General features: G+C 54.0%; 105 protein-coding genes, 1 tRNA gene, 1 other RNA gene, 3 pseudogenes and 1 riboswitch (1 of these 111 only partly in view). Of the genes and pseudogenes, 63 read left to right on the top strand and 47 right to left on the bottom strand.

Annotated elements, in window-relative coordinates; all coding sequences use genetic code 11:
* Positions 1-762, bottom strand: the start of a protein-coding gene (locus OGY62_RS00825; protein WP_286458868.1) for a DUF2264 domain-containing protein. It extends 1,059 nt beyond the left edge of the window; only the first 762 of its 1,821 coding nucleotides appear in the window; the start codon lies at positions 760-762; its stop codon lies beyond the left edge, outside the window.
* Between the two features lie 165 nt (positions 763-927).
* Here OGY62_RS00825 and OGY62_RS00830 point away from each other — a divergent pair, with 165 nt between their 5' ends.
* On the top strand, positions 928-1,779 hold the full coding sequence (locus OGY62_RS00830; protein ID WP_012135160.1) for a helix-turn-helix transcriptional regulator: 852 nt from the start codon (positions 928-930) through the stop codon (positions 1,777-1,779).
* A gap of 75 nt (positions 1,780-1,854) precedes the next feature.
* Here OGY62_RS00830 and parE read toward each other — a convergent pair whose 3' ends face one another.
* Genes parE through nudF form a run of 5 tightly spaced genes read right to left on the bottom strand, consistent with a single transcriptional unit; the run spans position 1,855 to position 6,260 of the window.
* Positions 1,855-3,747: a DNA topoisomerase IV subunit B gene (parE, locus tag OGY62_RS00835; RefSeq protein WP_012135161.1), complete on the bottom strand. Its 1,893-nt coding sequence runs from the start codon at positions 3,745-3,747 to the stop codon at positions 1,855-1,857.
* Between the two features lie 28 nt (positions 3,748-3,775).
* A complete protein-coding gene (gene yqiA, locus OGY62_RS00840) occupies positions 3,776-4,357 on the bottom strand; it encodes an esterase YqiA (RefSeq protein WP_012135162.1) in 582 nt (193 codons plus the stop codon).
* Complete coding sequence (cpdA, locus tag OGY62_RS00845) at positions 4,357-5,184, bottom strand: 3',5'-cyclic-AMP phosphodiesterase (RefSeq protein WP_012135163.1); 828 nt, start codon at positions 5,182-5,184, stop codon at positions 4,357-4,359. Before cpdA ends, yqiA begins: the two co-directional genes overlap by 1 nt.
* Before the next feature lie 24 nt (positions 5,185-5,208).
* The gene (locus OGY62_RS00850; RefSeq protein WP_012135164.1) at positions 5,209-5,631 is read right to left on the bottom strand and encodes a DUF1249 family protein; all 423 of its coding nucleotides are present in this window, start codon (positions 5,629-5,631) and stop codon (positions 5,209-5,211) included.
* Positions 5,628-6,260, bottom strand: coding sequence for an ADP-ribose diphosphatase (gene nudF / locus OGY62_RS00855; RefSeq protein ID WP_024130957.1), 633 nt, complete (start codon positions 6,258-6,260; stop codon positions 5,628-5,630). The genes OGY62_RS00850 and nudF overlap by 4 nt, the downstream gene beginning before the upstream one ends.
* A 199-nt stretch (positions 6,261-6,459) precedes the next feature.
* Between nudF and tolC the strand changes: the two genes are divergently transcribed.
* The 3 genes from tolC to OGY62_RS00870 all read left to right on the top strand — a co-directional run bounded on the left by tolC (position 6,460) and on the right by OGY62_RS00870 (position 9,979).
* Entirely contained in the window at positions 6,460-7,929 is a 1,470-nt protein-coding gene (gene tolC, locus OGY62_RS00860; protein WP_012135166.1) for an outer membrane channel protein TolC, read from the top strand.
* Positions 7,930-8,144: 215 nt separating this feature from the next.
* Complete coding sequence (locus tag OGY62_RS00865; protein WP_012135168.1) at positions 8,145-8,813, top strand: DUF1190 family protein; 669 nt, start codon at positions 8,145-8,147, stop codon at positions 8,811-8,813.
* Between the two features lie 5 nt (positions 8,814-8,818).
* Positions 8,819-9,979, top strand: a complete 1,161-nt coding sequence (locus OGY62_RS00870) for a glutathionylspermidine synthase family protein (RefSeq protein ID WP_286458869.1) — start codon at positions 8,819-8,821, stop codon at positions 9,977-9,979.
* An 85-nt stretch (positions 9,980-10,064) separates the two neighbouring features.
* Here the strand turns inward: OGY62_RS00870 and ygiD are convergent, their stop codons facing one another.
* Positions 10,065-10,853, bottom strand: coding sequence for a 4,5-DOPA-extradiol-dioxygenase (ygiD, locus tag OGY62_RS00875; RefSeq protein WP_286458871.1), 789 nt, complete (start codon positions 10,851-10,853; stop codon positions 10,065-10,067).
* A gap of 141 nt (positions 10,854-10,994) precedes the next feature.
* Between ygiD and zupT the strand changes: the two genes are divergently transcribed.
* Positions 10,995-11,768 carry a zinc transporter ZupT gene (gene zupT, locus OGY62_RS00880; protein WP_286458872.1) on the top strand — a complete coding sequence of 258 codons (774 nt, stop codon included), beginning with the start codon at positions 10,995-10,997 and terminating at the stop codon, positions 11,766-11,768.
* Between the two features lie 19 nt (positions 11,769-11,787).
* On the opposite strand, the gene OGY62_RS00885 is transcribed toward zupT, so the two are convergent.
* Together OGY62_RS00885 and ribB are read right to left on the bottom strand one after the other, a co-directional pair.
* Entirely contained in the window at positions 11,788-11,964 is a 177-nt protein-coding gene (locus OGY62_RS00885) for a hypothetical protein (RefSeq protein ID WP_012135172.1), read from the bottom strand.
* 293 nt (positions 11,965-12,257) lie between these two features.
* Complete coding sequence (ribB, locus tag OGY62_RS00890; RefSeq protein WP_012135173.1) at positions 12,258-12,911, bottom strand: 3,4-dihydroxy-2-butanone-4-phosphate synthase; 654 nt, start codon at positions 12,909-12,911, stop codon at positions 12,258-12,260.
* Between the two features lie 105 nt (positions 12,912-13,016).
* Positions 13,017-13,222: riboswitch (FMN riboswitch) on the bottom strand.
* Positions 13,223-13,354: 132 nt separating this feature from the next.
* On the opposite strand from ribB, the gene ubiK reads away from it, so the two are divergent.
* Positions 13,355-13,651, top strand: coding sequence for a ubiquinone biosynthesis accessory factor UbiK (gene ubiK / locus OGY62_RS00895; protein ID WP_024130961.1), 297 nt, complete (start codon positions 13,355-13,357; stop codon positions 13,649-13,651).
* 34 nt (positions 13,652-13,685) lie between these two features.
* On the opposite strand, the gene glgS is transcribed toward ubiK, so the two are convergent.
* From glgS to OGY62_RS00915, 4 genes are all read right to left on the bottom strand, one after another.
* A complete protein-coding gene (gene glgS, locus OGY62_RS00900) occupies positions 13,686-13,895 on the bottom strand; it encodes a cell surface composition regulator GlgS (protein WP_012135175.1) in 210 nt (69 codons plus the stop codon).
* Positions 13,896-14,069: 174 nt separating this feature from the next.
* Entirely contained in the window at positions 14,070-15,503 is a 1,434-nt protein-coding gene (hldE, locus tag OGY62_RS00905; protein WP_012135177.1) for a bifunctional D-glycero-beta-D-manno-heptose-7-phosphate kinase/D-glycero-beta-D-manno-heptose 1-phosphate adenylyltransferase HldE, read from the bottom strand.
* 59 nt (positions 15,504-15,562) lie between these two features.
* Positions 15,563-18,403 (bottom strand): bifunctional [glutamate--ammonia ligase]-adenylyl-L-tyrosine phosphorylase/[glutamate--ammonia-ligase] adenylyltransferase, encoded by a 2,841-nt coding sequence (glnE, locus tag OGY62_RS00910; RefSeq protein ID WP_286458874.1) that lies wholly within the window; start codon positions 18,401-18,403, stop codon positions 15,563-15,565.
* A 135-nt stretch (positions 18,404-18,538) separates the two neighbouring features.
* Positions 18,539-19,840 carry a CYTH domain-containing protein gene (locus OGY62_RS00915; RefSeq protein WP_219936578.1) on the bottom strand — a complete coding sequence of 434 codons (1,302 nt, stop codon included), beginning with the start codon at positions 19,838-19,840 and terminating at the stop codon, positions 18,539-18,541.
* A 241-nt stretch (positions 19,841-20,081) separates the two neighbouring features.
* On the opposite strand from OGY62_RS00915, the gene OGY62_RS00920 reads away from it, so the two are divergent.
* Positions 20,082-20,702: a TIGR04211 family SH3 domain-containing protein gene (locus OGY62_RS00920; protein ID WP_012135182.1), complete on the top strand. Its 621-nt coding sequence runs from the start codon at positions 20,082-20,084 to the stop codon at positions 20,700-20,702.
* 63 nt (positions 20,703-20,765) lie between these two features.
* The gene (locus OGY62_RS00925; RefSeq protein ID WP_012135183.1) at positions 20,766-22,007 is read left to right on the top strand and encodes a multifunctional CCA addition/repair protein; all 1,242 of its coding nucleotides are present in this window, start codon (positions 20,766-20,768) and stop codon (positions 22,005-22,007) included.
* A gap of 101 nt (positions 22,008-22,108) precedes the next feature.
* On the opposite strand, the gene bacA is transcribed toward OGY62_RS00925, so the two are convergent.
* Positions 22,109-22,927, bottom strand: a complete 819-nt coding sequence (gene bacA, locus OGY62_RS00930; protein ID WP_012135186.1) for an undecaprenyl-diphosphate phosphatase — start codon at positions 22,925-22,927, stop codon at positions 22,109-22,111.
* A 90-nt stretch (positions 22,928-23,017) separates the two neighbouring features.
* Positions 23,018-23,386: a bifunctional dihydroneopterin aldolase/7,8-dihydroneopterin epimerase gene (folB, locus tag OGY62_RS00935; RefSeq protein WP_012135187.1), complete on the bottom strand. Its 369-nt coding sequence runs from the start codon at positions 23,384-23,386 to the stop codon at positions 23,018-23,020.
* Positions 23,387-23,492: 106 nt separating this feature from the next.
* Between folB and plsY the strand changes: the two genes are divergently transcribed.
* Complete coding sequence (gene plsY / locus OGY62_RS00940) at positions 23,493-24,110, top strand: glycerol-3-phosphate 1-O-acyltransferase PlsY (protein ID WP_012135188.1); 618 nt, start codon at positions 23,493-23,495, stop codon at positions 24,108-24,110.
* A gap of 103 nt (positions 24,111-24,213) precedes the next feature.
* Here the strand turns inward: plsY and ttdR are convergent, their stop codons facing one another.
* Complete coding sequence (gene ttdR, locus OGY62_RS00945) at positions 24,214-25,149, bottom strand: L-tartrate utilization transcriptional activator TtdR (protein WP_047461143.1); 936 nt, start codon at positions 25,147-25,149, stop codon at positions 24,214-24,216.
* A gap of 210 nt (positions 25,150-25,359) precedes the next feature.
* On the opposite strand from ttdR, the gene ttdA reads away from it, so the two are divergent.
* The 10 genes from ttdA (at position 25,360) to ureG (ending at position 33,441) form a co-directional block, all read left to right on the top strand.
* Positions 25,360-26,271 carry a L(+)-tartrate dehydratase subunit alpha gene (ttdA, locus tag OGY62_RS00950; protein ID WP_012135190.1) on the top strand — a complete coding sequence of 304 codons (912 nt, stop codon included), beginning with the start codon at positions 25,360-25,362 and terminating at the stop codon, positions 26,269-26,271.
* Positions 26,268-26,873: a L(+)-tartrate dehydratase subunit beta gene (gene ttdB / locus OGY62_RS00955; RefSeq protein WP_012135191.1), complete on the top strand. Its 606-nt coding sequence runs from the start codon at positions 26,268-26,270 to the stop codon at positions 26,871-26,873. Before ttdA ends, ttdB begins: the two co-directional genes overlap by 4 nt.
* Before the next feature lie 48 nt (positions 26,874-26,921).
* On the top strand, positions 26,922-28,385 hold the full coding sequence (locus OGY62_RS00960; protein WP_286458879.1) for an anion permease: 1,464 nt from the start codon (positions 26,922-26,924) through the stop codon (positions 28,383-28,385).
* 89 nt (positions 28,386-28,474) lie between these two features.
* Entirely contained in the window at positions 28,475-29,332 is an 858-nt protein-coding gene (locus OGY62_RS00965; protein ID WP_199972207.1) for an urease accessory protein UreD, read from the top strand.
* A gap of 10 nt (positions 29,333-29,342) precedes the next feature.
* A complete protein-coding gene (locus OGY62_RS00970) occupies positions 29,343-29,645 on the top strand; it encodes an urease subunit gamma (protein WP_042289336.1) in 303 nt (100 codons plus the stop codon).
* Between the two features lie 10 nt (positions 29,646-29,655).
* The gene (locus tag OGY62_RS00975; protein WP_012135195.1) at positions 29,656-29,976 is read left to right on the top strand and encodes an urease subunit beta; all 321 of its coding nucleotides are present in this window, start codon (positions 29,656-29,658) and stop codon (positions 29,974-29,976) included.
* A complete protein-coding gene (ureC, locus tag OGY62_RS00980) occupies positions 29,969-31,672 on the top strand; it encodes an urease subunit alpha (protein ID WP_200092908.1) in 1,704 nt (567 codons plus the stop codon). Before OGY62_RS00975 ends, ureC begins: the two co-directional genes overlap by 8 nt.
* A gap of 9 nt (positions 31,673-31,681) precedes the next feature.
* Complete coding sequence (gene ureE / locus OGY62_RS00985) at positions 31,682-32,140, top strand: urease accessory protein UreE (RefSeq protein ID WP_200029820.1); 459 nt, start codon at positions 31,682-31,684, stop codon at positions 32,138-32,140.
* On the top strand, positions 32,140-32,814 hold the full coding sequence (locus OGY62_RS00990) for an urease accessory protein UreF (RefSeq protein WP_200029822.1): 675 nt from the start codon (positions 32,140-32,142) through the stop codon (positions 32,812-32,814). The genes ureE and OGY62_RS00990 overlap by 1 nt, the downstream gene beginning before the upstream one ends.
* Before the next feature lie 9 nt (positions 32,815-32,823).
* Entirely contained in the window at positions 32,824-33,441 is a 618-nt protein-coding gene (gene ureG, locus OGY62_RS00995; RefSeq protein ID WP_200053356.1) for an urease accessory protein UreG, read from the top strand.
* A gap of 86 nt (positions 33,442-33,527) precedes the next feature.
* Here the strand turns inward: ureG and tsaD are convergent, their stop codons facing one another.
* Positions 33,528-34,541 carry a tRNA (adenosine(37)-N6)-threonylcarbamoyltransferase complex transferase subunit TsaD gene (tsaD, locus tag OGY62_RS01000; protein ID WP_200029825.1) on the bottom strand — a complete coding sequence of 338 codons (1,014 nt, stop codon included), beginning with the start codon at positions 34,539-34,541 and terminating at the stop codon, positions 33,528-33,530.
* Positions 34,542-34,778: 237 nt separating this feature from the next.
* Between tsaD and rpsU the strand changes: the two genes are divergently transcribed.
* The 3 genes from rpsU (at position 34,779) to rpoD (ending at position 38,979) form a co-directional block, all read left to right on the top strand.
* Entirely contained in the window at positions 34,779-34,994 is a 216-nt protein-coding gene (rpsU, locus tag OGY62_RS01005) for a 30S ribosomal protein S21 (RefSeq protein WP_001144069.1), read from the top strand.
* Positions 34,995-35,158: 164 nt separating this feature from the next.
* The gene (gene dnaG / locus OGY62_RS01010) at positions 35,159-36,904 is read left to right on the top strand and encodes a DNA primase (RefSeq protein WP_012135203.1); all 1,746 of its coding nucleotides are present in this window, start codon (positions 35,159-35,161) and stop codon (positions 36,902-36,904) included.
* Between the two features lie 200 nt (positions 36,905-37,104).
* Positions 37,105-38,979 (top strand): RNA polymerase sigma factor RpoD, encoded by a 1,875-nt coding sequence (rpoD, locus tag OGY62_RS01015; RefSeq protein WP_256372597.1) that lies wholly within the window; start codon positions 37,105-37,107, stop codon positions 38,977-38,979.
* Between the two features lie 51 nt (positions 38,980-39,030).
* On the opposite strand, the gene mug is transcribed toward rpoD, so the two are convergent.
* Positions 39,031-39,537, bottom strand: a complete 507-nt coding sequence (mug, locus tag OGY62_RS01020; protein ID WP_012135205.1) for a G/U mismatch-specific DNA glycosylase — start codon at positions 39,535-39,537, stop codon at positions 39,031-39,033.
* A 125-nt stretch (positions 39,538-39,662) separates the two neighbouring features.
* On the opposite strand from mug, the gene OGY62_RS01025 reads away from it, so the two are divergent.
* Positions 39,663-39,738 (top strand) — tRNA-Ile (locus OGY62_RS01025).
* Positions 39,739-39,853: 115 nt separating this feature from the next.
* On the opposite strand, the gene OGY62_RS01030 is transcribed toward OGY62_RS01025, so the two are convergent.
* A complete protein-coding gene (locus tag OGY62_RS01030) occupies positions 39,854-40,177 on the bottom strand; it encodes a DUF1889 family protein (RefSeq protein ID WP_012135206.1) in 324 nt (107 codons plus the stop codon).
* Between the two features lie 562 nt (positions 40,178-40,739).
* Here OGY62_RS01030 and OGY62_RS01035 point away from each other — a divergent pair.
* Positions 40,740-40,838: pseudogene (locus OGY62_RS01035) on the top strand (hypothetical protein); the annotation flags it as partial.
* Positions 40,839-40,892: 54 nt separating this feature from the next.
* On the opposite strand, the gene dhaR reads toward OGY62_RS01035, so the two are convergent.
* Together dhaR and OGY62_RS01045 are read right to left on the bottom strand one after the other, a co-directional pair.
* Complete coding sequence (gene dhaR, locus OGY62_RS01040) at positions 40,893-42,818, bottom strand: dihydroxyacetone kinase operon transcriptional regulator DhaR (RefSeq protein WP_012135209.1); 1,926 nt, start codon at positions 42,816-42,818, stop codon at positions 40,893-40,895.
* 105 nt (positions 42,819-42,923) lie between these two features.
* On the bottom strand, positions 42,924-44,021 hold the full coding sequence (locus OGY62_RS01045) for a glycerol dehydrogenase (protein ID WP_024130968.1): 1,098 nt from the start codon (positions 44,019-44,021) through the stop codon (positions 42,924-42,926).
* Positions 44,022-44,615: 594 nt separating this feature from the next.
* Here OGY62_RS01045 and OGY62_RS01050 point away from each other — a divergent pair.
* Entirely contained in the window at positions 44,616-46,274 is a 1,659-nt protein-coding gene (locus OGY62_RS01050; protein ID WP_286458886.1) for a glycerone kinase, read from the top strand.
* A gap of 59 nt (positions 46,275-46,333) precedes the next feature.
* Here the strand turns inward: OGY62_RS01050 and OGY62_RS01055 are convergent, their stop codons facing one another.
* Positions 46,334-47,110 (bottom strand): siderophore-interacting protein, encoded by a 777-nt coding sequence (locus tag OGY62_RS01055; RefSeq protein WP_048902454.1) that lies wholly within the window; start codon positions 47,108-47,110, stop codon positions 46,334-46,336.
* A 239-nt stretch (positions 47,111-47,349) separates the two neighbouring features.
* Between OGY62_RS01055 and OGY62_RS01060 the strand changes: the two genes are divergently transcribed.
* Positions 47,350-47,910 carry a PadR family transcriptional regulator gene (locus OGY62_RS01060; protein ID WP_047461113.1) on the top strand — a complete coding sequence of 187 codons (561 nt, stop codon included), beginning with the start codon at positions 47,350-47,352 and terminating at the stop codon, positions 47,908-47,910.
* Here OGY62_RS01060 and OGY62_RS01065 read toward each other — a convergent pair.
* A complete protein-coding gene (locus tag OGY62_RS01065; protein ID WP_112001532.1) occupies positions 47,907-49,472 on the bottom strand; it encodes a methyl-accepting chemotaxis protein in 1,566 nt (521 codons plus the stop codon). The two genes, OGY62_RS01060 and OGY62_RS01065, sit on opposite strands and share 4 nt — an antisense overlap.
* 327 nt (positions 49,473-49,799) lie before the next feature.
* On the bottom strand, positions 49,800-51,320 hold the full coding sequence (locus OGY62_RS01070) for a methyl-accepting chemotaxis protein (protein WP_286458887.1): 1,521 nt from the start codon (positions 51,318-51,320) through the stop codon (positions 49,800-49,802).
* 431 nt (positions 51,321-51,751) lie between these two features.
* Here OGY62_RS01070 and ygjG point away from each other — a divergent pair, with 431 nt between their 5' ends.
* Positions 51,752-53,131, top strand: coding sequence for a putrescine aminotransferase (ygjG, locus tag OGY62_RS01075; protein ID WP_111925746.1), 1,380 nt, complete (start codon positions 51,752-51,754; stop codon positions 53,129-53,131).
* Positions 53,132-53,286: 155 nt separating this feature from the next.
* Here the strand turns inward: ygjG and OGY62_RS01080 are convergent, their stop codons facing one another.
* A complete protein-coding gene (locus OGY62_RS01080) occupies positions 53,287-53,619 on the bottom strand; it encodes a tRNA-binding protein (protein ID WP_049009430.1) in 333 nt (110 codons plus the stop codon).
* Positions 53,620-53,838: 219 nt separating this feature from the next.
* On the opposite strand from OGY62_RS01080, the gene ebgR reads away from it, so the two are divergent.
* From ebgR to ygjK, 6 genes are all read left to right on the top strand, one after another.
* A complete protein-coding gene (ebgR, locus tag OGY62_RS01085; RefSeq protein WP_049009429.1) occupies positions 53,839-54,822 on the top strand; it encodes a transcriptional regulator EbgR in 984 nt (327 codons plus the stop codon).
* 207 nt (positions 54,823-55,029) lie between these two features.
* Positions 55,030-58,122, top strand: a complete 3,093-nt coding sequence (ebgA, locus tag OGY62_RS01090; RefSeq protein ID WP_286458888.1) for a beta-galactosidase subunit alpha — start codon at positions 55,030-55,032, stop codon at positions 58,120-58,122.
* Positions 58,119-58,568 (top strand): beta-galactosidase subunit beta, encoded by a 450-nt coding sequence (locus tag OGY62_RS01095; RefSeq protein WP_049009427.1) that lies wholly within the window; start codon positions 58,119-58,121, stop codon positions 58,566-58,568. Before ebgA ends, OGY62_RS01095 begins: the two co-directional genes overlap by 4 nt.
* A 67-nt stretch (positions 58,569-58,635) precedes the next feature.
* On the top strand, positions 58,636-60,069 hold the full coding sequence (locus tag OGY62_RS01100) for an amino acid permease (RefSeq protein WP_049009425.1): 1,434 nt from the start codon (positions 58,636-58,638) through the stop codon (positions 60,067-60,069).
* Between the two features lie 88 nt (positions 60,070-60,157).
* Positions 60,158-61,213: a protein YgjJ gene (ygjJ, locus tag OGY62_RS01105; RefSeq protein WP_410735571.1), complete on the top strand. Its 1,056-nt coding sequence runs from the start codon at positions 60,158-60,160 to the stop codon at positions 61,211-61,213.
* A 16-nt stretch (positions 61,214-61,229) separates the two neighbouring features.
* Entirely contained in the window at positions 61,230-63,581 is a 2,352-nt protein-coding gene (gene ygjK, locus OGY62_RS01110) for an alpha-glucosidase (RefSeq protein WP_286458891.1), read from the top strand.
* Between the two features lie 98 nt (positions 63,582-63,679).
* Here the strand turns inward: ygjK and OGY62_RS01115 are convergent, their stop codons facing one another.
* Positions 63,680-63,844 carry a hypothetical protein gene (locus tag OGY62_RS01115; RefSeq protein ID WP_286458892.1) on the bottom strand — a complete coding sequence of 55 codons (165 nt, stop codon included), beginning with the start codon at positions 63,842-63,844 and terminating at the stop codon, positions 63,680-63,682.
* An 89-nt stretch (positions 63,845-63,933) separates the two neighbouring features.
* Between OGY62_RS01115 and OGY62_RS01120 the strand changes: the two genes are divergently transcribed.
* A complete protein-coding gene (locus OGY62_RS01120) occupies positions 63,934-65,952 on the top strand; it encodes an NADPH-dependent 2,4-dienoyl-CoA reductase (RefSeq protein ID WP_286458893.1) in 2,019 nt (672 codons plus the stop codon).
* A 92-nt stretch (positions 65,953-66,044) separates the two neighbouring features.
* On the opposite strand, the gene rlmG is transcribed toward OGY62_RS01120, so the two are convergent.
* Positions 66,045-67,181, bottom strand: a complete 1,137-nt coding sequence (gene rlmG / locus OGY62_RS01125; RefSeq protein ID WP_286458897.1) for a 23S rRNA (guanine(1835)-N(2))-methyltransferase RlmG — start codon at positions 67,179-67,181, stop codon at positions 66,045-66,047.
* An 86-nt stretch (positions 67,182-67,267) separates the two neighbouring features.
* On the opposite strand from rlmG, the gene OGY62_RS01130 reads away from it, so the two are divergent.
* The 4 genes from OGY62_RS01130 to sstT all read left to right on the top strand — a co-directional run bounded on the left by OGY62_RS01130 (position 67,268) and on the right by sstT (position 71,620).
* Positions 67,268-67,771, top strand: coding sequence for a M48 metallopeptidase family protein (locus tag OGY62_RS01130; RefSeq protein WP_071257782.1), 504 nt, complete (start codon positions 67,268-67,270; stop codon positions 67,769-67,771).
* 69 nt (positions 67,772-67,840) lie between these two features.
* Positions 67,841-68,827: a Gfo/Idh/MocA family protein gene (locus tag OGY62_RS01135; protein WP_012135227.1), complete on the top strand. Its 987-nt coding sequence runs from the start codon at positions 67,841-67,843 to the stop codon at positions 68,825-68,827.
* 325 nt (positions 68,828-69,152) lie between these two features.
* Positions 69,153-70,121, top strand: coding sequence for a TerC family protein (locus OGY62_RS01140; protein ID WP_012135228.1), 969 nt, complete (start codon positions 69,153-69,155; stop codon positions 70,119-70,121).
* A 254-nt stretch (positions 70,122-70,375) separates the two neighbouring features.
* On the top strand, positions 70,376-71,620 hold the full coding sequence (gene sstT / locus OGY62_RS01145) for a serine/threonine transporter SstT (protein WP_047461096.1): 1,245 nt from the start codon (positions 70,376-70,378) through the stop codon (positions 71,618-71,620).
* 180 nt (positions 71,621-71,800) lie between these two features.
* Here the strand turns inward: sstT and OGY62_RS01150 are convergent, their stop codons facing one another.
* On the bottom strand, positions 71,801-73,288 hold the full coding sequence (locus OGY62_RS01150; protein WP_012135230.1) for a UxaA family hydrolase: 1,488 nt from the start codon (positions 73,286-73,288) through the stop codon (positions 71,801-71,803).
* Between the two features lie 14 nt (positions 73,289-73,302).
* Entirely contained in the window at positions 73,303-74,715 is a 1,413-nt protein-coding gene (gene uxaC, locus OGY62_RS01155) for a glucuronate isomerase (RefSeq protein ID WP_115625942.1), read from the bottom strand.
* A gap of 472 nt (positions 74,716-75,187) precedes the next feature.
* Between uxaC and OGY62_RS01160 the strand changes: the two genes are divergently transcribed.
* The 11 genes and pseudogenes from OGY62_RS01160 to OGY62_RS01210 all read left to right on the top strand — a co-directional run bounded on the left by OGY62_RS01160 (position 75,188) and on the right by OGY62_RS01210 (position 82,625).
* Complete coding sequence (locus OGY62_RS01160) at positions 75,188-76,489, top strand: MFS transporter (protein WP_024130972.1); 1,302 nt, start codon at positions 75,188-75,190, stop codon at positions 76,487-76,489.
* Between the two features lie 142 nt (positions 76,490-76,631).
* Positions 76,632-77,408 (top strand): transcriptional regulator ExuR, encoded by a 777-nt coding sequence (gene exuR / locus OGY62_RS01165; RefSeq protein WP_012135233.1) that lies wholly within the window; start codon positions 76,632-76,634, stop codon positions 77,406-77,408.
* Positions 77,409-77,757: 349 nt separating this feature from the next.
* Entirely contained in the window at positions 77,758-78,420 is a 663-nt protein-coding gene (gene yqjA / locus OGY62_RS01170; RefSeq protein ID WP_012135234.1) for a DedA family general envelope maintenance protein YqjA, read from the top strand.
* A gap of 3 nt (positions 78,421-78,423) precedes the next feature.
* Positions 78,424-78,807 (top strand): EnvZ/OmpR regulon moderator MzrA, encoded by a 384-nt coding sequence (gene mzrA / locus OGY62_RS01175; RefSeq protein WP_047461090.1) that lies wholly within the window; start codon positions 78,424-78,426, stop codon positions 78,805-78,807.
* A 147-nt stretch (positions 78,808-78,954) separates the two neighbouring features.
* Positions 78,955-79,323 (top strand): DUF1090 domain-containing protein, encoded by a 369-nt coding sequence (locus tag OGY62_RS01180; protein ID WP_286458901.1) that lies wholly within the window; start codon positions 78,955-78,957, stop codon positions 79,321-79,323.
* Positions 79,324-79,364: 41 nt separating this feature from the next.
* On the top strand, positions 79,365-79,670 hold the full coding sequence (locus tag OGY62_RS01185) for an ElaB/YgaM/YqjD family protein (RefSeq protein WP_012135237.1): 306 nt from the start codon (positions 79,365-79,367) through the stop codon (positions 79,668-79,670).
* Positions 79,671-79,672: 2 nt separating this feature from the next.
* A pseudogene (locus OGY62_RS01190) lies at positions 79,673-80,078 on the top strand (phage holin family protein).
* Positions 80,068-80,367, top strand: coding sequence for a YqjK-like family protein (locus OGY62_RS01195; RefSeq protein ID WP_012135239.1), 300 nt, complete (start codon positions 80,068-80,070; stop codon positions 80,365-80,367). Before OGY62_RS01190 ends, OGY62_RS01195 begins: the two are co-directional and overlap by 11 nt.
* 277 nt (positions 80,368-80,644) lie before the next feature.
* Positions 80,645-81,037 (top strand): DoxX family protein, encoded by a 393-nt coding sequence (locus OGY62_RS01200; RefSeq protein ID WP_012135240.1) that lies wholly within the window; start codon positions 80,645-80,647, stop codon positions 81,035-81,037.
* A gap of 68 nt (positions 81,038-81,105) precedes the next feature.
* The gene (locus tag OGY62_RS01205) at positions 81,106-82,101 is read left to right on the top strand and encodes a glutathione S-transferase family protein (RefSeq protein WP_049010352.1); all 996 of its coding nucleotides are present in this window, start codon (positions 81,106-81,108) and stop codon (positions 82,099-82,101) included.
* 158 nt (positions 82,102-82,259) lie between these two features.
* Positions 82,260-82,625 (top strand): DUF805 domain-containing protein, encoded by a 366-nt coding sequence (locus tag OGY62_RS01210; RefSeq protein ID WP_286458903.1) that lies wholly within the window; start codon positions 82,260-82,262, stop codon positions 82,623-82,625.
* A gap of 89 nt (positions 82,626-82,714) precedes the next feature.
* On the opposite strand, the gene yhaJ is transcribed toward OGY62_RS01210, so the two are convergent.
* Entirely contained in the window at positions 82,715-83,611 is an 897-nt protein-coding gene (gene yhaJ, locus OGY62_RS01215) for a DNA-binding transcriptional regulator YhaJ (protein WP_012135243.1), read from the bottom strand.
* A gap of 104 nt (positions 83,612-83,715) precedes the next feature.
* Here yhaJ and OGY62_RS01220 point away from each other — a divergent pair, with 104 nt between their 5' ends.
* Together OGY62_RS01220 and OGY62_RS01225 are read left to right on the top strand one after the other, a co-directional pair.
* A complete protein-coding gene (locus OGY62_RS01220; protein ID WP_214143719.1) occupies positions 83,716-84,417 on the top strand; it encodes a pirin family protein in 702 nt (233 codons plus the stop codon).
* A 26-nt stretch (positions 84,418-84,443) separates the two neighbouring features.
* A complete protein-coding gene (locus tag OGY62_RS01225; protein ID WP_047463896.1) occupies positions 84,444-84,608 on the top strand; it encodes a protein YhaL in 165 nt (54 codons plus the stop codon).
* A gap of 20 nt (positions 84,609-84,628) precedes the next feature.
* On the opposite strand, the pseudogene OGY62_RS23345 reads toward OGY62_RS01225, so the two are convergent.
* The 15 genes and pseudogenes from OGY62_RS23345 to garL all read right to left on the bottom strand — a co-directional run.
* Positions 84,629-84,721: pseudogene (locus OGY62_RS23345) on the bottom strand (hypothetical protein); the annotation flags it as partial.
* Positions 84,722-84,854: 133 nt separating this feature from the next.
* Positions 84,855-86,165, bottom strand: a complete 1,311-nt coding sequence (locus tag OGY62_RS01230; protein WP_286458905.1) for an L-cysteine desulfidase family protein — start codon at positions 86,163-86,165, stop codon at positions 84,855-84,857.
* 25 nt (positions 86,166-86,190) lie between these two features.
* A complete protein-coding gene (locus OGY62_RS01235; protein WP_024130973.1) occupies positions 86,191-87,522 on the bottom strand; it encodes an SLC5/6 family protein in 1,332 nt (443 codons plus the stop codon).
* Between the two features lie 380 nt (positions 87,523-87,902).
* Positions 87,903-89,267 carry an L-serine ammonia-lyase gene (gene tdcG / locus OGY62_RS01240; RefSeq protein ID WP_012135249.1) on the bottom strand — a complete coding sequence of 455 codons (1,365 nt, stop codon included), beginning with the start codon at positions 89,265-89,267 and terminating at the stop codon, positions 87,903-87,905.
* A 100-nt stretch (positions 89,268-89,367) separates the two neighbouring features.
* The gene (locus tag OGY62_RS01245) at positions 89,368-89,763 is read right to left on the bottom strand and encodes an enamine/imine deaminase (RefSeq protein WP_012135250.1); all 396 of its coding nucleotides are present in this window, start codon (positions 89,761-89,763) and stop codon (positions 89,368-89,370) included.
* A gap of 13 nt (positions 89,764-89,776) precedes the next feature.
* On the bottom strand, positions 89,777-92,071 hold the full coding sequence (gene pflB, locus OGY62_RS01250; RefSeq protein ID WP_012135251.1) for a formate C-acetyltransferase: 2,295 nt from the start codon (positions 92,069-92,071) through the stop codon (positions 89,777-89,779).
* A 32-nt stretch (positions 92,072-92,103) separates the two neighbouring features.
* Positions 92,104-93,312: a propionate kinase gene (gene tdcD, locus OGY62_RS01255; protein ID WP_024130974.1), complete on the bottom strand. Its 1,209-nt coding sequence runs from the start codon at positions 93,310-93,312 to the stop codon at positions 92,104-92,106.
* A gap of 31 nt (positions 93,313-93,343) precedes the next feature.
* The gene (gene tdcC / locus OGY62_RS01260) at positions 93,344-94,675 is read right to left on the bottom strand and encodes a threonine/serine transporter TdcC (RefSeq protein ID WP_012135253.1); all 1,332 of its coding nucleotides are present in this window, start codon (positions 94,673-94,675) and stop codon (positions 93,344-93,346) included.
* A gap of 34 nt (positions 94,676-94,709) precedes the next feature.
* Positions 94,710-95,699: a bifunctional threonine ammonia-lyase/L-serine ammonia-lyase TdcB gene (gene tdcB, locus OGY62_RS01265; RefSeq protein ID WP_012135254.1), complete on the bottom strand. Its 990-nt coding sequence runs from the start codon at positions 95,697-95,699 to the stop codon at positions 94,710-94,712.
* 103 nt (positions 95,700-95,802) lie between these two features.
* Entirely contained in the window at positions 95,803-96,741 is a 939-nt protein-coding gene (gene tdcA / locus OGY62_RS01270; protein ID WP_047461068.1) for a transcriptional regulator TdcA, read from the bottom strand.
* A 615-nt stretch (positions 96,742-97,356) separates the two neighbouring features.
* Complete coding sequence (locus OGY62_RS01275) at positions 97,357-97,650, bottom strand: hypothetical protein (RefSeq protein WP_024130975.1); 294 nt, start codon at positions 97,648-97,650, stop codon at positions 97,357-97,359.
* 67 nt (positions 97,651-97,717) lie between these two features.
* Positions 97,718-98,096, bottom strand: an RNA gene (gene rnpB / locus OGY62_RS01280) — RNase P RNA component class A.
* Between the two features lie 32 nt (positions 98,097-98,128).
* The gene (gene garK / locus OGY62_RS01285; protein WP_012135257.1) at positions 98,129-99,274 is read right to left on the bottom strand and encodes a glycerate 2-kinase; all 1,146 of its coding nucleotides are present in this window, start codon (positions 99,272-99,274) and stop codon (positions 98,129-98,131) included.
* Between the two features lie 96 nt (positions 99,275-99,370).
* The gene (garR, locus tag OGY62_RS01290; protein WP_286458907.1) at positions 99,371-100,261 is read right to left on the bottom strand and encodes a 2-hydroxy-3-oxopropionate reductase; all 891 of its coding nucleotides are present in this window, start codon (positions 100,259-100,261) and stop codon (positions 99,371-99,373) included.
* Between the two features lie 28 nt (positions 100,262-100,289).
* Entirely contained in the window at positions 100,290-101,060 is a 771-nt protein-coding gene (gene garL / locus OGY62_RS01295; RefSeq protein WP_024130976.1) for a 2-dehydro-3-deoxyglucarate aldolase, read from the bottom strand.
* A 409-nt stretch (positions 101,061-101,469) separates the two neighbouring features.
* Between garL and garD the strand changes: the two genes are divergently transcribed.
* From garD to OGY62_RS01335, 8 genes are all read left to right on the top strand, one after another.
* Positions 101,470-103,041, top strand: a complete 1,572-nt coding sequence (garD, locus tag OGY62_RS01300; protein WP_012135264.1) for a galactarate dehydratase — start codon at positions 101,470-101,472, stop codon at positions 103,039-103,041.
* A 287-nt stretch (positions 103,042-103,328) separates the two neighbouring features.
* On the top strand, positions 103,329-104,183 hold the full coding sequence (locus OGY62_RS01305; RefSeq protein ID WP_047461058.1) for a tagatose bisphosphate family class II aldolase: 855 nt from the start codon (positions 103,329-103,331) through the stop codon (positions 104,181-104,183).
* Between the two features lie 158 nt (positions 104,184-104,341).
* Positions 104,342-105,613, top strand: coding sequence for a tagatose-bisphosphate aldolase subunit GatZ (gene gatZ, locus OGY62_RS01310; RefSeq protein WP_047461055.1), 1,272 nt, complete (start codon positions 104,342-104,344; stop codon positions 105,611-105,613).
* 14 nt (positions 105,614-105,627) lie between these two features.
* Positions 105,628-106,092 carry a PTS galactitol transporter subunit IIA gene (gene gatA, locus OGY62_RS01315; protein WP_058668143.1) on the top strand — a complete coding sequence of 155 codons (465 nt, stop codon included), beginning with the start codon at positions 105,628-105,630 and terminating at the stop codon, positions 106,090-106,092.
* A 29-nt stretch (positions 106,093-106,121) separates the two neighbouring features.
* Complete coding sequence (gene gatB, locus OGY62_RS01320; RefSeq protein ID WP_058668144.1) at positions 106,122-106,406, top strand: PTS galactitol transporter subunit IIB; 285 nt, start codon at positions 106,122-106,124, stop codon at positions 106,404-106,406.
* Between the two features lie 4 nt (positions 106,407-106,410).
* Positions 106,411-107,784, top strand: a complete 1,374-nt coding sequence (locus OGY62_RS01325; RefSeq protein ID WP_286458909.1) for a galactitol-specific PTS transporter subunit IIC — start codon at positions 106,411-106,413, stop codon at positions 107,782-107,784.
* A 44-nt stretch (positions 107,785-107,828) separates the two neighbouring features.
* Positions 107,829-108,872 (top strand): galactitol-1-phosphate 5-dehydrogenase, encoded by a 1,044-nt coding sequence (gatD, locus tag OGY62_RS01330; RefSeq protein ID WP_286458911.1) that lies wholly within the window; start codon positions 107,829-107,831, stop codon positions 108,870-108,872.
* Between the two features lie 110 nt (positions 108,873-108,982).
* Positions 108,983-109,756: a DeoR/GlpR family DNA-binding transcription regulator gene (locus tag OGY62_RS01335; RefSeq protein WP_047461039.1), complete on the top strand. Its 774-nt coding sequence runs from the start codon at positions 108,983-108,985 to the stop codon at positions 109,754-109,756.
* On the opposite strand, the gene OGY62_RS01340 is transcribed toward OGY62_RS01335, so the two are convergent.
* Positions 109,753-110,742, bottom strand: a complete 990-nt coding sequence (locus OGY62_RS01340; protein ID WP_286458912.1) for a Fic family protein — start codon at positions 110,740-110,742, stop codon at positions 109,753-109,755. The genes OGY62_RS01335 and OGY62_RS01340 overlap by 4 nt on opposite strands.
* Before the next feature lie 2 nt (positions 110,743-110,744).
* Complete coding sequence (gene rsmI / locus OGY62_RS01345; protein ID WP_286458913.1) at positions 110,745-111,608, bottom strand: 16S rRNA (cytidine(1402)-2'-O)-methyltransferase; 864 nt, start codon at positions 111,606-111,608, stop codon at positions 110,745-110,747.
* A gap of 62 nt (positions 111,609-111,670) precedes the next feature.
* Between rsmI and OGY62_RS01350 the strand changes: the two genes are divergently transcribed.
* The 4 genes from OGY62_RS01350 to dolP are packed head-to-tail and all read left to right on the top strand — an operon-like array spanning position 111,671 to position 115,265.
* Positions 111,671-113,716, top strand: a complete 2,046-nt coding sequence (locus OGY62_RS01350) for a penicillin-binding protein activator (protein WP_286458914.1) — start codon at positions 111,671-111,673, stop codon at positions 113,714-113,716.
* Positions 113,674-114,069: a YraN family protein gene (locus tag OGY62_RS01355; protein WP_047461029.1), complete on the top strand. Its 396-nt coding sequence runs from the start codon at positions 113,674-113,676 to the stop codon at positions 114,067-114,069. The genes OGY62_RS01350 and OGY62_RS01355 overlap by 43 nt, the downstream gene beginning before the upstream one ends.
* Positions 114,070-114,089: 20 nt before the next feature.
* Positions 114,090-114,680 carry a DnaA initiator-associating protein DiaA gene (diaA, locus tag OGY62_RS01360; protein ID WP_012135279.1) on the top strand — a complete coding sequence of 197 codons (591 nt, stop codon included), beginning with the start codon at positions 114,090-114,092 and terminating at the stop codon, positions 114,678-114,680.
* 9 nt (positions 114,681-114,689) lie between these two features.
* Positions 114,690-115,265, top strand: coding sequence for a division/outer membrane stress-associated lipid-binding lipoprotein (gene dolP / locus OGY62_RS01365; protein ID WP_012135280.1), 576 nt, complete (start codon positions 114,690-114,692; stop codon positions 115,263-115,265).
* Positions 115,266-115,343 lie beyond the last annotated feature (78 nt).

The raw sequence follows: 115,343 nt of genomic DNA on the forward strand, positions 1-115,343 counted from the left end.
CGGTACGGATGCGCCATCTGCTGCCGACATGTAGATAAAATCAGCGGCAAACAGGCGAGCGCGTTCGCGCAGGGTGACGGCACGGGCAGCATCTTCCGGGTTCAGCGTGGCGTACAGCAGCCCGTAAAAATGGAAAGCCATCGAGATGTAGTAATCTTTTGGGCGACCGGGGCCATCGGCATACCAGCCGTCACCCAGGTAGTACGCTTCCATCATCGTAAAACGGCGGTCGATCGCCGCCTGATCGAACGGCAGCCCGGCACGTTTGAAACCCAACTGGACGATAATCGCAAAGTAGTTCCAGTTGCTGTCCGGCATTTGCGCGTCGGTGATCTGGTTTAGCCAGCGATGAAGATTCGCCAGTTCCGTTTCGCTGAACTTGTCAGTTAAACGCGTTTGCAGCAACGCCAGGCCGAGGCCGTAGGCGGCCATCTCAACCAGGCGCTGATCGTAAGGGTCGGTATCGCCCCAGTAGTGCGGACTGAGTGGATTGGTGCCGAGTTTAATCGCCTGAATATACTTATCAGCAAACGGCACCTCAGCGCCGCCAGCCATCAGAGGAAACAGACCCCATAACGCTCTGGAGAGCCCTTCCATGCAGGCGATATCCACACTGTAGTGCGCGCAGGTGTCACCCAGTGAAAACTGCGCCGCCCCTGCGGGAAACTGTTTATCCAGCGCGCTCAGCATCGTTGTGACGGCGCTGATTACGTCTTCACGGAATGACAATGGATTTGATTTTTCTTCAGTTGCCGACCACATACTCTGCCCCTCTGAATTAAGTGGCTAAAGGATAGTGAATCGCCGACAAGCGGAAATGTTATCTCAATCACACCAATAGAATTAAAATAAAACAGTGATTGAAAAAATTTAAAAACAAGGTTTATAAACCAGAATTCAGCGGCAAAAATTTAAATCTGTTGCACTATGAATGCACCCTCATCTCAGGAACATCTGGAACTGATCGCGCTCAATGACGCCATTGCGTCATTTAGTCGATTATTTGCTAACTCGGTTCGCTATCACCACTGGCATCAGTGTCTGGAGGTGCTGTATGTGGAGGAAGGATTTGGCGTAGTGATCGTCGATCACCAGCAATACACCATGCGGCCAGGTCGATTGTTCTTTTTCCCGCCCTTTACCCTGCATAAAATCATGGTGGATGAGCAGGCGCAAGACCACTACCGCCGAACCATTATTCACCTCGATCAGCATGCGGTACTGAAAGTGCTGCGCGATTTTCCGCTTAATCAACAGCGTCTGCAAAGTCTGACCGTACGTGGCGGCGAGGCCAGAGTATTCGATGTGGCGGATATTCACCCGCACGTTGATTTTCTCTTCAGCCGTTACGAGAAAATGGCAGCGCTCAAGCCGCTTAACGCCGAACAGATTTCCTGCCTGTTATTGAGTTTATTTAGCCTGTTGCCCGAAGATAACGTCAATATGACGGAGATTGGCACCGGAATAGCAAGCCAGGTGATGTTCTGGCTGGATGAGAATTACACCCGTAAATTCAGCCTCAGCGAGCTGGCAGAAGAGTCAGGAAAATCAAAAAGCTACATTTCCCGGCGCTTTCATTTTGAAACCGGTGAAAGCATCCTCAATTACCTCAATACCCTTCGGTTACGCAAAGCCTGCGAAGCGTTGTTACACAGCGAGGAGAGTGTGCGGGAGATTGCCCGACAGGTGGGGTTTTCAGACGTGACGTACTTTATTAGCGCCTTTGGCAAAGGGATTGGCGAAACGCCGTTACAGTATCGCAAGCGGCATAGACAGTAACGCCGGATGACGCTTCGCTTATCCGGCCTACGGGCACAATGCGAGCGTAGGCCGGATAAGGCATTCAATGGTCGATTACGCGTCGAGATCCGCCATATCGCCTTTTTCCTGCAACCAGTTGCGACGGTCTTCGGAGCGTTTCTTCGCCAACAGCATATCCATCATGGCGTTGGTACGCTGATCGTCTTCGTCGCTGATAGTGAGCTGCACCAGGCGACGGGTGTTCGGATCGAGCGTGGTTTCGCGTAGCTGCATCGGGTTCATTTCACCCAGACCTTTAAAGCGCTGCACGTTCGGCTTGCCTTTCTTACGCTTCAACTGTTCCAGCACGCCCGCTTTCTCTTCTTCCGTCAGCGCATAGTAGACCTCTTTGCCGAGATCGATACGGTACAACGGCGGCAGCGCAACGTAGACGTGCCCGTGCTTCACCAGCGTGCGGAAGTGCTTCACAAACAGGGCGCAGAGCAGCGTGGCGATGTGCAGACCATCGGAGTCCGCATCCGCCAGGATACAGATCTTGCCGTAACGCAGCTGGCTCAGATCGTCGCTGTCTGGATCGATGCCGATCGCCACAGAAATATCGTGTACTTCCTGCGATGCCAGCACTTCATCGGAAGAGACTTCCCAGGTGTTGAGGATCTTACCTTTCAGCGGCATGATCGCCTGATATTCACGATCGCGCGCCTGCTTGGCGGAACCGCCCGCCGAGTCCCCTTCCACGAGGAACAGTTCGGTACGATTGAGATCCTGCGCGGTACAGTCCGCCAGTTTACCCGGCAGCGCCGGGCCGCTGGTCAGCTTTTTGCGCACCACTTTCTTCGCCGCGCGCAGTCGACGCTGGGCGCTGGAAATGGCCATCTCCGCCAGCAGCTCCGCAGACTGAACGTTCTGATTCAGCCACAGGCTGAAGGCGTCTTTCACCACGCCCGACACAAACGCCGCACACTGGCGCGAAGAGAGACGCTCTTTGGTCTGCCCGGCGAACTGCGGGTCCTGCATCTTCACCGAGAGCACGTAAGCGCAGCGATCCCAGATATCTTCCGCAGACAGCTTCACGCCGCGCGGCAGAATATTGCGGTATTCGCAGAATTCACGCATCGCGTCCAGCAGACCCTGGCGCAGCCCGTTTACATGGGTGCCGCCCTGCATCGTCGGAATCAGGTTAACATAGCTTTCGGTCAGCAGCTCGCCGCCTTCCGGCAGCCACAGCAGCGCCCAGTCTACGGCTTCCGTATCACCGGCAAAATTACCGATAAACGGTTTTTCAGGAAGGGTCGGCAAGCCGTTAACCGCTTCGCCCAGATAGTCGTTCAGGCCATCCTGATAGCACCAGCGCTGCTCGCTATTGTTGACCTCATCTTTAAAGGTGATTTCAACGCCAGGGCACAGCACCGCTTTCGCTTTCAGGATATGGGTTAAGCGAGAGACGGAAAAACGCGGGCTGTCGAAAAAGGTTTCATCCGGCCAGAAGTGAACGCTGGTGCCGGTATTACGTTTACCGCATGTCCCGACAACCTGAAGATCCTGCACTTTCTCGCCGTTTTCAAAGGCGATGCTATAGACCTGGGCATCACGACGCACGGTGACTTCCACGCGTTTTGACAAGGCGTTGACGACGGAAATCCCCACCCCGTGCAGACCGCCGGAGAACTGGTAGTTCTTATTGGAGAACTTACCGCCCGCATGCAGTCGGCAGAGGATCAGTTCAACCGCCGGAACGCCCTCTTCCGGGTGGATATCCACCGGCATCCCACGGCCATCATCAATCACTTCCAGTGACTGATCGGCATGTAAAATCACATCCACGCGTTTTGCGTGACCCGCCAGTGCTTCATCCACACTGTTATCAATCACTTCCTGCCCAAGATGGTTCGGGCGGGTTGTATCGGTGTACATCCCCGGGCGGCGGCGTACCGGCTCAAGCCCAGTGAGTACCTCAATGGCATCAGCGTTATAAGTTTGCGTCATGATTTAAATTAGCAATTCGAATTGATTGTCAGAAACTGTGCAGTCCAAGGAAATCGACAATCTGGTTGAAATAATCTTCGAAGCCCGTGAATGCATGGTTTCCGCCCTCGATAACGGTCTGGCGGCAAGAGGCGTAATACGCCACCGCCTGGCGGTAGTCCAACACTTCATCCCCCGTCTGTTGCAGCAGCCAGATCAAATCCGGCGCTTCCAGCGGGTCAATCTGCATGACTTTAAGATCGTAAATATGGCGAGACTCTAGCACATATTGCTGCCCGGTGTAGGGGTTCTCGTTCTGACCGAGGTAGTCGGTCAACAGTTCAAACGGCCGCACCGCCGGGTTCACCACCACCGCAGGCAACATAAAACACTGCGACAGCCAGGTGGCGTAATAGCCGCCCAGCGACGATCCAACGACGCCGAGCGGCGCTCCACCGTGTTCAAGCACGATAGATTCCAGCAACTCTGCCGCATCGGCAGGATACGGCGGCAGTTGCGGCACGATCATCTCAACATGAGGGTGGCGCTCCGCCAGCCAGCTTTTAAGCTGACATGCCTTTGCCGAACGCGGAGAGCTATTAAACCCATGCAGATAAAGAAGCGTAGACATCAGTATCCTTCCGAAGCGGTATCGGGTCGGAATTGAGTCCCCGGCAGACGATGCACTTGCGTTTCCAGAGAACCCTCGGCGTACAGTTCCAGCGTCCGCCAGCCTGGCCCTATCGTGTCCAGCGTGAAGTTCGCGCAGTGTGGCTTGAACTGGACGCAGGTGGACGGCGTCGCCAGCAGGCGGCGGCCATTCCAGTCAAGATCCAGCTCCTGATGAATATGACCGCACAACAGGTATTTGACGCGAGGATAGTTCGCCAGCACGCTGTCCAGTTCGGCCGCGTTACGCAGGCTGTGCTGATCCAGCCAGCTGCATCCCGAAGGCAATGGATGGTGATGCAAAAGCAGCAAGGTGTGGCGCTCCGGCGCATCGGCAAGTTTGCGCTCCAGCCATTCAAGCTGAAAGTCGCTCAATTCACCATGCGGTACGCCAAAAACCTGGCTATCCAGCAGCAAGATTTGCCATTGATCGCCGATAAACACGCGTTTGGCCGGGGAGATCCCCGCTTCCTGCAACGCGCTGTACATCGCGGGCTGAAAGTCATGGTTACCCGGCAACCAAACGCAAGGCGCACGAAAGCTTGCGATACCTTCAGCAAAGTGCTGATAGGCCGCAGCCGTTTGATCCTGCGCTAAATCACCTGTCGCCACGATCAGATCGTATTCGTGCTGCCCGGCATGAATCGCATCCAGCACCGCCTGGTAACTTTCCCAGGTATTCACGCCCAGCAGCGTTTCATGTTTTTCGGCAAACAGGTGAGTATCGGTAATTTGTAAGATCCTGACTCTGGCCTCACCAGCCAGAGGAAGGGTTAACAGGCTTTCCAAATGGTGTCCTTAGGTTTCACGACGCTAATAAACCGGAATCGCCATCGCTCCATGTGCTAAACAGTAACGCAGCCAGTCGGCCAGAAACTGATTAATTTGATGCTTTTCGTCGCGTTGATGCAACTTTTTATTTGGATAATCATACCGCGCTTTGAAGCGAAAGATCTGCTGACTTGAACACACTTCGGCCACCATCGCGTCATGGTACAGGCGCACCGTAAGTGACGGCAGGCTCCAGTACGTAATGGCTGGTGCCGTCTGCTCGATCGCAACAAGCGTAGTGTATCGGGTCGATTCAACGATCGTTAACCGATATTGCGCGTTGGCCACCTGATAGCTTACTGTTTCGCCGGGTGCGTCATTGCGCGGCAACAGGCGGCGCAATTGCGAAAAATTAGTTTCGCACAGGCGCATCATTTCAGGGAAGTCAGGTGTGTAACGCTTCATTTTTTCCACTCGTGTTTTAACTCTTGATAGTGCAGTTGCAGCCATTGCAAAGCGATGACAGAAGCCGCGTTGTCGATTTTCCCCTCTTCTACCCACTGGTAAGCCTGCTCCCGACTTACCACATGAACACGAATATCTTCGTTTTCATCGGCCAGACCATGAATCCCGTTTGCGGTCGTGGCATCCACTTCGCCCACTAAAATAGAAAGACGCTCGCTGGTGCCGCCGGGGCTTGCCAGGTAACTCATGACCGGTTTCGTCCGTTTGACCTCAAGTCCGGCCTCTTCCATTGCTTCGCGACGAGCGACCTCCTCAACGGTTTCGCCCTCTTCGATCATCCCGGCGACCATTTCCAGCAACCACGGCGTCTCGCTGGTGTCATACGCCGCGATACGAATCTGTTCGACCAGTACAATTTCGTCGCGCTCAGGGTCAAAGGGTAGCAACACTGCGGCGTGGCCGCGCTCAAAAATTTCGCGTTTCACTTCACCGCTCATTTCACCGTTGAACAGGCGGTGGCGGAAACGATAGAGATCCAGTGAAAAAAAACCGCGATATAGCGTTTCTCGTGCAATAATTTCTACATCGTTTTTGGAGAAAGTCATTGGCGAGTTGTCTGGTTTATGCATTGTGCTGTCCTGGTACCAATAGTGATTAAAATGTGAATTTCAAGGGCGTTTGACTGCCGTTTCAGCGACCTTGTGATAAATTGGTGCAAATTAACGCCGGATGGCACGTAACGCCAACTTTTTGCAGTGGCGGATTCTGCTAGAATCAGCAATTATTTTTACAATTTGATCAGCGCTAAATACTGCTTCACAACAAGGAATGCAAATGAAGAAATTGCTCCCCATCCTTATCGGCCTGAGCCTGACGGGGTTCAGCACACTGAGCCAGGCAGAGAACCTGATGCAAGTTTATCAGCAAGCACGCCTGAGCAACCCGGAATTGCGTAAATCCGCCGCCGATCGCGATGCTGCATTCGAAAAAATTAACGAAGCGCGTAGCCCTTTACTGCCGCAACTGGGTTTAGGTGCCGATTACACCTACAGCAACGGCTATCGTGATGCGAATGGCATCAACTCCAACGCCACCAGCGCCTCTCTGCAATTAACCCAGACCCTTTTTGATATGTCAAAATGGCGCGCGCTGACGTTGCAGGAAAAATCCGCAGGTATCCAGGACGTCACGTTCCAGACCGATCAGCAAACGCTGATCCTCAATACGGCGAGCGCCTACTTTAAAGTCCTGAACGCCATTGACGTTCTCTCTTATACGCAGGCGCAGAAAGAAGCCGTTTATCGTCAGTTAGATCAAACCACCCAGCGTTTTAACGTCGGCCTGGTCGCTATCACTGACGTGCAAAACGCCCGTGCACAATACGATACCGTGCTGGCGAACGAAGTCACCGCCCGCAACAATCTGGATAACGCCGTAGAAGAATTGCGCCAGGTCACCGGTAACTACTACCCGGAACTGGCTTCGCTGAATGTCACGAACTTTAAAACTGACAAGCCGCAGGCCGTTAACGCGCTGCTGAAAGAGGCCGAAAACCGTAACCTGACGCTGTTGCAGGCGCGTCTGAGCCAGGATCTGGCGCGCGAGCAAATCCGCCAGGCGCAGGACGGTCATCTGCCAACGCTGGATTTAACCGCTTCTACCGGCGTGTCTGACACCTCTTATAGCGGCTCTAAAACCCATAACAGCACGCAGTATGACGACAGCAATATGGGCCAGAACAAAATCGGCCTGAGCTTCTCGCTGCCGCTATATCAGGGTGGGATGGTCAACTCTCAGGTGAAACAGGCGCAGTACAACTTTGTTGGCGCGAGCGAACAGCTGGAAAGCGCGCACCGCAGCGTCGTGCAGACCGTGCGCTCTTCCTTCAACAACATTAATGCTTCTATCAGCAGCATTAACGCTTACAAACAGGCCGTTGTTTCCGCGCAAAGCTCTTTGGATGCAAACGAAGCCGGTTATTCCGTGGGTACGCGTACCATTGTTGACGTGCTGGATGCCACCACCGCGCTGTATGAAGCGAAGCAACAACTGGCGAATGCGCGTTATAACTATCTGATTAACCAGCTGAACATCAAGAATGCTCTCGGTACGTTGAACGAGCAGGATCTGGTGGCGCTAAACAATGCGCTGGGTAAACCGATCTCGACATCCCCGGACAACGTCGCGCCGGAAACCCCGCAGCAGGATGCAGCGGCGGATGGCTATAATGCCAGTACGGTTCAGCCTGCTTCAGCACGTTCCACCAGCAGCAACGGTAACAACCCGTTCCGTAACTGATGAATTGCCCGATGGCGCTTCGCTTATTGAGCCTACCTGATCGCAGGCAGGGTAAGCGTCGCGCCACCGGGCGCTAAACCTTGTCTGAACGTAAGGCAACGTAAAGATCCCGCCATTCTGCCGCATTCTCGCCTCTTCTCGCTTCAATTTCGACCAGCCATCCACTATCCTGAGCATTATTTATTGTGTTTACCACTGGGTCCTGGAAGACAAAAATGAAACGGACAAAATCTATACATCACGCCTCGTTCCGCAAAAGCTGGAGCGCACGTCATCTTACTCCGGTTGCTCTGGCGGTTACCGCTGTCTTTATGCTGGCCGGTTGTGAAAAAAGCGACGAAACGGTTTCGCTGTATCAAAACGCCGACGACTGCTCGGCAGCGAACCCGGGCAAAAACGCTGAATGTACGACCGCATTCAACAATGCCCTGAAAGAAGCGGAACGTACCGCGCCGAAATACGCGACGCGTGAAGACTGCGTGGCTGAATTCGGCGAAGGCCAGTGCCAGCAGGCGCCGGCTCAGGCTGGCATGGCGCCGGAAAATCAGGCGCAGGCGCAATCCAGCGGCAGCTTCTGGATGCCGCTGATGGCGGGCTACATGATGGGCCGAATGATGGGCGGCGGCGCGGGCTTTGCTCAGCAACCACTGTTCAGTTCAAAAAACCCGGCCAGCCCGGCCTACGGTAAATACACCGACGCCAGCGGCAAGAACTACGGCGCCGCACAGCCTGGCCGTACCATGACTGTACCGAAAACCGCGATGGCGCCGAAACCCGCTACAACCACAACCGTTACCCGTGGTGGTTTTGGCGAGTCAGTGGCAAAACAAAGCACAATGCAGCGTAGCGCCACCGGCACCTCGAATCGTTCGATGGGCGGCTAAGACGCATGGAAAGAATCAGTATTACTGAGCGCCCGGACTGGCGCGAGAAAGCCACCGAATACGGTTTTAATTTTCACACGATGTACGGGGAACCGTACTGGTGTGAAGACGCGTACTACAAGCTGACGTTCGACCAGGTTGAGAAGCTGGAAGACGTCACCGCTGAACTGCACCAGATGTGCCTTAAGGTCGTGGAGAAAGTGATCGCCAGCGATGAGCTGATGACGAAGTTTCGCATTCCTAAGCATACCTGGGGCTTTGTTCGTCAGTCCTGGCAAACGCAGCAGCCGTCGCTCTATTCCCGCCTCGATCTGGCGTGGGATGGCACGGGTGAGCCTAAACTTTTAGAAAATAACGCCGATACGCCGACCTCACTGTATGAGGCCGCGTTTTTCCAGTGGATCTGGCTGGAAGACCAGCTCAATGCGGGCAACCTGCCGGAAAGCAGCGATCAGTTTAACAGTCTGCAAGAAAAGCTGATCGAACGCTTCGCCGAGCTGCGTGAGCAGTATGGCTTCCAACTGCTGCACCTCACCTGCTGTCGCGACACCGTGGAAGATCGCGGGACAATCCAGTATCTACAGGACTGCGCCGCCGAAGCTGAAATCGCCACCGAGTTCCTCTACATTGAAGATATCGGCCTGGGTGAAAAAGGTCAGTTTTCGGACTTGCAGGATCAGGTGATTGCCAACCTGTTTAAGCTCTATCCGTGGGAATTTATGCTGCGTGAAATGTTCTCCACCAAGCTGGAAGATGCTGGCGTTCGCTGGCTGGAACCGGCCTGGAAGAGCATTATCTCCAATAAAGCGCTGCTCCCAATGTTATGGGAAATGTTCCCGGATCACCCTAACCTGCTGCCGGCTTATTTTGCGGAAGATGACTATCCGCAAATGGAAAAATTCGTCGTCAAACCGATCTTCTCGCGTGAAGGCGCTAACGTCTCCATCATTGAGAACGGGAAAACGATCGAAGCGGTGGAAGGCCCTTACGGCGAAGAAGGCATGATTGTGCAGCAGTTCTGTCCGCTGCCGAAGTTTGGCGACAGCTATATGCTGATTGGCAGCTGGTTGATCAACGATCAACCCGCCGGGATCGGTATTCGCGAAGACAGAGCGTTGATCACCCAGGATCTGTCCCGCTTCTACCCGCATATCTTTGTCGAATAGTTTCTTGTGCCGGGTGGCGGCTCCGCCTTACCCGGCCTACAATTCGTGCCGTAGGCCCGACAAGCGTAGCGCCATCGGGCATTAATCATCCCACCTGTACCGACAGCATACTCAGGCTGCCCATCTCGATGCCGTCAACCGGGATCGTCACCGGCTCTTTGCCATCCCATGCGCCTGACACATACAGCAGCGGCAGATAGTGATCCGGCGTTGGGTTCGACAGCGCTCCTCCTTCATGATCGAGGTAATTAACCAGCGGATGCTGTTCTACCGGCCCCTGCCATGTCAGATTCGCTTTCACATACTCATTGAATGACGTTGCCCACGGGTAGGGCGTATTCTCGCCATGCCAGCGCGCCGTGCGCAGGTTATGCACCACGTTGCCACTGGCGACCAGCATAATGCCTTCGTCCCGCAACGCCGCCAGTTTGCGCCCTGTTTCAAAATGCCAGGCCGCCGGTTTGGTACTGTCGATGCTCAACTGCACCATCGGGATATCCGCATTCGGGTACATCTTGATCAACACGCCCCAGGAGCCGTGATCAAAGCCCCACGCCTCTTTATCCAGCGCGACCGGCGTCGGCGACAGCAACTCAACCAGATGTTGCGCCAGTTCCGGCGAACCGGGCGCAGGATAGTGCGTGTCATACAATGCCTGAGGAAAGCCGCCAAAATCATGGATCGTCTTTGGCGCTTCCATCGCCGTCACGCCCGTCCCTCGCGTGAACCAGTGCGCCGAAACAACGACAATCGCTTTTGGACGCGGCAATGTATCCCCCAGATGCCGCCAGGCGCGGGTATACACATTATCTTCCAGAACGTTCATCGGGCTACCGTGACCTAAAAACAATGCTGGCATACGTGTTGAAGACATGATGATATCCTTACTGAGGGAGTCATTTTGATATCATCACAATACGCTTTTTCGATGGATGAAGAACTCAGATAACCATGATGAAGATCATCAGTTATTTTGAAGGTCAGGTTCGGACAGTTGAATCATAAGGAGTTGTCGATGTCAGTACCTTTAATTCTGACCTTACTGGCGGGCACCGCCACCTTTATTGGCGCGTTTCTTGGCGTGCTGGGGCAAAAACCGTCCAACCGCGTGCTGGCGTTTTCACTGGGATTCGCCGCAGGCATTATGCTGTTGATCTCGCTGATGGAGATGCTGCCAGCCGCGCTGGCGGCGGATGGCATGTCTCCGGTGCTGGGTTACGGCATGTTTATTATCGGCTTGCTGGGTTATTTCGGTCTCGACAGGCTGCTTCCCCACGCCCATCCACAAGATTTAGTGCAAAAAACCGCGCGTCCTCTCTCCGGCTCGATAAAACGCACCGCCATCCTGCTGACGCTGGGCATCAGCCTGCACAACTTCCCGGAAGGTATCGCCACCTTCGTCACCGCCAGCAGCAACCTCGAATTGGGTTTTGGCATTGCCCTGGCGGTCGCCTTGCACAATATTCCTGAAGGATTAGCGGTCGCCGGGCCAGTCTACGCCGCAACCGGTTCAAAACGGACAGCAATTTTCTGGGCCGGTATCTCCGGGATGGCGGAAATTCTTGGCGGTGTAATGGCGTGGCTTATTCTGGGCAGCCTGATCTCACCGGTCGTTATGGCGTCCATCATGGCCGCCGTCGCGGGAATTATGGTGGCACTATCCGTTGATGAGCTGATGCCGCTGGCAAAAGAGATCGACCCTAATAATAATCCCAGCTACGGCGTACTGTGTGGAATGTCGGTGATGGGGTTGAGTCTTGTCGTGCTTCAGGCGATGGGAATAGGATAACAGAGGCAGCAGGAAACGCTTATTCCTGCTCTTTGGTCATAACGCGTTCTTCATCATCGCGACGAAGTAATTTATTGCGGATTTCCAGCAGCGCATCTCTGTCCTGCCGAAACGCCTTACAATAGCGTTTCATATGGCAAAAATACCCTACGATCACCAGAAAAATTAAGACGAGCCAATACCAGGCGATAAACATCCTCTTACCCTTAAAATCTAATATTACCAAACAATTAGCGTTAAAACCTTTTCTACCTATATTGAGGTAGCCCTATATACTGGCACAGTATGAAATCGAGAATATGATTTTGATCATAGAGAAAAAGGTTGGGCTTTTATTAACAGATGGGATGTTTAAAAAAGCAAAATATAAGGGATAAACGGCGGGATTAATGACCTCTGTAAACACAAAAAACCGAAGCCTGCGAACCGGCTTCGGTTTTTATTATCATCTCATCGCCTGATGGCGCTTCGCTTATCAGGCCTACAGAATTAGCTGGCTTTACGCTCGTGCGCCTGGCGGTAAGCCACCAGATCTTCGATCGTCACTACTGCCATGTTGTGTTTACCGGCAAACGCGATGCATTCCGGCGCGCGCGCCATTGTGCCATCGTCATTCGTCAGCTCGCACAGTACGCCAGCAGGTTTGAACCCGGCCAGCGTCACCAGATCGATGGTGGCTTCAGTATGGCCGCCACGGGTCAGAACGCCGCCCGGCTGCGCGCGCAGCGGGAAAACGTGGCCTGGACGGTGCAGATCGGCAGGTTTCGCGCCATCGGCAATGGCTGCGCGAACGGTCGTTACGCGGTCTGCGGCAGAAACGCCGGTAGTCACGCCTTTTGCGGCTTCAATGGTCACGGTAAAACCGGTGCCGTAGGCGCTGGTATTGTTCTCCACCATCATCGGCAGATCGAGCTGCTTGCGACGATCTTCAGTGATGCACAGACAAACAATGCCGCTGCCGTGGCGAATGGTCAGCGCCATCTGCTCAACGGTCATGGTTTCGGCCGGGAAAATCATATCGCCTTCGTTTTCGCGATCTTCATCGTCAAGCACCATCACACCGCGTCCTTCACGCAGCGCGGATAGCGCATGTTCCACACGTTCAAAAGGCGTACCAAAAGAGGAAAGTAGCGTCTGATTCATGGTAAAAAAACCTCATTAAAATTATGGTTACCAGAATCAGGGCAGTCTTAGGAGTACCGACAAGCGGCAAAAAAATAACGTGAGCGGGCCCATGCCCGACTGGATCGTTACTCTCTCCCATCCGGACTTTAACCGTCGGCCCCGGAATTACACCGGATCTGCTGACCTTCAGATTTGCACCTGAAGCGCTCGCGGGCTTTCAACCTGTCCTTCATCTTTCACGCCGCTGCTGCATTGCCGCAACGTGAAATCTTTTGGCCATACGCTGATTTACCGCCGGTGGGGAATTTCGCCCCGCCCTGAGAATAAGCGAGTTAACTATAACGCTATTGATTACCTTCATCAACGCCTTTACTCCGCTAAGCGACACACAATTCTGGTTTATGACGCCTGCATATCGCACTACAATGTGTTCTGACACTTACCAGTTCAGGGAAACCACAATGATTGACCCGAAAAAAATTGAGCAACTCGCTCGTCAGGTTCACGAGTCGATGCCGAAAGGGGTTCGGGAGTTCGGGGAAGATATCGAGAAGAAAATCCGTCAGACGCTGCAATCGCAGCTGACGCGTCTCGATCTGGTGAGCCGTGAAGAGTTTGACGTGCAGACTCAGGTCTTACTGCGCACCCGCGAAAAGCTGGCGCTGCTGGAGCAACGCCTCAGCGAGCTGGAAGCGCGTGAGAAACCTGTAGATGTTAAACCTGCGCCCGCCATCCCGCCTGTCGATCCGCAAGAGTAAAAACCACAACGGGCCGTAAGGCCCGTTGATATTTTCAGTGTTCGAGTTCTAGCTTCTTAGCCTGTGTCGCCTGTTGGCAGTAAAGCGCATAGCGTTTGCAAAACCAGCTGCGGTGCGCCTCATCCATATTTCCGGTAACGGCCTGGATATCAACAGGATGGCCCTCAGCCTGCATCCTGGCGAAACTGCGCGCCAGAAAATCAAAATTGTTTAACGAATATACGTTCTTGTCGTTCATCAGCATACCCTCCAGTTATCAAATATCTGTTAAGGCCATATGCTTTTTCTAATTTCAGTATTCTCTTATATGTGTTGAACGGTTGTGCAAAAAGTGCGCATATCAGTTGCCTGACATCACACTTTGGGAACAAGCCAGATGCCCGATGGCGCTGTGCGTATCGGGCCGTCTGTTCAGCGGTTATTTATCGCTGTCTTTCTGGATTTTCTTGATGATATTGGTGGTCGAACAACCGTCTTCGAAGTTAAGCACCAGCACTTCGCCGCCGTTGGCCCAGACTTCTTCGCTACCGGCAATCTCTTCTGGCTTATAGTCACCGCCTTTCACCAGCAGATCCGGCAGCACGCCAGCAATCAGCCGCTGCGGGGTGTCCTCATCGAAAGAAACCACCCAGTCAACGGACTCCAGCGCACCCAGCACGATCATTCGCTGTTCCAGCGGATTCACAGGGCGAGTTTCGCCTTTCAGACGTTTGGTGGAGGCATCGCTGTTCACCGCGACGATCAGGCGATCGCCCAGCTTGCGGGCGTTCGCCAGATAAGACACATGTCCGGCGTGCAGAATGTCGAAAACGCCGTTGGTCATGACCACTTTCTCGCCGCGTTTACGCGCGCTGGCCACGGCCTGTTTCAGTTCGGCTTCCGTCATCACGCCAAAGCCGGTGTCCGCACGACCGCGCACCGCATTTTCCAGTTCGATTGGCGAAACGGTTGATGTTCCCAGTTTACCGACGACAACGCCTGCTGCCGCGTTCGCGAAATAGCAGGCCTCTTCCAGGGAGTTCCCCGCCGCTAATGTGGCCGCCAGTACGCCGATCACCGTATCCCCGGCACCGGTAACGTCATACACTTCCTGCGCCTGGGTCGGCATATGCAGCGGCGCTTTACCCGGTTGCAGCAGCGTCATTCCCTGCTCGGAACGGGTCACCAGCAGCGCAGAAAATTCGAAATCGGCAATCAGCTTCATGCCGCGTTCGACAATCTCTTCTTCACTTTTACATTTACCCGCCACCGCTTCGAACTCAGACAGGTTCGGCGTCAACAGCGTGGCGCCGCGATAACGTTCGAAATCGGTGCCTTTCGGGTCGATCAGCACCGGGACGCCCGCTTTACGCGCAAGCTGAATCATCTGCTGAACGCTGGCCAACGCGCCTTTGGCGTAATCAGACAACACCAGCGCGCCAATTGAGCCCAGCGCCTGGTTAATACGCTCGTGCAATGGCAGCGGATCGACGCCTTCAAAGCCTTCTTCAAAATCCAGGCGAATCAGCTGCTGGTTACGGGAAAGTACACGCAGTTTGGTAATCGTCGGATGCGTAGGCACAGAAACGAAGTCGCATTTTACGTTCACATCCGCCAGCGTTTTGCTCAGCGCGCGCGCCGCATCGTCAATACCGGTCAGACCCACCAGACGCGAATTTGCGCCCAGAGAAGCGATGTTCATCGCCACGTTCGCCGCGCCGCCCGGACGTTCTTCAATGGTGTCCACTTTGACAACGGGCACCGGCGCTTCGGGGGAAATACGGCTGGTCGGCCCGTACCAGTAGCGATCCAGCATCACATCACCAACAACCATGACTCCTGCACGTTCAAACTCTGGCAGCGTTACTTTCATTCCTGTCTCCTGAGAGATTCTCTGAGGGTCTTAAAATTTGCGCGCGATAATAGCACACTTCACCCGGCAACCAGCCACTTCTGCCAGCTTGCCCGTACCAGCGCGCGTTCCTTGCTGAAGCACTCTTGCGCCACATGCCCCGGAAGCTCCTGTAGCGCAAGGTGATGAAGCTCATCGCGCAGCGTGGTATAGGCCTGCGTCAGCGCCTGCGCTTCCTGTTCGTCCATAATGTCGTTTTGCGCCAGCAGTTCCAGAATGCGCACGTTATCGGACCAGCGCGTCAGCTTCGGCTTTTCATGCGCATAGCGCAGCACCAGATATTGGGTAATAAACTCAATATCGGTAATCCCGCCTTCGTCGGCTTTGATATCAAAACGATCGCGATGCTTGTTGCCCAGATGCGCGCGCATTTTCTCGCGCATTTCGCGCACCTCGGTCTGCAATGTTTTGCCTTCGCGGGCGAGGGTCATGATATCGCGACGCACGGCGTCAAACTGCGAGGTCAGTTGCGGGTCTCCATAAACCACACGGGCGCGCACCAGCGCCTGATGCTCCCATGTCCAGGCTTCGTTTTTCTGATAATCGGCAAAGGCTTCCGCCGACGTGACCAGCATTCCCGCCGCGCCGGACGGGCGCAGCCGCGCGTCCACTTCATACAAGATACCGGAAGAGGTGCGGGTGCTGAACAGGTGCATAATGCGCTGCGCCAGGCGTAAGTAGAACTGGCGGCCGTCGATTTCACGCTCGCCGTCGGTCATCACGTCCATTGGGCAATCGTGCAAAAAGATCAGATCAAGATCGGAGCTGTAGCCCAGCTCCCAGCCGCCCAGCTTGCCATAACCCACCACCGCAAACCCGCGTCCGGTGCGCTCAGCAAGGTGCGTCGGCTGCCCATAGCGCGCCACCATTTGCCCCCACGCCTGCTGGACAACGGCGTCGATAATGGCCTCCGCCAGCCAGGTCAGGTGATCGCTGACCTTCATCACCGGCAGCGTACCGGCAATATCCGCCGCCGCAATACGCAACAGCTGCGTTTGTTTAAACTGGCGCAGCGCTTCCAGCTGCTGCTCTTCGTCATCTTCCGGCACACGCAGCAAATACTGGCGTAACTCATCGCGATAAGCGTCGGTCGCCGTTGGCTGATACAGCGTATTCGGATCCAGTAGTTCATCGAGCAACAGCGGATAACGCGCCAGCTGGCTCGCCACCATCGGCGAAGCGGCGCACAGCGAAATCAGGTGCTTCAGCGCGCCGGGAAATTCGCTCAGTAATTCAAGGTAGGTAGTACGCGTAACGATCCCCACCAGCAGCGGCGTAATACGCGACAGCGGCACAGAGGCATCCTCGCGCGAGCACACGTCGCTAAGCAGATGCGGCATCAGATGGTCGAGCACCTGCCGCCCGCGCGGGCCAATGGTGCGCTTATCCAGCTCTTTACGGAAGTCGGCGATTAACGCCAGCACGCGTCCGCGATCGTCGTCAGACAGATGCGCCAGCACTGGCGTGGTATCATCTTCCTGTAGCGCATCCTGCCACAGCTCGCGCCAGTGTTCCGACAGCGTATCTTCCTGGGTATCGGTTTCGTCATCGCCAATCAGTTCGTTAAATACCCGACGCACGTTAGCCATGTGCGCCGCCAGAATGTCGGTGAGCTGCGACCAGTCATCCGTGCGCATTCCCCAGGCCAGGCGCGCCCGGTTCAGTTCATCGCCCGGCAGCGTCTGGGTCTGCTCATCATTGATGCTTTGCAGCAGGTTTTCCAGACGGCGCAGGAAGAGATAGGCCGCGCGTAACTGTCCGGCGTCATTTTCTGGCAACAGGTGCAGCGCATCAATCGCGCTCAGCGTCGGCAGCAACGAGCGAGATTGCAGCGAGGGTTCCCGTCCGCCGCGAATCAACTGGAACACCTGCACGATAAACTCAATTTCACGAATACCGCCGGCGCCAAGCTTAATATTGTCTTTCAGACCGCGACGACGCACTTCACGGGCAATCATCCCTTTCATATTACGCAGGGACTGGATCACGCTGAAATCGATATAGCGGCGGAACACGAAAGGTCGCAACATGGCGCGCAGTTCATCGACATACGCACTGTCGGCAGCGCCCATAATGCGCGCTTTGACCATCGCATAACGCTCCCAGTCGCGCCCTTGTTCCTGGTAATAATCTTCCAGCGCGGCAAAACTCAGCACCAGCGGGCCACTGTCGCCAAACGGGCGCAAGCGCATATCCACCCGGTACACAAAGCCGCCCATCGTCGGCTGGTCCAGCACTTTGATCAAACGCTGCCCCATGCGGGTAAAGAACTGCGCGTTATCCAGCTCGCGCCGACCGCCCCGGGTGGAACCGTGCTCCGGCCAGGCGAAGATCAGATCGATATCCGAGGAGAAATTCAGCTCGCCGCCGCCCAGTTTTCCCATCCCCAGAATCAGCAACGGTTGAGGTACGCCATCATGGTTGCAGGGCGTACCCCATTCGCGACAGCAGGCGTCATACAACCAGTCGCGCGCGGCGACGATCAACGTTTCCGCCAGATGGCTTAGCTGTTGCAGAATGTTTTCTTCTTCCACCAGCGACAGCGCCTGCGCCCAGGCGATACGTACCATGATGCGGCGACGGAATATGCGAAGCTCACGCATCAGCGCCGCTTCATCAGTCACCTGCGCCAACGCGTCCTGTAGCCACGCGGCATAATGCCGCCACTCATCGGCCTGCGGCGGCGCGCTTTCCAGCTCAGTCAGCCATTCGGGATGCGCAATCACGCTGTCCTGCACAAAGTCACTAAATGTAAGTACTGACTTCGCCTGAACGCTAAGCGTGGCTTCAGCCAGGATTTCTGGTAACCGCTCAACCACGGTCTGCCAGTGCTGCTGTAACGGTGAAGAAAGCGGCTTCATTTAAGGTGTGTCCTCAGATGGCTAACTAATCCCGATGAGTGTTGCCGGATGGCGGCGTGACGCCTTATCCGGCCTACAAAACCCGTACACCGTAGGCCTGATAAGATGCGCAGCATCGCCATCAGGCGTTACTGGTTATCGTTTTCCGCTATGCAGCCAGAACGGCTCCTGGAAGATCGCCTCATTGCGGAAGTGTTCAACTTCAATGCGCTGCCCTGTCACAATCGCGTGGCGCAGGCCCTGCCAGTTCTCCAGCCAGGCCTGTACCGCATTCGCGTCGTAATAACCTGCCAGCAGCAAAATGCTGTCAATATCGCGGGTCAGGCGCGGAAGCTGATCGCGATACCGATCGCCCAACGGCTGCCCAAAAGTCGCTTTCAGCTCTGCCGCGTGACGCGACAGGTGAATATCGGCAAAGCGTTTGAAAGAATCGGCCATTTTCGCCTGCGCTTTGGCGTCGAGGAACGGTTGCCAGGCTTTGGTGACCAGCCATTCGGTCAGCGCCAGTTTAGCCATCGCTGTTTGCGTGCTATAGATAGCCGTGATGGCTGAAACCTCAGAGACAAGGGTCGCTTCCGACTGCGTCAGCAAATCGCGTAAGTGAGCGCTTGCTTTACGCGGTACAATGCCGCCAAACAGCATCAGCGCATGGCGAACCAGCCCCATCGCCGCCAGTACATCCGCTTTGGCGGCGTCATTTCCACGCACCCACAGTTCTTCATGGTACTGCCATTGCGACAATGCCAGCTCCAGCGCCGCTTCCAGCCCCTGCTCAATGCTGGCTTTGGCTGGCGCTTTCAGCACCGCAGTAGGTCTGATCCCACGCGGAGCATTCCCCTGCGCCAGATGATATCCCCGTGCGGCCTTGCTCAGGCTGCCCTGACGCAGACCCGCTTGCGACACCAGTTGGTTTGCCAGTTTCAACACCGCACGGGTCTCGCCGCTTAACAGTTCCAGCTCCAGCTCACAAATTGGCTCGGCACATTCTCCGGCCTTCACTTCGCCAAGATCGAGCGCAATTTCAATACGGCTGCCGTCAACGTCCACCAGCCATTTCTCACGGTAAAAATCGGTGCTGAACAGCGGCTGCACGCGTGAAGCGAGATCCGCGGGCAGCTCGCCGTTCGGCCAGACCTCCTGCGGGAGCCGTGCGAGATCCAACGTCGGCTCGCTCAGCGCAACATTGTATTCCGGCCGTTGATGCAGGCCCCCCGTAACCCGACCGGCGATTTTCATGGTCATTTCATAACGACCATTCTCGCCACGGATGCGCAGACCCATATCATGGCCACGCAACCACTTGTCCGGCGTTTCGTAGTAAATGTTCTGTAACTGGCTGGGCGCATGGTGCTCGCCGCCGAGTGTTTGTAGATGGTCACGCAACGCATCTACAGCGTCGTGATTAACGATAAACTTTAATTCGATTTCCTGAGCCATTGCCTTGTACTTATGGGTTATGTCACATATGGGAAGAATGACGGCGAACTTAACGCGTTCTTTTTTGTCAGTAGATAGTATTTTGCGCCAAATTGCCATGCAACGAGCAATTTGACGGGCGTAAAAGTTTAAAACAGTGGCAAAGATGACACAGATGATTCCGATTGATGTCGAATGCTTTGCGTAGAGACACTGATGCCACTACTATCGTTCCACTTTTTATGACAAAAACGACAGCCTGATGCCAAAATTACGCCTGATTGGATTAACTTTACTTGCACTTAGCGCCACTGCCGTCTCCCACGCAGAAGAGAAGCGCTATGTCTCTGACGAACTGAATACCTGGGTCCGCAGCGGTCCGGGAGATAATTATCGCCTCGTGGGTACGGTGAATGCCGGCGAGGAAGTGACATTATTACAGACTGACGCCAACACGAATTACGCTCAGGTGAAAGACAGTACAGGTCGTACTGCCTGGATCCCGATGAAAGAGCTGAACAGCTCGCCCAGCCTGCGTATCCGCGTACCGGATCTGGAAAATCAGGTTAAGACGCTGACCGACAAGCTGAACAATATTGATACCACCTGGAATCAGCGCACGGCCGACATGCAGCAAAAAGTGTCGCAGAGCGACAGCGTGATTAACGGGTTGAAAGAAGAAAACCAGAAGCTGAAAAACGAGCTGATCGTGGCGCAGAAGAAAGTCAGCGCCGCCAATCTGCAACTTGATGACAAGCAGCGCACCATCATTATGCAGTGGTTCATGTATGGCGGCGGCGTGCTGGGGCTCGGCCTGCTGCTCGGTCTGGTTCTCCCGCACATGATCCCAAGCCGTAAACGCAAAGACCGCTGGATGAACTAAATCGCCTTCTCTGCCGCACTGACATATGATTAAGGGATGATTTTTTCAGGAAGGGAAAGTGGCGTGAAGATTTATCTGGTCGGTGGTGCTGTTCGGGATGCGTTGTTAGGGCTACCGGTCAAAGATAAAGATTGGGTGGTGGTTGGCGCCACGCCGCAGGAGATGCTTGACGCGGGCTACCAGCAGGTAGGCCGCGATTTTCCCGTGTTTCTTCATCCGCAAACGCGTGAAGAGTATGCGCTGGCGCGCACCGAGCGTAAATCCGGTTCAGGCTATACCGGCTTTACCTGCTATGCCGCGCCGGACGTGACGCTGGAAGAAGACCTGCAACGTCGCGACCTCACCATTAATGCCCTCGCGCAGGATGACGACGGCCATATCGTCGACCCCTATCAGGGGCGTCGCGATCTGGACAATCGCCTGCTGCGCCATGTTTCCCCCGCCTTTAGCGAAGATCCGCTGCGCGTGTTGCGCGTGGCGCGTTTTGCCGCCCGCTACGCGCACCTCAGTTTCCGCATCGCTGATGAAACCCTGGCGTTGATGCGCGACATGACCGCCGCAGGCGAACTGGAACACCTCACGCCGGAGCGCGTATGGAAGGAGACCGAGAACGCCTTAACCACGCGCAATCCGCAGGTTTTCTTTCAGGTGCTGCGCGACTGCGGCGCGCTACGCGTTCTGTTCCCGGAAGTGGACGCGCTGTTTGGCGTTCCGGCTCCGGCAAAGTGGCACCCGGAAATCGATACCGGCATCCACACATTGATGACGTTATCAATGGCCGCCATGCTCAGCCCGAACGTTGATGTGCGTTTCGCCACGCTCTGTCACGACCTTGGCAAAGGGTTGACGCCCAAAGCGCTCTGGCCGCGCCATCATGGTCACGGCCCGGCAGGCGTAAAGCTGGTCGAGCAGTTATGCCAGCGTCTGCGCGTGCCGAATGAGATTCGGGATTTAGCCAAACTGGTGGCGGAATTCCACGATCTCATCCATACCTTCCCGATTTTGCAGCCGAAAACGATCGTGAAGCTGTTCGATTCGATTGACGCCTGGCGTAAGCCGCAGCGCGTAGAGCAAATCGCCCTGACCAGCGAGGCCGACGTGCGCGGTCGTACCGGTTTTGAGGCGTCTGACTATCCGCAAGGTCGCTGGCTGCGCGAAGCGTGGCTGGTCGCGCAGGCGGTGCCGACAAAAGAGGTGGTGGAGGCAGGCTTTAAAGGCGCGGAGATCCGCGAAGAACTCACCAGACGGCGAATTGCAGCGGTGGCTAACTGGAAGGAACGGCGTTGCCCGAAACCCGAGGCGTAAGCTCACCGTTTTGTTGCCGGATGGCGCTCCGCTTATCCGGCAACAAAATCGAACCGTAGGCCGGATAAGGCATTTACGCCGCCATCCGGCATCAAGCGTTATCAGAAGAAAACAACGTAGACCGCAGCAGCCACGATAAAGCGGTAAATCGCAAACGGAATGAACGAGATACGCTTAATCAATTGCAGGAAGGTTTTGATGGCGATCAGCGCCACAATGAACGCAGTCACAAATCCCACGGCGAACATGGGGATATCTTCCACCGTCAGGAACGACCAGCTCTTGTAGAGATCCAACGCCGTCGCGCCCATCATCATCGGAACGGCCAGCAGGAATGAGAATTCCGATGCGGCATAGCGACTCACCCCCATCAACATCCCACCGGAAATGGTCGCGCCGGAACGGGAAAAGCCCGGCCACAGCGCCAGACACTGGAAGCAGCCAATCATAAACGCCTGACGATACGTCATATCGTCCAGGCCCGGCGCGCGCGGCTCTTTCGGCTTCAGGCATTCCGCGGCAATCAGCAGCAGACCGCCCACGACCAGCGCATACATCACGTTGACGGGATTAAACAAAGACTTAATGGTGTCATGGAACACCAGGCCCAGCACCACGGCCGGGATCATCCCCAGCACAATATGCCCTAACGTCAGGCGTCCTTTTCCGGTGCCTTCATGCGGTTGTTTGCCAAAGTGAATGCCGATCAGGCCGAACAAACGCCGCCAGAACATCACCACCACCGCCAGGATCGATCCCAACTGAATTACCACCTCAAACGTCTCTGCCGTATCGCCTTCAAAACCCAACAGGTGACCAACAATGATCATATGGCCCGTGCTGGAGACGGGCAAAAACTCCGTCAATCCTTCGACCACACCCAAAATTGCCGCCACCAGCAGCGAGTGTATATCGCTCATCAATAAACCCCTAAATCAAAAAAAACGAACAGCAGTTATGACTCCAGCTTTAAGACCCATATATCGCCGTTTGGTTTAAAAACTATGAAGTTAATTATTTTCTTTCAGATTATTGCCACGCTCAATGATAACGCCAACATTCGCCGCACGCGCTACGGCGCCGGGCTTACTGAGCTTGATGCGTACCCACGGAGAGTTAAAGCGGCTGAGCAGCAGATCCGCCACCTCTTCCGCTACGCGTTCGACTAACGCAAAACGGCCGCCCTCCACATGGCTGACTACCGTATCGGCAATGTCGGCATAGCTCAGACAATCCGCAACGTCGTCGCTTCTGGCTGACTTACGGTTGTCCCACGCCATTTCGATATCGAACACCAGTTTCTGTTCGATAGTTTGCTCCCAGTCGTAAACACCGATAGTGGTGATTACCGAAAGTTGCTCTATAAATACAATATCCATCACGACCTGCCTGCTTTTTGGCTAACCCGGATACCACTTCCGGCGAAATATGCGTATTATCCACAGAAGTAGCGTTTAACACGACATTTTCAAAACGGAACAGCTTATGAGTGCAATCGCGCCTGGAATGATCCTCTTCGCGTACCTCTGCGGCTCAATTTCCAGTGCCATTCTGGTCTGCCGCATTGCAGGTTTACCCGACCCGCGTCAGAGTGGCTCCGGTAACCCTGGCGCGACCAATGTGTTACGCATAGGGGGCAAGGGAGCAGCCGTAGCGGTACTGATTTTCGACGTCCTCAAAGGCATGCTGCCGGTCTGGGGCGCTTATGCATTAGGCGTAACCCCTTTCTGGCTGGGCCTGATTGCCATCGCCGCCTGTCTGGGGCACATCTGGCCGGTCTTTTTTGGCTTCAAAGGCGGAAAAGGCGTCGCGACCGCATTCGGCGCGATCGCGCCCATCGGCTGGGACTTAACTGGCGTGATGGCGGGCACCTGGCTGCTGACCGTCTTACTGAGCGGTTACTCGTCATTGGGCGCGATCGTCAGCGCGCTGATTGCGCCATTCTACGTGTGGTGGTTTAAACCCCAGTTCACCTTCCCGGTCTCTATGCTGTCTTGCCTGATTTTGCTGCGCCACCATGACAACATCCAGCGCCTGTGGCGTCGTCAGGAGACGAAGATCTGGACGAAACTTAAGAAGAAGCGCGAGAAAGATCCGCAGTAGCTTTTTACACCACGCCGTAGGCCAGGTAAGGCGAAGCCGCCATCAGGCACATACGCATCGCCGGATGGCGACGCAAAGCGTCTTATCCGGCCTACAGATGGGTTCACCACGCCACCTGATATCCCTCGTCTGGCTTGCCGAGTCGCTTCTGGCACCATGCCGCCAGAAACTCCACACATACCCGTAACTTTACGCTGCGGTACAGCGGTTCCTGATAGACCGCCCAGATATTGGCGCTCTGCGCATACTCCGGCAATACCCTCACCAGTTTACCGCTCGCCAGAAACGGCTGCACATCCCACTCTGAACGCAGCATGATCCCTTTGCCCTCCAGCGCCCACTGCAAAACAATTTCACCGCTATTGGAAGAGAGGTGTCCGGTTACTTTCACTGATTTTTTCTCTTGCCCGTTCCCCAGTTCCCATATGCCGTGGGTCATATCACGTTCTTTTGTCACCAGACAATCATGACCGCTTAATTCTTGTAAGGTTTTCGGCTCAGGATATTTATGGAGATATGCGGGAGACGCGCATAATATTCTTTTATTCTTTGTTAACAAATGCGCAATATAATAATCAGGAATTTCATCGTTAATCCGAATATCCAGATCGATATTATCCTGTACCAAATCAATTTGCCGATCGAAGAGTTCAAAGTGAACCTGTAATTCAGGATAATTGCGCATCAGGTCGGTAATGGCAGGTGCAATATAACTGCGGCCAAAACCAAAACTACAGCCAATGCGAATCATTCCCTCCGGGCGCGTTTTAATTTGCGTCACCTCATCCACCAGCCGCTGATAGTGCGTGAGGAGCTTCAGCGCATGTTCATAGCAGCGTTGCCCGCTTTCCGTCAGCGCAACACCTCTTGCCGAGCGGTTCAACAGCGTGGTGGCAAGGGTTGTCTCAAGAATCTGAATCCGTTTCGTCACGAACGCGGGCGTTTGCCCCAGCGCCGCCGCTGCCGCGCTAAAGCTTCCCGTATGGACAATTTCAACCAAAACCTGTAGGTCTTTGGCTAAGGGATAGTTGTTCAGCATCTGTCGGTTATCCGTGATTTTAATACGCGCAGTGTAAATCTCTTAACGTCGTTAAACCCTGCCTTTGCTCAATTTTCATCACCTTTCTGTAGTGTGATTCACGAACTGTTAATTGCATATACACAGTGACAAAAAATATAAAACCACACCTTTAGTGGTAGTTTACTCCAGAGAATTTATTTCCAGATTAATAAAAGAACTGGAGTTGATATGATGAGCAATCAAAATAACCAAAATGCGGTTACTACGTTGACGGATATTGTCGCTAATTTTACCGCCATGATCTCCACCCGAATGCCCGATGACGTCGTCGATAAATTAAAACAGCTGCGTGATGCCGAAACCTCATCGATGGGAAACATTATCTACCACACGATGTTCGATAACATGCAGAAAGCAATCGACCTGAACCGCCCGGCCTGCCAGGACACGGGTGAAATTATGTTCTTCGTGAAGGTCGGTTCCCGCTTCCCGCTGCTGGGCGAGCTGCAAAGTATTCTTAAGCAGGCCGTGGAAGACGCCACCGTAAAAGCGCCGCTACGCCATAACGCGGTCGAAATCTTCGACGAAGTGAATACCGGCAAAAACACCGGCAGCGGCGTGCCGTGGGTCACCTGGGAGATTATTCCCGATGGCGACGATGCGGAAATTGAAGTTTATATGGCGGGCGGCGGTTGCACGCTGCCAGGGCGTTCCAAAGTGCTGATGCCTTCCGAAGGCTACGAAGGCGTGGTGAAATTCGTCTTTGAAAACATCTCCACGCTGGCGGTCAATGCCTGTCCACCGGTACTGGTCGGCGTGGGCATCGCAACCTCCGTCGAAACCGCCGCCGTGCTTTCCCGCAAAGCGATTCTGCGCCCGATAGGCACCCGTCATCCGAATCCAAAGGCAGCAGAGCTTGAGCTGCGGCTGGAAGAAGGGCTAAACCGCCTGGGAATCGGCCCACAAGGGCTGACCGGCAACAGCTCGGTGATGGGCGTACACATCGAATCCGCCGCCCGTCATCCGTCAACCATTGGCGTGGCTGTCTCCACCGGCTGCTGGGCGCACCGTCGCGGTACGCTGCTGGTTCATTCTGACCTCTCCTTCGAAAACCTGTCCCACACCCGGAGCGCGTTATGAAAAAGATCCTCACTACCCCGATCAAAGCCGAAGACCTGGAAGATATCCGCGTTGGCGATGTGATCTACCTGACCGGAACGCTGGTGACCTGTCGCGACGTTTGTCACCGCCGCCTGATCGAACTCAAGCGCCCCATTCCTTACGATCTCAATGGCAAAGCGATTTTCCACGCCGGGCCGATTGTGCGTAAAAACGGTGATAAATGGGAGATGGTCTCCGTCGGCCCGACCACCAGCATGCGTATGGAAGCCTTTGAAAAAGAGTTCATTGAGCAGACCGGCGTGAAGCTGGTGGTCGGAAAAGGCGGTATGGGGCCGCTGACCGAAGAAGGCTGCCAGAAATTCAAAGCGCTGCACGTCATCTTCCCGGCTGGCTGCGCGGTGCTGGCGGCGACCCAGGTCGAAGAGATAGAAGAGGTGCACTGGACGGAACTCGGCATGCCGGAATCGCTGTGGGTTTGCCGGGTGAAAGAGTTCGGGCCGCTGATTGTTTCTATCGATACCCACGGCAACAACCTGATCGCCGACAACAAAAAACAGTTCGCCGAGCGTCGCGGTCCCATCGTTGACGAGATCTGCGAGTACGTGCACTACATCAAATAACCCTTCAGGAGAGGCGCTACGCCTCTCCCTTTTCTCAGGGATACGACAATGGCACCTTTATCTGGTTGGTGGCGATACCTGGCTCCACTGGTGGTCATCGCCATTATTGCTGTTTTGCCCGTCCCCACCGGTCTTGAGAGCCACACCTGGCTCTATTTTGCGGTCTTTACCGGCGTCATTGTGGGACTCATTCTGGAACCTGTACCGGGCGCGGTCGTGGCGATGATCGGGATTTCGATCATTGCCGTTCTGTCGCCGTGGCTGCTGTTCAGCCCCGATCAGCTCGCGCAGGAAGGCTTCAAATTTACCGCCAAAGCCCTCTCGTGGGCGGTGTCTGGTTTTTCTAACTCGGTTATCTGGCTGATTTTCGCCGCCTTTATGTTTGGCACCGGCTATGAAAAAACCGGTCTCGGTCGGCGAATTGCGTTGATGCTGGTGAAGAAGATGGGCCATCGCACGCTGTTTCTTGGCTATGCGGTGATGTTTTCCGAGCTGATTCTCGCCCCGGTCACGCCGTCTAACTCCGCGCGCGGCGCCGGGATCATCTACCCGATTATCCGCAACCTGCCGCCGCTCTATAACTCGCAGCCTAACGACGCCAGTTCCCGCTCCATTGGCTCGTATATTATGTGGATGGGCATCACCGCCGACTGCGTTACCAGCGCCATTTTCCTGACGGCGATGGCGCCTAACCTGTTGCTGATTGGCCTGATGAAAAGCGCATCCCATACGGCGCTAAGCTGGGGCGACTGGTTCTCAGGAATGCTGCCGCTAAGCATTCTGCTGGTCTTGCTGGTTCCGTGGCTGGCCTACGTGCTGTATCCGCCAGTACTGAAGTCGGGCGACCAGGTGCCGCGCTGGGCGGAAGCAGAGCTAAAGGAGATGGGCCCGCTCTGCTCGCGCGAGAAAAAGATGCTGGTGCTGATGGTCGGCGCGCTGGTGCTGTGGATCTTCGGCAGCGATTACATTGATGCCGCGATGGTCGGTTATAGCGTGGTGGCATTGATGCTGGTATTACGCATCATCTCCTGGGATGACATCGTCAGCAATAAAGCGGCATGGAACGTTTTCTTCTGGCTGGCCTCGCTGATTACGCTCGCCACCGGACTGAACAATACCGGCTTTATCACCTGGTTTGGCAAACTGCTGGCAAACGGGCTAAGCGGCTATTCGCCGATGATGGTGATGGTCGCGCTCATCGTGGTGTTTTATCTGTTACGCTACTTTTTTGCCAGCGCCACCGCTTATACTTCCGCGCTGGCGCCGATGATGATTGCCGCCGCGCTGGCGATGCCGGACATCCCCTTACCGGTGTTTTGCCTGATGGTCGGCGCCGCCATTGGTCTGGGCAGCATTCTCACCCCCTATGCGACCGGCCCAAGCCCCATCTACTACGGTAGCGGTTATCTGCCGACGGTGGATTACTGGCGGTTGGGCGCTATTTTTGGCCTGATCTTCCTGGTTCTGCTGGTAATAACCGGCCTTGTCTGGATGCCTCTCGTTTTGCTGTAAACCTCGTTGGGGCGGCATGACGTCGCCTCTTTTTTCCATAAGCTTCTCGTATGACCGTTTTCCCGATGCGCTGAGGCATACTTTTTTGTATGCACTCCCCTCACGCTGATAAGGGAAACGCTCTGGACACCGTTGCGCACAAGACTCTCACACGGGGCTGGCAGGCCGAACTGGATCTGCGGTTTACCCGCGCCGCGCATAAAACAGTGCTCACTTCGGCGCGACACGTCGGCCCGCTGACGGTACAGCGTCCGTTTTACCCGGAAGACGACGTTTGCCACCTCTATTTGCTTCATCCGCCGGGCGGTATTGTCGGGGGCGATGAACTCACGATTTCCGCCACGCTTGCAACAGACAGCCATGCGTTAATCACCCAGCCTGGCGCAGGGAAGTTTTACCGCAGTCGCGGCCCTCAGGCGCAGCTGCGGCAGGATTTTTATCTCGCCCCACAGGCCACGCTGGAGTGGCTGCCGCAGGATACGATCCTTTTTCCCGGCGCGAACGCTAACATCCAGTCGGTCTTTCATCTGGCGCAAGAGAGCCAACTGCTGGCCTGGGATCTGCTCTGTTTGGGGCGACCGGTGATGCAGGAGACCTTCAGCCACGGCACGCTGCGCAACCGCCTGGAAGTATGGCGGGACGGTACGCCGCTATTAATAGAAAGGCTGCACCTTGAGGGAGGAAACCTGCACACCGTCGCCAGACATCCCTGGAGCGGTACGCTGCTCTGTTATCCCGCCACGGAAAAGATGCTGGACGGCGTACGCGAGCAAATTGCCCCCCTCGGCGACTACGCTGGCGCGACGCTGATTGATTCACTGCTGGCCCTGCGCTTCCTCGGGCACGACAACCTGCTTATCCAGCGCGTTATGCGCGCCGTCTGGCAATCCTTACGACCACAACTGACCCAAAAACCGCCATTCCTGCCCCGTATCTGGCAGACATAAGAGAATCACTATGGAACTGACTCCCAGAGAAAAAGACAAGCTGTTGCTCTTTACCGCCGCCCTGGTGGCGGAGCGTCGTCTGGCGCGTGGACTGAAGCTGAACTACCCGGAATCGGTGGCGCTGATCAGCGCTTTCATTATGGAAGGCGCCCGCGACGGCAAAAGCGTGGCGTCACTGATGGAAGACGGTCGCCATGTGTTGACCCGCGATCAGGTGATGGAGGGCGTGCCGGAAATGATCCCGGATATTCAGGTTGAAGCCACCTTTCCAGACGGCTCGAAACTGGTCACCGTTCATAACCCGATCGTATAAAGGAGGAACCATGATTCCAGGCGAATACAGGATCTCCACGGGAAACATCGCGATCAATACAGGCAGAGAAACCTGCACGATCGTGGTTGAGAATCATGGCGATCGCCCGGTTCAGGTCGGATCACACTATCACTTTTACGAGGTCAACCCCGCATTACGCTTTGACAGGCAAGCCGCACGCGGTTTTCGCCTGAACATCCCCGCAGGCACGGCAGTGCGTTTTGAGCCGGGGCAAAAACGCGAGGTCGAACTGGTGCGCGTCGCCGGGGCACAGCGTATTTTTGGTTTTCGCGGCGAAGTAATGGGCTCTCTGGAGGCAGACAATGACTGAGATTTCCCGGCAGGCTTACGCCGACATGTTTGGCCCGACGACCGGCGACCGGGTGCGTCTGGCGGATACCGAACTGTGGATCGAAGTCGAAAACGATCTCACGACCTACGGCGAAGAGGTGAAATTCGGCGGCGGCAAAGTGATCCGCGACGGTATGGGCCAGGGGCAGATGCGTGCTCGCGCGTGTGTGGATCTGGTGATCACCAACGCGCTGATCGTCGATCACTGGGGGATCGTCAAGGCGGACATCGGCATCAAAGACGGCAGGATCTTCGCCATCGGCAAAGCCGGTAACCCGGATATTCAGCCCAATGTGACGATCCCAATTGGCGTCGGCACGGAGGCGATCGCCGGTGAAGGAAAGATCGTTACCGCAGGCGGCGTGGACACGCATATTCACTGGATCTGCCCGCAGCAGGCGGAAGAGGCGCTGGTCTCTGGCGTGACGACCATGATTGGCGGCGGCACCGGCCCGGCAGCGGGCACCAATGCCACCACCTGCACGCCTGGCCCGTGGTACATCGCCCGCATGTTGCAGGCGGCGGACAGCCTGCCGGTGAATATCGGTTTTCTCGGCAAAGGGAATGGCTCGAACCCGGACGCGCTGCGTGAGCAGATTGCCGCCGGCGCGATCGGCCTGAAGATCCACGAGGACTGGGGCGCGACGCCTGCGGCGATCGACTGTGCGCTGACCGTGGCTGAAGAGATGGATATTCAGGTCGCGCTGCACAGCGACACGTTAAACGAGTCCGGTTTCGTCGAGGACACGCTGGCGGCAATTGGCGATCGCACGATCCATACCTTTCATACCGAAGGGGCGGGCGGCGGTCACGCCCCGGATATTATCACCGCCTGCGCGCATCCCCATATTCTCCCCTCCTCCACCAACCCGACGCTGCCTTATACCGTCAACACCATTGACGAGCATCTCGATATGCTGATGGTCTGCCACCATCTCGACCCGGATATCGCCGAAGATGTGGCGTTTGCCGAGTCGCGTATTCGTCGGGAAACCATCGCCGCCGAAGATGTGCTGCACGATCTCGGCGCCTTTTCCCTGACCTCGTCGGATTCCCAGGCGATGGGACGGGTGGGCGAAGTCATTCTGCGCACCTGGCAGGTGGCGCACCGGATGAAAGTACAACGCGGCCCGTTAGCGGAGGAGACGGGCGATAACGACAACCAGCGCGTAAAACGCTACATCGCCAAGTACACGATAAACCCGGCGCTAACCCACGGCATCGCCCATGAGGTCGGTTCTGTTGAGGCCGGAAAGCTGGCGGATCTGGTGCTCTGGTCTCCGGCCTTTTTTGGCGTAAAACCCGCAACACTCATCAAAGGCGGGATGATTGTCTGCGCGCCGATGGGTGATATCAACGCCTCGATTCCTACCCCGCAACCGGTGCATTACCGGCCGATGTTTGGCGCGCTTAGCGCGGCGCGTCATCACTGTCGCCTGACCTTTCTTTCTCAGGCTGCGGTTGAAAACGGCATTGCGCAGCAGCTCAACTTACGCAGCGCCACCGCCGTCGTGAAAGGCTGCCGGACGGTAAAAAAAGCCGACATGATCCACAACAGCCTGCAACCCAACATCACCGTTGACGCCCAGACTTACGAGGTGCGCATTGACGGTGAGCCGATCACCAGCGAACCGGCAGACGTGTTGCCGATGGCCCAGCGTTATTTTTTATTCTGAGGAGACGACATGCTGTATCTGACGCAACGTATTGAAACGCCCGCCGCCGTCACGGCAACGCTGACGCTCCCTATTGATGTCCGCGTCAAAAGCCGGGCGAAGGTAGTGCTGGGCGACGGACGCGAAGCCGGTTTACTGCTGCCGCGCGGTCTGCTGTTACGCGGCGGCGATCGCCTGAGTACGGAAGATGGCGCAGAGGTGGTGGAGATCATCGCCGCAAACGAAGCCGTTTCGGTCGTGCGCTGCGCCGATCCGTTCCTGCTCGCCAAAGCCTGCTACCACCTGGGCAACCGCCACGTTCCGCTGCAAATTCTGCCTGACGAGCTGCGCTATCACCACGATTACGTACTCGACGACATGCTGCGCCAGTTCAGCTTAGAGGTGACTTTCGCGCATCTGCCCTTTGAACCGGAGGCGGGAGCATATGCCAGCGAATCTCACGGCCATCACCACGGCCACGCCCACTGATGACTGACGCCAGACAACGGCTGCGCCTGATGCAGCTCGCCAGCAGCAGTTTACCGGTGGGATCGTTTACCTGGTCTCAGGGGCTGGAGTGGGCGGTGGAGATCGGCTGGGTGAAAAACGCGGAAGACTTTGCGCACTGGCAAACGCAACAGCTGGAGCAGAACTTTTTTACCGTCGACCTGCCGGTTTTCGCCCGGTTGTACCACGCCTGTGAACGGAATGACGTTACCGCCGCTCGCCGCTGGAGCGCATATCTGCTGGCCTGTCGGGAAACCCGGGAACTGCGCGAAGAAGAGCGTAGCCGGGGGGCGGCGTTTACACGCCTGGTGGTGGACTGGGTGCCGGACTGCCCGCAGACGTGGCGTCCGCTTTTTGCCGACAGCCAGCTCTGCGGTATGGCGTGGCTGGGCGTGCGCTGGCGCATCCCGCTGACGGATCTGGCGTTAAGCCTCGGCTACAGCTGGTTAGAAAGCGCGGTGATGGCGGGGGTGAAGCTGGTGCCCTTCGGACAACAGGCGGCGCAGCAGCTCATTCTTTCGCTTTGCGACCATTACGCGCAGGGTATGGCGCAGGCGCTGGCTCGCCCGGATGCGGATCTGGGCTCATCCACGCCGCTGGCCGCCATCGCTTCTGCTCGTCACGAAACACAATATTGCCGATTATTTCGCTCCTGAGGAGACACGATGAACGACTATAAACATCCCCTGCGCGTCGGCGTGGGCGGTCCGGTGGGTTCCGGTAAAACCGCCCTGCTGGAAGCGTTATGCAAAGCGATGCGCGATACCTATCAACTGGCGGTGGTGACTAACGATATTTATACCAAAGAGGATCAGCGCATTCTTACCGAAGCGGGCGCGCTGGCGCCGGAAAGGATTGTCGGCGTGGAAACCGGCGGTTGTCCGCATACCGCCATTCGCGAAGACGCCTCAATGAACCTGGCGGCGGTGGAAGCATTAAGCGAGACATTCGGCAACCTGGATCTGATCTTTGTCGAGAGCGGCGGCGATAACCTGAGCGCCACCTTCAGCCCGGAGCTGGCCGATCTGACGATCTATGTGATCGACGTTGCCGAAGGCGAGAAGATCCCGCGTAAAGGCGGGCCGGGGATCACCAAATCCGATTTTCTGGTGATCAACAAAACGGATCTGGCGCCGTATGTGGGCGCGTCGCTGGAGGTGATGGCGCGCGATACAATGCGTATGCGCGGGGATCGGCCGTGGGCGTTTACCAACCTGAAAGCCGGTGACGGCCTGGCGACGATTATTGCGTTTCTGGAAGATAAAGGGATGTTGCGGGCGTAGCGTTTTTTATCGCCGGGTGGCGGCTTCGCCTGACCCGGCCTACGGTATTGTAAACCCGGTAAGCGAAGCCGCCACCGGGCAAAACATCACGCCGCAGGCAACTCCGCCAGCGGCCAGCGAGGACGCACGCTCACGCCTAAATCCGCCGTTGCGCCGGCTTTGAAGCGCACCATACCGGCGTAGGCGATCATCGCGCCGTTATCGGTGCAAAACTCTGGCCGTGCGTAGAACACTTCGCCACGCCGTTTTTGCATCATTTCCGCCAGCTTCGCACGCAGCGTGCGGTTGGCGCTCACCCCGCCCGCCATCACCAGACGCTTAAAGCCGGTCTGATCCAGCGCTCGCTTACACTTGATCATCAGCGTATCCACCACCGCATCTTCAAACGCACGGGCAATATCGGCGCGGGTCTGTTCATCATCACCGTTGCTGCGGATAGTGTTTGCGGCGAACGTTTTCAGCCCGGAGAAGCTGAAATCCAGCCCAGGACGGTCGGTCATCGGACGCGGGAAGACAAAGCGCCCTGCGGTGCCCTGCACCGCCATTTTCGACAGCATCGGGCCGCCAGGGTAATCCAGTCCCAGCAGTTTGGCGGTTTTATCAAACGCTTCACCGGCCGCATCGTCAATGGATTCGCCTAACAGCGCATACTGACCAATCCCGGTCACGCTGATAAGTTGGGTATGACCGCCGGAGACCAGCAGCGCCACGAACGGAAATTCCGGCGGATTGTCTTCCAGCATCGGCGCCAGCAGGTGCCCTTCCATATGGTGTACCGGAATCGCCGGAACATTCCAGGCAAACGCCAGCGAACGGCCAACGGTCGCGCCGACCAGCAGCGCCCCCACCAGACCCGGCCCTGCGGTATAGGCCACGGCATCAATCTCTTTCGCCGTCAGACCCGACTCTTTCAACGCCGCCTGGATCAGCGGCACGGTCTTGCGTACGTGGTCGCGCGAGGCCAGTTCAGGCACTACGCCGCCGTAGTCAGCGTGTAATTTCACCTGACTATACAATTGGTTGGCTAACAGACCTTTTTCGTCGTCGTAAATAGCGATGCCGGTTTCATCGCAGGATGTCTCAATACCCAGTACACGCATGACTTGTTTTACCTCACTCTGATACCGCGCAGTGTAGGGCCAATGCGGGTTGATGTAAAACTTTGTTCGCCCCTGGCGACAGCCTCGTGTATACTCCTCACCCTTATAAAAGTCCCTTTCAAAAAAGGCGTCGGTGCTTTACAAAGCAGCAGCAATTGCAGTAAAATTCCGCACCATTTTGAAATAAGCTGGCGCTGATGCCAGCGGCAAACCGATTTAATCAAAGGTGAGAGGCACATGCCGGTAATTAAAGTACGTGAAAACGAGCCGTTCGACGTAGCTCTGCGTCGCTTCAAGCGTTCCTGTGAAAAAGCAGGTGTTCTGGCGGAAGTTCGTCGTCGTGAGTTCTATGAAAAACCGACTACCGAACGTAAGCGCGCTAAAGCTTCAGCAGTGAAACGTCACGCGAAGAAACTGGCTCGCGAAAACGCACGCCGCACTCGTCTGTACTAATGCGTTGAGGGCGTAAGCTCTCGATTCAGACCGAGTTGTAGTTGTAAGGCCGTGCTTCCGAAAGGAATGCGCGGCTTATTTTCGTTTATGCATTGGCATATATACAAAATCATTCAGGATGCGGCAAAGCGGCGCCTGAAAGATGAAGTGTATAAAAGGGGCATATGGCTGGACGAATCCCACGCGTATTTATCAATGACCTGCTGGCACGCACCGACATCATCGATCTGATCGATGCGCGGGTGAAGCTGAAAAAGCAGGGCAAGAATTTTCACGCGTGCTGTCCGTTCCATAACGAAAAAACCCCCTCTTTCACCGTGAACGGTGAAAAACAGTTTTACCACTGCTTTGGCTGCGGCGCGCACGGCAACGCGATCGATTTCCTCATGAACTACGACAAGCTCGATTTCGTGGAAACCGTCGAAGAACTGGCTGCAATGCACAACCTGGAAATTCCCTACGAAGCAGGGACAGGTCTTAGCCAGATAGAGCGCCATCAACGGCAAAACCTCTATCAGTTAATGGACGGGCTGAATGCGTTTTATCAACAGTCGCTCGCCCACCCCACAGCAGAGCCTGCGCGCCAATATTTGCAAAAACGCGGCCTTAGCGCTGAAATCGTTCAACGCTTCGCGATTGGTTTCGCTCCGCCAGGCTGGGATAATGCATTAAAACGTTTCGGTAATAATAGCGACAACAGAGCGCTGTTACTGGATGCCGGAATGCTGGTCAACAATGACCAGGGCAGAACCTACGATCGTTTCCGTAATCGGGTGATGTTCCCGATTCGCGATAAACGAGGACGGGTGATTGGTTTTGGTGGTCGCGTACTCGGTAACGATACGCCGAAATACCTGAACTCCCCGGAAACCGATATTTTCCATAAAGGTCGACAGCTGTATGGCCTTTATGAAGCTCAGCAACATAACGCTGAACCGCAGCGACTGCTTGTTGTTGAAGGCTATATGGACGTTGTCGCGCTGGCGCAGTACGACATTAACTACGCCGTGGCATCGTTGGGGACATCGACAACAGCCGACCATATCCACATGTTATTCCGGGCGACTAACAATGTGATTTGCTGTTATGACGGCGATCGGGCCGGACGCGATGCGGCATGGCGAGCGCTTGAAACGGCAATGCCCTATATCACCGACGGACGGCAGTTGCGCTTTATGTTCCTGCCTGATGGCGAAGACCCGGATACGCTGGTGCGTAAAGAGGGCAAAGAAGCATTCGAAGCACGGATGGAGCAGGCTCTGCCGCTCTCTCTGTTTCTCTTCAATAGCCTCTTGCCGCAGGTTGATTTGAGCACGCCGGATGGAAGTACGCAGCTTGCCGCGCTGGCGCTGCCGCTGATTAACCAGGTTCCCGGAGATACGCACAGGATCCAGCTACGACAGATGCTGGGGCTGAAATTAGGCATCTTTGACGATAGCCAGCTTGACCGCTTAATGCCAAAACAGGCAGAAAGTGGCACGGTACGCCCTGCTCCGCAGCTAAAACGCACGACCATGCGTATACTTATAGGGTTACTGGTACAAAACCCGGATTTGGCGCCGTTAGTACCACCGCTAGGCGGTCTGGATCAAAAAAAGCTGCCCGGGCTTGGCTTATTTGAAGAACTGGTCAACACTTGTTTGTCTCAACCAGGTCTGACCACCGGCCAACTTTTAGAACATTATCGCGGCACAAATAGTGCTGCGACCCTTGAAAAATTGTCGATGTGGGACGATATAGCTGATAAGGACATTGCTGAAAAAACCTTCACCGACTCACTCAACCATATGTTTGATTCGATGCTTAAGCTGCGCCAGGAAGAGTTGATTGCTCGCGATCGCACACACGGTTTAAGCAACGAAGAACGCCGGGAACTCTGGACGCTGAACCAGGAACTGGCCAAAAAATGAATTGATAGACAAAATCGTTCAAGTTGTATTAAGGCAGCAAGAGAACGCAGCTAACGCAGAGACAACTTGAAGGATGACGTATTTAACGGCTTAAGTGCCGAATAGCGATCGGGAAGCCCCCGACAGCCGCACTGAGAGGCAGCGGCAAAAATATAAGTACGCCCTCGCTTTAAAGGTTGGCAGATACACCGCCGACACCAATCAAACGAAATAAGTGTGGATACCGTCTTATGGAGCAAAACCCGCAGTCACAGCTGAAGCTTCTTGTCACCCGTGGTAAGGAGCAAGGCTATCTGACCTATGCCGAGGTCAATGACCATCTGCCGGAAGATATCGTCGATTCAGATCAAATCGAAGACATCATCCAAATGATCAACGACATGGGTATTCAGGTGATGGAAGAAGCACCGGATGCCGATGATCTGCTGCTTGCTGAAAACACCAACAACACCGACGAAGACGCGGAAGAAGCTGCTGCTCAAGTTTTATCCAGTGTTGAATCTGAAATCGGTCGTACCACTGACCCGGTACGCATGTACATGCGTGAGATGGGTACGGTTGAACTGTTAACCCGTGAAGGCGAAATCGACATCGCTAAACGTATCGAAGACGGGATCAACCAGGTTCAATGCTCCGTTGCCGAATACCCGGAAGCGATTACTTATCTGCTTGAACAGTACGATCGCGTTGAAGCCGAAGAAGCTCGCCTGTCAGATCTGATCACCGGCTTTGTTGACCCGAACGCTGAAGAAGATATGGCGCCTACCGCCACGCACGTCGGTTCTGAACTCTCTCAGGAAGAGATGGACGACGACGATGATGAAGACGAAGAAGAAGACGACGACAGCAGCGATGACGACAACAGCATCGACCCGGAACTGGCGCGCGAAAAATTCGCAGAGCTGCGTACGCAGTACGAAGTCACCCGTGACACCATCAAAGCGAAAGGTCGCAGCCACGCCGATGCGCAGACCGAAATTCTGAAGCTGTCTGAAGTGTTTAAGCAGTTCCGCCTGGTGCCGAAGCAGTTCGACTACCTGGTGAACAGCATGCGCGTCATGATGGATCGCGTTCGCACGCAAGAACGCCTGATCATGAAGCTCTGTGTTGAGCAGTGCAAAATGCCGAAGAAAAACTTCATCACCCTGTTCACCGGCAACGAAACCAGCGAAACCTGGTTCAATGCCGCCATTGCGATGAACAAGCCGTGGTCCGAAAAGCTGCACGATGTCACTGAAGACGTTCAGCGCAGCCTGCAAAAACTGCAACAGATTGAAGAAGAAACCGGCCTGACCATCGAGCAGGTAAAAGACATCAACCGCCGCATGTCCATCGGCGAAGCGAAAGCCCGCCGTGCGAAGAAAGAGATGGTTGAAGCGAACTTGCGTCTGGTTATCTCTATCGCCAAAAAATACACCAACCGTGGTCTGCAATTCCTGGATCTGATTCAGGAAGGCAACATCGGTCTGATGAAAGCGGTAGACAAGTTCGAATACCGTCGTGGTTACAAATTCTCCACCTATGCCACCTGGTGGATTCGTCAGGCGATCACTCGCTCTATCGCGGATCAGGCGCGCACCATCCGTATTCCGGTGCATATGATTGAGACCATCAACAAACTCAACCGTATCTCCCGCCAGATGCTGCAAGAAATGGGTCGCGAGCCGACGCCAGAAGAGCTGGCCGAGCGCATGCTGATGCCGGAAGACAAGATCCGTAAAGTGCTGAAGATCGCCAAAGAGCCTATCTCCATGGAAACGCCGATCGGCGACGATGAAGATTCGCATCTGGGGGATTTCATCGAGGATACCACCCTCGAGCTGCCGCTGGACTCTGCCACCACCGAGAGCCTGCGTGCCGCAACGCACGACGTGCTGGCTGGCCTGACGGCGCGTGAAGCAAAAGTGCTGCGTATGCGTTTCGGTATCGATATGAACACCGACCATACGCTGGAAGAAGTGGGTAAACAGTTTGACGTTACCCGCGAACGTATCCGTCAGATCGAAGCGAAGGCGCTGCGTAAATTGCGTCACCCGAGCCGTTCTGAAGTGCTGCGTAGCTTCCTGGATGATTAATCTCGCCGCATAAGCATCAACGCCACCGCAAGGTGGCGTTTTTTTTACCGCTTACAGCCCATCAACCACCAGCGATTCATCAAGTTCCCGATACGCCTCCACCAGCTTTTCCGTCCTGATGCGATTTAAGCCGCTGGGATTCGGCAACACCCAGATCTGCGTATCGCCAATGGTCATCGTCTGTTTTCCCCACTGCGCGCCGCGCTGGCTAAATCCCTGCTCAAACGCCTGCTTGCCCAGAATCGCCAACGCCGCAGGTTGATAGTGCTCAATCTTCTCAATGAGCTTATGGCCGCCGCTACGCATCTCCTGAAGCTTAACTTCGTTCGCCTGCACGGTAGGCCTGTCGACAAATTTGGTAACGCCACAGCGGAAATCCAGCAGATGCTGCGCCTCTTCCGGTTTCAGTTGACGCCCGGTAAATCCGGCAAGGTGGATTACCTTCCAGAAACGGTTGGCAGGATGCGCGAACGGGAACCCTGTCCCCGCAGAAGAGAGGCCGGGATTGATGCCGCAAAATACCACTCTCAGCTCCCGCGCCAGTATGTCCTTAACCATGTTAACTCCTGAACGATACATCAGGCTGAAAGTATAACGGATTGAAAATACGTTGTTTATAAAAACAGCATCCGTACGGTTATGGCTGGATTGCAACACGGAGTTACTTTATAATCCACCGCCACGGCCCCTTAGCTCAGTGGTTAGAGCAGGCGACTCATAATCGCTTGGTCGCTGGTTCAAGTCCAGCAGGGGCCACCAAATATCAAGGACTTGCGAGAAATCGCAGGTCCTTTTTTTTGGGTGGCCGGAATAGATGCTCCCGAATTGAAGGCGAGAGCATAGGGGCAGATAGATCTTTTTGCGCGCGCTCAGCTTATACCAGCGCCCGAAGCTGCTCTCGCATATATAAAGAAAAATATTCAGGGTTTTTAATAAGCACCCGTTCTCCTGACGCAATTTTTTCAGCCCACCCGACCAATTTTTCCGTAAACCCGGCATTCCACCCTTCCCGATCGCCTCGGGCTGCCACATCTTCTGCTCTCGCCGGAACCCCCAACTCGTTCAAATATTTAAAAATCCCCTTGGCTGTACTTTCATCCATTGGGTGTGGAACTGAAGCGGATGTATTCATACCGTTAATGAAATCTAAGGCTTTATCAATGACTGCTGGCATACTTTTATCCTTAAAATTAACCATCTGAAAAACACCTCTCTAATATGCCCCTGGATTGAACTTAATATCAAAGAAATCATTAAATTTATCCTTTTCTTTCAACCAGGTTTCGAGGTGAGTCACAACACCATCCGTCTTCCTCTCCACAGATCAACCAGATAGCCCGCAAGGCAGGAGACAACAAGCGCAGCAAGTGTGGGGGATTAGACGCCTGGTGAGGGGCGGCCAGTGCCGGGTTCACCGAGAGAAAAAACAAAATTAATTACACTCCAGTTTGATACGCCTCTAAAAATATGAGTTTCAGTATGAAACACAAATAATGGTCTGTAGAGAAAAGTGTGATCATGTCGAATGACATTAATCAAAAAATACGTCTGGAAGATAATTGCGTTATCAATTGAGCAATTTTTATCCTGTTGACTTAATACCTGAGAGCGACAAAATAAAGAACACGAAATAAAACATTTACCACGCGCGATAATTCATTGCGGCCTCAGCCCTGTACGTCGTAGCAGGATATGTTATTGGCAGAAACTGCGTTGCGCTGTTTCTCTGAATGCTCATCCGAACCCGGGAAGGTCTTATTATGAGCTATCGTGTGTTTGATTATCTGGTGCCAAATGTGAACTTTTTCGGCCCCAATGCCATTTCGGTTGTGGGCGAACGCTGCAAACTGTTGGGCGGGCTGTAACCCGGAAAAATTCGCGGATATCGCCGGGAGCACCCGGCGAAAGCCGGTCTAGTCGTGATGCTTGCGCTTGAACTGGCTGGCGTCGATGTCGTACTGCTTCATCTTACGCCACAGCGTAGTGCGGCCAATGTTCAGCAAATGAGACATTTCCTGCACCCGTCCGCTGGTGACGCGGGCGGCATGGATAATCGCCTCTTTCTCGATAGCCGTAAACGTCAGACTGGCGGGTAACAGCGATGATGTCGTATCCACGCCGGGGCGTTCAGAAAACAGATATTCCGGCAGATTACTCAGGCGGATGTGGCCGTTATCGCTGCTGATAGCGATGTTTTCGATGACGCTGTTCAGCTCGAAGTCATTGCCCGGCCAGGAATAGGCCACCAGTTGCGCCAGCGCATCATCATCCACCTTCAGGCTGGTTGAAAAGCGTTTTTTCAGGCCGTTCAGCCGGTTATAGACCAGCGAAGGGATGCTGTTACGCCGCGCGCGTAGCGGAGGAATAATAATTTCAAACGAATGCAGGGCATAGTAAAGCTGACGGCTAAAGCGGTTCTGCTCAACCAGATTCGCCAGATCAACCGTGGTCGTCGCGATCACTTTCACATCCACCGGGATCAGACGTCGCGCGTCAAGGCGGGTTAACACGCCCTGCTTGATCACTTGCAGCAGCGCGGACTGCAACTCCGGCGCCAGATATTCAATTTTTTCCAGAAACAGCGTGCCACCGCTCGCCAGTTCAAGGCGACTCAGACGACCATTTTCATCATCGGTCGGCGCACTGCCCATAAAATCCTGCCCCAGCACGCTATTGGCATAGAGCTGGCAGTTTACGGCGATATAAGGCCCGCTCGCGCGTTCGCTTTCGTTGTGGATAGCCTGGCTGAGAAGCTCTTTGCCCACCCCTTCTTCACCACACAGCAGAACCGGGAAGCTCCCCCTCGCCGCCTGGCGGCCAAAGTGGATCAACCGACGCGTTTCTGGATCGTCCGTCGACATCTGTTCAAAGGTATGGCTCACTTTCCCCAGTTGACTGGTCATCAACTGGCGCATTTGCTCCACCGGGTGCAGCAGCAGAATAAAGCTGTTGCCCTGCTCCTCAACTATCGGTTTCAGGGTAATGACGGCATCAACAAACTGATGCTGACTTTCAAAGGTCACTTCGACATGGCTCAACCCGCGGGCGTGTTTAATGGCGCGACGCAGCAAGGCAGGCAAATTGACCAGATCATGGATGTTTTTCCCCTGGCTGGCCTGCGTATCCAGATGCAGCATCGTGGCCGCCCGCGCGTTGAGAAACTGCAACACGCCCTGCTCGTTCCACGCCATAACGCCATCGTCCATGCTTTCCAGCAGCCCGTACATCTGATTCAGATGACGATTAGACTCGGCCAACAGGCTATCAGTTAACAGTGAATTTCCCACTTCACGGGCGATCGCCAGCGTCAGCGATAAATCAGAGACTGACTGGTGCTCCACCAGACAGCAGAGCGAAATGGAGCCAAACAGGCGGCCGTGATTATCAAATACCGGGGTTGAGCAGAATGACCACGGGTGCAGCGCCTGTTTAAAATGCTGCTCTCCGGCCGTTTTGGTTGGCTGCCCCGGCATGGTTGCCAGCGACAGCGCACAGCTGCCGATGATGCTTTCCGCACAGTAGCTGCCGTCGAGAAAGCCCAGTTCCGCCAGTTTCTCCAGCGTCCCGGGATCGCCGCAGCGGTTTAAGATACAGGCGGATTCATCCAGGATAAACAGCGCGCAAGGTCGTCCATCCATGAACTCCCAGGCATCTTCCAGCGCAGCCTGGCCTATCGTCAGCAACGCCGTTTTGCGTCGGCAAATCGATTCAAAGGTCAGCCCTTGCGCCTGGTGCGGCGTCTGCCAGGTTTCTCGCTGCATAAACTTGCTGCAACGATGCCATGACTGAGCGATGACGGAAGATACTTCCTTCCCGATGTCCTGCGTCTGAGCCGTCATATCCTTTTCCGCTGTTTTACCATAGACAACCCCTCCGGCCGGAACGGTCAGAGGGGAGGAGAAACTGCCTGTTTATCTCGGGAAGGGAACGTAACTAAAGGCGGATTAACGCGCCAGCCACTGCTGGCCTAACAGATCCGCCGTCAGAATCGCGGCATAAACGCTGTCCGGCGTCACCTCAAACGGCATATTGTGGATGGTTTCGCCTTCCGCGCAGGTCGCTTTCGCCACCGCCTGAATTTTCCCTTCAATGCCGTCTTTCACGCCCATCTGCGCGAGGGTAATCGGCAGCCCCACTTTCTCGCAGAACCCCAGTACGGTTTCGATCTCTTCCATCGGGCTGTTCTGTAATACCAGTTGCGCCAGCGTGCCAAACGCGACCTTTTCGCCGTGATACAAATGGTGGCACTCTTCCAAAATAGTGAAACCGTTGTGAATCGCATGCGCCCCGGCCAGACCGCTGCTCTCAAAGCCAATGCCGCTGAGATAGGTGTTGGCTTCAACGATACGTTCCAGCGCATCAGTCACAACGCCAGCCTGAGCCGCCAGACGCGCTTTTTCACCTTCTGCGAGCAATGTATCATAACACAGGCGCGCCAGGCTCAAGGCCGCCGCCGTAGACTGCCCGCCCGCCATGCTGGTCGCTCTGGCGTCATAGCAGGCTTTCGCTTCAAACCAGGTGGAAAGCGCATCCCCCATCCCGGACACCAGTAAACGCACCGGCGCTTTGGCGATGATTGCCGTGTCCATCACCACCATATCCGGGTTTTTCGGGTAGATCAGATACTCTTCAAACTCGCCCGCTTCGGTATAGATAACCGACAATGCGCTGGTCGGGGCATCGGTGGACGCAATAGTCGGAATAATAACGACCGGCAGTTTCTGGTAGTAACCAATGGCTTTTGCCGTATCAAGCGTTTTCCCGCCGCCGATCCCCACCACGCCACGGCAGCCTTTTTGTTTCAAAATGGCCATCAGACGGTTGATTTCAACATGGCTGCATTCGCCATTGAAACGTTCTGCGTGGCAACGGATTTCGTGGCTATTCAGGCCATTCAGCACCTTCTCTCCCGCCAGCTTCATGACGAAGTCATCTGCAATCACGAAAAAGCTGTCCGCCAGGTCTTTGGCATATTGACCGAATAAGACAGAAGCATCAGGTCCCTGGAGATATTTGGCTGGAGATTGAATAACTTTTAGCATTCCTGTCATCCTCAAATAAGTGCATGTATTTACATGGTGAGCCCTGGCGTTATTCTGTTTGGCCCTGTGTTAATGGCGAAAACGGAGCGATACCGGAGCGATGCAATCACTGTAGGACGAGGCATCGCCAAAAAAATCTTTCCTCTTTTTGTTCTGAAATGGAACACAGAAAAATTCATCACGTTTCATAGTGGAACAATAAACCCTAAAAAACGGCAGGATTGCGATCCCGATCCGTTCAGCCTTCTCATAATGCCTCTGAAAAAAGGGGAATCATGCGTGGTTTTCGCCGTTGATTGCCGACAAGACAGGAAAATATTTTTCTGTCCGGCCAACTTTTCTGCGTGAATGAGCGGGAAAAAGGCGCGCTCCGGCTCGCATTTTGGCTTTTTTCCATCAGAAAACGTTTCATTACGGAACATAAAAGAATAATTTCGTTTCGTAATGAAACTCATTTTCCTCAAATTTTTTTCTTCATGAACTCAGCCAGAATCTCCTCATCGCCGACCTGCCCCGCAGCGTCCCGATGATGAGCGCCTCCGCAACCATAATGTGCAGCCGGGGGTCTGTTTTTCCCACTCTCCAGGAACTGTTATGACTCAATTCTTTTTTAACCAGCGACCCCATCTCGTCAATGACGTCATTGAAGGAACGATTATCTCCAGCCCGTGGAACAATCTGATGCGCCTGGAGAGCGATCCGGCGATTCGTGTCGTGGTTCGCCGCGATCTGAACCGTAGCAACGTCGCGGTGATTTCCGGCGGCGGCTCCGGGCACGAACCTGCCCATGTTGGTTTCATCGGGAAAGGCATGTTAACCGCTGCCGTCTGCGGCGATCTGTTTGCCTCCCCCAGCGTCGATGCAGTGCTGACCGCTATTCAGGCGGTCACTGGCGACGCCGGCTGCCTGTTAATCGTAAAAAACTATACCGGCGATCGTCTGAACTTCGGCCTTGCGGCAGAGAAAGCGCGCCGTCTGGGCTACAACGTTGAAATGCTGATTGTCGGGGATGACATTTCGCTGCCAGACAATAAGCACCCGCGCGGTATCGCAGGCACCATTCTGGTTCATAAAGTCGCCGGCTATTTTGCCGAACGCGGCTACAACCTGGCGACCGTCTTGCGTGAAGCGCAGTACGCCGCCAACAATACCGTGAGTCTTGGCGTTGCGATTTCCAGTTGCCATCTGCCGCAGGAGACAGAGAACGCGCCACGCCATCATCCTAATCAGTCTGAGCTGGGCATGGGGATCCACGGTGAACCCGGCGCATCAGTCATTGATACCCAAAACAGCGCGCAGATTGTACGCCTGATGGCCGACAAACTCCTCTCCGCTCTGCCTGAGACCGGTCGTCTGGCGGTGATGGTCAATAACCTTGGCGGCGTCTCCGTCGCGGAAATGGCCATCATCACGCGTGAACTGGCGCGCAGCCCGCTGCATAAACGTATCGACTGGCTTATCGGCCCGGCTTCGCTGGTGACTGCGCTGGACATGAAAGGTTTTTCACTGACGGCAATGGTGCTGGAAGAAAGTATCGAAAAAGCGTTGCTCTCCGGGGTGGAAACCAGCAGTTGGCAAACGCCAGTGCCGCCGCGTGAGATAACCATTATGCCATCCTCACTGCAAAGCGCGCGAGTAGAGTTTCAGCCTTCAGAGAACGCGTTAGTTGCCGGGATTGTTGAGCAGGTCACCCGCACGCTGTCCGATCTGGAAATGGATCTTAACGCGCTGGATGCCAAAGTCGGCGACGGCGATACCGGCTCAACTTTTGCGGCAGGCGCGCGTGAAATCGCGGGCCTGCTACACCGTCAGCAGTTGCCGCTCGACCATCTCGCCACGCTGTTCGCACTCATTGGCGAACGTCTGACCGTCGTCATGGGCGGCTCCAGCGGTGTGCTGATGTCCATTTTCTTTACCGCTGCGGGGCAGAAACTGGAGCAAGGCGCCAGTGTGGCGGAAGCGCTGAATACCGGTCTGGCGCAGATGAAGTATTACGGTGGCGCGGATGAAGGCGACCGTACCATGATCGACGCTTTACAGCCGGCCCTGACATCGCTGCTTGCGCAGCCACAGGATCTGCACGCGGCCTTTTCCGCCGCGCAAAATGGCGCAGAACGTACCTGTCAGTCCAGCAAAGCCAACGCCGGACGCGCATCCTACCTCAGCAGCGAAAGCCTGCTTGGCAATATGGACCCTGGCGCACACGCCGTGGCAATGGTGTTTAAAGCGCTGGCGGAAAGTCACAACGCCTGATAGTCAGCAGAAAACCGGGCCCGCAGTGGCCCGGTTAAACTTCCACCTGTAAGGAATGATTAAGCCGGCTTACGATGCCAGTATGCTGCGGCGCGCACCCGTTGCGGATCAAACTGTTCCGTCTCAAAGCGACGGCTCAGATGCTTAACCACTTTCCCTTCACCCGTGATCCAGATGAAATAATCCGCCTCCGGCACCGTTAATTGCGCCAGTCGCTCATCAATCGCCTGTTCATCGTGTCCGACCACCCATTCAATGGCAAAGCCATCAAGATGCGCCAGATAATCCTGATACGCGGCATCCTGTACGCTGACCAGCGCCGTAACATGCGGGCGAACGGACAAGCGTTCGAGCGCTTCCAGGCGGCGGCGCAGCGCTGGCATCCCTGACTCATCGCAGACATAAACCTGATATGCATAGTCTTCCGGCACCACCAGCGATCCACGCGGCCCACCGATGGTGAGCGTGTCGCCTTCGCGAGCGTTTACTGCCCATGTGCTCGCCACGCCGCCGTCGTGAATAAAGAAATCCAGCGCCAGCTCGTGCCGCTCTTCATCATATAAGGGCGTGTAATCGCGGGAAGCAGGACGTACGCCCTCTCCCCAGACAATCCCTTCGTCCGTTACCGTCGGAGGAACGAACAGGCTGCCCGGTTCAGGGAAAAACACTTTGGTGTGATCGTCAAAGCCGCGCGAGCTAAAGCCTTCCAGCGCTTCACCGCCAAGAACAATGCGCTGAAAACCGGCGCTAATACGCTCGACGCGCAGAACGGTAAGTTCACGAAAACGCAGTTCGTTACGAACGCGCTGTGGGTAGCGTGAGGATGTATTTATCATTTTTTCGCCTTCATGCAGATAATACGATATATCTAAATTAAATTTTAAATGATAATGATTGTTAGTTATGAAGATTGCAAGCACTTTTTTGATACAGTAACTTTCGATATACCTCACAATACAAAATAATTTTAATCACTTTAAAATCAATAAATTAAACAAAATAAAAATCGACAGACTTGCAAGATTACAAGTTTTAGATATAAATTAGATATATCTAAATAAAACAGGAGTACATCATGCGACATCATCATGAAGGTTGCGAGAGAGAGCATCACCACGGCCATGAACATGGCTGCGAGCACCGTCATGGCCGGGGCGGCGGCGGCGGACGTCGCCAGCGCTTTTTTGGCCACGGCGAACTACGCCTGGTGATTCTGGAAATTTTGACCCGCGAGGCCAGCCACGGTTACGAATTGATTAAAGCCATCGAGAACCTGACGCTGGGCAACTACACCCCAAGCCCAGGCGTGATTTACCCAACGCTGGATTTTCTTCAGGATCAGGAATTTATCACTATCAAAGAAGAGGACGGCGGGCGTAAGCAGATCACCATTACAGAGCAGGGGCAACGGTGGCTGGAAGAGAACCGTGAACACCTGGAGCACATCCACGAACGCGTGAAAGCGCGCTGCGTCGGCTTTGAACTGCGTAAGAACCCGCAGATGAAACGGGCGCTGGACAACTTCAAAGCCGTGTTGGATCTGCGGGTGAATCAGGGCGGGATCAGCGACGCGCAGCTTAAGCAGATCATTGGCGTTATCGATCGCGCGGCGCTGGAAATCAGCCAACTGGATTAAGCAGGCGGTACGTCCTCCGCACGGATGCGGAACACTTTCACGATCTCTTTTAAGTGCTGGGCCTGCTCATTCAGCGACGCCGCTGCCGCAACGGACTCCTCAACCAGACACGAGTTCTGTTGCGTGGTGGCGTCAATCAGCCCAATCGCGCTGTTGATTTGCGAAATCCCATCGGTTTGTTCGCGACTGGCCTGACCGATTTCACGCAGAATCACATCCATCTCTTCAACGTTATCCACCATACCATTAATCAACGCACTGGCTTTTTCCACCAGTTGCATCCCCTCCTGCGTCTGGCTGGTAGAGTCTTCGATCAGGTGGCGGATCTCACTGGCGGACGACGCACTTTTTTGCGCCAGTTGACGAACTTCTCCCGCCACGACCGCGAAGCCACGCCCGTGTTCCCCGGCGCGAGCGGCTTCCACGGCGGCGTTAAGCGCCAGAATGTTGGTCTGGAAGGCAATAGAATCAATCAGGTTGATAATGTCGGACATACGGTTAGAGGTCTCATTTATCACGCGCATTTTTTGCGTGACCTGACGCATCATCTCACCGTTATTTTTCACCACGCTGGCCGCATCGGCAGAAAGATGGGTCGCTTCGCTGGTGTGGTCCGCCGTATTTTTGACGGTGGCGGTAATCTGCTCCATAGAGGCCGCCGTTTGCTCAACAGAACTGGCCTGTTCTTCAGTACGCGCCGCCAGATCCTGGTTGCCCGCGACAATTTGCGCCGCCGCGCTGGAGATATTTTCAGAGCCGTTCTGAACTTCCTGCACGATCACCAGCAGACGGTTTTTCATCTCCATCAGCGCCTGCAACAGCACGCCGGTTTCATCTTTTTGCGCGATATGAATCGTGCGGGTCAAATCTCCCTCCGCAATCGCCCCGGCAAACTGCACGGCGTCATTAAGCGGTCGGGTAATGGAACGTACGATGTACCATCCCATTATCACTCCGGCGGCAATGCTGATAAGCGCCAGGAGAATCAGCTGTGCCCGGTTGGTGCGAAAATCCTGGTCAACCGACGCGCCCGCGTTGCGCATCAGCGTATCTTCAATAGCGATCAGCTCCTGTACTTTGGCTTTATACGCCTGCTGTATGTTGACGGTGGTCGTCATCATTTCCTGTATCGCCGCCGGACGATTATGGTTCTGAATTTCCTGCAAAATACGGAACCGGGAGGCCAGATACTGCTGACGCACATCGCGAATTCCGGCGATAATAGCCTTTGAGGCCTCGTCCTGACGGCTGGCGGACAGTTCATCGAGCAATACCGTAATGCGCTGGCTAATCGCATCCAGCTGCTTTTGCGACTCCTGGCTCCAGCGTCCTTCTTCATCCAGCAGCATCAGCTGCTGCGTGCTAACGAAATCCTGAAAATTATCGATCAGCAGGTTGGCTTTCACCGTCGTGGGATAATCGTGAGTAATGATGTTCTGCATACTGGTATTCGTTCGATCCAGGCTGAACAACGAAAGGCCAGAACTCACGATCATCAGTACAATAAACAAACCAAACGCAATAAATAATTTCGAGCGGATCTTCATGTTATGCAAAAGCATATTTCCCCCTGGAGATTGTTTTTCCTCTATACAGGGTTCGTTATCGGTTACGGTTTCGCTAACTTTATGATATTGATCGTTTTTTATTTCAAGTTATTACAGTAAATAGTTTTCAACGATGAATATCGGCAGACCGATCGTTATACAATTCATTTTTCAGGTTCGGGAAAATGAAGAATCACACAAAATAACGCAGCGGGTTTAAATAAGGAAATAGCTCGAAATGGTAAATATTTAATATGTGCTTAACATTGTTAGCCCAATATTATGACAAAACGCTTATCGGCTTCGATAAGCGTTTGTCGGCAGAAATAAAGGGAATTTGATTTAATGCAGAACCGTTACCGCGTCTTCCAGACGGCTGGCGCGATGTTTAACCATCGCTGAAACCTGAGCGCTCTCCTCCACCAGCTCGGCATTTTTCTGCGTGATATGGTTTAACTCATCCACGGCGCGGGTCAGGCTGGAGAGTCCGTCCGCCTGTTCCAGCGTCGAGTGGCTGATTTGCGCAATAAGCTGAGTGACGTTTTGCACCTGAGCCACAATATCATCCATCGTGCGTCCTGCCGCATGAACCTGTTCGGAGCCGGACTGTACCCGGCTTGCGCTGGCATCAATGAGCTTACGAATATCATTCGCCGCGCTGGCACTTCGGCTGGCAAGATGGCGAACCTCCCCGGCGACAACGGCAAATCCTTTACCCTGCTCGCCCGCTCGCGCCGCTTCAACCGCCGCGTTCAGCGCCAGGATATTCGTCTGGAAAGCAATATCGTTAATCAGCGTAGTGATTGTGCCAATCTGCTGCGTGCTGTCAGCGATGTCATCCATCGTTTTAATGACGGTTTCCATCGCCTCTCCGCCCTGCGTCGCCGCACTGCTGGCCGCGCTGGATAATTTATCGGCGGCGGACGCGGTGGTGGAATTTTTCTTCACGGACTCCGCCATCTGGTTCATGGTCGTCACCGTCTGCTGCACATTCTCCACCGTCTGGCGGGTGTGTTTATTCAGATCGTCATTGCCTTTCGCTAGCGTCTCGCTGCCGTTTCTGACGCTGGAAACCTGGCTTGAGACGTCATTAATCAGCCAGCGGCACATAAGCCCAAGCTGGCCTACCGCGCGCAACATCAGCCCCAGTTCGTCACTACGGTTAAGATGCGATACGCTATTACGCTCGCCCGTTGCGACTTTCAACGCCTGCCGGGCGACATTTTCGATCGGACGCACAATCTGCCATTCAAACACCGCCGTTCCCGCCAGCATCAGCAGGGCGTTCACGAATAGCGCTGGCCACGCAACGCCCATTTGCGCCATCGCCGCCATCAGCACCACGCCCGTCAGCGCCATAACGCTGCGTACACGCCAGCGAATGGGGATTGCCGGCAGTTTCCCCAGCCAGCCTTTACGCACCACCAGTCCTTTGTGGATATGTTTGTTGCTGCGGCCTTCATTCAGCGCCTTATACAAAGGCTCAACGGCCGCAATCTCTTCGTCTGTCGCGCGGGTACGAATCGACATATAGCCGGTCACGCGCCCTTCCCGCACCATCGGCACCGCATTCGCCCGCACCCAGTAGTGATCGCCATTCTTCCGTCGGTTTTTCACGATGCCGCTCCACGGCTCACCCTGCCTGAGGGTGTACCACATATCCGCAAACGCGGCTTTCGGCATGTCCGGGTGGCGTACCAGATTATGCGGTTGCATAAGCAGTTCATTCAGCGTAAAGCCGCTTACCTGAACGAAAGTATCATTTGCATGGGTGATATAGCTTTGCAGGTCAGTTGTGGACATCAGGGTTGTATCATCATCCAGCGGATAATTATGCTGGCTGACGTAGGGATGAGAAGACATGGTTGCGTCCTGTGCAGGTTACTTGAATGTTAACTTTTCTGTCAGATGTTATTTCGGCGATAATTGGTTTATCTTTAGTTGTTAAATTTGATTTAGATCGCAATTTGCGTTTAAACCGTAATATTTGTATGTTTTCTAATTCATTGATTTAAAATACTTTCGTTAAGTAACTATTCAGTTCCACTATAACTTCCGCCCCATATACGCACACCGCCCGCACCGTTCTGGTGCGACGGCCCGCTCGTCAGCCCCGCTTCCCCCGCACACACATTGCGCAAAACATCACCAATTGTTAATGAATGAGATTAAATATTGCACACTTGATATTTTCCCTGGTGTTTATCCCGATTTTCATGATCCACGCCGATATGGCGCAATCCCTGCAATACTTAACTCAGTATCATGTGATACGCGAGCTCCGGGAGCACATTTTGAACAGGTTACCTTCCAGCGCATCGGCCCTGGCCTGTAGCGCACACGCACTGAATCTCATTGAAAAGCGAACGCTTGATCATGAGGAAATGAAAGCACTGAACCGAGAGGTGATTGATTACTTCAAAGAGCATGTTAATCCGGGGTTTTTAGAGTATCGAAAATCTGTGACCGCTGGCGGGGATTACGGAGCCGTAGAGTGGCAAGCGGGAAGTCTGAATACGCTTGTCGACACCCAGGGACAGGAGTTTATTGATTGCCTGGGTGGTTTTGGCATTTTCAACGTGGGGCACCGTAATCCAGTTGTCGTATCCGCCGTACAGAATCAACTCGCAAAACAACCTCTGCACAGCCAGGAGTTACTGGACCCGCTCCGGGCCATGCTGGCTAAAACGCTCGCAGCGCTCACGCCTGGAAAACTGAAGTACAGTTTTTTCAGCAACAGCGGCACCGAATCGGTAGAAGCGGCGCTGAAACTGGCGAAGGCGTATCAGTCGCCGCGCGGTAAGTTTACCTTTATCGCTACCAGCGGCGCGTTTCACGGTAAATCGCTGGGGTCGCTTTCCGCCACGGCGAAATCCACGTTCCGCAAGCCGTTTATGCCGCTGCTGCCGGGCTTTCGCCATGTACCGTTTGGCAACATTGAGGCCATGCGTACTGCGCTTAGCGAGTGTAAAAAAACCGGCGACGATGTGGCAGCCGTCATTCTGGAACCAATTCAGGGCGAGGGCGGCGTGATCCTGCCGCCGCAGGGCTATCTGACCGCCGTGCGTAAACTCTGCGATGAGTTTGGCGCCCTGATGATTCTGGATGAAGTCCAGACCGGCATGGGGCGCACCGGTAAGATGTTCGCCTGTGAACATGAAAACGTGCAGCCTGACATTTTATGTCTGGCAAAAGCGTTGGGCGGCGGCGTGATGCCGGTTGGGGCAACCATCGCCACCGAAGAGGTGTTCTCCGTTCTGTTCGATAATCCGTTCCTGCACACCACAACCTTTGGCGGCAACCCGCTGGCCTGTGCGGCAGCATTAGCGACCATTAACGTGTTGCTGGAGCAGAATCTACCGGCACAGGCGGAGCAGAAAGGCGATATGTTGCTGGACGGCTTCCTCCAGCTTGCCAGGGAATATCCTGACCTGGTGCAGGACGCTCGCGGAAAAGGGATGTTGATGGCGATTGAGTTTGTTGACAACGAAATCGGCTACAACTTCGCCAGCGAGATGTTCCGCCAGCGGGTACTGGTTGCCGGGACGCTCAACAACTCGAAAACGATTCGCATCGAACCACCGCTGACATTAACAATTGAGCAGTGTGAGCAGGTGTTAAAGGCGACCCGCAAGGCTCTGGCGGCGTTACGGGTGAGCGTTGAGGAAACATAACACATCGCCGGATGGCGCTACGCTTATCCGGCCTACAGGAATCCGATCCGTAGACCGGATAAGACGCGCCAGCATCGCCATCCGGCAATGTTCACACAACCCGCACGCCCGCCTGTAGGCCGGATAAGATGCGCCAGCGTCGCCATCCGGCAAGTTCACACAACCCGCACACCCGCAGGCATTACGCGTTCCGGCGTCAGCAATACGCTTTCACTGCCGTCATCAGTTTCAGCACACAGCAACATGCACTCTGACGTTTCACCACGCATTTTGGCTTTTTGCAGATTGCACAGTACCACCACCGTTTTCCCCATCAGCGCATCCTCTCGGTAATAAGGTACGAGGCTGGTTACCGTTTGCAGCGTACGCTCGCCCACATCCACCTGCACAATGTAAAGCTTATCGGCATTATCATGACGCTTTACCTGCACAATCTTTCCAACACGCAGCTCCAGTCGGGCAAAATCCGCAAAGGCCACCGTCTCCATCTTTTCCCCCCTCTAGTAAAAATTCACTAAATCATAGCAATAATTTTTCCAGGCACTGTTCTTAAAAAAGGGGAAATGCTGCGTTTATCACACTCTTTAAGCTGAAATTTACCCCTGGCACGTCAAATAAACGCGCTTTATTTACTGAAAACAGATGCATAGATAAGCACTTCCTTTACAATGAAAAGGCTACTCAGGGGAAAGTCGAAAAAGGTAATCATGGCAACACTTAAAGATATCGCAATTGAAGCTGGCGTATCCCTGGCGACAGTGTCGCGGGTCTTAAACGACGACCCCACGCTGAATGTCAAAGAAGAGACCAAACACCGCATTCTGGAAATCGCGGAAAAGCTGGAGTACAAAACCAGCAGCGCCCGTAAGAGCCAGAATAGTACGGTCAGCCTGCAACACATCCTTGCCATCTACAGTTATCAGCAAGAGCTGGAAATTAACGATCCCTACTATCTGGCAATCCGCCACGGGATTGAGACACAGTGTGAAAAACTGGGGATTGAACTGACCAACTGCTACGAACACAGCGGGTTGCCGGATCTTAAAAATATCACCGGCATTCTCATTGTCGGCAAGCCCTCAGCCGCCTTACGCGACGCCGCCGCCGCGCTGACTGACAATATCTGCTTTATCGACTTTCACGAATCAGGCAGTGAATATGATGCCGTCGATATCGATTTGTCCCGCATCAGCAAAGAGATCATCGACTTTTTCATTGCTCAGGGCGCAACCCGTATCGGTTTTATTGGCGGGGAGGATGAGCCCGGCAAAGCCGATATCCGCGAAGCCGCGTTTGTCGAATATGGCCGCCTGAAGCAGGTCGTGCGTGAAGACGATATCTGGCGCGGTGGTTTTTCCAGTTCATCAGGTTACGAACTGGCGAAACAAATGCTGGCTAAAGCGGATTATCCGCGCGCGCTGTTTGTCGCCTCCGACTCGATAGCCATTGGCGTGTTACGCGCAATCCACGAGCATGGCCTTGAGATCCCGCGCGACATCTCCCTGATAAGCGTGAATGACATTCCGACGGCGCGATTCACCTTCCCACCGCTTTCCACGGTGCGCATTCATTCCGAAATGATGGGCAGCCAGGGCGTAAATCTGGTGTACGAAAAAGCCCGTGACGGGCGTGCACTGCCGCTGCTGGTCTTCGTTCCCAGTAAACTTAAACTGCGCGGCACCAGCCGCTAACTCCCCTTTTCCACCGCCCGGTTTTCCTGATAGCCGGGCGCATTCCGCTTTTCGCCGTTTTTCTTCTCACTGCTTATTTTCGTGATCCAGTTAAAGTAAATCATTTTACCCACTACATTTTAGTAAATATTTTACTAAAATCATTTCCCATAACGCACACTTACCATCGCCTTGAAGGGTTCCGACTTCGCTCCACAGGGAGGCATTATGAATCGCTGGGAAAACATTCAGCTGACCCACGAAAACAGACTGGCGCCACGCGCCTACTTTTTTTCTTATGACTCAATAGCCCAGGCTCGCACATTCGCCCGCGAAACCAGCCGCTATTTTTTGCCGCTAAGCGGTCAGTGGAACTTTCAGTTCTTCGACCACCCGCTTCAGGTGCCGGAAGCCTTTACCTCAGAGTATATGCGAGACTGGGGAACAATTACCGTTCCAGGGATGTGGCAAATGGAAGGCCACGGCAAGCTGCAATATACCGACGAAGGTTTCCCGTTTCCGATCGATGTGCCGTACGTCCCCAGCGATAACCCCACCGGCGCTTATCAACGCATTTTCACGCTGAGCGAAGGCTGGCAAGGAAAGCAAACGCTGATTAAATTCGACGGCGTCGAAACGTATTTCGAAGTTTATGTGAACGGCCATTATGTGGGATTCAGCAAAGGCAGCCGCCTGACGGCAGAGTTCGACATCAGCGCGGTCGCGAAGACGGGCGACAACCTGTTATGCGTCCGCGTGATGCAGTGGGCAGATTCCACCTATGTTGAAGACCAGGATATGTGGTGGTCGGCGGGCATCTTCCGCGACGTTTATCTGGTTGGCAAACACACCGTCCACATTCAGGACTTCACCGTCCGCACCGATTTTGACGACGATTATCGCAATGCCACCCTCTCCTGCCAGCTGATTCTGGAAAATCTGACCGCCGACCCGGCAATCGCTTCTCTGGAGTATGCGCTGTTTGACGGTGAGGATGTTGTACATGCAGGCGCCATCAACGCACTGACCATTGACCAGCGCATCAGCACCGACTTTACTGTTGGCGTTCACGCTCCGCACCAGTGGTCCTCTGAGTCGCCGTATCTCTACCATCTGGTGATGACCCTGAAAGACGCCAACGGCAATACTCTTGAAGTAGTGCCGCAACGCGTGGGCTTTCGCGATATTCAGGTTCGCGACGGGCTGTTTTACATCAATAACCGCTATGTGATGCTGCACGGCGTCAACCGCCACGATAACGATCATCTTAAAGGTCGGGCTGTCGGCATGGATCGCGTTGAAAAAGATCTGCGGTTAATGAAACAACACAACATCAACTCGGTACGAACCGCGCACTACCCTAACGATCCACGTTTCTACGAGCTCTGCGATATCTACGGCCTGTTTGTGATGGCGGAAACCGACGTCGAGTCACACGGATTCGCTAACATCGGCGATATCAGCCGCATCACCGACGACCCGGCGTGGGAAACGGTCTACGTCGAGCGCATCGTGCGCCATATCCATGCGCAGAAAAACCACCCTTCTATCATCATCTGGTCGCTGGGCAACGAATCCGGGTACGGCTGTAATATTCGCGCGATGTACCACGCCGCCAAAGCGCTGGATGACACGCGCCTGATTCACTACGAAGAAGACCGCGACGCCGAAGTGGTGGATATCATCTCCACCATGTATACCCGCGTGCCGCTGATGAACGAGTTTGGTGAGTACCCGCATCCGAAGCCGCGCATCATCTGCGAATACGCCCACGCGATGGGCAACGGCCCCGGTGGGCTAACCGAATATCAGAATGTCTTTTACCAGCACGACTGCATTCAGGGGCACTATGTCTGGGAATGGTGCGATCACGGTATTCAGGCGAAAGACGACGATGGCAACGTGTGGTACAAATTTGGCGGCGATTACGGCGACTACCCGAATAACTACAACTTCTGCCTTGATGGTCTGATTTACCCTGACCAGACGCCGGGCCCGGGTCTGAAGGAGTACAAGCAGGTCATTGCACCTGTAAAAATCCACGCGCAGGATCTGGAACGTGGCGAACTGAAAGTAGAAAACAAACTGTGGTTCACCTCCCTTGACGACTATACCCTGCATATTGACATTCGTGCCGAAGGGGAGACGCTCTCCACGCAGCAGATCAAACTGCGCGACGTCGCGCCGAATAGCGAGGCGTTACTGCACTGCACGTTGCCAGCGCTGGATGGGCGAGAAACGTTTCTTAACGTCACCGTGACCAAAGACTCCCCCACACTCTACAGCGACGCAGGGCATCATATCGCCGCCTGTCAGTTCCCGCTGAAGGCCAGAACGGCGCCTCCTGTACCGTTTAGCCAGCCAAACGCGCGCGCGTTGACGCTGGAAGACGATCGTCTGAGCTGCACCGTGCGCGGCTACAACTTCCATCTGACGTTCTCAAAACTGAACGGGAAGCCAACCGCCTGGAACGTTAATGGTGAAGCGCTGCTGACCCGCGCGCCAAAAATCAATTTCTTTAAGCCGACGATTGATAACCACAAGCAGGAGTTCGACGGGCTCTGGCAACCAAACCATCTGCACATCATGCAGGAGCATCTGCGGGCGTTTACCGTCGAGCAAACGGAAGATGCGGTGCTGATTACCAGCCACACCCTTATTGCTCCGCCGGTATTTGATTTCGGCATGCGCTGTACGTATCTCTGGCGCATTGCGATGGATGGTCAGGTAAACGTCGCGCTTTCCGGCGAACCCTACGGCGAATATCCGCACATTATTCCGTGTATTGGCTTCACGATGGGAATCAATGGCGCCTTCGATCAGGTTGCCTGGTATGGTCGCGGCCCGGGAGAAAACTATGCCGACAGTCAGCAGGCCAACATCATCGACATCTGGCGCTCCACCGTGGATGACATGTTTGAGAATTACCCGTTCCCGCAGAACAACGGTAATCGCCAGCATGTACGCTGGGCGACGCTAACCAACCGCCACGGCAACGGTCTGCTGGTGGTGCCGCAACGCCCCATCAACTTCAGCGCCTGGCATTACACGCCAGAAAACCTCTTTGCCGCGCAGCACTGCAATGAGTTGCAGCGCTGCGACGACATCACCCTGAATCTGGATCATCAGTTGCTTGGGCTGGGTTCCAACTCCTGGGGAAGCGAAGTGCTCGATTCCTGGCGCGTCTGGTTCCGGTCATTCCGTTATGGCTTTACGTTGCTGCCGGTGTCCGGCGGCGAAGCGACCGCCCAGGCTATCGCCGGCCATGCCTTCGGCACGGACTTCTTTTCCACAAATTTGCATAGCGAGAATGAAAAATGAGGCTCCTCGATAACTTAGAACAGTTCCGGCAGGTCTACGCCTCTGGTCGAAAATGGCAGCGCTGCATTGAAGCGATTGAAAATATCGACAACATTCAGCCCGGCGTCGCTCACTCCATCGGGGATTCTCTGACGTATCGCGTGGAAACCGACTCTGCCGCCGATGCGCTGTTTACCGGGCATCGCCGTTACGTTGAAGTGCATTACTACCTGCAAGGGCGACAAAAAATTGAATATGCCGCCAAAGATACGTTGCAGGTCGTTGAATATTATCGCGATGAAACCGATCGCGAATATCTGAAAGGTTGCGGAAACACCGTAGAGGTTCACGAAGGACAGATGGTGATTTGCGACAACCATGAAGCCTACCGTTTTATCTGTAATCACGCTGTAAAAAAAGTCGTACTCAAAGTGACCATTGAAGATGGTTATTTTCATAACAAATAAAAATAACGGGCGGCACCTGTGATGTGCCGCTGACTACCCTACAAAAATCAGGAATCGGAGATGTGTTATGTCTGATACCAAACGTAATACAATCGGCAAGTTCGGCTTACTCTCGCTTACCTTTGCCGCCGTTTACAGTTTTAATAACGTTATCAATAATAATATTGAGCTGGGGCTGGCATCGGCGCCGATGTTTTTCCTGGCAACGATTTTCTACTTTATCCCCTTCTGTTTAATTATTGCAGAATTCGTTTCATTAAATAAAAACTCTGAAGCTGGCGTTTATGCTTGGGTAAAAAGCTCCCTCGGCGGACGCTGGGCATTTATTACCGCCTACACCTATTGGTTCGTTAATTTGTTCTTTTTCACCTCGCTGCTCCCGCGCGTAATTGCCTATGCCTCTTATGCGTTCCTGGGCTACGAATATATTCTGACGCCGGTCGCAACAACCGTATTGAGTATGGTGCTGTTCGCCTTCTCAACCTGGGTTTCCACCAACGGGGCGAAAATGCTGGGGCCAATCACCTCCGTCACCTCCACGCTGATGCTCCTGTTGACGCTTTCCTATATTTTACTGGCCGGTACGGCGCTGGTGGGCGGCGTTCAGCCTGCCGATCCGATCACCGTGGAGGCGATGATCCCGAACGTTAACTGGGCGTTCCTCGGTATTACGACCTGGATCTTTATGGCCGCAGGCGGCGCGGAATCCGTTGCGGTGTATGTTAACGACGTAAAAGGCGGATCAAAATCATTTGTAAAAGTGATCATCCTGGCCGGGATTTTCATCGGCGTGCTTTATTCTATTTCGTCGGTACTGATCAACGTATTCGTGAGCAGTAAAGAGCTGAAATTTACCGGCGGTTCAGTACAGGTCTTCCACGGTCTGGCAGCCTGGTTTGGTCTGCCCGAACTGTTGATAAACCGCTTTGTCGGTCTGGTCTCTTTTACTGCGATGTTCGGCTCCCTGCTGATGTGGACTGCAACGCCGGTTAAAATTTTCTTCTCCGAAATTCCCGCAGGGATTTTTGGCAAAAAAACCGTCGAACTGAATGAAAACGGCGTCCCCGCCCGCGCCGCCTGGATTCAGTTCCTGATTGTCATTCCGTTGATGATTATCCCGATGCTCGGCTCGAATACCGTTCAGGAATTAATGAACACCATCATTAATATGACCGCAGCGGCCTCCATGCTGCCTCCGCTGTTTATTATGCTGGCCTACCTGAATCTGCGGGCAAAACTGGAGCACTTACCGCGAGACTTCCGTATGGGATCACAAAGAACCGGTATTATCGTCGTGTCGATGTTAATTGTTATATTTACCATCGGATTTATTGCCTCCACTTTCCCAACCGGCGGCAATATTATGACCATTGTTTTCTATAACGTGGGCGGTATTGTTATTTTCCTCGGATTCGCCTGGTGGAAATACAGCCGATACATTAAAGGACTCACAAAAGAAGAACAGGATATTGAAGCCGCACCCGCATCAAACATTAATTAACAGATTGATTTTATAACTATAAGAACCATTTTCACATTGGCTATAACAATAAAAAATATTTATTTTGGCTTAGGACAGAAGCATGAAAATGATGAAAAATATTCGCAGGGCAATAATTGCCCTGCCCTTCCTCTGTGTTTTTCCCCTGGCTGCGGAAGACGTTCATCCGGCAGAACACGACGACACAAAAACGCCAGCCGTCACCTCTCCCTCCTTTCGCTTTTACGGCGAGATGGGGCTGGGGGGATATATGGATTTAGAAGGACAGGATAAACATAAATACAGTGACGGCACCTATATTGAAGGCGGCCTGGAGATGAAATACGGCTCATGGTTTGGCCTGATTTACGGCGAAGGCTGGACGGTGCAGGCCGACCATCAGGGTAACGCCTGGGTTCCCGATCATAGCTGGGGCGGGTTCGAAGGCGGTATCAACCGTTTTTATGGCGGTTATCGTACTGATGACGGCACGGAACTGATGCTGAGCCTGCGTCAGGATTCCTCGCTGGATGACCTGCAATGGTGGGGCGATTTTACGCCGGATCTGGGCTACGTCATCCCCAATACCCGTGACATCATGACCGCGATTAAGGTGCAGAATCTGAGCGGCGCCTTCCGTTATAGCGTCACCGCCACGCCAGCCGGGCATCACGATGAGGGGAAAGCCTGGCTCCATTTCGGCAAATACGATCGCTATGACGATAAATACACCTATCCGGCGATGATCAACGGTTATATCCAGTACGATCTTGTCGAAGGCGTCACCTGGATGAACGGCCTGGAAGTTACCGACGGCACCGGGCAACTGTTTCTGACCGGCGTTCTCTCTCCCAATCTGGCCGCCCGCGCCTGGCACCACACTGGTCGCGCCGACGGTCTGGACGTGCCGGGCAGCGAAACCGGCTTTATGGTCAGCGCCATGTACGAAGCGCTAAAAGGCGTTTATCTCTCTACCGCCTACAGCTATGCCAGGCACCGGCCAGACCATGCCGCAGACGAAACCACCTCTTTTATGCAGTTTGGCGTCTGGTACGAATACGGCGGCGGACGTTTCGCCACCGCCTTCGACAGCCGGTTCTATATGCAAAACGCATCTGGCGATCCCAGCGACCAGATTTTCCTGATGCAATATTTCTACTGGTAATAAGGACATGAACACCATGAAAATCACGACGACCCTGACGCCGCTGACCTGCGCTTTGCTAATAAGCCTCTCCGCACATGCCGCCACTGCGGACGATTATAAAAATGTCATTAACCGCACCGGCGCGCCGGGCTATATGCATGATTACGATTACGATGATCACCAGCGTTTTAATCCGTTTTTCGATCTCGGCGCGTGGCATGGATACCTGCTGCCAGACAGCAAGGCCACGATGGGCGGCTTTCCCGGCGTCGCACTGCTGACGGAAGAGTACATCAACTTTATGGCCACCCATTTTGACCGTCTGTCGGTGTATCAAAACGGCCAACAGGTTGACTTTGCGCTTGAGGCTTACAGCATTCCCGGCGCGCTGATCCAAAAATTATCCTCAAAGGACGTGCAGGTTGAGATGACGCTGCGCTTCGCCAGTTCGCGCACGGCCCTGCTGGAAACAAAAATCACCAGCAAGACGCCGCTGGATCTGGTGTGGGACGGCGAGTTACTGGAAAAACTGGAAGCGAAAGAGGGAAAAGCAATCTCCGATAAAACCATTGATGGAGAATACCCGGACTATCAGCGAAAAATCATCGCCACCCGTGATGGTCTGAAAGTCACCTTCGGCAAAGTGCGTTCCACCTGGGATCTGCTCACTTCCGGCGAATCTGAATATCAGATACATAAGTCCCTGCCGACAGACACAAAGGTCAACGGCCACCGCTTTACCAGCAAGGCGCACATCAACGGTTCCACCACGTTTTATACCACCTGGTCGCATCTGCTCACCGCGCAGGAAGTGGATAATGAGCAGGCGCAGATCCGCGACATTCTGGCTCGCCCGGCTGACTATCTCAGCGCATCACAAAAACGCTGGGAGGGCTATCTGCAAAAAGGCTTAACCAACCCGGACGCCACGCCAGAACAGACGCGGGTTGCGGTTAAAGCCATTGAAACGCTGAACGGCAACTGGCGCTCGCCAGGCGGCGCGATCAAACACCATACCGTGACGCCATCGGTCACTGGCCGCTGGTTTTCCGGTAATCAGACCTGGCCGTGGGACACCTGGAAGCAGGCCTTTGCGATGGCGCATTTCAACCCGGAAATCGCCAAAGAGAATATTCGCGCCGTCTTCTCCTGGCAGATTCAACCCGACGATCCGCTTCGCCCACAGGATGCGGGCTTCGTTCCCGATCTGATCGCCTGGAACCTCAGCCCGGAACGCGGCGGCGATGGCGGCAACTGGAACGAGCGCAACACCAAGCCAAGCCTTGCGGCATGGTCAGTGATGGAGGTCTACAACGTCACCAAAGACAAAGCCTGGCTTGAAGAGATGTACCCGAAACTGGTGGCATACCATGACTGGTGGCTGCGTAACCGCGATCACAACGGCAATGGCGTCCCGGAATATGGCGCAACCCGCGATAAAGCCCACAATACCGACACCGGCGAAATGCTGTTTACGGTAAAACAGGGCGACAAGGAAGAGACGTTATCCGGGCTGAGAAACTATGCCCGCATCATCAGCGAAGGCCAGTACGACAGCCTGGAAATTCCAGCGCAGGTCGCCGCCTCCTGGGAGTCCGGGCGTGATGACGCCGCAGTGTTCGGTTTTATTGATAAAGCGCAGCTGGATAAATATGTCGCAAACGGCGGCAAACGCAGCGACTGGACGGTGAAATTTGCGGAAAACCATCGCCAGGACGGCACGCTGCTGGGCTATTCGCTGCGACAGGAGTCGGTCGATCAGGCGAGCTACATGTACAGCGACAACCACTATCTGGCGGAAATGGCGACCCTCCTCAATAAGCCGAACGAGGCGCAGCACTATCGCCAGTTGGCGCAGAAGATCGCGGATTACATCAACACCTGTATGTTCGATCCGGCAACACACTTCTTCTATGATCTGCGGATTGAAGAAAAGCCGCTGGCAAACGGCTGTGCGGGGAAACCGATCGTTGAGCGTGGCAAGGGGCCGGAAGGCTGGTCGCCGTTGTTTAACGGCGCTGCGACGCAGGCTCACGCCGATGCGGTTGTGAAGGTGATGCTTGACCCGAAAGAGTTCAATACTTTCGTACCGCTCGGCACCGCCGCGCTGACCAATCCGGCGTTCGGCGCGGATATTTACTGGCGTGGACGCGTGTGGGTGGATCAGTTCTGGTTCGGATTAAAAGGCATGGCGCGTTACGGCTATCGTGATGATGCGCTGAAGCTGGCGGATACTTTCTTCAGGCATGCGAAAGGGCTAACCGCCGACGGGCCGATTCAGGAAAACTACAACCCGTTGACCGGCGCACAGCAGGGCGCGCCGAACTTCTCCTGGAGCGCCGCGCACCTGTATATGCTGTATAACGACTTCTTCAGGAAACTGTAATCCGAAATGCAATGCCGGATGGCGCTACGCTTATCCGGCCTACAGGAATCCGATCCGTAGGCCGGATAAGATGCGCCAGCATCGCCATCCGGCAATGTTCACACAACCCGTACACCTGTAGGCCGGATAAGACGCGCCAGCGTCGCCATCCGGCAATGTTCACACAACCCGCACACCTGTAGGCCGGATAAGATGCGCCAGCGTCGCCATCCGGCAAATTCGTTCTCTGGCCCCGCTCCTTTTTTGAATCCCATCACAATCATCGCATTCCCCTTTTCCCTTTTACGCCGCGACGGCTAAATTATTAACTCATCCGACCACATAACAATAATTTTACATACTGGACACACTTATGAGCTATCCGTCGCTTTTCGCCCCGCTCGATCTGGGCTTTACCCGGCTTAAAAACCGTGTGCTAATGGGTTCGATGCATACCGGGCTGGAGGAATACCCCGATGGCGCCGAACGGCTGGCGGCTTTCTACGCCGAACGTGCGCGGCATGGCGTCGCGCTGATCGTCACCGGGGGGATTGCCCCCGCACTGTCCGGAGTGGGAATGGAAGGCGGCGCCACGTTAAATGACGCCAGCCAGCTGCCGCACCACCGCGTGATCACGGACGCCGTTCATGAGGAAGGCGGGAAAATTGCGTTGCAGATCCTGCATACCGGACGCTATAGCTATCAGCCGCATCTGGTCGCCCCTTCGGCGATCCAGGCGCCCATCAACCGTTTTACGCCGCACGAACTCACGCACGATGAAATCCTGCAACTGATTGACGATTTCGCCCGCTGCGCTCAGCTGGCGCGGGAAGCGGGTTACGACGGCGTCGAGGTGATGGGTTCGGAAGGCTATCTGATCAACGAATTTCTTACCGTGCGCACGAACCAGCGCGATGATGAATGGGGCGGCGATTACGCCAGGCGTATGCGTTTCGCGGTGGAAGTGGTACGGGCGGTACGCCAGCGCGTGGGCAGCGATTTTATCATTATCTACCGTCTGTCGATGCTCGACCTGGTGGAAAACGGCGGGACGTTCGACGAAACCGTACAGCTGGCGCAGGCCATTGAAGCGGCTGGCGCGACGATCATCAACACCGGTATTGGCTGGCACGAAGCGCGTATCCCGACGATCGCCACGCCGGTTCCGCGCGGCGCCTTTAGCTGGGTAACGCGCAAACTGAAAGGTCACGTCACCGTTCCGCTGGTCACGACCAACCGGATCAACGATCCGCAAGTAGCAGACGATATTCTGGCGCGCGGCGATGCGGATATGGTGTCGATGGCGCGCCCGTTCCTGGCGGATGCCGAACTGCTGTCGAAAGCGCAATCAGGGCGGGCGGATGAGATCAACACCTGTATCGGCTGCAACCAGGCCTGTCTGGATCAGATCTTCGTGGGTAAAGTCACCTCTTGCCTGGTGAATCCACGCGCCTGTCACGAAACCAAAATGCCGATAGTTCCGGCTGAACATAAGAAAAGCCTGGTCGTCGTCGGCGCAGGCCCGGCGGGTCTCGCATTTGCCATTAACGCGGCGGCGCGCGGGCACGACGTTACGCTGTTTGATGCCCTGGCCGAGATCGGCGGGCAGTTCAACATCGCTAAACAGATCCCCGGCAAAGAAGAATTTTATGAAACGCTGCGCTATTACCGTCGGATGATCGAAGTGACCGGCGTGACGCTGAAGCTCAACCGGTTTGTCACCGCAGACGATCTGCAACCGTTTGATGAAGCGATCCTCGCTTGCGGGATCGAGCCGCGTAAACCGTCGATCGAGGGCATCGATCACCCGAAAGTGCTGACCTATCTTGAGGTGCTGCGCGATAAAACTCCCGTCGGGAAACGTGTCGCGATTATCGGCTGCGGCGGGATTGGTTTTGATACCGCGATGTACCTCAGCCAGCCAGGCGATCCCAGCAGCCAGAGCATTGCCGAGTTCTGCGTGGAATGGGGGATCGACACCAGCCTGCAACAGCCCGGCGGGTTACGCCCGGAAGGGCCGCATCTGTCTCGCAGCCCACGTCAGATTGTGATGCTACAGCGTAAAGCCAGTAAACCCGGTCAGGGGCTGGGGAAAACCACCGGCTGGATCCATCGCGCAACGCTGTTGTCCCGCGGCGTAAAAATGATCCCGGCAGTCAGTTATCAGAAGATCGACGATGACGGATTGCACGTATTGATCAACGGCGAACCGCAGCTTCTGAACGTCGATCATGTCGTGATCTGCGCGGGGCAGGAGCCACGGCGCGAACTGGCGGAGCCGCTGCGCGCGTCAGGGAAAACGGTACACCTGATTGGCGGATGCGACGTGGCGATGGAGCTGGATGCGCGGCGGGCAATTGCGCAGGGAACAAAATTAGCGCTGGCGATTTAAGGGGCATTGCCTGATGGCGCTACGCTTATCAGGCCTACGGGGTAGCACGTTGTAGGCCGGATAAGGCGTTAGCCGTCATCCGGCACACGCTATTAGCGGCGGCGACCGGTTTTGACCGCTTTCAACACCACGAATTTGTTATTGGTGGCGATGGTGGTGCAGTTACCGAAAATCTTCTTCAGCTTGTGGAAATAATCCAGGTGACGGTTAGCCACAATGTACAGCTCGCCGTTGATCTTCAGGCAACGGCGCGCATGGTGGAACATTTCCCAGGCAACGTTATCCGTCAGCGCATGTTTCTGATGGAACGGCGGGTTGCACAGCACGGCGTTAAAGCGGAAAGGTTCCACGCCGGACAAAGCGTTGTTAATCATAAACTCGCAGCGATCCAACGCTTCCGGCATGTTGGTTTCCACATTCAAACGGCTGGACGCGACCGCCATCGGCGATTCATCGACAAACACGACGCTCGCCTGAGGGTTCTTCGCCAGCAGCGTCAGGCCAATCACGCCATTGCCGCAGCCGAGATCGACGATCTCCCCTTCCAGATTTTCCGGTAAATGCTGCATAAAGAAGCGCGCGCCGATATCCAGGCCGGTACGCGAGAAAACGTTCGCATGATTGTGGATAGTCCAGTCGGTGCCGTCCAGTTTCCAGCTCAGCGTCTGCGGCGCATCCGCCAGTTCAGGCTTACTAAAGGTACAGTTGATCAGGCGCGCCTTTTTCCAGGCCAGCGTCGTGGTCGTGGGGCCGAGCACTTTTTCGAACAGTTCCAGCGTGGAGGTATGAATGTCACGCGCCTTTGCTCCCGCAATAATACGGGTCTGCGGAGTCACGACCTGGCGCAACGCGCGCAATTGTTGCTCCAGCAGCGCCAGCGTTTTCGGCACCTTAATCAACACGACGCCCGGCGTCGGCGGGTACGCGGCGGTGCTGTCGAGAAACTTCACGCTGGATTCGGCGATATCGTTGTAGCGTAAATTTTCGCGCGTCGCCAGCTCGCTTAAATACGAGTCGCCGATGCTGTATGGTGTATGCTCAGCCAGCGCGCAGCTTAATGCGCCAAAGGCATCATTCAGGATCAGCAGCGGGCCGCTGATTTCCGCGTCGTCTAACTGTTGCAGCAGATATTCATCCGCCGCTTCCCACGCCTGAAGCGGGTTAACGTCATCCGTTTCCGGGAAACGTTTCAGTGTCAGTGAACGGAAACCGTTGTCTACGTGGCTCATCGGCCCTCCTGAATGGTAAAATTTCGCTGTTATCCCTGAAAGGGTGCGTGAGTATACTCTTTTTTTAGATTTAATTTGGGGCTTTGATGGGTCAACTTACTTATCTCCACGGCTACCCGGAGAATTTACTGTCTCAGGTACGCACGCTCATTGCTGAACAGCGTCTGGGCGCCGTGCTGGAAAAACGCTATCCGGGAACACATGATTTTGCGACCGATAAAGCGCTCTGGCAGTATACCCAGGATCTGAAAAGCCAGTTTCTGCGTAACGCCCCGCCGATCAACAAAGTGATGTATGACAACAAGATCCATGTGCTGAAAAATGCGCTGGGGCTGCATACCGCCGTTTCGCGCGTACAGGGCGGCAAGCTGAAGGTGAAAGCCGAGATCCGCGTCGCTACCGTGTTTCGCAATGCACCTGAACCTTTTCTGCGAATGATCGTGGTTCACGAACTGGCGCATCTGAAAGAGAAAGAACACAACAAAGCGTTTTATCAACTGTGCTGTCATATGGAGCCGCAGTACCACCAGCTTGAGTTTGATACCCGCCTGTGGTTAACGCATCTTTCGTTAAAGCAATCTGAGCAGTAGCGCACTGGCTTTGTCATAAAGGCATGCTAAATTGACGAAAGAATCCCTTTATGGAGCCTGAAGGCGTTTATGATACGTTTCGCTGTTATTGGCACAAACTGGATCACCCGCCAGTTTGTCGATGCCGCCCATGAAACCGGCAAATATAAGTTAACCGCAGTCTATTCCCGTCGCCTCGAACAGGCGCAAACCTTCGCCAATGATTATCCCGTCGAGCATTTATTCACTTCGCTTGAAGCAATGGCGCAAAGCGACGCCATTGATGCGGTGTATATCGCCAGCCCGAACTCGCTGCATTTCCCCCAGACTCAGCTCTTTTTAAGCCACAAAAAGCATGTGATCTGCGAGAAGCCGCTGGCCTCGAATCTGGCTGAAGTCGACGCCGCCATCGCGTGCGCGCGTGAAAATCAGGTCGTCCTGTTCGAAGCCTTTAAAACCGCCAGCCTGCCTAATTTCCAGTTGCTACAGCAGTCGCTGCCGAAAGCAGGAAGAATGCGCAAAGCCCTTATCAACTACTGCCAGTATTCCTCGCGCTACCAGCGCTATCTGGACGGCGAAAACCCCAATACCTTTAATCCAGCCTTCTCGAATGGCTCCATTATGGATATCGGTTTTTACTGTCTGGCGTCAGCGGTTGCGCTCTGGGGAGAACCGCAAAACGTTCAGGCGTCCGCCAGTCTGCTGGAAAGCGGTGTCGATGCGCATGGCGTGGCGGTGCTGGATTACGGCGACTTCAGCGTCACCCTACAGCATTCCAAAGTGAGTGATTCCGTACTGCCCAGCGAAATCCAGGGCGAAGCCGGTTCTCTGGTCATTGAGAAAATTTCGGAATGTCAGAAAGTGTGCTTCATTCCACGCGGCGGAAAAACGCAGGATTTATCCGTTCCTCAGCATATCAATACGATGCTGTATGAGGCGGAACGCTTTGCACACCTGGTCGAGACCAACGAGGTGAACCATCCCGAGCTGACCGTCAGCCGTATCACGGCCAAACTGCTCACAGAGATTCGTCGGCAGACGGGCGTCGTCTTCCCCGCTGATGACGCCACAGCGTAAAACAATGTAAAACAGATGTAACAGGCCATTGACTGATCGTATGGCCTGTCATATTTTGTTACGTGCAAAGGGGAGTAACTTCATTGTCGGCCGATCGTCATTACGATGTGTGAAAAACCACATCCGGTCGCCGGGCAATAAGAAAGTGATGTGCCTTCATGTCTTTGATTGATGACGAAGCCGATTCGCCATCACCCGTGGAGTGAGTACATATCACTTTCTTGTTGTAAGTGAGACCTTGCCGGAAGGCGAGGTCTATGCATATAAAAAGCAGCGGCTGACGTCTTTCGACGTTGGCCGTTTTTTTTATGTGTAAGGAAATTCTATGAATACTGTCGGCACACCGTTGTTATGGGGCGGATTCGCTGTCGTTGTGGTGATTATGCTGGCTATCGACCTTCTGTTGCAGGGGCGTCGTGGCGTACATACGATGTCCATGAAGCAGGCGGCGGCCTGGTCTCTGGTCTGGGTGACGCTTTCACTGCTGTTCAACGCCGCCTTCTGGTGGTATCTGGCGGAGACCCAGGGCCGGGCGGTGGCCGATCCGCAGGCGCTGGCGTTTCTCACCGGTTATCTGATCGAAAAATCGCTGGCCGTTGATAACGTCTTTGTCTGGCTGATGCTGTTCAGCTACTTCTCTGTTCCGCCTGCCCTGCAACGCCGGGTTCTGGTGTATGGCGTACTTGGCGCCATTGTTCTGCGTACGATTATGATTTTCGCCGGTAGCTGGCTGATCGCCCAGTTCGACTGGATACTGTACCTGTTCGGCGCTTTCCTGCTGTTTACGGGCGTGAAGATGGCGCTGGTGAAAGAGGACGAATCCGGCATCGGCGACAAACCGCTGGTTCGCTGGCTGCGTAGCCACCTTCGCATGACCGATACCATCGAAAACGAGCATTTCTTTGTGCGTAAGAATGGCTTGCTGTTCGTGACGCCGCTGATGCTGGTTCTGATTCTGGTGGAACTGAGCGATGTGATTTTCGCCGTCGATAGCATTCCGGCCATCTTTGCCGTGACTACCGACCCGTTCATCGTCCTGACCTCCAACCTGTTTGCGATCCTGGGTCTGCGCGCCATGTACTTCCTGCTGGCAGGGGTAGCAGAGCGCTTCTCGATGCTCAAATATGGTCTGGCCGTCATTCTGGTCTTTATCGGTATTAAGATGCTGATCGTCGATTTCTACCACATTCCGATCGCCATCTCGCTGGGCGTGGTGTTCAGTATTCTGGTGATCACGCTGATTGTTAACGCGTGGGTAAATCGCCAGAACGATAAAAAGCAGCAGCTACAGTAAGACCCTGCCCGGCAGCGCCATGTCTGCCGGGCTTACAAAAACCACGGTCGTGGGTTGAGTACACGCAGCACTACCCGATAACATGTAAATGTTTAGTTAAAAAATATGACGTAGTACGTAAATTCCAGCATTTTACGCTTTCCCAATCCCCATCTTTCCTTATACTCACTCAGGCAAACACTTTGTTACATCCTGAAAGATGCGCCAACAGAGCGTGCAAAGGATGAACAACATCACACTGAAAGGATCATGAAATGACTACGCAACGTTCATCGGGGCTACTCCAGCGTTTGGTTCAAGGGAGCCTGGTTAAACAAATTTTAATTGGGCTTGTACTGGGAATTTTACTGGCTTTAGTTTCAAAACCTGCCGCAGAGGCAACGGGTCTGCTGGGCACCCTGTTCGTTGGTGCGCTGAAAGCTGTCGCGCCGGTTCTGGTACTGACGCTGGTGATGGCGTCTATCGCCAACCATCAACACGGTCAGAAAACCAATATTCGCCCGATTTTGTGGATGTATCTGCTCGGCACATTTTCAGCCGCGCTGACGGCGGTTGTGGTGAGCTTCCTCTTTCCGTCCACGCTGCAACTGACGACTGGCGCCACGGATATCACGCCGCCGAGCGGCATTGTCCAGGTGATACACGGGCTGCTGATGAGCATCGTTGCGAACCCGATCCATGCGCTGATCAACGCCAACTACATCGGTATTCTGGTGTGGGCTATCGGCCTGGGCTTTGCGCTGCGCCACAGTAATCAAACCACCAAAAATCTGGTGAACGATCTGTCCGACGCCGTCACCTTTATTGTGAAACTGGTGATTCGCTTCGCGCCGATCGGTATCTTTGGCCTGGTCGCCTCAACGCTCGCCACTACGGGCTTCTCAGCGCTGTGGGGCTATGCGCAACTGTTACTGGTGCTGATTGGCTGTATGGCGATTGTGGCGCTGGTCATCAACCCGCTGCTGGTCTTTTTACAGATCCGCCGCAACCCGTATCCGCTGGTTCTCACCTGCCTGCGTGAAAGCGGCGTGACCGCCTTCTTTACCCGTAGCTCCGCTGCAAATATTCCGGTGAATATGTCGCTGTGCGAAAAACTGAATCTGGACAGAGATACCTATTCTGTTTCCATCCCGCTGGGAGCAACCGTCAATATGGCCGGTGCGGCAATCACGATTACCGTACTGACGCTGGCGGCGGTGTATACGCTGGGTATTCCGGTTGATCTGCCGACGGCGCTGCTGCTGAGCGTGGTGGCATCGCTGTGCGCATGCGGCGCTTCCGGCGTGGCGGGCGGTTCACTGCTGCTGATTCCGCTGGCGTGCAACATGTTCGGTATTCCGAACGAAATCGCCATGCAGGTGGTTGCGGTTGGCTTCATTATCGGCGTGTTGCAGGACTCCTGCGAGACCGCAATCAACTCCTCTACCGACGTTATGTTTACCGCCGCGGTATGTCAGGCGGAAGACGCGCGTTTAGCGAAAAGCGCGCTGCGTAGCTAAATAACCACAAGCCTGATGGCGCTGCGCTTATCAGGCCTACAACGCCCCACTCGTAGGCCGGATAAGACGTTTACGTCGCCATCCGGCATTTTTCATTGCCTGATGGCGCTGCGCTTATCAGGCCTACAACGCCCCACTCACAGGCCGGATAAGACGTTTACGTCGCCATCCGGCATTTTTTTACAGCGTTACACCGCTTTTGAAAATCGCCAGCTCGCGGAAATCATTGCGCTCATTGCAGGTCTGCTTGCCGTTGGCAAACGCCACAATCGTATCCACAAATTCATTCAACAACTGCGGCATCGCCTTACCGTGAATCAACTGCCCGGCGTCAAAATCGATCCAGTGCTTCTTCTTCGCCGCCAGTTCGCTGTTGGTGGCGATCTTCACCGTCGGGACAAACCCGCCATATGGCGTACCGCGGCCAGTACTGAACAACACCATGTGGCAACCCGCGCCCGCCAGCGCGCTGGTGGCGACCGCATCGTTGCCCGGCGCGCTTAACAGATTCAGACCGCGCGTTTTCAGGCGTTCACCGTAGCGCAGCACATCCACAACCTGGCTGGAACCCGCCTTCTGCGTGCACCCCAGAGACTTGTCTTCCAGCGTCGTAATCCCGCCCGCCTTGTTACCCGGCGACGGATTCTCATAAATCGGCTGGTCATGAGCGATAAAGTATTGCTTGAAGTCATTGACCATTGTCACCAGTTTTTCAAACGTCTCTTCATCACGGCAATGGCTCATCAACAGCTGTTCTGCACCGAACATTTCTGGCACTTCCGTCAGCACCGTCGTCCCGCCGTTAGCGATAACATAGTCGGAGAAGCGCCCCAGCATCGGGTTCGCGGTAATACCGGACAACCCATCTGAACCGCCGCATTCCAGACCAAACTTAAGTTCGCTCAGTTTGCCCGGCACGCGTTTGTCATGGCGCATCACGTTATACAGCTGATGAAGATGCTCAACGCCCGCCTCCACTTCATCGTCCTGCTGTTGGCAGGTCATAAAATGAACGCGTTCAGGGTCGAACTCGCCCAGCGTCTCGCGAAAGGCATCCACCTGATTGTTTTCGCAACCCAGTCCAATCACCAGCACCGCCCCCGCATTCGGGTGACGCACCATGTTTTGCAGCATGGTGCGGGTATTGATGTGATCGTCGCCAAGCTGAGAGCAGCCGTAGGTGTGGCTGAAGAGGAAAACGCCGTCAGTTCCTTCGGCATCAAAAGTCTCTTTCAGGAAACGGTTCTGGATCTGCCGCGCAATGCCGTTGACACAGCCGACGGTCGGCAGAATCCACAGCTCATTGCGCACGCCGACGTCTCCGTTGGCACGGCGATAAATCTGTACATCGCGATCCGCCGGTTGTACTTCAGGGGCCTGAAAATCGGGTTGATAGCTGTACTCATCCAAATCGCTGAGGTTAGTCCGGGTATTGTGGGCATGAATATGCTCACCCGCCGCGACGTCCACCAACGTATGGCCGATAGGCAGGCCATATTTGATGACGTTCTCCCCCTGCGCAATATCGCGTAAGGCAAACTTATGACCGCGTACGACATCCTGGCGTAGCGTCACGGTATGGTTATCGACGCTGACCTCAGCGCCCTGCGTTAAATCGGCCAACGCTACCGCAACGTTATCCAGCGTATGGATCCTGATGTATTGCATATCAACCCCAGACCTTAGTTCAGTTCAATGGCGAAATAGTCGCGCGCATTGTTGAAGCAGATGTTTCGTACCATTTCACCCAGCAACTGGATATCCGCCGGTGCTTCGCCCGCATTAACCCAGCGGCCTATCATCTGGCACAGGATGCGACGGAAATATTCGTGACGGGTATAAGACAGGAAGCTGCGGCTGTCGGTCAGCATACCGACGAAGCGGCTCAGCAGGCCAAGCTGCGCCAGTTGCGTCATCTGACGCTCCATCCCGTCTTTCTGATCGTTGAACCACCAGCCGGAACCAAACTGCATCTTGCCCGGCATCCCTTCGCCCTGGAAATTGCCGATCATAGTGCCCAGCACTTCGTTATCACGCGGGTTCAGACAGTACAGGATAGTTTTCGGCAGCAGATTTTCTTCATTCTGCTTGCTCAGCAATTTTGACAGCTCTTCCGCCAGCGGACGATCGTTGATGGAATCGAAGCCGACATCCGGCCCCAGCAGTTTGAACTGGCGCTGGTTGTTATTACGCAGCGCGCCGATGTGGTACTGCTGTACCCAACCGCGACGCGCATATTCCGCGCCCAGCCACACCAGTACGGCCGTTTTGAACTGCGCGACCTCATGCTCGCTCAGGGTCTCGCCCGCCAGACGGCGCGCCAGAATGCTGTCCAGTTCAGCGTCGCTGGCTTCAGCAAACATAACGACGTCAAGCGCGTGGTCAGAAACCTTACAGCCGTGAGCGGCAAAATGATCCAGACGCTGAGTCAGCGCGGCTTGCAGATCGGTGAAGCGGCGAATATCGGTATCCGATACTTCGCCCAGCTTCGTCATGTAATCGCCAAAGGTTGCCTGCTCAATGTTGAACGCTTTATCAGGACGCCAGCTCGGCAGCACTTTAACGGTGAACGTGCTGTCTTTCGCGACCGTGGCGTGGTGCTCCAGCGAATCGACAGGATCGTCGGTAGTGCCGACCATTTTTACATTCATCTGCTGCATGATTCCCCGCGCGGAGAATGCATCCTGCGCCAGCAATTCATTGCAACGATCCCAGATCTCATCTGCCGTCGCAGGCGACAGCAGCTTACCTGTAATACCAAATGGGCGACGCAGTTCAAGGTGCGTCCAGTGATATAACGGGTTGCCGATCGTGTGCGGCACCGTGGCGGCCCAGGCGTCGAACTTCTCACGATCGGACGCATCGCCCGTACACAGACGCTCAGCAACGCCATTGGTGCGCATCGCCCGCCATTTATAGTGGTCGCCTTTCAGCCAGATATCATACAGGTTGTTAAAACGGTAGTTTTCCGCGATCTGCTGCGGCGGCAGGTGGCAATGGTAGTCGAAGATGGGCTGATCTTTTGCGTAATCATGGTACAGACGGCGGGCAAACTCGGTATCCAGCAGAAAATCTTCAGTCATAAACGGGGTCATTATCGTCTTCCTCTCAACGAGTGCGTCAGATTGCTTATGTTTTGATGCTGTCAAAGTTATCACACCAATTTCCAGACACTGAAGATATTTTCGTGAGTTGGATCAATAAAAACCAACAAATAAATTACCCCTAAAAGAGTAAACAGCGCTCCAGGCCGCGCCATTGCTGGTATTTCTAAATCGAAATAATGACCACACTAAGAATCCTGCATTTGTGATGTCACTCACCTTTTGAAGTTGTATGACAAGTTATCTTTCTGGCCGTCGCGATACATAAGCCGACGGAATGCAAAGTTATCGATGGTTAAGACATCGAATTGACCGGTACGGAAACCGAATTAGCACGATGACTCATGGCAACGTTCGGGGCGTACCGGCTTTTTTTCGGTTATCCCGTCGTCAATAACTTCCCCGCTCAGCGCAGGAAGATAACCGCGATTGTTGCGGAAATAACAAAACGATGAGGTTTTACATGCGTAAAATTAAAGGGTTACGTTGGTATATGATTGCACTGGTGACATTAGGCACCGTGCTGGGCTATCTGACGCGTAACACTGTGGCGGCGGCTGCGCCAACGCTGATGGAAGAGTTACACATCTCCACACAACAGTATTCCTATATCATCGCAGCCTATTCTGCTGCTTACACTGTCATGCAACCCGTAGCCGGTTACGTACTGGATGTTCTCGGTACGAAGGTGGGTTACGCCATGTTCGCCGTTCTGTGGGCCGTATTCTGCGGCGCAACCGCACTGGCTGGAAGCTGGGGCGGCCTGGCGCTGGCGCGCGGCGCGGTCGGCGCTGCTGAAGCCGCGATGATCCCGGCGGGCCTGAAAGCCAGCTCTGAATGGTTCCCGGCAAAAGAACGCTCCATTGCGGTCGGCTACTTTAACGTCGGCTCTTCCATCGGCGCGATGATTGCGCCTCCGCTGGTCGTCTGGGCTATCGTGATGCACAGCTGGCAGATGGCGTTTATTATTTCCGGCGTGCTGAGCTTCATCTGGGCAATGGCCTGGCTGGTGTTCTATAAACACCCGCGCGATCAGAAAAAGCTGACGGATGCAGAACGCGACTACATCATTGGCGGTCAGGAAGCGCAGCACAAAGACAATACTGCGAAGAAAATGTCTCTCGCGCAGATCCTGCGTAACCGCCAGTTCTGGGGTATCGCTCTGCCACGTTTCCTGGCGGAACCGGCATGGGGAACCTTCAACGCCTGGATCCCGTTGTTCATGTTTAAAGTGTACGGCTTTAACCTGAAAGAGATTGCCATGTTCGCCTGGATGCCCATGCTGTTTGCCGACTTAGGCTGCATCATCGGCGGTTATCTGCCGCCGCTGTTCCAGCGCTGGTTCGGCGTAAACCTGATCGTCTCCCGTAAAATGGTCGTTACCCTGGGCGCGCTGCTGATGATTGGCCCAGGCATGATCGGTCTGTTCACCAGCCCGTATATCGCCATCATGCTGCTTTGCATCGGCGGTTTCGCTCACCAGGCGCTGTCCGGCGCGCTGATTACGCTCTCTTCTGACGTCTTTGGCCGTAATGAAGTGGCAACCGCGAATGGCCTGACCGGGATGTCCGCCTGGCTGGCGAGCACATTGTTTGCTCTGGTGGTCGGCGCGCTGGCTGACACCATCGGCTTCAGCCCGCTGTTCGCGGTACTGGCGGTGTTCGACCTGCTCGGCGCGCTGGTTATCTGGACGGTGCTGCAAAACAAACCGGCCAGCGAGGCGGGGCCAGGGTCGCAGGTCAATCGCCCCGCAACGCAAAGTTGACCTGACCTGCGCCATCATCCAACAAGGTTTACTCATCCAAAGCCGCCTGTTAAACAGGCGGCTTTTTCAACGGTACAAGTGGAGCCAGCCTCGCAAAAGTGGTATAACAAATATAGTCTGCCGTCTTATGCCTGGAGCGCATATGGAAATCACCGAACCACGACGTTTGTATCAACAACTTGCTGCTGACCTGAAAGAGCGCATCGAACAGGGCGTCTACCTTGTGGGCGATAAACTCCCTGCCGAACGCTTTATTGCCGATGAGAAAAACGTCAGCCGTACGGTGGTTCGTGAAGCGATTATCATGCTGGAGGTCGAAGGCTACGTAGAAGTCCGCAAAGGTTCCGGCATCCACGTCATTTCAAATCAACCGAAATATTATGTCGCCCCGGATGAAAATCTTGAGTTTGCCAATTATGGCCCGTTCGAACTTCTCCAGGCGCGCCAGTTGATAGAAAGCAATATTGCCGAGTTTGCCGCCACGCAGGTGACGAAACAGGACATCATGAAGCTGATGGAAATCCAAGAGAAAGCGCGTAACGAAAAATGTTTCCGCGACTCCGAATGGGATCTCCAGTTCCATGTGCAGGTCGCGCTGGCGACGCAAAATACCGCGCTGGCCGCCATTGTCGAAAAAATGTGGACTCAGCGCGTACATAACCCGTACTGGAAAAAACTGCACGATCATATTGATTCACGCACCGTCGATAACTGGTGCGACGATCATGACCATATTCTCAAGGCGCTGATTCGCAAAGATCCTCATGCCGCGAAACTGGCAATGTGGCAGCATCTGGAGAACACCAAACAGATGCTGTTTAACGAAACCAGCGACGATTTCGAATTTAACGCCGACCGCTATCTTTTTGCTGAAAATCCCGTTGTTCATCTGGACACCGCCGCTAACGGGGCAAAATAGACAATCTTACGCTGGCAGGCGCATCAGGGCGCCTGTCTGCGACGCCGCTCAGTAAGCGTAAGATATAAAGTGTCAGCCTGTGTAAATCCTCTCGCCACCCACCTTTGTGATAAGCAAAATCATATTTTAACGACGTGCGATTTCTATAACGGACTACGTCGACCTTTGTTACAATTAGATGCATTTTGAATTTTTGTGTGTTAGTGCTTGCTTACTTCACAACTTAACAAGGAATGGTTCAGGCCGCGATTTTGCGCCCGTCCGCAACCCAAGTAAAAAATGAATAATGTTGCGGTATTGCAAACTCAAAAAACCGGCGTGACGTTAACCGATTCTCCAGGAATACTGAATGGAACTACTGACTCAATTACTGAATGCCCTGTGGGCTCAGGATTTTGAAACACTCGCCAATCCTTCCATGATTGGCATGCTTTATTTCGTACTATTTATGATTTTGTTCCTGGAAAATGGGTTGCTTCCTGCCGCCTTTTTACCTGGTGACAGTTTGCTGGTGCTGGTTGGCGTACTTATCGCCAAAGGCGCAATGGGGTTTCCGCAAACGCTCCTGCTGTTAACCGTGGCCGCCAGCCTGGGCTGCTGGGTCAGTTATATTCAGGGGCGATGGCTGGGCAACACGCGTATTGTACAAAACTGGCTGTCGCATCTGCCCGCGCATTATCATCAGCGCGCTCACCATTTGTTCCATAAACATGGCCTGTCCGCGCTGTTAATTGGCCGTTTTATCGCTTTCGTTCGTACCTTGTTACCCACTATCGCGGGTCTGTCCGGCCTTAATAACGCGCGCTTTCAATTCTTTAACTGGATGAGCGGGTTGTTGTGGGTCCTGATCCTGACCTCGCTGGGTTACTTGCTGGGCAAAACGCCTGTATTCCTGAAGTATGAAGACCAACTGATGTCATGTCTGATGCTGCTGCCGGTGGTACTGCTGGTCTTTGGGCTGGCGGGTTCGCTGGTGGTGCTCTGGAAAAAGAAATACGGAAATCGGGGATAGAGTATGGTGAAACCACGCATAACGCTTCGACAACTGGCCTGGACAACCTCTTTTCTCGTGCTGATGAGCGTGCTTTTTCTCGTCTGGTCGACCATTCGCCAGCAGGAATCCACGCTGGCCATTCGCGCCATCCATCAGGGCGTCAGTATGCCGGACGGCTTTTCCATCTGGCATCATCTGGACGCTAACGGCATTCGCTTCAAAAGCATCACGCCACAAAATGACGCGCTGCTCATTACGTTTGACTCCAGCGCGCAAAGCGCGGCGGCTAAGGCCGTGCTGGACAGAACGTTGCCGCATGGCTATATCATCGCCCAACAGAACGGCGACAGCCAGGCCGTACAGTGGTTGACCCGCTTACGGGATAACCCACATCGCTTCGGTTAATGTCCAGGAATCCGAATCATATCACCCACTTTGGTGATTTCGCCGTTTACTGACTATGATTAATAAGGCGGACTTATTGTCCGCCGTGTTATAACCTGGATCATCGTCCCCCGGTAACGGGTTCGAATCACAATGGAAGGTTCAAGAATGAAATACCGCATCGCTTTCGCCATTACCCTTTTCACGCTCAGTGCAGGCAGCTATGCCAATACCCTCTGTCAGGAAAAAGAGCAGGATATACAGAAGGAAATTAGCTACGCCGAAAAGCACAACAACCAGAACCGCATTAATGGTTTGAATAAAGCGCTCAGCGAACTCAGAGCAAACTGCACCGACAGTAAACTGCGTGCTGACCATCAGAAAAAGATCGCAAAACAAAAAGATGAGATTGCTGAACGTCAGCGTGATCTGGTCGAAGCAAAACAAAAAGGCGATGCGGATAAAATTGCGAAACGTGAACGCAAGCTGGCTGAAGCTCAGGGTGACCTGAAAAAGCTTGAGGCACGCGACTACTAAGTCAAATCAAACGTTAACGACTCACTCACCTGGAGAAAACTATGTCGAAAGATAACACTACGGAACATCTGCGCGCTGAGTTGAAATCCCTGGCTGATACGCTCGAAGAGGTGCTTAGCTCCTCTGGCGATAAGTCGAAAGAAGAGTTGAGTAAGATTCGTAGCAAAGCCGAGCGCGCGCTGAAAGAAAGCCGCAACCGTCTGGGCGAAACCGGCGATGCGATTGCCAAACAAACCCGCGAAGCCGCAGCGCGCGCTGACGACTATGTACGCGAGAACCCGTGGACGGGCGTCGGCATTGGCGCAGCCGTTGGTGTGGTGCTGGGCGTACTGCTGACGCGTCGTTAATTATGGCGGATTCTCATCACGCGCAGGGGCCAGGCAAAAGCGTTCTGGGCATCGGGCAGCGGATTGTCACTATCCTTGTTGAGATGGTAGAAACCCGACTGCGACTGGCGGTTGTGGAACTGGAAGAGGAAAAAGCAAATCTCTTTCAGCTTCTGCTGATGCTGGGGCTGACCATGCTTTTCGCGGCATTCGGTCTGATGAGCCTGATGGTGCTTATCATCTGGGCGGTTGACCCTCAGTATCGCCTCAATGCAATGATCGCCACCACCGTTGTGTTGCTGGTTCTGGCGCTGATCGGCGGACTCTGGACGTTACACAAAGCCCGCCAGTCAACGCTGTTACGCCATACGCGTCATGAACTGGCTAACGACCGGCAAATTCTGGAGGATGATAAGCCGTGAGCAGTAAAGTCGAACGTCAAAAGCGTAAGGCGTTGCTGCTCAGCCAAATCCAGCAGCAAAGGCTGGACCTTTCAGCCGGTCGTCGCGACTGGCTGGAAGCGACGGACAGCTGGGATCGCGGCTGGAACACGCTGATCAGCCTGCGTTCCTGGGCGCTGGTCGGCAGCAGCGTTATGGCTATCTGGACAATTCGCCACCCAAATCTGCTGGTGCGCTGGGCAAAACGCGGTTTTGGCATCTGGAGCGCCTGGCGGCTGGTCAAAAGCACGATCCGAAAACAGCAGCTGCGCGGCTGATTCCTGCACCCTTCCTCCTCGCCATCCGGCATAACGCCCGATGGCGCTACGCTTATCGGGCCTACGCATTGCTGTTGATCCAATAAGGTGTTTACACCGCTATCCGGCAATCTGTGCCCTGTCACTCAAAATTTTTGAAAATTATTGACAGTTTTCCTTGCTAACAATTGTTACATGTCACGTTTATGATTCTCTCCATCAACCGCAACGACGCGACATTCCGCGTGATTGCACAAAAAATGAAATCAGCAGCCTGAGTGGTTCCCTGGAGAGTAAAATGAAAAAATTAGAAGATGTTGGTGTACTGGTAGCGCGCATTCTGATGCCCATTCTGTTTATCACCGCAGGTTGGGGAAAAATCACCGGTTATGCGGGTACCCAACAATACATGGAAGCGATGGGGGTTCCGGGGTTCCTGTTACCGCTGACTATCCTGCTTGAGTTTGGCGGCGGTCTGGCGATTCTGTTCGGTTTCCTGACCCGTACAACGGCGCTGTTTACCGCAGGCTTTACCCTGCTGACCGCGTTCATCTTCCACAGCAACTTTGCGGAAGGTGTTAACTCACTGATGTTCATGAAAAACCTGACCATCGCAGGCGGTTTCCTGCTGCTGGCTATCACGGGGCCGGGCGCATTCAGCATCGACCGCGTCCTGAATAAAAAGTGGTAAGCACGCTATACTGAATCAAAAAACGAGGGGATATTCTCCTCGTTTTTGCTATCTGGAGGAGAGAGAAAATGGGACAACTGATTGACGGCGTATGGCATGACACCTGGTATGACACCAAGTCTACGGGGGGGAAATTTCAACGTTCTGTATCGGCTTTCCGTAACTGGCTCACCGCTGATGGCGCGCCGGGCCCGACTGGCGAAGGGGGCTTTGCCGCCGAAAAAGATCGCTATCACCTGTATGTTTCACTTGCCTGCCCGTGGGCGCATCGCACGCTGATCCTGCGCAAGCTCAAGGGGCTGGAACCGTTTATCTCCGTTTCTGTTGTGAATCCGCTGATGCTGGAGAATGGCTGGACGTTTGATGATAATTTCCCGGCGGCAACCGGTGATACGCTGTATCAACACGAGTTTCTGTATCAACTCTATCTGCATGCCGATCCGCACTACAGCGGTCGCGTCACCGTACCGGTATTGTGGGATAAAAAGAATCACACCATCGTCAGTAATGAATCGGCGGAAATCATTCGCATGTTCAATACCGCATTCGATGCGCTGGGCGCCAAAGCCGGGGATTACTACCCGACGGCCCTGCGCGGAAAAATTGACGAGCTCAATAGCTGGATTTATGACAACGTCAACAACGGCGTGTACAAAGCCGGGTTCGCCACCAGCCAGCAGGCCTATGATGAAGCCGTAGAGAAAGTGTTCGAGTCACTGGCGCGTCTGGAGCAAATTCTGGGGCAGCACCGTTACCTGACCGGCGACCAGTTAACCGAGGCGGACATTCGCCTGTGGACCACGCTGGTGCGTTTTGACCAGGTTTACGTTACGCACTTCAAGTGCGACAAATACCGCATCAGCGATTACCTGAATCTTTATGGTTTCCTGCGCGATATCTGGCAGATGCCCGGCATTGCGGAAACCGTCAACTTCGACCATATCCGTAACCACTACTTCCGTAGCCACAAAACCATCAACCCGACGGGGATTATCTCCATTGGCCCGTTGCAGGATCTCAATGAGCCTCACGGGCGCGACGTCCGCTTTGCAAAAGCGGGATAATCCCCTTACGCCGCCACCAGGAAACAGCCTGGCGGCGGCGCTGACTCGCCTTACCCGCCCGGTGCATTAAACACATTAATCATTCGAATATTTACCACCATTCCATTCACGGCTATTCTTATTTAAAAACAAGTGATTGACCGTATGTTGAGGCGAAAATGGACTGGTATTTAAAAGTATTGAAGAACTATATCGGCTTTGGCGGCCGCGCGCGTCGTAAAGAGTACTGGATGTTTATTCTGGTCAACGTCATTTTTACGTTCGTGTTGGGCGTGCTGGACAAGATGTTCGGCTGGCAACGCGCCGGGGGCGAAGGCGTGCTGACAACCATTTATGGCATTCTGATTTTCTTACCGTGGTGGGCAGTACAGTTCCGTCGGTTGCATGATACCGATCGTTCCGCATGGTGGCTGTTGCTGCTCCTCATCCCTGTTATTGGCTGGCTGGTCATCATCCTCTTTAACTGCCAGAACGGTACGCCAGGCGAAAACCGCTTCGGGCAGGCCCCTAAAATTCTGCCCTGAAGTGAAGCCGGTAGATGCCTGATGGCGCTGCGCTTATCAGGCCTACGCGAGCGCCTGCACCGCCATCCGGCTAAACCGGGCTTGCGCTCTTATCTGCTGGCAAACAGTTTCGGGATTTCCCGCAGGCACCAGGCTTTCGCCTCGCCCATGCTGTCGCGTCGCCAGGCCATAATAATATCAATTTCGCTGGTCGATTCCGGGCTGACGACCCGCAGTCTTCCTTGCGCGATATCCTGTTCGACCAGCGGATACGGCATGGTCGCGACGCCCAGCCCGGCCAGCAAAGCCTGACGTTTGTCTTCAATGGTACTCACCGTCAGGCGCGGCTGTTTGTCCAGCAGTTGCACGGTCAATACCGGTCGCTCGCGGGCGGTATCCGCCACCGCCACACCACGATATTTCACGCGGGTCACTTCAGACAACGGCTCCGGCTCCTGATGAATCGGATGATCCGGCGCCGCCACGTAGACGTTCATCAGCGTATACAGCTTGCGGGAGTTAATTTCTGACGACGAGCGGAAATGCATATCCGGTGCAATCACAATATCGGCCCGCCCCTGCTCCAGACGCTCCCAGGCGCCCGCCAGCACTTCCGTGATCACCGAAAGCTGGGTGTTGGCTTTCGCGGCCAGTCGGTCAATCAGCGGGAAGAAGGCTGAGGTCGGCACCAGCGCTTCTGTCACCAGCGTCAGGTGCGTTTCCCAACCGCGCGCCAGCGCTTCGGCATCGGTGGTCAGCTTGTCTGCCGCTTCCAGCAATACGCGCCCGCGTTCCAGCAGCATACGCCCCACGTTGGTGAATTTTGTCCGATGGCCGGAGCGGTCAAACAACACCACATCCAGCTCCTCTTCCAGTTTTTGCATGGTGTAGCTGAGCGCGGATGGTACGCGACCTAACTCATCTGCCGCCGCCGCGAAGCTCCCGCGTCGATCTATTGCGTCCATGACGCGTAACGCTTCCAGTGTTAACGCCCTTTCTTTGGCCATATCGTTCTCATTCAGGAAATTTGAACATACCGGGCAGAATATCTGGCTAACAATGCAGCGTCCAGCCCCTTAACATAAAAGGAAGTAAAGAGAGGTCAAGAATTATGATTACTACCCGAACAGCCAAACAGTGCGGACAGGCAGACTACGGATGGTTGCAGGCCCGTTATACCTTCTCCTTTGGACACTACTTCGACCCTAAACTGCTGGGCTATGCCTCCCTGCGCGTACTCAACCAGGAAGTGCTGGCGCCAGGCGCCTCCTTCCAGCCGCGCACCTATCCGAAGGTGGATATTTTAAACCTGATTCTGGAAGGCGAAGCGGAATATCGCGACAGCGAAGGCAATCATGTCCAGGCGAAAGCGGGCGAAGCCCTGCTGCTCGCCACGCAGCCGGGCATTAGCTATAGCGAGCATAATCTCAGTAAAGATAAGTCGCTTACCAGGATGCAGCTATGGCTGGACGCCTGTCCTGAGCGGGAAAACCCGTTGGTACAGAAAACCACGCTAACCGCGGGCAAACAGCAACTCCTCGCCTCCCCGGATGGAGAGCAGGACAGCCTGCAATTACGCCAGCAGGTCTGGGTGCACCATATTGCGCTGAAAAAAGGCGAGTCGCTGAGCTTTCAACTGCATGGCCCACGCGCCTATTTGCAGTCGATTCACGGTACGTTTCATGCGGTAACGCATAACGAGGAGCGAGAAGCGCTTACCTGCGGCGACGGCGCATTTATTCGTGATGAAGCTAACATAACGTTAGTTGCCGACACGCCATTGCGCGCTTTACTGATAGATTTGCCTGTGTAGTCAGAAAAAATAAGGGAGTTATGACTGTGAGCAAAAAATCGGCTAAAAAGCATCAATCCGTAACCCAACCCGCAGCACAGGATGCGGCAAACGCGCCCGGGAAATTTGGCTACGAGGAGATGCTAACCGAACTGGAAGCGATCGTCGCGGATGCAGAGATCCGGTTAGCGGAAGAAGATGAAGCCGCCTGAAAAGGCGGCTTCTGATTATCGACAAACGTAATGCCGGATGGCGGCGTAAACGCCTTATCCGGCCTACAAACACAAGTTACCGTAGGCCTGATAAGCGTAGCGCCATCAGGCAAACTGAAAAGGCGGCTTCTGATTATCGATAAACGTAATGCTAGATGGCGGCGTAAACGCCTTATCAGGCCTACGAACACAAGTTGCCGTAGGCCTGATAAGCGCAGCGCCATCAGGCAAACCCGCGCCACAGGGTTAATGCGCCTTACTGGCCATAATTTCGATAACCTGACGGTCGGTTTGCTGCATTGCATGACAGGCCAACGCGCACAAATTCGAAATAGATTGCTCGACGTTATGCGCCACAATCCCTTCGTTGCCAGTTACCGCCGTATCATCCAGCGCCATTAACACCGCTTTCCAGGCCGCAGACGCGCTGGTCGATACCTTCATCGCACAGCTATTCGATGCGCCGTCGCATATCATCCCGCTCACGTCGCCGATCATACTGCTGATCGCCATCGCAATCGTGTTATAGCGGCCATCCATCAGCCACGCCATTCCTGCCGCCGCCCCCATTGCCGCCGTGGTCGCCGCACAGAGCGCTGACAGGCGTGGAAGCTGATGGTGAATGTAGATCGCGCTCAGGTGCGAGAGCATCAGGGCGCGCGCCAGACGTTCGTCATCCGCCCCCACATGCTCCGCCACCACCATTACGGGAACTGTCGCGGTGATCCCCTGATTGCCGGAGCCGGAGTTACTCATGGCTGGCAGCGTCGCGCCGCCCATCCGCGCATCCGAAGCTGCGCTGGTGCGAATCAGGATCGCCGTTGACAGATCGTCCGCCAGCAGACCGCGTGCGCACTGCTTTTGCAACGTCGCCCCGATATGCAGCCCCCAGGTGCCGCGCAATCCTTCCTGCGACAGCGCGCCGTTCAGTCTGGCGGCCTCCAGAATAAAGCGGATTGACGCAAACGGCACCGCATTCACAAACGCCAGAATCTCTTCCAGCGAGGTCTTTGATAAGACCGACAGCGGCGATTCTTGCGCCTCCCCCTGCACGCTTTCGGTCTGCGTAAAGATCACTCCAGTGTGAGTTTCAATGCGCACGATATTGGTGTGCCCGCCGACGATCGTTACGCAGGCCCACGCATCGCCGCTGCACACTTTGGCGCGTGAGAAGAGGATGTCGTCGCATGGCTCCTGCAACATCACCGACACCTTCCCGGCAGCCAGCATCGCTTTCGCATCCGCAATCGCCCCCGAAGAGGCGTTTTTCAACACTTCCAGCCCCGCGCTGGCATCGCCGCCAAGCGCCCCCAGCGCTGCCGCAATGGGAAGCCCAACCATCCCGGTGCCCGGCACGGTGACGCCCAGGCCATTCTTCATCAGGTTCGGCGAGACCCACGCGTCAACGCGTTCAACTTCGCCGTCAAGTTCAGCCGCGGCAACCGCCGCCGCCAGCGCCAGAGAGACAGGTTCCGTACATCCCAGTGCCGGTTTTACCTCTTCCTGTACTGCGAGGATAAAACGCTGCCATAACGGATTTTCTGTAGACTCAAACATAACAACAACCTTACTTTCAGGAAGATCAAGCAAATGCCAGGAACGGAGAAACGCACAGCAGCAAACCCGTGACGATAATCAGATACAGAGACGCGCCCTTGTATTTGTGCAGTGCAGGAACTTTGTAGACCAGCCAGGCCGGGATCAAACATCCCACCATGCCGAAGATCGGGCTACAGATAGAGGTGAAACTCAGCACCGGCGCATTCAGCACAATGGCGCTCCAGGCCAGTAAGATGGCGAAAACCATAATGCCGCGCTGCACGAAGCGTTCGTTAATCTTCTCGACAGGCATTCTGCGGCGCAGCAGGTTCATCACAATTCCCTGAGTCGCTTCGCGAAAGCCTAAGTAAACGCCGAAGAACGCGGTCATAACGGCAAAGATATTCAGGATCACGCTGACTACTTTCACCCAGCCCGCACCCGCGCCGCTAATAAACTGCGCGGCGATCGCCAGTGCAGAGATGTTCTGCTCGTAGGCTTTGACCGCTTCGTCATGCCCCATCGCCAGGGTGAAAGAGACCGCGTAGAAAAAGACGGTAACAAACAGAATGCCGAACGCGATGTTCATGGCGCGCAGCGCTTTATGCCGTGCGACCTCAATGGATTTTTCGCGTGAACGATAAGAGATCACCATCGGACTCAAGGTCTGGATAAACAGGATGGAGGTCAGCGTAAACGGCAAGGTGATGATGGCGTTTTTAATCAACAGCGCCATCGGCGGCAGCGCGCCAATGTTGTACAAATGCCACATCCCGATCATTGAGACGCCGAGCGCCGCGACCACCAGCAGTTTAGTCAGCACCATGCCGGTCGAAATCTTGAACAGAAGCTGCTCACCGCGTGACGAGATCGCCACCAGAATGCAAATCAGCACCAGTCCATAGAACGGGCTGTCGGAGAGCAAACCTTCCGTGACGCCAAAGGTGTGCAGATAAGAGGCGCTGTCGTTAGTGATGGCGGTGGAGTAGACAAACATCCAGATCACCAGCATCACAAAGTAGAGTGCGCCTAACAGGATGCCCCAGTTTTTCCCCAGATAGCCGCTGATGACGCTCGGGTAGTCTTTACATTCCGGGGACTCCGCCAGCGTGTTGATGAACAGGCGCTGGAACAGATACATCGCGGGATAGCCGATAATGGAGGAGAGTAAAAAGACCCACAGCCCCATTAAACCGACCTGCACCGGGAGAAAAACAATCCCCGCGCCGATCGCCATACCAATACTCATGATGACCCAGCCCGTGTCGGTGCTGTCGAATTTAATGGCTTCGCGCCATTCGCTTTCGGTCATCCCTGCCCGGCGCGCCGGAGCTGATGCGTCGAGTATTACGCTGTTATTCGTTGCCGTTTCCATTACGTTCTCGCTTAATATGTAGGTAGAGTTTTTTATTATTTTTCCGTGCCGCATCAAGGCGATACGCGGTACGTCGTGCGCAGGCGAGTTATTGGAGTAGTGAGGGAATCATACGCGCAGGATCAGAGAAAAACTTCACAAACAAACCCCTGTAATTTCTAAAAGTTAAGAAATATTTTCTCTTTTACGGCCAAATAAAGAATTGAATTTCTATTCTTGAAGCAGATCACAACAAAAAAGGTGCACTAAAGTGCACCTTTTTATCATGCCATGTTGATTAATTCATTGCCGGATGGCGGCGCTTGCGCCTTCTCCGGCCTGCAAACGTACGTAAACCGTAGGCCTGATAAGCGCAGCGCCATCAGGCACGGCTATTCACCTCAGGTACAAACGACCTTAATCGCCAGCCCACCGCGCGAAGTCTCGCGGTACTTATCGTTCATATCCTTGCCGGTTTCATACATCGTCTCGATCACTTTATCGAGCGACACCCGTGGCTCAGATGTTCGCCGCAGCGCCATTCGCGCCGCATTCACCGCTTTTACCGCATTAATCGCGTTACGTTCAATGCAAGGAATTTGCACCTGCCCGGCCACCGGATCGCAGGTCAATCCCAGGTTGTGCTCCATCGCGATTTCCGCCGCAATGCAAACCTGCGATGGACTACCGCCCAGCAGTTCCGTCAGCCCTGCCGCCGCCATCGAGCAGGCGACGCCAACTTCCCCCTGACAGCCCACTTCCGCACCGGAGATAGACGCATTCATCTTATACAGCGCGCCAATCGCGCCCGCAGCCAGCAGATAGCGGGCAATCGAGTTGGCATTCACCGGACGGCGGAACTTATCGTAATAGGCCAGTACAGCTGGAATAATGCCGCATGCGCCGTTAGTTGGCGCCGTTACGACCCGTCCTCCTGCCGCGTTCTCTTCACTGACGGCCAGCGCAAACATGTTGATCCAGTCGATAACGTTCATCGGGTCGCTGGAGAGGCTGTCGCTGGAGACCAGCAGACGCCTTAACGCAACGGCGCGACGCGGCACATTCAGCGGCCCCGGCAGTACGCCCTCGGTGTTCATGCCGCGTTCAATCCCGGCGTGCATCACATCCCAGATGCGCGCGAATCCGGCGTCAATCTCCTCTTTGCTGCGCAACGCCAGCTCGTTTTGCATCATCAGGCCAGAGACCGAAAGCCCGTTTCGCTCACACAGTTTCAGCAGTTCGCTGGCCGAGTGAAAATCATAAGGTACTGGCGTTTCGACATCATGCGCCTGCCCGAAACGCTCCTCTTCGACGATAAACCCGCCGCCGATGGAGTAATAGGTTTTGCTCAACAGCGTCTCTTGCCCGTTCCATGCCGTAATACGCATCCCATTTTCATGGCGCGGTAGCGTTTCGGCGTGAAAGAGAATGCTGTCTGCTACCGGGAAATCAACAACGTGCGCTCCCTCGGCCACCGGCAGGCGTCCACTGCGCGTTACGTCTTCAATAAAGGTGGGAATCGCGTCGATATTCACGTTTTGCGGGCTGTTGCCTGCCAGCCCCATCATGATGGCGGTATCCGTCGCATGACCTTTCCCGGTCAGCGATAACGATCCATACAGATCAACCGTAATACGCGTCGTGCGAAGTAAATCACCCTTGCTGGTCAGTTGATCGATAAAACATTTTCCTGCATTCATCGGCCCTACGGTATGGGAGCTGGAAGGTCCAATGCCAATCTTAAAAATATCGAATGCGCTAATCATATCCAGAACCTCGGATTGCCGTTCAGTGGAGACCAGACATCAAATAGTTTCACACTCGTTTTTGGGATCGGGGCGATCCTGACGATCGCCCCGCAGGGGGTTACAGCGTATCGCCACGCACCGCGATAGCTTCAATCTCCAGCTTCACATCCTTCGGCAAACGGGCGACCTGCACACAGCTGCGCGTAGGGTAAGTCGCCTGATGCTCATCAAAGAACTGCTGATACACCTCGTTGATGGTGGTGAAATCGTTCAGATCGGTAATGAACACAGTGGTCTTCACGATATCGCCCACTTTCAGGCCCGCAGCTTCCACAATCGCTTTGACGTTTTCCAGGCTCTGACGCGCCTGATCGACGACATTTTCCGCGACCTCGCCCGTTTGCGGGCATACCGGGATCTGACCTGAGGTCAGCACCATACTGCCCAAATCCACACCCTGTACGTAGGGGCCGATGGCTCCCGGTGCATGTTGGGTGGCAATAATCTTTCTCATAGCGCCTCCGGCGTTATATCGCCTGGGTAAAGGTACGTGAAATCACATCCTGCTGTTGCTCGCGGGTGAGCGCATTAAAGCGCACGGCGTAGCCGGACACGCGGATCGTCAGGTTCGGATAGCTTTCCGGGTGCTCGATGGCGTCCAGCAGCATTTCACGGTTCATCACGTTGACGTTCAGGTGCTGACCGCCTTCCACATGCGCTTCATGATGGAAGTATCCGTCCAGCAGGCCGACCAGATTGGTTTTCCGCACGCCGTCATCTTTGCCCAACGCCGCAGGCACAATGGAGAAGGTGTAGGAAATCCCGTCTTTGGCATAGGTGAACGGCAGTTTCGCGACGGAAGTCAGCGAAGCGACAGCGCCTTTACGGTCACGGCCGTGCATCGGGTTCGCACCCGGCGCGAACGGCGTACCGCCACGACGTCCATCCGGCGTATTCCCGGTTTTCTGGCCGTACACCACGTTCGAGGTGATGGTCAGAATGGACTGTGTCGGCACCGCGTTGCGGTAGGTTGGCAACACTTTAATTTTCTTCATAAAGCGTTCAACCAGATCGCAGGCAATGCTGTCCACGCGCTCGTCGTTGTTGCCGTACTGCGGATATTCGCCTTCGATGACAAAATCGACTGCCAGCCCGTTATGGTCGCGCACCGGTTTCACCTTCGCGTACTTGATGGCGGACAGCGAATCCGTCGCCACGGACAGCCCCGCGATGCCGCATGCCATCGTGCGATAAACGTCACGATCGTGCAGCGCCATCAGCGACGCTTCGTAGCTGTACTTGTCGTGCATGTAGTGGATGATATTCAGCGCGCTGATGTACTGCACCGCCAGCCAGTCCATGAAGTGGTCAAGGCTCTCCATCACCGTGTCGTAATCCAGCACGTCATCCATTAATGGCGCCGTTTTCGGCCCGACCTGGATTTTCAGCTTCTCATCCACACCGCCGTTGATTGCATACAGCAGCGTTTTAGCGAGGTTGGCGCGGGCGCCGAAGAACTGCATCTGCTTACCGATGACCATTGGGCTGACGCAGCAAGCAATGGCGTAATCATCGCTGTCAAAGTCAGCGCGCATCAGATCGTCATTTTCATACTGCAAAGATGAAGTGACGATCGACACCTGTGCCGCATACTTTTTAAAAGCGACCGGCAGCGCTTCTGACCACAGCACGGTCAGGTTCGGCTCTGGCGCAGGCCCCATCGTGTGCAGGGTATGCAGATAGCGGAAGGAGTTTTTGGTCACCAGCGTGCGGCCATCCAGCCCCATACCGCCGATCACTTCGGTTGCCCAAATCGGATCGCCGGAGAACAGCGTGTCAAATTCCGGCGTGCGCAGGAAGCGCACCATGCGGATCTTCATGATGAAGTGGTCGATCAGTTCCTGCGCCTGTTCTTCCGTTAAGATCCCGGCTTTGAAGTCTCGCTCAATGTAGATGTCGAGGAACGACGCGGTACGGCCCAGCGACATTGCGCCGCCGTTCTGCGATTTCACCGCTGCCAGATAGGCGAAGTAAAGCCACTGGACGGCTTCCTGCGCGTTACGCGCCGGACGGGAGATATCGCAGCCGTATTTGGCGGCCATTTCCTGCATTTGCAGCAGCGCACGACGGTGTTCGGCCAGCTCTTCACGCAGGCGAATCGTCGCTTCAAGGTTCTGCCCCCACTCCAGATTTGACTGGAGATCGGCAAACTGCAACTCACGCTCGCGCACCAGATAACGGATACCGTACAGCGCAACGCGGCGATAGTCGCCGATAATACGCCCACGACCGTAGCCATCCGGTAAGCCGGTCAGCACCCCGGATTTACGGCAGCGCAGCATATCCGGCGAATACGCGTCGAATACACCCTGGTTATGGGTTTTACGCAGCTCGGTAAACTGATATTCAAAATCAGCATCCATTTCACGACCATACGCCTGGAATGAGCTTTTGATCATATTGATGCCGCCAAACGGATGCAGCGCGCGCTTGAGTGGCTTATCGGTTTGCAAACCGACGATTTTTTCCAGCTCCTGCTCAATATAACCCGCGTCATGGGCAGTAATGGTGGTCGCAATGTTGGTATCGAAATCGACTGGCGCATGCGTCGAGTTTTCAATACGAATACCCGCCATAACTTTTTCCCACAATGCGGTAGTCGCAGGCGTGGCTTCCGCGAGGAAGGATTCATCTCCCTCATAGGGTGTATAGTTGTGCTGAATAAAATCACGGACATTAATTTCTTCTTTCCAGTCCGTACCTTTAAAGCCAAGCCAGGCTTCGGCATACAGCATATCGCTGGTATCGATATTTACCTTCATGAAAAATAGTCTCTCTACAGAACAACAATAAATTATGCAAATTCCACAGGTGCGTTAACTTTGCCTAAATGAATAGCGTCGAGGGCAATCATTTTTTCTTCATTCGTTGGAATGACGGCACAAATAACGTTGGTGTCTTTGCTGGAGATAATTCTTTCACCGTGAGAATTAGGCAGGCTATTCATCTCGTGATCTAATTTCACGCCCAGAACAGCCAAATGTTCAATGACCAGGCGGCGAATTAACACGGAGTTTTCGCCAATCCCCCCGGTAAAAATAATACCGTCCAGGCGGTGTAACGATGCGGCATGCCCGGCAATGTGGCGGGCAATACGGTGCACAAAGGTTTTAATCGCCAGTTGCGCACGTTCATGCCCTTCATGCCAGGCTTTTTCCAGTACACGTAAGTCAGATGACAGACCGGAAATCCCCAGCAAACCAGACTCTTTATTCACCACACGTTCCATATCGCCCAGCGTCTGGTTGGTTTCGCTGGCAATCCACGCCATCGCGCCGAAGTCCACATCGCCGCTGCGGGTGCCCATCATCAGCCCTTCCAGCGGGGTCATCCCCATAGAGGTATCAACGCTTTGACCGTTACGAACGGCACAGATAGAAGCGCCATTGCCCAGATGCGCGACAACCAGACCCGAGTCCTCTTCCTGTAGCGCAAGAAGGTCATGCGCACGTTGCGAGACATAGCGGTGCGAGGTGCCATGAAAGCCATAGCGCCGGACGCCCAACTCCTCAAAATATTTCCACGGCAAGCCGTACAAATAGGCTTCAGGCGCCATCGTTTGATGGAAGCTGGTATCAAATACCGCCACCTGCTGTACGCCCGGGAAAAGATGCTGCGCCGATTCAATTCCGCTTAAATTGGCGTAATTATGTAACGGTGCTAAAGGAGAAACCCGGCGGATATTCTCGATAACTTCATCCGTAATAATGGCTGATGCCGTAAAGATATTTCCGCCGTGGGCAATACGGTGGCCAATTAAGGCCACGCTGTCGATTAAATTACGTTTTTCCAGTTCAAACGCAATCGCCTTTAATGCGCCTTCGTAGCTGTGGTGAGCCAGCTTAGCTGGCTCTCCTCCATTTACGGATAAAAACGCATCTTCAGAATTAATACCGTCCGCAATTCCTGCCATTAACACATCGCAATGGGTTGCATCCAGTACTGAAAACTTAATGGAAGACGATCCACAGTTAATCACCAGAACTACCGGAAATTCATTCATTTCACTACTCCGCTCATCCTGAGCTAAAGGATTAGAACAGTTTGTACACGATATTCAGGATGGTCAGCAGACCAATCACGGTCACAAACACGTTATCCAGACGACCACGGTATTTCGCCAGTGACGGCGCTTTACGGATGGCGTACATCGGCAGCAGGCAGAGCAGCGAGGCAATGATCGGCGCACCCATTGCTTCAATCAGGTCCAGGATGTTCGGGTTGGCGTATGCCACAACCCAGGTGGAACCCATGATGAAGATCATGCTGATGGTGTTGAGTTTGCCCAGTGAAACTTTGGTTTTATCGCCTTTGTAACCAAACTTCAGCACCAGACCGTTCAGGCCTTCCAGCGTGCCCAGATAGTGACCGAAGAACGATTTGAAGATAGCGACCAGTGCGATGATGGAAGCCCCGTACTCCAGAACCGTAGCAAACGTTGATTTAGTGCCAGACAGCGACGCAAAGTGGTTCGCCAGATATGAGAGCACCGGAATGTTCTGCGCTTTCGCATCCGCCATGTTGGCCGGAGAGAGCGTGAACAGGCAGCTGAAGGCGAAGAACATCACCACGGCCACCATCAGCATGCTGGCGCGGGAGATGATCTGTGAACATTTACGCTCAGTAAATTCACGACCAAAGTCTTTCTCATACTCTTCACGTTTGGAAACCACGAAAGAAGAGACGATAGGCGAGAAGTTAAAGGAGAACACCATGATGGAGATACCCAGCCACACGGTAACCAGAATGCCGTCATGCCCGGTTAACGCGATATTGCTGAGATCCACCTGATCGATAACCGCAGAGTTCCAGTAAGGGATCAGCGACAGAGAGATCAGCACCAGGCTGGCAATGAACGGCCATACCAGGTAGCTCATCACTTTAACCATCAGGTCTTTACCAAACCAGATAACGAAAGCCATCAGCAGCAGCAGGAACAGCGCCACAAAGCCACGGTTAAGCGCCGGCATCTGCAACTGGTTTTCCCAGAAGGTCATAAAGGTGTTGGTAATGGTTACGCCATAAATCCACAGCAGCGGACAGATAGCGAAGAAGTACAGGAACGTGATGACCACGCCGCCTGTTTTACCAAAGTGCTCTTCTACCGTTTCTGTGATGTTGCCGGAAGGGTTAGAACCGGAAAGACACAGGCGCGCCAGCGCACGGTGGCAGTAAAACGCAATGGGGTAGGCCAACACCAGCATCAAAAGAATCGGGATCAGCCCGCCAAAGCCTGCGCGAATAGGGAAGAACAACACCCCGGCGCCGATGGCAGTACCAAATAGTCCCAGTGTCCATGTGGTGTCCGATTTACGCCAGGACGACTGTTTTGTCTGGCTGGATACAATGCTATCAGTAGTACTCATATCCTATCCTCAACGAAAAGATTAATAGCCGGGTTTAAGCGTCAACTAAGCCCGTAATTTGCGATACACGAGAAAGATCGATATTGCCGCCAGAAATAATGCTGACCGTTTTTCTGTTCTGGATATAGCTATCTAATTTCCCGCTTAATAATGCGGCACATGCCAGTGCGCCAGCGCCTTCAGTGACGACTTTATTGCGCTGAATTAATGCAATCATGCTGTTACGAATTTCATCTTCGCTGACCAGGACAATGTCATCCACTAATTCACGAACAATCTCATACGTTAAATTACCCGGGCGAGAAACATCACAACCATCCGCCAGGGTGCCGGTCGTTCGGTGAGTGGTTATTTCTCCTGCATGATAAGATGCCGCCATGCCGTGTACGTTTTCGGACTGTACGCCAATAACTTTAATTGTCGGGTTAATGGATTTAATAGCAATCGCAACACCGGCAATCAGACCGCCGCCGCCAATTGGTACAATGACGTTATCGACATCATACAGATCTTCCATAATTTCCAGGCCAATCGTTCCCTGCCCGGCAATCACTTTCGGATCGTCATAAGGTGGAATAAAAATGCGGCCTTCAGTCTCAACAATTTCGCTCACTTTGGCGATGGTATCGTTGAAGTTGTCACCGTGCAGCACCACTTCAGCGGAGTAGTCGCAGGTGGCCGCCACTTTGGACTTCGGCGCGCCTTTCGGCATCACGACTTTGCCGTCGATACCGAGCATCGCGCAGGAGAGAGACACCCCTTGCGCATGGTTACCGGCAGAGCAAGCCACCACGCCTTTACGTTTTTCTTCTTCCGTTAATGAACTGAGTTTGTTAAACGCACCGCGGATTTTAAAAGAGCCCGTGCGTTGCATATTTTCGAACTTAAGGAATATTTCGCCTTTGCAGCGCTCGCTGAAATAGTTAGAGCGCGGCATACCTGTTTTATAAATTTTCCCCGCAAGTCTTTTTTTCGCTTCGAGGATATCTTCAATCGCAACCGGGAGATCGTATGTAATATGCATTATAACCTCTTAACCTGGGTATTAAGGTAAAATAAATAGTCAGTACCAACGTCCGATATTCAGACAGATGGCATCAGTTTTTGATTAAATTAAATTTAATCCGTTACTTAATTTCTATTAATTGCTTTCGTCTGCAACCATTATAAGATGAATATTCTTTGGCTAATTCCACCAAAACCGATGCTGCTTTTTTAATCCGATAGTTTTTAGACCAGATCGCGGCATAACGCGCGACCGGTAAATCTTCCTCTACTGGAATCGTAATAAACTGGTTTGAACCGAATGGAGATGTCATATCGCAGGGAATGACGGTCAGAAAATCAGCATTGAGAACAAGATTATAAATAGTGACAACGGAATCTGTTTTAACGATGTTTTCACTGCTGATGCCATTTCTTTGTAACGTGGTGAGGAGTTCGCTGTAGTAGCCCATATTCGTTTGTGGCAACACCCACTGTTCGTTCTGCAACGATTCCAGTGTGGTGATGCCGGTGCATGTTCGGGACTTACTGGCCACCAGGACAAACTCTGACTCAAAAAGCGGTTCCACGTGTAGATCCTGTAGTTTCATCTCATCACTGAGCGTGCCGATAGCGAAATCCAGGCGTCCGTCGCGAATCGCGGGCAGGAACGAGGAGAGCTGCGCTTCATACATCGACACCTGCGCTTTTGGGAACACCTCTTTAAATTTATGAATCATGTCAGACATAAAGGTAAAGCCAATCAACGAAGGAAAACCAAACGAAACGTCGACCACCGTGTTGCAGGTCATGCTGTTCATCTCGTTCACCATGTTTTTCATTTCACGGGTGATGGATTCAGACCAGGTAAGCAGCACCTGACCTGCGCTGGTTAACGTGACACCGGTATTTTTGCGAACGATTAACTCAACGCCAAAATAGGCCTCAACATCATTGATAATTTTACTTACAGCAGGCTGAGTTAACCCTAACTCTTTTGCGGCAGAACCGATAGAACCACTTCTAATGACTTCCTGAAAGACCACCAAGTGCTGTGTTTTAGGGAGAAGAATAGTATTCATATCGACCTGCACTAATTACTTTGTTGACGGCATGAAGTGTACCAAATAAAGGTTACATGGTTATGTGCGACTACTCACAAATTAACTTACCTTACATTTTGTAAGCTTATTTTTTAAAAAATAAATCATTTATTATCAATAAGTTAAAAGAACATGACTGCACTTTATCATGATTTTTGTCAAAAAATCATGAGGGGATAACAATATTTTATGGCGATAACATATGCGTTTCATTCGCTATTTTACAAATTCGGGAAAGACGATAATTCAATCAATTATCGCATAATTAACACGCAGATTTACGTTTAAATTTAACGGACAATTAATCAAAAATAAGTACAATTACACCCTTATTGGGATTAAAGATTGTGGCATATCACATTTTTTCTTCTTATTTGTTTGTAAAAAAACATTACGCACACGAATATTTAATTCATTTAATACACACCATTATCATTACCAACAATATATTAACACTGTGATTGTCAATTTTTGTAGCGCGTAATTTTGTGATAGCGATCAACAGCCAATCTTTTATCCGGTTAAAAAATCACCACACAGCGTTTTGTGTTAGTGGTCACAGAACAAGAAATATCTTTTGGCGGGGAAATTATGTTACGCAGCGCGATCGGGCACCTTCTGCGGGGAATCCGCCGGATGGCGACGCTGGCGCGTCTTATCCGGCCTACCAAAGCGCTCAGCCACAGGACTGATAAGCGCAGCGCCATCAGGCAACGTACGCGGAGAATCCGCCGGATGGTGACGCTCACGCGTCTTATCCAGCCTACCAAAGCGCTCTGCCGTAGGCCTGATAAGCGCAGCGCCATCAGGCAACGTACGCGGAGAATCTGCCGGATGGCGACGCTCACGCGTCTTATCCGGCCTACCAAAGCGCTCCTGATAAGCCATCAGGCAGTACCGGGAAACCCAAACGCTATGAAAGCAAAAACCCGCCGAAGCGGGTTTTTACATGAAGAGGTGAAACTGACCGATAAGCCGGGTTCTGTCGTGGACAGTCATTCATCTAGGCCAGCAATCGCTCACTGGCTCAAGCAGCCTACCCGGGTTCAGTACGGGCCGTACCTTATGAACCCCTATTTGGCCTTGCTCCGGGTGGAGTTTACCGTGCCGCGAACTGTTACCAGCCGCGCGGTGCGCTCTTACCGCACCCTTTCACCCTTACCTGATCCCGCTTGCGCGGGCCATCGGCGGTTTGCTCTCTGTTGCACTGGTCGTGGGCTTGCGCCCCCCAGGCGTTACCTGGCACCCTGCCCTATGGAGCCCGGACTTTCCTCCCCTCCGCCCGTCTCCCCCGAAAGGGACGACGACGAAGCGGCGACTGTCTGGTCAGCTTCGGCGCGCAGTATAGAGGGTTTGCACGCCATTGTCACCCTGCACTGCGCATTCCTATCGCCAGCGTTGCGGCGATGTTTCGCGAGGCGCGGTAGATATTATCAAACGCGCCGCGAAAGGCTTCATCCAGCGTGCCAATGCGGGTAAGCACGCTGAACACGGCATCAATGCCATGCTGATGCACCACTCCCACATCATGCGTCAGACTCCCCGCGATCCCAATCACTGGCTTATGATACTTTTTCGCCACACTGGCGACGCCTATCGGTACTTTGCCGTGAATACTCTGGCTGTCGATACGCCCTTCGCCGGTGACGACTAACGCGCAGTCGTGGATATGTTCTTCCAGATTGAGCGCCGTGGTGACTATCTCAATGCCGCTGCGCAACTCTGCGCCGAGGAAAGCCATTAAGGCCGCCCCCATCCCGCCAGCCGCGCCCGCGCCGGGGACATTTTCCACATCCACGCGCAGCGACTTTTTAATCATGTCGGCATAATGAGCAAGATTGCCGTCCAGTTCATGAATGAGCTTTTCGGTCGCGCCTTTCTGCGGCCCAAAGATTCGCGACGCGCCATTTTCGCCCGTCAGTGGATTGGTCACATCGCAGGCCACCCGGATAGCACACGTTTTTAAACGCGGATCGAGACCAGAGACATCAATCGCATTCAGGCTGTTCAGGCTGCCGCCGCCGTTCCCAATTTCAGTACCGTTCGCATCCGTTAATCGGGCGCCCAGCGCCTGCACCATGCCCGCGCCGCCGTCATTGGTCGCGCTGCCGCCAATGCCGATGATAATGCTTCTGGCGCCGTGCTCCAGCGCATGCAGGATCAGCTCTCCGGTACCGCGCGACGTAGTAATCAACGGATTACGCTTTTCTGGCGGAACCAACGCCAGCCCGCTGGCCGCCGCCATTTCAATAAACGCGGTGCTGCCGTCCCCGGACATGCCCCAGTTGGCCATGACGGTCTCCCCCAGCGGCCCCGTCACAAAAGCGGTATACTGCGTTCCATGCGTGGCGGCAATCATGGCTTCGACCGTTCCCTCTCCGCCGTCAGCGACCGGGATAGAAACATACTGCGCATCGGGAAAAATTTCCCGGAATCCTTTTTCTATCGCCTGCGCAACTTCAGCGGCAGAAAGGCTTTCTTTATAAGAGTCTGGGGCGATTACGATTTTCATAGTTGTAGCCTGTTACTGCACAACGCCGGATGGCGTTTCACTTATCCGGCCAGGGTCATAGGCCCGGACCGCCGCGCGCGACCGGGCATGACGTCATTAGCGAGCGATTTCCACTTTCGCCAGTTTTTCGTAGTAGCAGGCCAGGGCGCTATGGTCGGCCGTGCCCAGACCATCGGCACGTAGCGCCTGCATCATTTCCATCACGGCGGCGGTCAGCGGCAGCTGCGCGCCTACGCCATGAGAGGTGTCCAGCGCATTCGCCAGATCTTTAATATGCAGATCGATGCGAAAGCCCGGTTTGAAATTCCGTTCCATCACCATCGGCGCTTTCGCATCCAGCACGGTGCTACCCGCCAGACCGCCGCGAATCGCCTGATACACCAGATCCGGGTTCACCCCCGCTTTGGTCGCCAGCGTCAGCGCTTCAGACATGGCTGCGATGTTCAGCGCGACAATCACCTGGTTAGCCAGTTTGGTCACGTTGCCCGCGCCAATATCACCGGTATGCACCACGGAACCGGCCATTGCTTTTAGCAGATCGTAATATTTATAGAAAATCGCTTTATCGCCGCCAACCATCACCGACAGCGTACCGTCGATCGCTTTCGGCTCGCCGCCGCTTACCGGCGCATCCAGCATATCGATACCTTTTGCTTTCAGCGCATCGCTGATTTCACGGCTTGCCAGCGGAGCGATAGAGCTCATATCGATCAAAACGGTGCCTGGCTTCGCGCCTTCAATAATGCCGCCTTCGCCCAGCGCCACTTCTTTCACATGCGGCGAGTTCGGCAGCATGGTGATAATCACATCGCACTGTTCGGCAACGGCTTTTGCCGTGGTTGCGGTTTCTGCGCCTGCGGCAATAACTTCGGCAATCGCGTCAGGGTTACGGTCAGAAACCACCAGCGAGTAACCGGCTTTGAGGAGGTTTTTGCTCATTGGTTTACCCATGATGCCCAGGCCAATGAAACCTACTTTCATCGTCATAATCTTCTCTCTCTTGTTTCAGTGGTGGTTATTTCTTAAAGGCGTCAGCCAGCTTTTGCGTGGCGGAGCGGAACACGCCCAAATCGCTCCCCACGGCAACGAACGTCGCGCCCCATTCCAGATAGCGGCGCGCGTCGGCTTCGACCGGCGCCAGAATGCCGCACGGTTTACCGTGGGCTTTGGCGCGGGCAAAGATATGCTGAATGGTTTTCTGTACTTCCGGGTGAGAGGCGTTACCAAGATGACCTAACGCCGCAGCCAGATCGCTTGGGCCGACAAAAATACCGTCAACGCCTTCAGTGGCCGCGATAGCATCAACGTTATCCACCCCCTGCTGGCTTTCGATCTGCACCAGAATGGTGATGTTCTTATTTGACTGGGCAAAGTAATCCGGCACGGTGCCAAACATATTGGCGCGATGGGAAACGGAGACCCCGCGGATGCCTTCCGGCGGATAACGCGTCGAGGCCACGGCGCGAACGGCTTCTTCTTCCGTCTCGACAAACGGGATCAGGAAGTTATAGAAACCGATATCCAGCAGACGCTTAATAATGACCGGCTCGTTCGTCGGCACCCGTACCACCGGCGCGCTGGCGCTGCCTTTCAACGCCATCAGTTGTGGAATAAAAGTTGAGATATCGTTCGGCGCATGTTCGCCATCCAGCACCAGCCAGTCAAAACCTGCCAGCCCTAACACTTCCGTACTGATGGGGTTTGCCAGCGCGGACCAACAGCCGATCTGAATGCGTTGCGCTGCCAGCGCAGCTTTAAATTTGTTCGGGAAGATATCGTTACTCATCATTTATACCCTGGATGAATCATTATTTATTTCCGCAATTCCGGGAGATATTTCGATTTGCTCATCTAAGGAATTACGCTGATATTTTATCGATAGCGGATAATGAAAGTCGTGAATCAGTATAATCATACTTACGCCGCTAAACATTGTTGTATTGCTCAATTTTAATATTCACAATGAATAATATTTTGAGCATTTGCACAACGTCATGGGCGGTGATGCACAGATTTGTACATTACTCGCCCAGCGCCCGTACCATCGGGAATAATGGCCGATCGCGATCACATTTTTAAACAAAAACTCCTGGCATTCTTTATTTAGCAGCAACGTATTTTTAATTCTGACAATAAAAAGCAGTTGTTCTCTTTAACACATTTATTATCACCACCTGGCTGGAGAATACTGGACAATGGCCGATATCGAAATTAGACAAGAATCGCCAACCGCGTTTTATATTAAAGTGCATGACACCGATAACGTGGCAATTATTGTTAATGACAATGGTCTGCAAGCCGGAACGCGTTTCCCGGACGGTCTGGCGTTGGTTGAACATATTCCTCAAGGGCATAAAGTGGCGCTGGAGGCGATTCCTGCTCACGGCGAAATCGTGCGTTATGGCGAGGTGATCGGCTATGCCGTTCGCGACATCGCACGCGGCAGCTGGATAGATGAGTCGCTGGTTGAGCTACCGAAAGCGCCGCCGTTACACACCCTGCCGCTGGCGACGAAAGTGCCGGAACCGCTGCCGCCGCTGGAAGGCTACACGTTTGAAGGCTACCGCAACGCGGATGGCAGCGTCGGCACCAAAAACCTGCTCGGCATCACCACCAGCGTACACTGCGTGGCGGGCGTCGTGGATTATGTCGTGAAGATCATTGAGCGTGACCTGCTGCCTGGATACCCGAACGTAGACGGCGTTGTCGGTCTGAACCACTTGTACGGCTGCGGCGTGGCGATCAACGCGCCAGCGGCCGTGGTGCCTATCCGCACCATTCATAACATCTCGTTGAACCCGAACTTCGGCGGCGAAGTGATGGTCATCGGCCTTGGCTGTGAAAAACTTCAGCCGGAACGTCTGCTGGAAGGCACGGAAGATGTGAAAGGGATTCCGGTGGACAGCGCCAGTATTGTGCGTTTGCAGGATGAGCAGCACGTCGGCTTTAAGTCAATGGTCGAGGATATTTTGCAGGTGGCCGAACGCCACCTGGCGAAGCTCAACCAGCGCCAGCGTGAAACCTGCCCGGCTTCCGAACTGGTGGTCGGAATGCAGTGCGGCGGCAGCGATGCGTTTTCCGGCGTGACGGCCAACCCGGCGGTGGGTTACGCCTCGGATCTGTTAGTGCGTTGCGGCGCGACGGTGATGTTCTCGGAAGTCACCGAAGTCCGTGATGCAATCCACCTTCTCACGCCACGCGCGATTAACGAAGAGGTCGGCAAACGCCTGCTGGAAGAGATGGCCTGGTACGATAACTATCTTGATATGGGGAAAACCGACCGCAGCGCCAACCCGTCGCCGGGCAACAAAAAAGGCGGTCTCGCGAACGTGGTGGAAAAAGCGTTGGGCTCTATCGCAAAATCCGGGCAGAGCGCAATTGTGGAAGTGCTGTCCCCCGGTCAGCGACCGACAAAACGCGGTTTAATTTACGCCGCCACGCCCGCCAGTGATTTTGTCTGCGGCACGCAGCAGGTCGCTTCCGGGATCACCGTGCAGGTGTTCACAACCGGTCGCGGAACGCCATATGGCCTGATGGCGGTTCCGGTAATCAAAATGGCGACCCGCACAGAGCTGGCGAATCGCTGGTTTGATTTGATGGACATCAACGCGGGCACCATTGCCACAGGGGAAGAGAGTATTGAGGACGTGGGCTGGAAGCTGTTCCACTTTATTCTGGACGTCGCGAGCGGTCGTAAAAAAACCTTCTCAGACCAATGGGGGCTGCATAACCAGCTGGCCGTGTTTAACCCCGCGCCAGTGACCTGATGACGAAAAAGGCCGGATGGGGATCGCATCACCATCCGGCAACGCTTTTTAAAGACTCTCCATTTTGAAGACCTACATTTTATATCTTCTGCCGCCTCCCTCTTTCTACGTCTGAATTGATAAGCCCCCAACCCCTACTTCATTCTTACAGCGCTTTTCATCGCACGACTTTCGCAACCCTCCAGATACTTTCGAAACTTTCATTTATTAGATCAGAATCACAAAATAACATTACGAAACCCTATATCTTCTTTCGAAGAAAACAAACGAAAGAATTCGGAGGAAGGATGTTTATCATTTCAACCAAAACGATGCTAAAGAAAGCTCAGCGTGAAGGTTACGCGGTGCCCGCATTCAACATCCACAACCTCGAAACATTACAGGTCGTGGTGGAAACCGCCGCTGAAATGCGCGCGCCATTGATCGTTGCCGGAACACCAGGAACCTTCAGCTACGCTGGCGTCAGTAATATCGTGGCAATTGCCAGCGAGTTGGCAAAAACCTGGAACCATCCTCTGGCCATTCATCTCGATCATCATGAGAAAACAATGGATATCGAAGAGAAAGTCAGGGCAGGCGTTCGCTCAGTGATGATCGACGGCTCGCATCTGCCGTTTGCAGACAACATCGCCTTAGTGAAAAACGTAACGGATTACTGCCATCGCTATGACGTCAGTGTTGAGGCAGAACTGGGGCGTCTGGGCGGACAGGAAGATGATCTCATCGTGGATGGCAAAGATGCTTTGTATACCCATCCAGAACAGGCTCAAGAATTCGTGGCTAAAACAGGTATCGACTCTTTGGCCGTAGCGATTGGCACCGCACATGGTCTGTATACCGCAGAACCGAAACTGGATTTCGAACGCCTGGCAGAGATCCGACAGCATGTTGATATCCCTTTAGTTTTACATGGCGCATCAGGGCTACCTGGCAGTGATATTCGCAAGGCTATCTCACTGGGTATTTGTAAAGTCAACGTCGCAACCGAGCTAAAAATCGCTTTTTCCGACGCCCTGAAAAATTATTTGCGTACACATTCCGATGCCAGCGATCCACGGCACTACATGGTTCCGGCCAAAGCCGCAATGAAAGATGTCGTACGTAAAGTCATCACCGACTGCGGTTGCGAAGGAAGGCTATAAGGCTGCTATATCACAGCCTCTTAACTCATTCATTTACATGAATTGTAAGGATTTTGGTCAGGGGTATCTTTTTATAGCTGGATCACGAAAGTCGCTTTTACCCTTTGCCTTCAATCCAAAAATATTATGAAGATAAACAAAAGATATCGGAGATAGATGTGAAAGAGATAATCTCTCGTCATAAGGCAGGTGAAGCGTCAGGCATTTGTTCCGTCTGTTCAGCACATCCGTTAGTGATTGAAGCGGCGCTACGCTTTGATCTCGCGACAAACAATAAGGTTTTGATTGAAGCAACATCCAACCAGGTTAATCAGTTCGGCGGTTATACCGGCATGAAACCCGCCGACTTCCGCGATTTTGTTTATAACATTGCACAGGAAACAGGATTCCCGCGTGAAAGATTGATTCTGGGTGGCGATCACCTGGGGCCTAACTGCTGGCAGAATGAACCCGCAGCCGCCGCAATGGAGAAATCTGTTGAGTTAATTAAGGCTTATGTTGCCGCAGGTTTTAGCAAAATCCACCTGGATGCATCAATGTCATGTGCCGACGATCCAACCCCACTTGATCCTATGGTCGTGGCCCAACGCGCAGCTGTACTTTGCCAGGCCGCTGAAACAACGGCCACTGAAGAACAAAAGCGCCATTTAACCTATGTCATTGGCACTGAAGTTCCTGTTCCCGGCGGTGAAGCCAGTAGCATCGGCCGCGTTCACGTCACGCGTGAAGAAGATGCCGCCCGTACGCTGGAAACGCACCAGGTCGCCTTTCGCGCATTAGGGCTCGAGGAAGCATTAACTCGCATTATCGCCATTGTGGTACAGCCTGGCGTGGAATTCGATCACTCCCAAATTATTCATTATCAACCGCAGGCCGCTGAAGCGCTTTCCGCATGGATTAAAGACACGCCGATGGTGTATGAGGCCCACTCTACCGACTATCAAACACGTCATGCCTACCGCGCACTGGTACGCGATCACTACGCCATTCTGAAAGTCGGCCCGGCACTGACCTTTGCTTTACGTGAAGCGATTTTTGCACTCGCGCAAATGGAGAACGAACTGATTTCTCCAGAACAACGCAGCCGGGTACTGGAAGTGATCGATGAAGTGATGCTTAACGAGCCAGGTTACTGGAAGAAGTATTATCGTCCGACCTGGAGCCAGGCGATGATCGATATTCACTTCAGCTTATCCGATCGTATTCGCTACTACTGGCCGCATCCACGCATTCGTCAAAGTGTGGAGAAATTAATTGCCAATCTGAACGGGGTTTCATTACCGCCAGGACTCATCAGTCAGTTTATGCCCGTACAGTTTGAACGTCTGTCCGAAGGGGTACTAACCGCCACACCTCATAACTTGATTATCGACAAAATCCAGGACGTTCTGCGTGCCTACCGCTTTGGTTGTGTGCCTGAAACCGCCTGATATTCGGAGAATATATGAGCCAACTTTTTGTCCGAACCGGAATTGACTTTAACTCGTGCCAGCAAGTGCTGGCACACATTGGAGAGGAGATGCTGGCAAAAGGTGTTGTACATGAAAGCTATCCGCAGGCACTGGTAGAACGCGAGGCGAATTTCCCGACAGGGATCGCGCTGGAACGCCATGCCGTCGCCATTCCGCACTGCGAAGCCATTCATGCTAAATCACCCGCAATCTATCTGATTCGGCCGGATAATCCGGTGAAGTTTCAACAGGCCGACGATGACGAAGAGATCGCCGTTTCTTTAATCATCGCACTCATCGTTGAAAACCCTGCGGCACAGCTGAAGCTTCTGCGCCGTCTTTTTAGTGAGCTACAAAATCCGAGCATGCTTGACGCCTTGCTGAGCGCACCTGATTCCGAGCTGGCTACGCTCTTCCGGGAAACCATCCTTGAGTCTGAGCCGTGCGCCCAGGCCTAATAACAAACTGATAATAAAAGGAATACCCTATGAAACGTAAAGTAATCGTGGCCTGTGGCGGTGCGGTAGCGACCTCAACCATGGCCGCAGAAGAAATTAAAGAATTATGTGAAGCTCACAATATCGATCTTGATCTCGTGCAATGCCGGGTCACGGAGATCGAAACCTATATGGATGGCGCGGATCTTATTTGTACCACCGCCCGCGTTGACCGTACCTTTGGCGATATCCCGGTCGTTCACGGCATGCCATTTGTTTCTGGCGTGGGTATTGAAGCATTGCAGCAAAAAATCCTGAGCATCCTTAAGGGGTAACGTCATGTTTAGCGAAATAATGCGTTATATCCTGGACTTAGGACCCACGGTAATGCTGCCTCTGGTGATTATCGTCTTCTCTAAATTACTGGGGATGAAGCTCGGGGATTGTTTTAAATCCGGTCTGCACATCGGCATTGGTTTTGTTGGTATTGGGCTGGTGATTGGTCTGATGCTCGACTCTATCGGACCTGCGGCGAAAGCCATGGCAGAACAGTTCCAGATAAACCTGCATGTTATTGATATCGGCTGGCCGGGTTCGTCTCCGATGACCTGGGCATCGCAAATTGCACTGATCGCCATCCCTGTCGCTATTGGCGTTAATGTCATTATGCTGATCACGCGAATGACACGCGTTGTGAATGTCGATATCTGGAATATTTGGCACATGACATTTACTGGCGCCATGCTGCATCTTGCGACAGGTTCTTACTGGTTGGGTATCCTGGGCGTCGTTGTTCATGCCGCCTTTGTCTACAAACTGGGTGACTGGTTTGCCAAAGATACCCGCGATTTCTTTGGTCTGGAGGGGATCGCCATCCCACATGGTTCGTCTGCTTATCTTGGCCCGATAGCGGTACTGGTTGATACGATCATTGAAAAAATTCCGGGCCTGAATCGCATTCACTTCAGCGCAGATGATGTACAAAAACGCTTTGGTCCTTTCGGAGAACCCGTTACTGTCGGTTTCGTCATGGGGCTCGTTATCGGTATGTTGGCAGGCTATGACGTGAAAAGCGTGCTGCAACTGGCTGTAAAAACAGCAGCAGTCATGCTCCTGATGCCACGGGTGATTAAACCGATCATGGATGGTTTAACGCCTATTGCCAGGCATGCCCGCAAACGTCTGCAAGCTAAATTTGGCGGGCAGGAATTCCTGATTGGCCTGGACCCTGCACTATTACTAGGCCACACCTCAGTGGTTTCCGCCAGCCTGATTTTTATTCCGCTGACTATTCTGATCGCGGTACTGGTGCCCGGTAATCAGGTACTCCCATTCGGTGATCTCGCCACTATCGGTTTCTTTGTCGCAATGGCGGTAGCAGTACATCAGGGTAACCTGTTCCGCACGTTGATATCCGGTGTCATTATCATGGGTATCACGCTATGGATCGCCACACAAACTATCGACCTGCATACCCAACTCGCCGCTAATGCCGGGGCTCTGAAGGCTGGCGGCATGGTAGCTTCCATGGACCAGGGGGGTTCTCCAGTCACCTGGTTACTCATTGAACTTTTCACCTGGCAAAATGTTATTGGTCTCGTGGTTATCGGTGCCATCTACTTTACCGGCGTTCTGTTGACCTGGCGCAGAGCCCGCAACTTTATGGCCGCTGAAAAAGCAGCAGCTACCCAGCAAAGTCAAACAGCCTCTTAATTCCAGGGGAGCATTCGCTCCCCTTAACATCTTTGGAGAAACTTATGAAATCAGTGGTGATTCACGCTGAGGGAGACGTGCGCGTTGAAGAACGTCCCATACCACAAATACAGGCCGATGATGATGTATTAATCAAGGTTATTAGCTCGGGTCTTTGTGGTTCAGATATCCCCCGTATTTTCGCCCACGGAGCGCATTATTATCCAATCACGTTAGGCCATGAATTTAGCGGTTACGTTGAATCTTATGGTTCAGGTGTTACCGATATGCAGCCTGGCGATGCTGTCGCCTGTGTTCCGCTTCTTCCTTGCTTCCACTGCCCGCAATGCGAACGGGGATATTTTTCATTATGCAAGCAATACCAGTTTGTCGGTTCACGTAGTGAAGGGGGCAATGCTGAATACGTTGTCGTTAAACGCGCCAACCTCTTCCGGCTTCCTTCCGATATGCCAATTGAAGATGGCGCATTTATCGAACCTATCACCGTAGGGTTACACGCCTTTCACCTGGCGCAAGGCTGTAAAGGTAAAAACGTTATTATCGTAGGGGCAGGTACCATTGGACTGCTGGCGATGCAGTGCGCCCGTGAGTTGGGAGCCAAAAGCGTTACAGCAATTGATATTAATCCCCAGAAACTTGAACTGGCTAAAGAGCTGGGCGCAACGTACACCTTTAACAGTCGTGAAATGACCGCGTCAGAGATCTACACCGCACTATCTGATATTCAGTTTGATCAATTGATTCTGGAGACAGCAGGTACGCCGCAAACGGTCTCCCTGACCATCGAAATAGCAGGGCCACGCGCCCAGTTAGCTCTGGTAGGAACATTGCACCATGACCTGACGCTGACATCAGGCGTGTTTGGGCAAATTCTGCGTAAAGAGTTAACAATACTTGGTAGTTGGATGAACTATTCCAGTCCCTGGCCTGGTGAAGAGTGGGAAACCGCAGCGCGTTTACTCACGGAAAAACGTCTACAACTTGAACCGTTAATTGCCCATCGCGGTGATGCTGACAGTTTTGCTGACGCAGTGAAAGCGCTTAACGGCGCGCCAATGCAGGGAAAAATCTTACTTAAGCTCTCCTGACATCATGAGCCAGCAACCTGCGCTGGCTCACAATTACTTTCGAAATTTAGCGTTCACCTTTCGCAATCCTTCGATTAAACTAGTCACAGTTAATTGTCAGGCAAATCAATATGAACTCATTTGAGAGAAGGAACAAAATTGTCGATCTGATTAATACGCAGGGTAGCGTACTGGTTATGGATCTTTCGAATACCTTTGGTATCTCTGAAGTCACTATCCGCGCCGACCTGCGTTTGCTGGAAGAAAAAGGGCTTGTCACACGTTTTCATGGCGGCGCGGCAAAACCTGGAAGTCATCTGGCTGAAGGCGACAATCAGGAAGTCATACTCGAAGATCGCTATCAACTCGCCAGCGACCCTAAAAAACGGATTGCCCAGGCCGCAGCCTCGATGGTTGAAGAAGGGATGACCATTATTCTGGATAGCGGAAGTACGACATTGCTGATTGCTGAAGCATTAACCCGAAAAAGCAATATCACCGTTATCACAAATAGCTTACCTGCCGCATTTACCTTATCCGATAATAAGGACCTGACCCTGGTCGTTTGTGGTGGTACCGTGCGACACAAAACGCATTCCATGCATGGCACAATTGCGGAACGCTCGCTACATGGGATCAGTGCGGATCTCATGTTTGTTGGGGCTGATGGGATTGATGCAACTAACGGCATTACAACTTTCAATGAAGGCTATTCGATTAGTAGCGTGATGGCTGCTGCGGCACATAAGGTCATTGCCGTACTGGATGCGACAAAATTTAACCGCCGTGGTTTTAATCAGGTACTTCCAATGGAGAAGATTAACTGTGTAATAACCGACGACAGCATCAGCAAACAGGATAAATCAGCGCTGGCCAAAACAGGCGTTGAACTGCTGGTCGTTTAAATTACCCGCCACATCCCCCCTTTTGTCGCGCCAACGCGTTGCAGTTTGCCTTTTAGCTGCAACGCTTTCAGATAGCGTTCTACGGTTCGGGCTGAGAGCTCACACTCATCAGCGATACTTTTGGCGGATCTGCCCGGATGATTCGACAAGATTTGTAGAATACGTTTTTCTATATCCAGTAAATCAGGCGACATTTCTTCCGACATTTCTTCCGACAGGGCTGGTGATTTTCCCAATCCCTCCTGCAAAGCAGAGATGATGTTTTCCAGGATAAATTCTATAAATGGCGTACAGCTACTTTGCCGATCGCACTGCCCTAACACCTGGTAATAGCGATCCTGTTGGTAGTGGATCAGTGTATCTACAGGTAGCCACGCCAATTCCGATCGCCACTCACGTAGGATTAATGTCTGCCACAACCGCCCCATACGTCCATTTCCGTCGGCAAAAGGATGAATAAATTCAAACTCATAATGGAAAACAGCACCAGCAATCAGTGGGTGGAGCTCTGTCGTTTTTAACCAGCCAAGTAAATCATTCATCAAACGAAAAACTTGTGAGGCCGGAGGAGCCATGTGAATAAGCTGTTTTTCCCTGTAAACGCCAACATTTCCGGTACGTAACTGGCCCGGATTATCGACCAGACCGAGCATAAGGACCCGATGTGCTTGTAAAAGGTCAGATAACTTTTCACTTTTCCATTCCGACATCTTTTCATAGGCCAGAATCGCATTTCTAACTTCCTGTATATCTTTAGCAGGAGCCAGAATACGTTTCCCCTCCATCAGAGCGGTGACTTGTTCCGTAGTCAACGAATTATGCTCAATCGCTAAAGAGGCCTGAATAGTGCGAATACGATTCTCTTTGCGCAAAAGAGGAGATGTCCTACCAGCCATCGCAGCCCAATGCCCCATCAACTCACCAACCTCAATGACTTGATTGAGGATCAATGGAGTGATGACGAAAGGTGGTTGGTAGGTGCTCACTGTTACTCCCCCTGCTGCTCCAGCGCATACTTATACAGCGCGTTCTTTTTCACGCCGTGGATTTCGGCGGCAAGGGCGGCGGCCTTTTTCAGCGGCAGTTCCGCCTGTAACAACGCCAGCGTTCGCAGCGCGTCGGCGGGAAGCGCATCGTCCTGGGCTTTGTGCCCTTCGACAATCAGTACCATTTCCCCCTTACGGCGGTTTTCGTCCTCTTTCACCCATGCCAGCAGTTCGTCGACCGGCGCGCCGTAAATGGTCTCCCAGGTTTTGGTCAGCTCACGCGCCAGCACCACGTAGCGAGATTCTCCCCACACGGCGACCATATCTTCCAGGCTGTCCAGCAAACGGTGTGTGGATTCATAAAAAATCAGCGTCCGTGGTTCTGCTTCAATCGCTTTCAGCGCATCACGGCGGCCTTTCGATTTCGCGGGCAGAAAACCTTCATAGCAAAAACGATCGGACGGCAACCCGGCGGCGCTCAGCGCGGCAATCGCGGCGCACGGTCCCGGCAACGGAACCACACGGATGCCGGCTTCACGACAGGTGCGCACCAGATGGTAACCCGGATCATTGATCAATGGCGTTCCGGCATCAGAAACCAGCGCAATGTTCTGCCCCTCTTTTAGCTTCGCCACCAGCGTCTCGGCTTTTTGCTGCTCATTGTGGTCATGTAAAGCGAACAAACGGGCGTTAATCGCGAAATGTTGTAACAATAGTCCGGTATGACGAGTGTCTTCAGCGGCAATTAAATCAACGGCTTGCAAAACTTCGAGCGCTCGTTGGGTAATATCAGCCAAATTCCCGATAGGAGTAGGTACAATATAGAGTTGGCCCTGAGAATTATCCGCCGATTCGTTTTGTTTCATTGTGTCGTCCGTATTGCCGATTTAATATTGAGCATTGCGTAAAAAATATCACTGGATACAGTATGGTACCCTCAACATTTTCTCGTTTGAAAGCCGCGCGCGCGCTGCCTGTCATTCTGGCAGCATTGATTTTCGCGGGCTGTGGCACCCAGGCGCCGGATCAAAGTGCTGCCCATATGCAGGGCACGGCACAAGCTGATTCCGGCTTTTATCTGCAACAAATGCAGCAAAGTTCAGATGATAGCAAGACCAACTGGCAATTACTCGCCATTCGTGCACTGCTGAAAGAAGGCAAAAGCCAGCATGCCATCGAATTATTCAACCAGTTGCCGCAAAACCTGAACGATGCGCAGCGTCGCGAACAGTCGCTGCTGGCGGTTGAGATCAAACTGGCGCAGAAAGATATCGCCGGCGCGCAGGCGCTGCTGGAAAAACTCACTCCGGCTGATTTGGATCAGAACCAACAGGCGCGTTACTGGCAGGCGAAAATTGATGCCAGCCAGGGCCGCCCTTCTCTTTCACTGCTGCGCGCGTTAATCGCCCAGGAGCCGCTGCTGTCTGCAAAAGACAAGCAGAAGAACATGGACGCCACCTGGCAAGCGCTCTCCTCTATGACCCAGGAACAGGCTCAGGCGCTGGTCATTAACGCCGATGAAAACGTCCTGCAAGGCTGGCTGGATTTACAGCGTGTCTGGTTCGATAACCGTAACGACCCGGACATGATGAAAGCCGGGATTGCCGACTGGCAAAAACGCTACCCGCAAAATCCAGGGGCAAAACTGCTGCCCACGCAACTGGTCAATGTGCAAAGCTTTAAACCGGCTTCCACCAGCAAAATCGCCCTGCTGCTGCCGCTGAACGGCCAGGCCGCCATTTTTGGCCGCACCATTCAGCAAGGTTTTGAAGCGGCGAAAAATCTGGGGACGCAACCGGTGGACGCGCAGCCTGCCGCTGCGCCTGTCGCGGAACCGACAGCGCCAGCAGAACCTGCCCAGCCGCAAACCGCTGACGGCGTCGCCAGCCCTTCTCAGGCGGCGGTGAACGATTTGACCGGCGACGAACAAACGCAGCCTGCCGAACAACCGGTAAGCGCCCCGGCGCAGACCGCTACGGCGAGCGCGCCGGCCAACCCTTCCGCTGAACTGAAAATCTACGACACCACCTCTCAACCGCTGGATCAGATCCTCACGCAGGTTCAGCAGGACGGCGCCAGCATTGTTGTCGGCCCGCTGCTGAAAAATAACGTTGAAGAGCTGATCAAAAGCAATACGCCGCTGAATGTCCTGGCGCTTAATCAGCCTGAGAAGGTGCAGAACCTCGCCAATATTTGCTACTTTGCCCTCTCACCTGAAGATGAAGCCCGCGACGCGGCGCATCATATTCACGACCAGGGCAAACAAAATCCGCTGTTGCTGATTCCACGCAGCGGGCTGGGCGATCGCGTGGCGAACGCTTTCGCTCAGGAGTGGCAGAAGCTGGGCGGCGGCACGGTGTTGCAGCAGAAATTCGGTTCTACCGCTGAGCTGAGAATGGGCGTCAACGGCGGCTCCGGCATTGCCCTGACGGGCAGCCCTGTCGCCGCCAGCCAGCCCTCACAGCCGGGCGTCACCATTGGCGGCCTGACGATTCCAGCACCGCCGACAGACGCGCAGATCACTGGCGGCGGCGGTCGCGTTGACGCGGTCTACATTCTGGCGACGCCGGAAGAGATCGGGTTCATTAAACCGATGATCGCCATGCGTAACGGCAGCCAAAGCGGCGCAACGCTGTACGCCAGCTCGCGCAGCGCGCAGGGCACTTCCGGCCCCGACTTCCGTCTGGAGATGGAAGGCTTGCAGTACAGCGAGATCCCAATGCTGGCCGGTAGCAATATGCCGTTAATGCAGCAGGCGCTCGGCGCCGTACGCAACGACTACTCCCTTGCCCGTATGTACGCGATGGGCGTAGACGCGTGGTCGCTGGCGAACCACTTCTCGCAGATGCGCCAGGTGCCGGGTTTTGAAATTAACGGTAATACCGGGGCGTTAACCGCCACACAGGATTGCGTGATTAACAGGAAGTTATCATGGCTCAAATACCAGCAAGGGCAAATCGTCCCCGCCAGTTAACGAGTAAACAGACCGGCGACGTGTGGGAAGCCGCCGCACGCCGCTGGCTGGAGAGCAAGGGACTGCGTTTTGTTGCCGCCAACGTGCGTGAGCGCGGCGGCGAAATCGATCTGATAATGCGTGACGGAAAAACCACGGTCTTTGTTGAGGTCCGTTATCGCCGCTCGGCACAGTTTGGCGGCGCGGCCGCCAGTGTGACCTGGAGCAAACAACACAAATTATTACAGACCGCCCGCTTGTGGCTTGCTCGCCACAATGGGAGTTTTGATACTGTGGATTGCCGGTTCGATGTGTTAGCCTTCACCGGAAATGATGTTGAGTGGTTTAAGGATGCCTTTAACGACCGCTCATAATTGAAGATTTAAGGATTAGCGTGCTCGATAGAATTAAAGTCTGCTTTACAGAAAGCATTCAAACGCAAATTGCTGCGGCAGAAGCTCTCCCGGATGCAATTTCCCGTGCCGCCATGACGCTGGTTCACTCCCTGCTCAACGGCAACAAAATTCTCTGTTGTGGTAATGGTACTTCCGCCGCCAACGCACAGCATTTTGCTGCCAGCATGATCAACCGTTTTGAAACAGAACGTCCCAGTTTACCCGCTATTGCACTTAATACCGATAATGTGGTCTTAACAGCGATTGCCAACGATCGCCTGCATGATGAAATCTATGCAAAACAGGTCCGTGCGCTGGGCCATGCCGGTGATGTTTTATTGGCGATTTCTACGCGTGGCAACAGTCGCGATATCGTTAAGGCCGTTGAGGCCGCCGTCACTCGGGATATGACCATTGTGGCGTTGACAGGCTATGACGGGGGCGAGCTGGCCGGGTTATTAGGGCCGCAGGATGTTGAAATCCGTATTCCCTCGCACCACAGCGCGCGCATTCAGGAAATGCATATGCTGACGGTAAACTGCTTGTGCGATTTGATCGACAACACGCTTTTCCCTCACCAGGATGATTAAGGAGTACATATGAAGGCATTTTCGCCACTCGCAGTCCTTATTTCTGCGTTGCTGTTGCAAGGTTGCGTCGCTGCCGCGGTGGTTGGAACCGCCGCTGTGGGTACGAAAGCCGCAACCGATCCACGTAGCGTTGGCACCCAGGTGGATGACGGAACCCTGGAACTGCGCGTAAACAGCGCGCTGTCGAAAGACGAACAAATCAAGAAAGAAGCGCGCATCAACGTAACGGCGTATCAGGGCAAGGTATTACTGGTGGGTCAGTCGCCGAATAGCGAACTCTCCTCGCGGGCAAAACAGATTGCGATGGGTGTCGATGGGGCGACGGAAGTGTATAACGAAATCCGCCAGGGCCAGCCGATTGGTCTTGGGACGGCTTCGAACGATACCTGGATCACCACCAAAGTGCGTTCGCAGCTGTTGACCAGCGATCAGGTGAAGTCGTCCAACGTAAAAGTGACGACTGAAAATGGCGAGGTTTTCCTGTTGGGTCTGGTCACCGAGCGTGAATCAAAAGCCGCTGCGGACATCGCCAGCCGGGTCAGCGGTGTGAAACGCGTCACCACCGCCTTTACGTTTATCAAATAACCCGCCGTTTTAGCCGGATGGCGGCTTTGCCTTATCCGGCCTACAGAGAAGCACTTACGTAGGCCGGGCAAGCGAAGC

The sequence above is a fragment of the Citrobacter sp. CK198 genome, from assembly GCF_030333295.1.
GTDB lineage: Bacteria > Pseudomonadota > Gammaproteobacteria > Enterobacterales > Enterobacteriaceae > Citrobacter_B > Citrobacter_B koseri.

Excerpts from the sequence above, each read along its gene's own strand:
- OGY62_RS01130 (WP_071257782.1), top strand. The coding sequence starts at position 67,268 with ATGGGTCAACTTACTTATCTCCACGGCTACCCGGAGAATTTACTGTCT.
- OGY62_RS01335 (WP_047461039.1), top strand. The coding sequence starts at position 108,983 with ATGAACTCATTTGAGAGAAGGAACAAAATTGTCGATCTGATTAATACG.
- ribB (WP_012135173.1), bottom strand. The coding sequence starts at position 12,911 with ATGAATCAGACGCTACTTTCCTCTTTTGGTACGCCTTTTGAACGTGTG.
- ttdA (WP_012135190.1), top strand. The coding sequence starts at position 25,360 with ATGATGAGCAATCAAAATAACCAAAATGCGGTTACTACGTTGACGGAT.
- OGY62_RS00915 (WP_219936578.1), bottom strand. The coding sequence starts at position 19,840 with ATGGCTCAGGAAATCGAATTAAAGTTTATCGTTAATCACGACGCTGTA.
- tdcA (WP_047461068.1), bottom strand. The coding sequence starts at position 96,741 with ATGAATACTATTCTTCTCCCTAAAACACAGCACTTGGTGGTCTTTCAG.
- glgS (WP_012135175.1), bottom strand. The coding sequence starts at position 13,895 with ATGCTGATGAACGACAAGAACGTATATTCGTTAAACAATTTTGATTTT.
- zupT (WP_286458872.1), top strand. The coding sequence starts at position 10,995 with ATGTCAGTACCTTTAATTCTGACCTTACTGGCGGGCACCGCCACCTTT.
- tdcD (WP_024130974.1), bottom strand. The coding sequence starts at position 93,312 with ATGAATGAATTTCCGGTAGTTCTGGTGATTAACTGTGGATCGTCTTCC.
- OGY62_RS00850 (WP_012135164.1), bottom strand. The coding sequence starts at position 5,631 with ATGAAGCGTTACACACCTGACTTCCCTGAAATGATGCGCCTGTGCGAA.
- parE (WP_012135161.1), bottom strand. The coding sequence starts at position 3,747 with ATGACGCAAACTTATAACGCTGATGCCATTGAGGTACTCACTGGGCTT.
- OGY62_RS00960 (WP_286458879.1), top strand. The coding sequence starts at position 26,922 with ATGGCACCTTTATCTGGTTGGTGGCGATACCTGGCTCCACTGGTGGTC.
- OGY62_RS01080 (WP_049009430.1), bottom strand. The coding sequence starts at position 53,619 with ATGGAGACGGTGGCCTTTGCGGATTTTGCCCGACTGGAGCTGCGTGTT.
- tdcB (WP_012135254.1), bottom strand. The coding sequence starts at position 95,699 with ATGCATATTACATACGATCTCCCGGTTGCGATTGAAGATATCCTCGAA.
- OGY62_RS01050 (WP_286458886.1), top strand. The coding sequence starts at position 44,616 with ATGACTCAATTCTTTTTTAACCAGCGACCCCATCTCGTCAATGACGTC.
- plsY (WP_012135188.1), top strand. The coding sequence starts at position 23,493 with ATGAGTGCAATCGCGCCTGGAATGATCCTCTTCGCGTACCTCTGCGGC.
- gatB (WP_058668144.1), top strand. The coding sequence starts at position 106,122 with ATGAAACGTAAAGTAATCGTGGCCTGTGGCGGTGCGGTAGCGACCTCA.
- ttdR (WP_047461143.1), bottom strand. The coding sequence starts at position 25,149 with ATGCTGAACAACTATCCCTTAGCCAAAGACCTACAGGTTTTGGTTGAA.
- mug (WP_012135205.1), bottom strand. The coding sequence starts at position 39,537 with ATGGTTAAGGACATACTGGCGCGGGAGCTGAGAGTGGTATTTTGCGGC.
- OGY62_RS01115 (WP_286458892.1), bottom strand. The coding sequence starts at position 63,844 with ATGATTGTGATGGGATTCAAAAAAGGAGCGGGGCCAGAGAACGAATTT.
- OGY62_RS01305 (WP_047461058.1), top strand. The coding sequence starts at position 103,329 with ATGTTTATCATTTCAACCAAAACGATGCTAAAGAAAGCTCAGCGTGAA.
- sstT (WP_047461096.1), top strand. The coding sequence starts at position 70,376 with ATGACTACGCAACGTTCATCGGGGCTACTCCAGCGTTTGGTTCAAGGG.
- OGY62_RS00965 (WP_199972207.1), top strand. The coding sequence starts at position 28,475 with ATGCACTCCCCTCACGCTGATAAGGGAAACGCTCTGGACACCGTTGCG.
- OGY62_RS01210 (WP_286458903.1), top strand. The coding sequence starts at position 82,260 with ATGGACTGGTATTTAAAAGTATTGAAGAACTATATCGGCTTTGGCGGC.
- folB (WP_012135187.1), bottom strand. The coding sequence starts at position 23,386 with ATGGATATTGTATTTATAGAGCAACTTTCGGTAATCACCACTATCGGT.
- OGY62_RS01350 (WP_286458914.1), top strand. The coding sequence starts at position 111,671 with ATGGTACCCTCAACATTTTCTCGTTTGAAAGCCGCGCGCGCGCTGCCT.
- garR (WP_286458907.1), bottom strand. The coding sequence starts at position 100,261 with ATGACGATGAAAGTAGGTTTCATTGGCCTGGGCATCATGGGTAAACCA.
- ureE (WP_200029820.1), top strand. The coding sequence starts at position 31,682 with ATGCTGTATCTGACGCAACGTATTGAAACGCCCGCCGCCGTCACGGCA.
- OGY62_RS01120 (WP_286458893.1), top strand. The coding sequence starts at position 63,934 with ATGAGCTATCCGTCGCTTTTCGCCCCGCTCGATCTGGGCTTTACCCGG.
- OGY62_RS01230 (WP_286458905.1), bottom strand. The coding sequence starts at position 86,165 with ATGTTTGAGTCTACAGAAAATCCGTTATGGCAGCGTTTTATCCTCGCA.
- OGY62_RS01055 (WP_048902454.1), bottom strand. The coding sequence starts at position 47,110 with ATGATAAATACATCCTCACGCTACCCACAGCGCGTTCGTAACGAACTG.
- OGY62_RS01045 (WP_024130968.1), bottom strand. The coding sequence starts at position 44,021 with ATGCTAAAAGTTATTCAATCTCCAGCCAAATATCTCCAGGGACCTGAT.
- OGY62_RS00990 (WP_200029822.1), top strand. The coding sequence starts at position 32,140 with ATGACTGACGCCAGACAACGGCTGCGCCTGATGCAGCTCGCCAGCAGC.
- OGY62_RS00870 (WP_286458869.1), top strand. The coding sequence starts at position 8,819 with ATGGAAAGAATCAGTATTACTGAGCGCCCGGACTGGCGCGAGAAAGCC.
- ygjJ (WP_410735571.1), top strand. The coding sequence starts at position 60,158 with ATGATGAAAAATATTCGCAGGGCAATAATTGCCCTGCCCTTCCTCTGT.
- OGY62_RS01150 (WP_012135230.1), bottom strand. The coding sequence starts at position 73,288 with ATGCAATACATCAGGATCCATACGCTGGATAACGTTGCGGTAGCGTTG.
- OGY62_RS01100 (WP_049009425.1), top strand. The coding sequence starts at position 58,636 with ATGTCTGATACCAAACGTAATACAATCGGCAAGTTCGGCTTACTCTCG.
- tsaD (WP_200029825.1), bottom strand. The coding sequence starts at position 34,541 with ATGCGTGTACTGGGTATTGAGACATCCTGCGATGAAACCGGCATCGCT.
- garD (WP_012135264.1), top strand. The coding sequence starts at position 101,470 with ATGGCCGATATCGAAATTAGACAAGAATCGCCAACCGCGTTTTATATT.
- tdcC (WP_012135253.1), bottom strand. The coding sequence starts at position 94,675 with ATGAGTACTACTGATAGCATTGTATCCAGCCAGACAAAACAGTCGTCC.
- yqjA (WP_012135234.1), top strand. The coding sequence starts at position 77,758 with ATGGAACTACTGACTCAATTACTGAATGCCCTGTGGGCTCAGGATTTT.
- hldE (WP_012135177.1), bottom strand. The coding sequence starts at position 15,503 with ATGAAAGTAACGCTGCCAGAGTTTGAACGTGCAGGAGTCATGGTTGTT.
- ygjK (WP_286458891.1), top strand. The coding sequence starts at position 61,230 with ATGAAAATCACGACGACCCTGACGCCGCTGACCTGCGCTTTGCTAATA.
- rlmG (WP_286458897.1), bottom strand. The coding sequence starts at position 67,181 with ATGAGCCACGTAGACAACGGTTTCCGTTCACTGACACTGAAACGTTTC.
- pflB (WP_012135251.1), bottom strand. The coding sequence starts at position 92,071 with ATGAAGGTAAATATCGATACCAGCGATATGCTGTATGCCGAAGCCTGG.
- OGY62_RS01065 (WP_112001532.1), bottom strand. The coding sequence starts at position 49,472 with ATGCTTTTGCATAACATGAAGATCCGCTCGAAATTATTTATTGCGTTT.
- garK (WP_012135257.1), bottom strand. The coding sequence starts at position 99,274 with ATGAAAATCGTAATCGCCCCAGACTCTTATAAAGAAAGCCTTTCTGCC.
- OGY62_RS01235 (WP_024130973.1), bottom strand. The coding sequence starts at position 87,522 with ATGGAAACGGCAACGAATAACAGCGTAATACTCGACGCATCAGCTCCG.
- ebgA (WP_286458888.1), top strand. The coding sequence starts at position 55,030 with ATGAATCGCTGGGAAAACATTCAGCTGACCCACGAAAACAGACTGGCG.
- ebgR (WP_049009429.1), top strand. The coding sequence starts at position 53,839 with ATGGCAACACTTAAAGATATCGCAATTGAAGCTGGCGTATCCCTGGCG.
- rsmI (WP_286458913.1), bottom strand. The coding sequence starts at position 111,608 with ATGAAACAAAACGAATCGGCGGATAATTCTCAGGGCCAACTCTATATT.
- OGY62_RS01220 (WP_214143719.1), top strand. The coding sequence starts at position 83,716 with ATGATTACTACCCGAACAGCCAAACAGTGCGGACAGGCAGACTACGGA.
- uxaC (WP_115625942.1), bottom strand. The coding sequence starts at position 74,715 with ATGACCCCGTTTATGACTGAAGATTTTCTGCTGGATACCGAGTTTGCC.
- OGY62_RS00920 (WP_012135182.1), top strand. The coding sequence starts at position 20,082 with ATGCCAAAATTACGCCTGATTGGATTAACTTTACTTGCACTTAGCGCC.
- ttdB (WP_012135191.1), top strand. The coding sequence starts at position 26,268 with ATGAAAAAGATCCTCACTACCCCGATCAAAGCCGAAGACCTGGAAGAT.
- tdcG (WP_012135249.1), bottom strand. The coding sequence starts at position 89,267 with ATGATTAGCGCATTCGATATTTTTAAGATTGGCATTGGACCTTCCAGC.
- garL (WP_024130976.1), bottom strand. The coding sequence starts at position 101,060 with ATGAGTAACGATATCTTCCCGAACAAATTTAAAGCTGCGCTGGCAGCG.
- OGY62_RS01060 (WP_047461113.1), top strand. The coding sequence starts at position 47,350 with ATGCGACATCATCATGAAGGTTGCGAGAGAGAGCATCACCACGGCCAT.
- dnaG (WP_012135203.1), top strand. The coding sequence starts at position 35,159 with ATGGCTGGACGAATCCCACGCGTATTTATCAATGACCTGCTGGCACGC.
- gatD (WP_286458911.1), top strand. The coding sequence starts at position 107,829 with ATGAAATCAGTGGTGATTCACGCTGAGGGAGACGTGCGCGTTGAAGAA.
- OGY62_RS01200 (WP_012135240.1), top strand. The coding sequence starts at position 80,645 with ATGAAAAAATTAGAAGATGTTGGTGTACTGGTAGCGCGCATTCTGATG.
- glnE (WP_286458874.1), bottom strand. The coding sequence starts at position 18,403 with ATGAAGCCGCTTTCTTCACCGTTACAGCAGCACTGGCAGACCGTGGTT.
- ygiD (WP_286458871.1), bottom strand. The coding sequence starts at position 10,853 with ATGTCTTCAACACGTATGCCAGCATTGTTTTTAGGTCACGGTAGCCCG.
- dolP (WP_012135280.1), top strand. The coding sequence starts at position 114,690 with ATGAAGGCATTTTCGCCACTCGCAGTCCTTATTTCTGCGTTGCTGTTG.
- gatA (WP_058668143.1), top strand. The coding sequence starts at position 105,628 with ATGAGCCAACTTTTTGTCCGAACCGGAATTGACTTTAACTCGTGCCAG.
- OGY62_RS01160 (WP_024130972.1), top strand. The coding sequence starts at position 75,188 with ATGCGTAAAATTAAAGGGTTACGTTGGTATATGATTGCACTGGTGACA.
- rpsU (WP_001144069.1), top strand. The coding sequence starts at position 34,779 with ATGCCGGTAATTAAAGTACGTGAAAACGAGCCGTTCGACGTAGCTCTG.
- OGY62_RS01135 (WP_012135227.1), top strand. The coding sequence starts at position 67,841 with ATGATACGTTTCGCTGTTATTGGCACAAACTGGATCACCCGCCAGTTT.
- OGY62_RS01245 (WP_012135250.1), bottom strand. The coding sequence starts at position 89,763 with ATGAGAAAGATTATTGCCACCCAACATGCACCGGGAGCCATCGGCCCC.
- nudF (WP_024130957.1), bottom strand. The coding sequence starts at position 6,260 with ATGCATAAACCAGACAACTCGCCAATGACTTTCTCCAAAAACGATGTA.
- OGY62_RS00970 (WP_042289336.1), top strand. The coding sequence starts at position 29,343 with ATGGAACTGACTCCCAGAGAAAAAGACAAGCTGTTGCTCTTTACCGCC.
- OGY62_RS01355 (WP_047461029.1), top strand. The coding sequence starts at position 113,674 with ATGGCTCAAATACCAGCAAGGGCAAATCGTCCCCGCCAGTTAACGAGT.
- ubiK (WP_024130961.1), top strand. The coding sequence starts at position 13,355 with ATGATTGACCCGAAAAAAATTGAGCAACTCGCTCGTCAGGTTCACGAG.
- tolC (WP_012135166.1), top strand. The coding sequence starts at position 6,460 with ATGCAAATGAAGAAATTGCTCCCCATCCTTATCGGCCTGAGCCTGACG.
- OGY62_RS00975 (WP_012135195.1), top strand. The coding sequence starts at position 29,656 with ATGATTCCAGGCGAATACAGGATCTCCACGGGAAACATCGCGATCAAT.
- mzrA (WP_047461090.1), top strand. The coding sequence starts at position 78,424 with ATGGTGAAACCACGCATAACGCTTCGACAACTGGCCTGGACAACCTCT.
- OGY62_RS01030 (WP_012135206.1), bottom strand. The coding sequence starts at position 40,177 with ATGGTTAATTTTAAGGATAAAAGTATGCCAGCAGTCATTGATAAAGCC.
- ureC (WP_200092908.1), top strand. The coding sequence starts at position 29,969 with ATGACTGAGATTTCCCGGCAGGCTTACGCCGACATGTTTGGCCCGACG.
- OGY62_RS01325 (WP_286458909.1), top strand. The coding sequence starts at position 106,411 with ATGTTTAGCGAAATAATGCGTTATATCCTGGACTTAGGACCCACGGTA.
- bacA (WP_012135186.1), bottom strand. The coding sequence starts at position 22,927 with ATGAGCGATATACACTCGCTGCTGGTGGCGGCAATTTTGGGTGTGGTC.
- OGY62_RS01185 (WP_012135237.1), top strand. The coding sequence starts at position 79,365 with ATGTCGAAAGATAACACTACGGAACATCTGCGCGCTGAGTTGAAATCC.
- OGY62_RS01275 (WP_024130975.1), bottom strand. The coding sequence starts at position 97,650 with ATGGCTTATCAGGAGCGCTTTGGTAGGCCGGATAAGACGCGTGAGCGT.
- dhaR (WP_012135209.1), bottom strand. The coding sequence starts at position 42,818 with ATGACGGCTCAGACGCAGGACATCGGGAAGGAAGTATCTTCCGTCATC.
- OGY62_RS00830 (WP_012135160.1), top strand. The coding sequence starts at position 928 with ATGAATGCACCCTCATCTCAGGAACATCTGGAACTGATCGCGCTCAAT.
- yqiA (WP_012135162.1), bottom strand. The coding sequence starts at position 4,357 with ATGTCTACGCTTCTTTATCTGCATGGGTTTAATAGCTCTCCGCGTTCG.
- exuR (WP_012135233.1), top strand. The coding sequence starts at position 76,632 with ATGGAAATCACCGAACCACGACGTTTGTATCAACAACTTGCTGCTGAC.
- yhaJ (WP_012135243.1), bottom strand. The coding sequence starts at position 83,611 with ATGGCCAAAGAAAGGGCGTTAACACTGGAAGCGTTACGCGTCATGGAC.
- OGY62_RS01070 (WP_286458887.1), bottom strand. The coding sequence starts at position 51,320 with ATGTCTTCTCATCCCTACGTCAGCCAGCATAATTATCCGCTGGATGAT.
- OGY62_RS01205 (WP_049010352.1), top strand. The coding sequence starts at position 81,106 with ATGGGACAACTGATTGACGGCGTATGGCATGACACCTGGTATGACACC.
- OGY62_RS01180 (WP_286458901.1), top strand. The coding sequence starts at position 78,955 with ATGAAATACCGCATCGCTTTCGCCATTACCCTTTTCACGCTCAGTGCA.
- OGY62_RS00885 (WP_012135172.1), bottom strand. The coding sequence starts at position 11,964 with ATGTTTATCGCCTGGTATTGGCTCGTCTTAATTTTTCTGGTGATCGTA.
- OGY62_RS01140 (WP_012135228.1), top strand. The coding sequence starts at position 69,153 with ATGAATACTGTCGGCACACCGTTGTTATGGGGCGGATTCGCTGTCGTT.
- OGY62_RS00865 (WP_012135168.1), top strand. The coding sequence starts at position 8,145 with ATGAAACGGACAAAATCTATACATCACGCCTCGTTCCGCAAAAGCTGG.
- OGY62_RS01095 (WP_049009427.1), top strand. The coding sequence starts at position 58,119 with ATGAGGCTCCTCGATAACTTAGAACAGTTCCGGCAGGTCTACGCCTCT.
- ureG (WP_200053356.1), top strand. The coding sequence starts at position 32,824 with ATGAACGACTATAAACATCCCCTGCGCGTCGGCGTGGGCGGTCCGGTG.